A 115,343-nucleotide genomic window follows, 5' to 3' on the forward strand; every position below is an offset into this window, starting at 1 on the left:
TTTTTAGTATGGAAATTTATTTAGTACGCCATACCGAAACCCTCTGTGAAAAAGGAATTTGCTACGGACAAACTGATGTTGCGTTAGCAGAACCTTTTGAACTCATTTTTGAAAATATCATCGCTCAGCTGCCCAACGAAGCCGCCATTTTTACAAGTCCGTTACAACGGTGCGCTATTTTAGCGAAACACATTCAAAGCAAAATAAAAACTATTTCTTATCAGGAAGATCCGAGGTTAATGGAAATGAACTTTGGCGACTGGGAAATGAAAAACTGGAACGACATTCCGCCAGACCAACTTAATCCCTGGATGGAGGATTTTGTAAATGTGCAGGTTTCAAACGGAGAATCTTTTACAGAACTTCATCAAAGAACCAACGCTTTCTTATCAGAACAAATTGCAAAAAAAACAGATCAGCCCATTATTATTGTTGCTCATGCCGGTATTCTAAGAAGTTTTCTTTGTCATCAATCTTCATTGCCGTTAAAAGATGCCTTTCAGAATAAAATTGACTTTGGTCAGGTAATCAAAATCTTACTTTAACCATTATTTTGTTTAGAATTCTACATAAAAAGTAAAACAAATTTGAAAATTCAGTATTTTAAATTCTATATTTGCCAAAATTTTAAGGTTGTGTTATAATTTTTATAACACATTAAAAGGGAATCAAGTCAAATCTTGAGCTGTACCCGCAACTGTAAGCTTAGTTCTAAAGAATGCTTGTTGTTAACTACAAAACCACTGCTCGCCAAGGCGGGTGGGAAGGTAAACAACAAGACGCAAGCCAGGAGACCTGCCTTTGTAACTAATATCGAGCTCTCGGGAAAAAGAGTGAAGAATTATGACTTTAAAAAAACGTTTTGCTTTTTGCCTGCTTTTGTTGTGCCAGATTACTTTGGCGCAGAACGATTCTATTACAAAACTTAAAGAGGTTGTAGTTTCTGACAGCAATCTTGAAAAGTATTCTAATACGCAATCTGTCCTAAGACTTAATGATTCGATTATCAATAAAAATGAAGCTTTACTAACTGATTTATTGAATTATAATTCTACTATTTATTTTAAAGAATATGGCCGTGGGATGCTATCCTCTGTTTCATTTAGAGGAACAACCGCTTCACAGACGGCAGTAATATGGAATGGGATAAATATCAATTCTCAAATGAACGGAAGTACTGATTTTAATACAATTTCGGCTTCTGACTATAATTCTGTTAGTGTCAAAGCGGGCGGTGGAAGTGTAATTTACGGAAGCGGTGCTATTGGAGGAACTGTGCATTTAAATAATGATTTAGGGTTTTATAAGCGATTTGAAAACATTCTGAAATTAGATTACGGAAGTTTTAATACAACTGGAATCAACTATAAAACAAATATTTCGAACGAAAAATGGAGTGCTCAAATTGGATTTTCCAGAAATAGTTCTACGAATGATTATAAATATCTAAACCGATATACATGGAGAGGCGAACAGCGCTGGAACCAAAATGGTGAATATGATGTTATAACAATGAGCAGTAGTCTGGCTTATAAATTAGATTCAAAAAACAGCATAAAACTTTACAGCCAAACCTCAAATACAGATCGTAATACGTCATTAATTACAGAATCTGAAACCAAAAGTAAATATATAAATGGTTTCAACAGGAATTTGCTGGAATATGATGGAGATTTCGGAAAGTTAAAAACCAATCTTAAAACGGCTTATATCTTTGAAAATTACCAATATTTTGCCGATAATTCAAAAGAAGATTACAGTTATGGAAAAACCGAAAGCCTGATTACAAAGCTAGATTTGAGCTATACACTTTTCAAATCTACACAAGTTAATGGTATTATAGATTATAACAGAACTAAAGGCTACGGAACAAGCTTTGGAGATCACGTTCGTGAAATTAGCTCTGCTTCTTTACTGGTAAAGCAAGATATAGCAACCGATTGGAAAAATGAATTCGGCATAAGAAAGGAGTTTACGGATAATTACGAATCGCCTGTTTTATTTTCTTTGGGATCTTCTTATCAGTTTAGTAAATTGTATAATTTGAAATTGAATTTTTCAAGAAATTTCAGAATTCCAACTTATAACGATTTGTATTGGGATCAGGGTGGCAATCCAGATTTAAAACCTGAAAGTTCTTATCAGGCTGAAATTGGAAACGTTTTTACTTTTAAAAACATTTCGCTTACGCAGACCTTCTATTATATCAAAATAAAAGATTTATTACAATGGGTTCCTGGTCAAAATGGTATTTGGACTCCGAAAAACACCAGTAAGGTAAACAGTTATGGAGCTGAAACTTTACTAAGCTGGAAAAAACATTTTGGCAAAAACTATTTCAGTGCAAATGCCACTTATGCCTACACGGCATCCAAAGATGAAGAAACCAAAAATCAGCTTTTCTTTGTCCCTTATAACAAAGTAACAGGTTCAGTTTCTTATTCCAGAAGTAAAATATCAGCATATTATCAATTTCTGTATAATGGTTTTGTCTATACAAGAGCAGACAATAATCCTGATGAGATCATAGAAGCTTATACAGTTTCTAATGTGGGAATCGATTATGATTTCAAATTTTTGGACTCCTTTAAACTTGGCTTTCAGGTCTTAAATATTTTTAATAAAGATTATGAAAGTTACGAAGACAGACCTATGCCGGGTCGCAATTTTAATATGTATTTAACCTTAAAATTTTAATATTATGAAATTTAGCAAACTGCTTTTAGCAGCATTTAGCCTTTCTTTATTTGTTTCTTGTTCGAGTGATGATGACAATACAACTAAAGGAGCATATGAAAATGGTTTTTTTATTTTGAATGAAGGAAGTGCCGGACAAGGTACTGTTTCTTTTTCAACTAATGATTTTACTTCTTTTACCAAGGATGCTTACACAGCTGCAAATGGAGGCGACTTACTTGGAAAGTATGCTCAAAACATCTTTTTTGACAATGAGAAAGCTTACATTATTTCAGGTGGCTCAAACGTAATTAATGTGGTTGACAGATATACTTTTAAATTAATTGCAAAGGTTGATTCAGGATTGGCTAATCCAAGATATGGTGTAGTAAAAGATGGAAAAGCTTATGTTACAAATGCAAACACTTATTATTCAGACACAAATCCAAATGGGAACACAGATGATTATGTTGCTGTTATTAACCTGAATACTTATAAAGTGGAATCTAAAATAGAATTGAATGCTACAGGGAACAGAATTACTTTAAAAGATGAAAAACTTTACATTACTGAGCCTTACAATAGTGATAAATTATTAGTAGTAAACATCACTGCCAAAGCACTTGAAACTCCAGTAACTATTGGTTTTTCTTCTGATACTATGGAAGAGGAAAATGGCATTTTATACATTTTGAGAGCGCCTTATGGTGACAGAAGTGAAATTGTTAAAGTAAAATTATCAGATAAAACAACCTCTACAATAACATTTCCTGAAAGTCTGGATGGTGCAGGATTTTTAGACATTTATAATAGTAAAATTTACTATACTGCCGGAAATTCAGTTTATGCAATAAGTACAGCTGCTACGGCTGCATCAGAAACTGCAATCTTAACTTCAAACGTTGGTTATTTATATGGATTTGCAGTAAACAACAATCAAATATATATAGCTGATGGTGGTAATTTTAAAGCAGACAGTAAAGCTTATGTGTATAGCTTAACAGGAAGCCTGATAAAGGAATTAGCTGTTGGAGTTGGGCCAAACGGATTCTACTTTAACTAATAAATGCCTAAGAAAATAATTATTTAATTATTTTTTAGATTAATCAATTTACACTTTATTTTTTTATTTTTTTTGGAAAAAAAAGGCTTTCAGTGATGAAAGCCTTTTTGTTTATTCTTAATTTAATGCTTTTAAAAACCCTTCCGGTGCTTTGTCAACATACATTTGGTTTCGTATTCCGTTTATTGCTTTTGCATCTATGAAGGTTTTTAATGTTTTTCCTCTGTCCTGTTGTATTCTTTTAGCTGCAGCACCTGTAATTTTTGAAATAGCAGTATTCAACAACGGCTCTGAAGGATCTCCTAAAACTCCAAGATTTGTTATGTATTCCAATTGCTCATAAGTTGGCTTAAGGCCATCTGTATATTCGCCAAAACCGGCAGAATTAACAATCTTAAGAACCAGAGGCTGCATGGCATATTTATGATTTGGATTTACTTTGTTTTTTGTAAATGATTCAGAATCATATAAAGTTACTGAACCAACATTTTTCCCCACTGTATAATCACCAATCTGAACCACTGTAATATAAGGAGCCAGTCCGTTAATAATTAATTCACTTGCAGATGCAGTACCATCTGATGTAAGGATATAAACTTTACTAAGATTCAGGCTGTTTAATTTTGTCCCGTTAATATTATCTACAAACCTGTTATTTAAAGATTCCGGATCGTTAGTTTCGTAGGCTGCATTAATTTTAGCATTCCATTTTTCTTTAGCAAAAATCTGATCTTTAAACTGGCCTGTAATCATACTTGCCAAACGTGTTGCTGTCTTTACCGATCCGCCTCCATTGTATCTCAAATCCAAAACAAAATCGGTAATTCCCTGCGCTGCTAATTGTCCAAAAGCATCATTTAACTGCGTATCGTAATTGGCATAAAAACCATTATACATCATATACCCAATTTTGTGACTTCCGGAAACTATCACTTTGTTTATTAAGATAGGATTTTCATCCAAAGTTGTTTTTACCAACGAAAGTGATTTTCCATTAGATTCTACTGTAGACCCGTTGAATTGTGCCAGATTTAAAGTATAGCTTTCAGGTTCTAAAAGTAATTGTCTGTAATTTGATATCGTCAATTGTGTTCCGTTGACTCCTGTAAATAGATCTCCACGTTTTATATCTTTTGTAGAAGCATCAGAATTCGGAATAATATATCGAACATATCCAACCAGGTCTGTTGAACTTCCCGGCTTATAACTTAGTCTAAAATCAACTCCGTCATTTTTAGAAGTTCCCTGTAGTTCCTGTTCCAAAACTGTATAGTCATCAACAATCCAGCTAAAACGATCAATTGCTTCTCCTTTAGGAAATTTGCTTGCTGGTTTATTTAAAAGATTTTCAAATAAATTTTTCGGATCAGAATATCCTCTTAAAAAAGAATTTAGGGCATCCTGATTATTAAAACGGTCGTCTGCTAAATTAGGAACATCTTCCTGCCAAAGATAATACTGATTCAGCCCTTTCCAGATAAAATCATTTACCTGTAAGTCTGCCGGAGACTCAACATCATCCTGATCCTCACAAGATTGAAAGGAAAAAGCAAGTAGAATTAATAATAGTAAACTTCTTAATATTGTTTTCATAAAATAGATATTATAAAAGTATTAACGTAAAAATACTACCTTTAGTTTTAACAATTATAAGTTTATTAGAATTATTTTAAATAAATTTTACAACTTGCCTGTAACAAAAATAATTGTGTCTCGTCTTGCTTATATAAACTAATTTATAATGTTTGATTAACACGATAAAGTTTTTATAAAAAATACTAAATCGCCATACATTATAAATAGTTTATAAACCAACCAAAAACCAAAAAAACCACACATGAATCAAATTGTGTTTATAGAATTAATTAATCCTTTTAAAGACAAAGTTTTTCGTCTGGCAAAAAGATTGCTTACCAGTACAGAAGAGGCCGAGGATGCAACTCAGGAAGTGATGGTTAAATTATGGAATAAAAAAGAAAATTTAGAATCTTATACCAGCGTTGAGGCACTGGCGATGACAATGACCAAAAATTATTGCCTCGATCAGTTAAAATCTAAAAGAGCAGGAAATCTACAAATTGTACATAACAATTTTACAGACAGGCATCCACAATTGGATAAAAAACTGGAAGATGCAGATAGTCTGGAATGGGTAGAAAAAATAATTGGCGAGTTGCCAGAACAATTACAAATATTAATTCAGTTACGCGATGTTGAACAATATGAATTTGATGAGATTGCGAAAATTGTCAACATGAATGAAACCGCTATCCGGGTAGCGCTTTCGAGAGCGAGAAAAAAAATTAGAGAATCAATGCTTAATACACACCGTTATGGAATTAAATAGAATAGAAAATATAATAGAAAAATACTTTCAGGGAGAAACCACTATTGCAGAAGAAAAAGAATTAAAAGCATATTTTTCTTCGCCGGATGTTGCGCAGCATTTGGAGCAGTATAAACCAATGTTTGGTTATTTCTCTCAGGTAAAAGAACAAAAATCGACGCAGGAGATACCACTACAATCTAAGAAACGTAATGTGGCGTGGTTATCAATTGCAGCTTCTGTTGTTGTTTTACTGGGAATTGGAACCTTTATGTATGTGAGCGAAAAAAATGCACCTCCGGTTGTAGCGCAATCAGAATTAGGAACCTATGACAATCCTGAAGAAGCTCTCGCAGCAACGCAAAAAGCTTTGGCTATGTTGTCAAACAATGTGAATGTAGGTATAGAAAGTGTACAATACATTCAGGAATACGAACAATCAAAAAACAAAATCTTCAAACAATAATTAAAATTCAATACAATGAAAAATTTCATCATAACAATAGTTTTCGCATTTGTAAGTACTGCTTTTTATGCACAAGGTGCTTTTGACAAATATGACGGTCAAGACGATGTAACCTCAGTAATCGTAAACAAAAAAATGTTCGATTTAATGAGTAAGGTAAAAGTTGATGCTTCTGATAAGGAAATGCAGCAATATATTAACCTGATCAAAAAATTAGACTACCTAAAAGTCTTTACCACAAAAAACCCAAAGATTGAAGCTGATATGAAAGCTTCTGCTGACAAATATGTCAAATCTTCAGGATTAGAAGAATTAATGCGGGTAAGCGACAGTGGCAGAAACGTAAGAATCTCTGTAAAATCTGGTGCTACAGACTCTCAGGTAAAAGAATTACTGATGTTTATTGACGGAGCTAAAAACAACGAAAGTGTTTTATTGTCATTAACGGGGAATTTTGATATCAATGAAATCTCTGTCCTGACAGACAAAATGCAGCTTCCTGGCGGTTCTGACTTAAAAAAAGCTTCTAAAAGCAAAAAATAAGATGAAAATCAGCGTCTTTACCTCAGCCATATTAGCTTTATTAACTTTAATAAGTTGTGAATCTAAACCTTCTCTGCAAAAATATTTTGTAGAGAATACAGAGAACAAAAATTTTATAGCTCTTGATGTTTCGCCTTCGATCTTAAACTTAGAGAAAACAAAGTTATCTGCCGAGCAAACAAAAGCGGTTAACTCTTTTGACAAAATGAATATCCTTGCATTTAAAGCGAATGCAACAAATGAAAAGGAATTTGAAATTGAAAGAGCCAAAGTCAAAGCAATTTTGAAAGATCCCAAATATCAGGAATTAATGAAATTTGGCTCAGGAAAAGAAGGCGCATCGATAAGTTATGTTGGTACAGACGAAAACATCGAGGAGTTTGTAGTCTTTGCCAATAAAAAAGAAAATGGTTTTGCTGTTGTACGCGTTTTGGGAAAAGACATGAACCCAAATAACATTATGACTCTAATGAGTGTTTTAAAAGAATCTAAAATTGACATGGAACAGCTAAAACCTTTGCAGCAACTGATTCAAAAATAATCTTACTTTCAAAAAAAGTCTCATAACTGAGGCTTTTTTTTATTTTTAATCGTATCGAAATCACAACTAAAATAAAGTAAACCTCTTAGTCAGAACTCCTCATTTTACACTACTTTTCGTCTTGTTTTTTTCTAAATGCACATAATAAAAGCTAAACAACCTGAGAAATATTTTAAGCTTTTGGTTTACATTCAGCACAAAATTAAATCAAGTTTATTCCTACTTATTTTGATTTTGATGTTAAATGAATTTAATTACTTTTACATCATTCATTTATTGAATACCAAAAACCTAAATAATAAAACATGATACAAAAAACATCAAATGCCTTTATAGCGGCATCATGGGTAGCTCTTGGAGCAGGAACAGTAGGATTTATAATTGGACTTGCCAGAGCTGAAATGCTGTTAAACGAAAAAGGATATTATTTTACTGTTCTAATGTTCGGTCTTTTTGCTGTAGTTTCATTGCAAAAAAGCGTGAGAGACAGAATTGAAAAACTACCTGTTACCGATATTTACTACGGAATCTGCTGGTTTGGAACACTTTTATCTATAGTTCTTTTAGTTATAGGATTATGGAATGCAACGATCTTGCCAAGCGAAAAAGGTTTTTATGCATTTGCTTTTCTGTTAGCTTTGTTCGGCGCTATTTCAGTACAAAAGAATACCAGAGATAATATGTCATTTGGACAAAATGAATAATTTATAATATCCAAATTCTAGAAAAAGCTCCAAGTGATTGGAGCTTTTTTTATTTTAATGTGGATGAACTGCTACCAAAAACTAACATTATTTTGGAGTTTTTACTAAAGGAGATCGAAAGTCAATTAAGAAAAAACATAAAAATTTCAAAGCCTGAATGGACTTTAACAAAAATAATAACACTTTAATAGTTAAAAAAATAAATATTTACTTATTTATTTTTAAAGCCTCTAGATAAATGTATGAATTTATTTATTATTTTTAATGCGATTAAAAAAGAATAAATCATGTATTAACTTAACCATTTAAATTATGAAAAAAAAATTACTCTTATTCCTTCTTTTCAGTATCAATTCTTATGTTTACAGTCAGGAAGTCTGTGGAACTTCTACAATTGCTCCTGCCTCTGCTTCTAAAAAGACATTTACAGCTTCAGAACTTGCTGCTGCACAAGATGCTTCTTATTGCATCAATGTTTACTTTCATATTGTAAGGGACAATTATGGAAACGGCGGAATTCAGGTAAATCAGTTGCCAAGTATAATTAACAACCTGAATCAATTTTACAATTCACATAATATCTATTTTGTGAATGCTGGTTATGACTTTATTAATAACACAAATTATCAACAAATAGATAATAAAACAGAATCAGAAAACCTTGCCCAGACTAATAATCAATCAAATTCAATAAATTATTATATCGTTGATACATTATGGAACGTATCAAATGGATTTATAACAGGAACTGCAATCAATATTCCTTCGAACAGATTAGTAATCAGAAAAGATTATGCACTGTCACCAACTTCACCTCATGAGATTGGACATTGTTTAAATCTACATCATACTTTTTATGGAACAGTGGGAAATGATGATGGATGCGTTGAAGCAATTCCACGTACTAATTGTGATTATTGTGGTGATGAGGTTTGCGACACACCGGCAGATAATGGTAATTACAGTTACAATGGATACAGTCCTGATCTAACAAATATAATGTCATATTATTCTCCTAGAGATCATTTTACTCCAGGGCAGGGATTTAGAATGAGAACCGCAATCAACAGTTTTCAGCTCTTACGAAACACAATTAGCAATAGCTGTGCAGTGCCGACACTCACTGGCAGCGCACAATTTTGCAGTAATACACAAGGGAGCACTTACACATTACAAAACGGAGGAAGTTCTGTTGCCTGGCAAGTTTCACCTAATCTACAAATTGTATCCTCAAACAATAGTAGTATAACAGTAAAACCCTTAGATTCATGGGTTGTTAGTGAAGCTGGATATATTGATGCTATACTTCCCTATCAAACTATAAGAGATAGCGTTTGGATAGGCGTTCCATATATAAATTATGGTAATGAAGATTTAACGATGTGTCGGGATAGCAACACTACAGAAAACAATTTTTTTAGAGCTAGTATAAAAGGTCAGGATATGTATACAACCTGGCAGATAGAAAGTATTACAGATAATCATTATGCAACTATGCAAGGTGATGAAATTTTAATTTCCCTTAATTTTGCACCGCCATTCAATTATGTAGCTTTTAAGGTGAGAGCCAGCAATAGCTGTGGTTTTTCTGAATGGCTTCAATATTATATTGCCGTCATCAGTTCTTGCGAAAATGGAGGATCAAATAGTTTTGTAGTATCCCCCAACCCAGTCTCTACAGTTTTAAATATTCAGGAAAATCAAGAATCATCTTTACAAAAAAAATCTGGTAATGAAGTTTTAGAATTAAAATTATATGATGATACAGGGAGTTTAAAAACAGAACGAAAAACCAATAAAGTTTCCGGACTTGATATGTCCAATTTAAAAAATGGCCATTACTTTTTACAAATAAGGAAAAATGGAAAATTAGAAACACATAAAATTATTAAAAATTAATTATGCTTAAACAATACATTTAGAATTTAGAATTTAAAAAATTAACTAAGAAGCTCCAGTAATGGAGCTTTTTTAGCTAATTTCCAATTATTATTATCTTTATTTTAATCTCAAAACCTGTTATTATTTTTTACATTTGGCGCTTAATAAAAATCCAAAACAATGAAAACACCAAAAATCCTATTTCTTTTTTTACTTCTGGCTTTAAACAGCTGTTCAAGCGACAGTGGCTCCCCAAATGATGAGCCCGAAACATCAAAAGTTGCAATGACTGCAAAAGTTGACGGAACTTTGTGGCAAATGAATAATCCGTTTGGCTCAGATTATGCTACAAAAACATTATTTGAAATGTATCCGGCAGAAGAATATATTCTTTTACAAGGAAGAAACACTACTTTTATAGATGAAATTAGGCTTTACATTAAGAGAAGCGATCTAAAAGTTGGAACATATCCTATAACAAAAAATACATTTGATGCATCTAAAACACAAGTTGAAATCTCATTCAACAGTAAAGGAAAAAGTCAATATCCTGTTAATGGTTCATTATCAATTACAGCAATTGACTTAAATGCTAAAAAAGTAACCGGAACATTTTCGTTTAATTGTGTAGATGATGATGACGAACCAATTAGCGATACTAACCCTATCACAACAAAAGTAACCGAAGGCGCTTTTAGTTATAGATATGATACAGGACAGGAATAATCCTGAATATTTCCATATAAAAAAAGCTCCATAATCATATGGAGCTTTTTTGTTATCAGGGTTTGAGGTTCTTATTTACTCAAATACATTTTTCTTCTAGAGTATAATTCATAGAATTGATCGTCTTTTAAGTCATCAATAAACAAGATGCTTTCTCCTGTAGACTTCATTTCCGGTCCTAATGCTTTGTTTACATTCGGAAATTTACTGAAAGAGAAAACCGGCTGTTTGATTGCATATCCTTTTAATTGCGGATTAAAATCAAAGTCAGTTACTTTATTGTGACCCAACATTACTTTTGTTGCGTAGTTTACATAAGGTTCTCCGTAAGCTTTTGCGATGAACGGAACTGTTCTTGAAGCTCTAGGGTTTGCCTCAATTATGTAAACTGTATCATCTTTAATTGCAAACTGAATATTGATTAAACCTACCGTTTTTAAAGCTCTTGCAATTTTATGAGTATGATCTTTAATTTGCTGCATTACAAACTCTCCTAAGTTAAAAGGAGGCAATGTTGCGTTACTATCTCCAGAGTGAACTCCACAAGGCTCAATGTGCTCCATAATTCCGATAATGTATACATTTCCGTCAGCATCACAGATTGCATCAGCCTCAGCTTCGATTGCCCCGGCCAAATAGTGATCCAGAAGCAATTTGTTTCCAGGAATTGTTTTTAACAAATCGATTACATGCTCTTCAAGCTCTTTTTTGTTGATTACAATTTTCATTCCCTGACCACCTAATACATAAGAAGGACGAATCAAAAGCGGAAAATCTAAAGTATCTGCCAAAGTCGAAGCTTCGTCTGCCGTTTCAGCGATTCCGAATCTTGGGAAAGGAATATTTAATTCTGTCAATAAATCTGAGAAACGTCCTCTGTCTTCTGCTAAGTCAAGTGCATCAAAACTGGTTCCGATGATTTTTACACCGTATTTAGATAATTTATCTGCTAATTTAAGTGCCGTCTGACCACCAAGCTGAACGATTACACCTTCTGGTTTTTCGTGCTGAATAATGTCATAAATATGCTCCCAGAAAACCGGTTCGAAGTATAATTTATCAGCCGTATCAAAATCTGTCGAAACAGTTTCCGGATTACAGTTAATCATGATGGTTTCATAACCACATTCTTTTGCTGCTAGAACTCCGTGCACACAAGAATAATCAAACTCAATTCCCTGACCAATTCTGTTTGGTCCTGAACCCAGAACGATAACTTTCTTTTTGTCTGTCACGATACTTTCGTTATCCACATAACGCTCTCCATTTACTTTTTCGATTTCTGCCTCAAAAGTTGAGTAGTAATAAGGTGTTTTAGCTTTGAATTCTGCTGCACAAGTATCAACCAGTTTAAACACACGGTTGACGTTCATGTCCATACGCAAAGTGTGAACTTCACTTTCCAGACAATTCATCATGTGCGCCAATTGTCTGTCGGCAAAACCTTTTTGTTTTGCTTCCAGCAATAATTCTTTAGGAAGATTAGTAACTTTATAGTTTGAAATTTCTTTCTCCAAAACATACAGCTCTTCGTATTGTTTTAAGAACCACATATCGATTCTTGTAATTTCATGAATTCTGCTCAACGGAATTCCCATTGCAATGGCATCATAAATTACAAAAACTCTATCCCAGCTTGCGTAAGTAAGTTTCTCGATAATTTGTTCGTAATCTTTGTATCCTTTTCCGTCTGCCCCTAAACCATTTCTCTTAATTTCCAAAGATTGTGTGGCTTTGTGAAGTGCTTCCTGAAAAGAACGCCCGATTCCCATCACCTCACCTACAGATTTCATCTGAAGACCTAAAGTTCTGTCAGATCCTTCAAATTTATCGAAGTTCCAACGTGGTATTTTTACGATTACATAATCTAAAGTTGGTTCAAAAAGAGCCGAAGTAGATTTTGTAATTTGATTTTGCAATTCATCTAAGTTGTATCCTAAAGCGAGTTTAGAAGCAATTTTTGCAATTGGATAACCCGTTGCTTTTGATGCTAATGCAGAAGAACGAGATACACGAGGGTTAATCTCGATCGCTACGATATCTTCTTTATCGTCTGGAGAAACTGCAAATTGTACGTTACATCCTCCCGCAAAATTTCCGATACTTCTCATCATTAAGATGGCGTAGTCACGTAATTTCTGGAAAGTAGTATCAGACAAAGTCATTGCCGGTGCTACTGTAATCGAATCTCCTGTGTGGATCCCCATTGGGTCCATATTTTCAATCGAACAAATGATAACAACATTGTCGTTTTTATCTCTTAAAAGCTCTAATTCGTATTCTTTCCATCCCATCAAAGCTTTGTCGATCAAAACTTCGTGAATTGGAGAAGCTTCAAGACCTCTTGTTAAAAGCTCATCAAAATCTTCTTTTTTATAAACAACTGCTGCTCCGGTTCCTCCAAGTGTAAACGATGGACGAATTACTAATGGAAAACCAAATTCCTGAGCAATTTCTTTTCCTTCTAAGTAAGAAGTAGCTGTTTTTGCAGGTGCAGTTGGCACATTTATTCTCTCTAAAAGCTGTTTAAACTGTTCTCTGTCTTCTGTAATATTAATCGCGTTTACATCAACTCCAATTAATCTTACTCCGAAATCCTGCCAAATTCCTTTTTCTTCAGCTTCCAGACACAAATTCAAAGCCGTTTGTCCTCCCATTGTTGGCAACACCGCATCAATTTGTGGATGTTCCTTCAGAATTTCAATAATCGATTTTGTAGTTAATGGTTTCAAATAAACATGATCGGCCATAGTTGGGTCGGTCATAATCGTCGCTGGGTTTGAGTTTATCAAGATAACCTCAATTCCTTCTTCACGAATCGAGCGCGCAGACTGAGATCCCGCATAATCGAATTCGCAAGCTTGACCAATAACAATAGGTCCTGAACCTATAATTAAAACTGATTTTATTGATGTGTCTTTAGGCATTTTGTATGTATTGTGTAGTTACTTAAGATTTTAAAAAACGTTTCTAGTGGGCTATAAACTAGAATGTTGAGAAAATTTTTACCGACAAGGTATAAAAAAAGGCGATACTAAAAAAGTAATCGCCTTATGTATGTTTATACAAACATTATTTTTTGTGTCTAGGTTCGCTAGAAACAGTTAATTTATGTCTTCCTTTTGCTCTTCTACGCGCTAGAACTTTTCTTCCATTCGCAGAAGCCATTCTGTCCATAAATCCGTGCTTATTTCTTCTTTTTCTTTTCGATGGTTGAAATGTTCTTTTGCTCATTGCTTTGTATCTTTAAAATGGTGTCTAATATCTCTTTTCTGTTTTTGAATATCGTTATTCGAAAACCGAGTGCAAATATACAAAGACTTTTTTTTCTGGCAAGTAGTTTTATAAAAATATTTTTAATTCCTTTTACTATCTTTGCAATCACAAATTTACATTAATTATGTTTCACAAAAATATTAAACTTATTCTGGCCGCACTTCTAGTAGTTGCTGCTGTTTGGCAATTTACAGAGAGTAATATCGGAAATGGAATTTTCCTTATTTTGCTTACTGCTATTCCAATTTTTCTTTACTTTAAAAATGAATTTATCCTTTTGGCTTTCCTTAAATTAAGAAAACAAGACTTTGAAGGCGCTAAAAAATGGCTTGCATACATTAAAAATCCCGAAGCAGCATTGGTAAGAAAGCAACAAGGCTATTTTAATTACCTGCACGGAATTATGTTGTCTCAAACCAATATCAACCAGGCTGAGAAACATTTCAAAAAAGCAATTGAACTAGGATTATCTATGGATATGGATTTGGCTGTAGCCAAATTAAACCTTGCAGGAGTAGCTATGTCACGAAGAAGAAAACTGGAGGCAACCAATTTATTGAATGAAGCTAAGAAACTTGACAAACAAGGTATGCTGAAAGAGCAGATTACAATGATGAAAGAACAAATGAAGAAAATTTAAACTTCTTTTTTAAATTACAATATTTAAATCCCAAATTCCAATTACTGGCATTTGGGATTTTTTTTGTCTTTCCCGCAAAGTATGCCATCCTGAGGAACGAAAGCCACACAAGTGACTCAACAAAGATTAGCAAAATTACTTTAAGGAATTCCTGTGCGGAGTTTCTTGTATGGTCTTCGATTTCGCTCAGGATGACAAGATTGTGTGTATTGAAATTTAAAGATCTCTAATCCTCCAATATAATCGAAGGCAAATTCTCATTCAGCCATTTATATTTATTAAGGATCATAATATGAGTTCCTCCTTTTACTATAATACAGCTTTTAATATATTTTATAGGAAATACTTCGTCCTTGTCTCCATGAATATGAATTACCTTTTCATCAATTTGGTTTCTGTCCCAAAGGATTACAGATTCTACCGCCCATTGGAGATAGCGCAAATCCCGAACTGACAGGAATTTTTCATATAATTGAATTCGTTTATTAATTTTTTCGCCAAAAGAATATTTTGCAAGGCTTTCGATATTCAAAAGCACTTTCATCGGGATCAGTTTATAGGCTTTGGTTGTTTTTCCAATTTTCATTCTTCTCGGAAACTCAAGAGAACTTCTTACACTCGAAATGATAATTACTTTACGAACCTCTATATGTTTTGCTATTTCCTGAACCAGAATCCCTCCAAAAGAAACCCCTATTAAAACCGGATTTTGATGTTTAATGCTTTTAGAAATCCGAAGTGCATAATCTGACAAAGATTCTTTTGACATCGGAATCTCCCACTCTAAGAAACACATTTCAAAGACAGTTTCATCCAATTTGACTCTCTCAAAAATGGCCGGACTTGCCGCCAGACCAGGCATAAAATATACTGGAATTCTACTCATTTTACAGAAAACGTATTATTGTTATAATGTTCAATTTCAGCATAAAAATACTTTTTTTATTAAGATGCATTACAAATCTTACACCATTTATTTCTTCAAAAACCAAAAAGTAAGAAGTTACTTTAATTATGGTGCTTTAAAAAATAATTTCATATTGAGAATCAAATGATTACCTTTGTAATCAAATGTTCCACATCTAAAACCTTTTAGTAAGGTTTTGTACCATGTCATTTTACCGTTCTTTTTCTATCATTTTTAAATACAACCCCCAAAACTATTTACATATGGAGCCTATTGAAACTATGGAAATCAAAGACAATACTTTTGCCAGACAATTTGAAACCATGGTTAGGGAAGGATTACTTTCTGTTGAATATTCATTTCAGGAAAAAAAGATCTTCTTAACCAAAATCAACACGCCGGAAGGCTATGATAATCAAGCTGTAATTGATTCTTTGCTTAAAAACATCATGGAAATTGTCAGTGAAAAGAAATTCAGAATTATGCCTATTTCACCCAAAATCGCATTATTTATCAAAAAGAATCCCAAATACAAAGAATTACTTCCACCAGGAATAAGGATTTAAATACAATCAGTAACAAAACAAAAAAGCGCAAGATTAACTTGCGCTTTAGTTTTATAAATGTAGCCGAAAATTATTTTTCGATTTCTCTCATAGAATCCATTTTTTTATGTGCTAAGAAACCTGCAACATCTTCAAAATGCTCTTTTACTCTTTTGTTTCCGAACTCAAAAACTTTTGTTGCCAAACCATCAAGAAAATCACGATCGTGAGAAACTAAAATCAAGGTTCCGTCAAAATCACGTAAAGCATCTTTAATAATATCCTTAGTTTTCATATCCAGGTGATTGGAAGGCTCATCCAGAATCAATAAATTCACAGGTTCCAACAATAATTTAATCATTGCCAAACGTGTTTTTTCACCACCTGACAGCACTTTTACTTTTTTGGTAATATCATCACCCTGAAACATAAAAGCCCCTAAAATATTTTTGATCTGCGTTCTGATATCTCCTACAGCAATATTATCGATAGTTTCAAAAATCGTAGCATTTTCATCTAATAGAGAAGCCTGATTCTGAGCAAAATATCCAATTTGAGAATTATGCCCGATTTCAACACTTCCTTCATCAATACCGATTTCTTTCATTATTGCTTTGATCATGGTCGATTTTCCTTCTCCATTTTTACCAACAAAAGCTACTTTCTGGCCTCTTTCAATTACAATATTTGCATCTTTAAAAACAACATGGTCTCCGTATTTTTTAGATAGATCTTTTACAACCACAGGATATTGCCCTGAACGCGGTGCCGGAGGAAACTTCAGACGCAAAGCAGAAGTATCTACTTCATCAACCTGAACAATTTCTAGTTTTTCCAACATTTTTACACGAGACTGCACGGCATCTGTTTTAGAAAAAGTTCCTTTAAAACGATCAATAAATGCTCTGTTGTCAGCAATCATTTTTTGCTGCTCATCGTATGCTTTTTGCTGATGAATACGGCGGTCTTTTCTTAATTCTAAATAATGAGAGTATTTTGCTTTGTAATCATAAATTCTTCCCATTGTAACTTCGATAGTACGATTTGTAATATTATCTACAAACGCCCTGTCATGAGAAATAACCACAACAGCTTTTGCAGAAGTTACCAAAAACTCTTCTAACCACTGAATACTTTCGATATCCATGTGATTCGTCGGCTCATCAAGCAAAATTAAATCGGGCTTTTGCAAAAGGATTTTAGCAAGTTCTATACGCATTCTCCATCCTCCTGAAAACTCAGAAGTCTGACGTGTAAAATCTTCACGTTCAAAACCAAGACCAATTAAAATTTTCTCAACTTCAGCTTCATAATTTATTTCTTCTATAGCATAAAATTTCTCGCTTAGATCAGAGACCCTTTCGATCAATTTCATGTATTCATCACTTTCGTAATCAGTACGGACGGTCAATTGTTCGTTGATTTCATCAATTTCGGCTTTCATTTTAAAAATCTCACCAAAAGCTTTTGAAGCTTCTTCCATTACAGTCGAACCGTCCTTAGTAAGTAAATGCTGTGGCAAGTACGCTACAACTGCATCTTTTGGAGTAGAAATACTTCCTGTTGAAGGTTTGTTTTCTCCTGCAATAATTTTTAAAAGTGTCGATTTTCCCGCACCATTTTTACCCATAAGGGCAATTTTATCATTTTCGTTTATAGCAAAAGAAACATCGCTAAATAATGTAGTTCCACCAAACTGAACCGAAATATCGTTAACTGTAATCATTATATAAAGTTAGAAGTTAGAGGCTGAAAGTTAGAAGTTTCGCTCCCTAATAAATTAAAAGCTGCAAAGATAGATTTTAATTAGATAATGTGCCAATTCTTAATGTGGCAATTTGTCAATTAGATAATTAGATAGTTTCCATAACCAAACCTAAAGTCCAAACATAAAAAAACCGATATTGCAAATTGCAAATATCGGTTCTTAAAACATTGTCTAATTGTCATATTGACTAATTTTCTATTAAATCAGTCTTTTCTCCATTTTTTTGTTTCTTCAAAAATATGTTCAAGGATTGCAGCCTCAGTTTCATCAAACTCAATATTTCTGCGGCTCATTACCAGTTTTGCTGTTTCAAAAGCTTTTTTGGTCACATAAGTTGTAAAGCCTGCTGCGCCTCCCCATGAAAAACTAGGAACAAAATTGCGTGGAAAACCGCTTCCGAAAATATTGGCGCTTACTCCCACTACAGTTCCGGTATTAAACATGGTATTAATTCCACATTTGCTGTGATCTCCCATCATTAAACCACAAAACTGAAGTCCGGTTTTGGCAAATCCTTCTGTTTCGTAGCTCCACAATTTTACTTCTTCGTAATTATTTTTAAGGTTCGAATTGTTGCTGTCTGCTCCAATATTACACCATTCACCTAAAACAGAATCGCCTAAAAATCCGTCATGACCTTTATTTGAATTCGCAAAAAGAACAGAATTTTTCACTTCTCCTCCTATTCTGGATCCCGGGCCAACAGTTGTTGCACCATACACTTTGGCGTTTAACTTTACCTGGGCATTTTCACATAAGGCAAAAGGTCCACGAATAACCGTGCCTTCCATAATTTCAGAATTCTTACCTATATATATAGGCCCATTGGATGCATTTAAAGTTACGAACTCTAATTTTGCCCCTTCTTCAATAAATATATTTTCCGGCGCAATAACATTAACACTTTTTGGGATTGGCTGTGATTTTCTATCTTCTGTCAGGTATTTGAAATCCTCACGAATTGCAGCATCATTTTTTGAAAAAATATCCCAAGTATGTTCAACCGTCAGACAATCATCATTATATTGAATAATTTCATAAGAATCAAAATCAACTTCTTCCTGATTTTCAGATGCAAAAAAAGCAATTACATCTTCACCTTTAAAAATTGCCTGATTTACTTTCAAATCAGAAATCATCTCTGCAAGTTTATCATTTGGCAAATAAGCTGCATTGATCATTACGTTCTCTTCTAATTCTACCATCGGAAATTTATCTGACAAATAATCTTCTGTGATGGTCGTAATAGTAGATCCTAAACGCGTTTCCCATTTCTGACGAATCGTCATAATTCCGATTAAAATATCAGCTACAGGTCTGGTAAAAGTAAAAGGGAGTAAAGCATTCCGGACGGGACCGTCAAATAGAATGTAATTCATAAATTAATTAATATTTGTTAAAATTTTTGAGTTGGTTACCTGGCTCAAAGTTACAAATATTTTATTTGAATCATTAAAGATGTTTTTTTCTTACGAAAGAAAATACAGCATTTTCTGTTCTGTTTCAGTAAACAAAATTTATTTATTTTGTCTTCTAATTTAAAATTAGTGCATAAAAAAAGCCTCCCAAATTGGAAGGCTTTGATATTAAAGAAAAACAGCTATTATTTTTTAGCGTGTTTTGCGTATTTGTTTTTAAATTTATCAATACGTCCTGCAGTATCGATAAGTTTAGATTTACCAGTATAAAAAGGGTGAGATGTTCTGGAAATCTCCATTTTTACAACTGGATACTCAACTCCGTCAACTTCAATTGTTTCTTTTGTATCTGCAGTAGATTTAGTGATAAAAACATCGTCATTTGACATGTCTTTAAATGCAACTAGTCTGTAATTTTCTGGGTGAATTCCTTTTTTCATCTTTTCTTTTATTTATTGTTTGGAGCATTTTTATTTTGAAGCTTTTTCATGGTTAGAAAAAGGTGTAAACAAATAATACTCTTTTTGTTTAAAAATTTAATTATTTTTGAGTGTGCAAATTTACAATTCTTTTTTAATAAACAAATCTTTAGCTCACTTTTTTTTAGTTAAATTCAAAAAGCTTTTTTTACCGCTGTTTATATTCGGAATTGCTATATTTGTGGATTAAAAAATTGTAATCATATGGATAAAAATACTTCTCCTGCTAAATCGGGAATAATGTTTGGTGTTTTGTTTGGAACTATAATGGTTTTAGAATTTGTCATTATGTATGTAATTGGCATGAAATCATTGGTTAATACCAGTGCCGGAATAATTGTAAATCTGGCAAATTATCTGGTTTTACCTATCCTGTTTATATTTTTAGGCTGTACTAATTATAAGAAAAACGTTAATAATGGTTTTATATCTTTTTCTGAATGTTTAAAGATCGGAGTTTCTATTGCGGTCATTGCAGGTTTAGTATATGGTATCTTTAATGTCATCTTTAATTATATATTCCCTGAATTTATAAATGAAATGCTTGAAATTTCTAAGATCGGAATGCTTAAGCAAAATCCTAACGTGACTGAAAAAGAACTTGAAATGGGACTTAGCATGGTTAAAAAATTCATGAATCCACTAATTGTTTTCCCTGTAACACTTGTTATGTATGCATTCATTGGCTTAATATATTCATTAATTGTCGGCGCAATAGTGAAGAATGAAAAACCTTATAGTCTATAATAAAATATAAATGAACTTATCTATACTTATACCGCTTCTTAACGAGGAGGAATCACTGCAAGAACTCTATTCATGGATTATCAGAGTGATGCAATCTAACAATTATTCTTATGAAATCATTTTTGTGGATGATGGCAGTACAGATAATTCATGGAATATTATTGAAGGGTTTTCTAATGAAAATGCAAATGTAAAAGGGATTCGGTTCATGAAGAATTTCGGAAAATCCCAGGCTTTACATGCTGGTTTTGCAAAAGCCAAAGGTGATGTAATTATTACCATGGATGCTGATTTGCAGGACAGCCCTGATGAAATTCCGGGCTTATATGAAATGATCACGGCTCAGAAATATGATTTGGTTTCGGGTTGGAAAAAGAAACGTTACGATTCTGTTGTTGCAAAAAATCTTCCTTCAAAATTATTTAACTGGGCGGCAAGAAAAACTTCGGGAGTAGAATTGAATGATTTTAACTGCGGATTAAAAGCATACAAAAATACAGTTGTAAAAAACATCGAGGTTTCGGGCGAAATGCACCGTTATATACCGGTTTTGGCAAAAAATGCCGGTTTTAATAAAATTGGTGAAAAAGTAGTTATACATCAGGCACGTAAATACGGTGAAACCAAATTTGGCATGGAACGTTTTATAAACGGTTTCCTTGATTTGATTACGATTTGGTTTTTATCAAGATTTGGAAAAAGACCTATGCACTTATTTGGTGCAATGGGTTCTATTATGTTTATTATTGGTTTTTGCTCTGCAGCTTATATCGGAATTTCAAAATTGTACCATATGTATACAGGTTTGAAATATACTTTAGTTACCAATAATCCGTGGTTTTTTATTGCATTGACCACAATGATTTTAGGAACTCAATTATTCCTGGCCGGATTTCTGGGCGAAATTATTTTGAGAACCAAAAACAACGAGGAACGTTATAAAGTAGCCCGAGAGGTTAATTTTTAACAGGATTAGTTCCTGAAAAAAACTTATCTTTAGTTTAAACTTTAAAAAGACATTTACATGAATATAGCACCTAATATTTTAAATGCTGTAAACGAATGGCTCACGCCAACATTTGATAATGAAACACAAGCGGCCGTTAAGGAATTAATGACAACATCGCCGAAAGAACTTGAGGAAAGTTTTTATAAAAACCTGGAATTTGGAACTGGGGGAATGCGCGGTGTAATGGGAATTGGAAACAACAGAATTAATAAATATACGCTTGGAAAAAACACGCAGGGTCTTTCAGATTATTTGCATCAGGTTTTTCCAAACCAGCCATTAAAAGTGGTTATCGCGTATGATTGCCGTCATAACAGCAATACACTTGCTAAGGTTGTTGCAGATGTTTTTTCTGCAAATGGAATTCAGGTTTATTTGTTTTCTGATTTAAGACCAACTCCTGAATTATCTTTTGCCCTTAAATATTTGGGCTGTCAATGCGGAATTGTTCTTACAGCTTCTCATAATCCACCTGAATATAATGGTTACAAAGTATACTGGGAAGACGGAGGACAAATTGTTCCGCCTCAGGATGCAGAAATCATCAAAGTTATCGAAGACTTAAGTTATGATAAAATCAAGTTTCAGGCAAACGAGAAACTGATTCAGTATATTGATGTTGAAATTGACAAGGCTTTTATTAAGTCATCTATTGAAAACGCGAGTTTTAATACTCCTGCCGAGGCAAAGGAAAATTTACAGATAGTTTTTACTTCTTTGCACGGAACTTCAATAAAATCTATTCCTGATACCTTATCACAAGCGGGTTATACCAATGTGCACATTGTTCCTGAACAGGCAATTCCGGACGGAAATTTTCCTACTGTAAAATCTCCGAATCCTGAAGAACCGGAAGCGCTTACAATGGCTTTGGCCCTGGCAGACAAAACAAATTCTGATATTGTTGTCGGAACAGATCCTGACTGCGACCGTTTGGGTGTTGCCGTTAGAAACAACGATGGCAAAATGATTTTGCTTAACGGAAACCAGACTATGGTTTTAATGACATCATTTTTGTTAAAACAATGGAAAAAGGCCGGAAAAATAAACGGAAAACAATTCGTTGGTTCTACAATTGTATCAACACCAATGATTATGGAGCTGGCCACAAGTTATGGTGTAGAATGCAAGGTTGGTTTAACCGGTTTTAAATGGATTGCCAAAATGATCAAGGATTTTCCGGAACTTCAGTTTATTGGAGGCGGGGAAGAAAGCTTTGGATTTATGGTTGGCGATGCTGTTAGAGACAAAGATGCAGTTGCTGCTACTTTATTGATTTGCGAAGTTGCTGCTCAGGCAAAAGCAGCCGGAAGTACGGTTTATAAAGAACTTTTACAACTTTATGTTGAACATGGTTTTTATAAAGAACAATTGGTTTCGTTGACCAAAAAAGGAATGGAAGGCCTGGAAGAAATCAATCAGATGATGATTAATTTACGTCAGAATCCTTTGAAAGAAATCAATGGACAAAGAGTAATTATGGTGGAGGACTATCAATCATCTATTGCCTTGAATTTATTGACAGGTGAAGAATCTACGATGGATATGCCGAAATCAAATGTATTGATTTATTATACCGAAGACGGATCTAAAATTTGTGCAAGACCAAGCGGAACTGAACCAAAAATTAAGTTTTACATTAGTGTAAACGCAGAATTAGAATCAGTTTTAGACTTTGACGCAGCAGAAAGTTACTTAGACGAAAAAATACAAAACATCATTGCAGCAATGCAATTGAAATAACAGAATACAAATATATTTTTAAAAACCCGGCAGTTTTTTAACTGTCGGGTTTTAATGGTAAATAACAACCTCAATGAGTAATTTCAAAAAAATAGTTCCTTTTATATATCCGTATAAAAAATACGCGTTTTTAAATATTTTCTTTAATATTTTATACGCTCTTTTTAGTACACTTTCCTTTGTTGCATTAATACCAATGCTTCAGGTTTTATTTGATAAAAACAAGCAAATTACAGTAAAACCAGTATTTCAGGGAATTATAAAAATTAAAGAATATGGTGAAGATTATTTAAACTACTATATCACCACCACAAAAGGTACTCATGAATCGGGTTACGTTTTATCGATAATGGTTGCCATTATCATTTCAATCTTTTTATTAAAAAACCTTGCCGATTATTTTGCTATGTTTTTTATTACTTTCTTAAGAAATGGCGTATTAAGAGACATGCGAAATGCGATGTACAAAAAAACACTGGAACTGCCATTGGCTTTTTATTCTGAAAAAAGAAAAGGAGATGTAATTTCGAGAATTTCTGCTGATGTAAATGAAGTTCAAAACTCCTTTCTGGCCATACTGGAGCTTATTGTAAAAGAGCCTCTGACCATTATTTTTACTATAATTATGATGGTAATCATCAGTGCAAAACTAACTCTGTTTGTCTTTATTTTCATTCCTGTTTCCGGCTATATTATTTCATTAATCGGTAAACAGCTTAAAAAACAATCTTCTAAGGCACAACAGGAACAAGGTACTTTTTTATCAACTATAGAGGAAACAATCGGAGGACTAAAAGTGGTAAAAGGATATAATGCAGAAAACTATTTCAATACTGTTTTTAAGGGCTCAACAGAACGTTTCTTTGAATTATCAAACACTATAGGTAATCGTCAAAATCTGGCATCTCCTGCGAGTGAATTTATGGGAATTGCCGTAATTGCAATTTTGCTATGGTATGGTGGTCAAATGGTCTTGATTGATAAAACGCTTGATAGTGCAGCTTTTATCGCTTACATGGGTCTGGCCTATAACATCCTTACACCTGCAAAAGCAATTTCTAAGGCTTCTTATGGAGTAAAAAGAGGAAATGCCGCAGCAGAACGTGTATTGGAGATTTTAGATCAGGAGAACACTATAGATTCTAAACCTGATGCTATTCAAAAAACAAGTTTTGACAACACTATTGAGGTTAAAAACATCAACTTTAAATATCAGGAAGAAACGGTTTTAAAAGACTTTTCTCTTAACATTAAAAAAGGACAAACAGTAGCACTTGTTGGTCAATCTGGCAGCGGAAAAAGTACTATTGCCAATTTACTAACTCGTTTTTATGATGTGAATGACGGAACTATTTCTATTGATGGAATTAACATTAAGGATATGGATCTGCAATCACTTCGTAGTTTGATGGGATTGGTAACTCAGGACAGTATTTTATTTAATGATACTATAAAAGCAAATATTTCTTTAGGAAAATTAGATGCAACAGATGATGAAATTATCGAAGCGCTAAAAATCGCTAATGCTTACGAATTTGTAAAAGATCTGCCGTTAGGAATTTACACCAACATCGGGGACAGCGGAAACAAGCTTTCAGGAGGACAAAAACAACGTTTATCTATTGCACGTGCCGTATTAAAAAATCCTCCTATTATGATTCTGGACGAAGCAACTTCTGCATTGGATACCGAAAGCGAAAAATTTGTTCAGGTTGCCCTGGAAAACATGATGCAAAACAGAACATCGATTGTAATTGCACACCGTCTTTCGACAATTCAAAAAGCAGATATAATTGTAGTTATGCAAAAAGGAAGAATCGTAGAACAAGGAACCCATGACGAATTAATTGCTCATAATGGCACTTACAATAAACTGGTAACGATGCAGTCTTTTGAGTCATAAGATTCAAAAAAAAAAATATTATAAAACACAGATTAAAGAATTATTAAAACTCATCTTAATTTCTTTAATCTGTGTTATTTTTTTAACTTAGATACAACTAACACAAAAATCCTTTATTAGAATGTATCTCAACAATCCAAACATAAAATTACCTGAAGATCCGGATACAATTGTTTGGAAATACCTGGATTTATCTAAATTTTTAGATTTATTATTATCCAAAAAGTTATTTATGTCCCGTTCAGACAAATTCGAAGATCAGTACGAAGGCACTTTTAGTGAACCTACTTTTGAAGAGATTAGAAAACTGGCTGTCGATAATCCTGACTTTTTAAATTATTACAAAACACATCGCGAAAAAGTTGCTATAAGCAGCTGGCATATTAACGAATATGAATCGTATGCCATGTGGCAGATTTTTACTCAAAACAGTGAAGGATTAGCAATACAGTCGACCATTGGAAGATTACAGAAAGCAGTAAATCCGGAGAATAATTTTGATCAGTATATTGGTGAAGTAAATTATATCGACTACAAAAAAGAATACATTCCGTTTGATGATTTGTTTTTCCCGTTTTTGTTTAAACGAAAAAGTTTTCAATACGAGCGTGAAGTTCGTATTATCACTGATACTTCAAAAAGTAAGATCAAACTGAACGACGGATTGAAAATTAATGTTGACATTAATCAGCTAATTGAACGAATTTATATTCATCCAAAATCTGAAAACTGGTATAAAAAACTCGTGATTGAATTGGTGGAACGATTAGGATTTGGTTTTGAAATCGAAAAATCAGATCTCGAGAGTGATATTTTGATTTAGAGATTTTTTTTAAAAGTTGCTAAGGTTCTAAGACACTAAGATTCTGAGGTTTTTTAAGTTACATACAGATTAGATTATAAGACTTATTCTTCAATTTTACGATAAAAGAAAGACCGTTAAAAATTATAGATGTAATTTTTAACGGTCTTTCTTTTATAAGATTGAAACCTTAGAATCTTAGTATCTCAGCACCTTAGAACCTCAGATAGGTTTATAACTTTTAACTTCCCATTTTTTTGAAGCTAAGTCTATATAGTTATAATGCAAAACATCATTTTTGTCAAACTGTCCATTTTGGTTGGTATCTTCGATTGTTCTGAAATACAAACGATTTTTAGAATCAATTAAACTCCAGTCAACCAATTCCTGAAAATCTTCTGAAATCTTAGTAAAATTTTCTCCGCTAATATTACTCAAATACAAAGTTTTAATATCTCCTGCATCGATTTTACTGTCCTTATTGGTATCAGAATCTGCCAGCGTATAAACCATAATTTGATTTTGAGTTCTGTCGGCAACCGTTTTCAAATAAGTAGCAGTTAAGATCAGAAGCGGCTTATCTGTCAAAGGTCTAATGGAATCTGAATCTGTTTTTTGAAATTTCAGGTTTTGCAAATAGCCTGTAATTTCATATTCGCCTAAATTTGAAATAGTAAAACTCACATCGTTTACACTAGAAGATCCGTAACGTGCTTTTGTTCCTCTTTCAAATACTCTTAAATCTCCAACCGGATGTATCAAATAATTCGTTCCTTCCATCTGAATTGGCAAATCAGCAACTTCTATTTGCGTTGAATCTGTTTTATTTACTACACTTGCTTTATTTGAAGCATCATAAATTACTTTTGGCGTTGGAGCTTCGTCTTTGCAACTTACTAAAGACCCGATAATTACTAAGCTTATATATTTTAGATAATTTTTCATGTATACTTATTATATTGGAATATCAAATATAGTATTTTTGATTGTATTTATTTTTTATTGAGTTACCAAATATAAAATTGCATAAATTAAATTATATCATTCAAGCTTTGTTTTAATTATGGCTTTCTTTAAATCTTCTATTGTCAAATCTTTTTTATTTTTTTTATAAAATAAATTATAAAACCAAAGATATATTTTATCTGCTTCAGGATTAAAGTGTTCTCCAAAATTAAAAGAAGTTATATCAACTTTGAACTCATTTGAAAATTTCATTAAAAAATCTTCGGCTTCATCTCCATAGATATTCAAATCTTTTTCAATATAATAGTTGGGCGATTCATCATCAAAATTTTTTCCGGTTTCTTCTTTTAAAAACTTATAAAATTTAGAATTATCCATTTATTTGTTTGGATTTAATCTTACAAAAAAGTACAACTTATCACTTATAACCTCGCATTTAACTTAACGTTAAAAACCCTCGAAGTCATATAATTCGGAATCGCATATTGATTTTTAGAATATACATCGCGTACCCATGTATTGGTTATCGCATTCTGATTATTGAAGATATTAAAAATCTCAACTCCTACAGACAATTCCTTAAAATTCTTCAACCAGTTGGTTTTCGCAATTTTAGTACTGCTGTCCACAAAAACTTTAGCAAAACCAATATCTGCTCTTCGATAATCATTTAGTCTGTTTTGATACAAATAAGGATCAGAATAAGACGGGGCTCCGCCCGGCAAACCGGTATTGTAAACTAAATTCAGATATAATTTTACACTTGGAATATTAGGCATGTAATCCTGAAACAGCATCGCAAATTTCAAACGCTGGTCGGTTGGTCTGGCAATATATCCTTTACCTTCATAATTTTCTTCTGTTTTCAGATACCCAAAACTAATCCAGGATTCGGTTCCGGGAACAAATTCGCCATTCAGTCTAAAATCAAGTCCCTGCGCATATGCTTTTGCATTATTATTGGCAACATAACGAATACGAACATTATCTATTGAATATACATTAACATCCGAAAGCGACTTATAATAAATCTCTGTTACCCATTTAAAGGGACGATTCCATATTTTAAAACTATAATCATTACTCAAAACAATGTGTACAGATTCCTGAGCCTTTACATTTGGATCAACTACTCCGTTTAGGTCGCGAAGTTCCCGGTAAAAAGGCGGCTGATGATACAATCCTCCTGAAAGCCTGAAAACCATATCCGTATCCCAATCGGGTTTTAAGGCAAACTGCGCCCTCGGACTAAAAACAATCTGATTTTTTCCTTCTTCTAAAGCTCCGGTAACGTTCCAGCTCTGAAAACGGGCTCCGAAATTATACCAAATCTGTGTAGTACCAATTTCTGCCTTTTGATTCCACTGGGCATATCCCGAAAATCTGTTTATTGTATTAAAATTAATTGCACGAACATCCTGATAAGGCAATAATGGCCCGGTATAAGGCTCGTTTGGCTGATTGTTTTGGGGCAAAATTATAATGGGCGGATTTATAGAAAATCCTGCAGAATCAATTACTTCCCACTCCACTACTCTGTCGCGAATTGATTCTCTGGTATATTTAATTCCAAATTCTAACTGGCTGTTTCTCCATTCTTTAAAACCTTTGATTTCAGCATTTGCAATTAATGCATCGAGATCATTTCTGGCATGATTGAGTTGAGAACCAATTCCTCGTGAAAAATCAACATCATCAACATCAGTTGTCCCGTCAGAATTTACATTTCCTAAACGATATTGTGCCAAAATATCAAAATGTTCTTTTTCTTTTGTATGGAATAAAGACCCAATAACTTTTAAGGTAAAACTTGGGGAGACTTTATAAGTAGTTTTTAAAGCCCAAAAATAAGTATCATACTGATCTTTTTCCCTTCCCTCGTAATAAACTGCCAGCGCCATTGGCTGATCTATTGTTCCGAATTTGGTCTCACGGGTAAGAGGCTGGTATAAATATTTATTCTGCGAAATATTTCCTAAGAAACTCATCTGCCATTTCTCAGAAATATCATAATTCAAATTCGTCTGAACATCAACAAAAGTTGGCGTATAATTGGTTTGAGTATCCTGACTATTTACAAGAAGGCTGTTGTTTCGATAACGAACACCGGTAACAGCAGACCATTTCTTATTTTTAGAAACAGCATCAACAGAAACACTTCCGCCCAACAAACTTGCTTCGAGAGAAGCACCAAATTCAGTTGGTTTTCTATACGTAATATCTAAAACTGAAGATAATTTATCTCCAAATTTTGCCTGAAACCCTCCGGCAGAAAAATCAACATTCTGAACTAAACCTGTATTTGTAAAACTTAATCCTTCCTGCTGGCCCGAACGAATTAGAAAAGGACGATATACTTCAATTTCATTTACATAAACCAAATTCTCATCATAATTTCCACCGCGAACCGCATATTGGGTACTCAGTTCGTTGTTTGAGTTTACTCCTGGCAAAGTTTTCAGAATATTTTCGATTCCGGCATTTGCTCCGGGAATTTTCCTGATTGTTGCCGCGTCGATTGTGACAATTCCCTGAACGCGTTTTTTATTAGTAGAAGAAACAAAAACTTCTCCCATCTGTTCTGCAGTATTATTCATAACCGGATTAAAAACAAACGTTTCATTTGGTTTTAAATTCACAGTAAGACTAATCATTTTTAACGAAATATGAGTAAAGATCAAAGATACTTTTTTGTTGGACGGAACATCAATTTCAAAAAAACCATCTGAATTAGTCTGCGCAACTTTTCCTGACGAAGAAATATTCACGTCAGAAACAGGTCTGTTTTCACTATCTAAAATAATTCCTTTGACATGAGCATTTTGAGCAAACGAAATACAGCCTATGCAGAAAAAAAGGAAAACGAATATTAACTTGCTACAATTCAAACGTTTTGATTTTATTTTTGTTGACTTCTAAAAAAATGAGTTTCAAAGATAGCAGAATTACCCACATTATCAATTACTTCAATTTTTAAATCATTTGCACCTTCTGCAAGCCTTGCGTCTTCAAACTTGTGCGTAATTTTTCTTGTTTTATTATCGTACTCAAATAATACCCAGTCTCCGTTTATATATCCATTATACGATTTAATTCCGGACAAGCTGTCTCCTATTGTAAACTGAATTGCTTTTGTATCAGTAATCCATTTGTCCTGAATTGCTTTTGTGATTTTTATAACTGGTGCAATAGTATCCAACACCAACCCGAATTGTCCCAATGTCTTTGATTTTGCAGTAAAAACATCTCCGTTTCTTGTTGTTGCATTATAACTTTTACTGTTTCCGCTAATTCTTCCAATAAATAACTTATCCCTTAAATTCTCAGGATAAATACTGTCTTTTATTGTAATCGTAAAATTTGAGTGAACAGGAATGACATCATCATGAATATAAATCATATTATTTTTTACATCAAAATTTAAGTTGAAATCATCATAAAAAGTTCCCGCCGGAAAAAAAACCGACATATTATCTTTTTCGAAGTTCGAATCTTTATTTGCATGAATAAAATATTTTGAAGTTATCGGTTCTGCATTTACAATCGGAGTTTCTGAATCATACTCAATGGGAACAGTAACAGAATTAAGATTTCCAAAATAATCAGAAACTTCAATTCTGTAAGTCGATGCTAAATTGGGCTCGACAGGTATAACTCCGTGAAGCGAATCTGTTTTTATGATACTCAAAGCAAACGGAGTTTTCATAAACAGCTTCTGGACACGTTGTCCGGTTTTCTTATATCTCGGATAATCTATAAATGCATTTATATAACGCATTTCATCAAATGAATAGGTATTAAACTGATAATTATATTTTGGATCTCCGTTTAAAAAACCGGTAACATTAAAAACTCCATTTCGGTTATTTGAGACATCATCAAAATCTACAGCATTGATCCCAAAACCAATTTTACCATTTGCTTTAATTTTTTCCGCGAGATAAGTACCATCTTTTTGAAGTGAAAGATTTAATAATAAAGGCTGTTTTGATTGATTAACAACTGTATTTTCTCCCACAGGATAAACATACACACTTGAAATTGTTGGCTTTTTACTATCATTTATATTTTGATCATAACCAAAAAACATAGGGTTAATAACAAATTCTGTTTTTGAATCTCTAATTTCAAAATGCAAATGCGGACCCTCTGAAGACCCTGTATTTCCTGAAAGTGCAATTAATTGTCCTTTTGTGACCGGCAGCTCATCTGGTTTCAAAAATACTTCTATCTCAAAAGATTTTTCTGCATAATGTGTTTTCTCAACATATTCCTGAATGGGACCAATTGTAGTTTGTAAATGCCCATATACAGAAGTATAACCATTGGGATGTGTGATATATAAACACTTCCCGTTACCAAATGTGGAGATTTTTATTCTGGACACATATCCATCAGCGATAGCATAGACATTTAACCCTTCCCTTTGATTTGTTTTTAAATCAAAACCAGCATGAAAATGATTAGGACGCAACTCACCAAAATTTCCCGAAAGCTGCATCGGAATATCTAACGGAGGGCGGAAATAATCTTTGGGATACTGGGTCTGGGCAGAAATAAAATTACAAAAAAAAAGAGCTAGTAGTGAAATTCTCATAAACAACATTTTTGCTAAGATAAAGAAAAATAAGCTATTAAAAGCAAGAAAAAACATACAAAAATTCAATTAATTGAATTTCATTTATTTATCTATTTTTAATGCAAAAAAATCGAGAAAAAATTGCATTAATAAAAAGGAATACTAACTTTGTATGATTAAGTAATGAATAGGATTTATAATGAGTGTAATTGCCGAAATAATTGATACTCTTGAATATAAAGTCGAAAAGCTTTTTGAAAAATCAAAAGGGCTGGAGAAAAACAATCAGGAACTAAAACTACAATTAACCAAAGCTGCGCAAATCATCCAGAAACAATCTGAGGAAATTGAAGCTTTGAGAAAGCAATATGAAACACTTAAAATAGCCAATTCGTTGCTCGGCAGCGACAACAATAAGAGAGAGACAAAGCTTAAAATAAATTCATTAATTCGCGAAATTGATTACTGTATAGCACAATTATCAGACTAGAAAACATGGACGAAAAGCTTAGAATTAAAATATCAATTGCAGACAGGGTTTACCCGTTAACGGTAGAACCATCTCAGGAAGAAGGCCTTAGGAGTGCTTCTAAAAAAATTGATGCTATGATCAAGCAATTCGAAGAAAGTTACGCAGTTCGTGACAAACAGGATGTACTGGCCATGTGCGCCTTACAATTTGCTTCGCAAGCAGAACAAAAACAAATTGATTACAATGTTGATGGACACGAAACCATCGAAAGAATTAAAAGATTAAATTTGCTTTTAGATCAATATCTCGAAAATTAAACGTTCTTTACAGAAACTAAGATACTGCCTACATTAGTTCACAATTGGTAAACTCAACACTAACAAATTAGAATGAGCAAATCGTCGCTACTATAGTATGCCACGCTTTATTGCGAGGAAACTTGAACAGTGAGTTAGCTCAAAACTTGTCTTTACGAGTTTATTCAAGCAATTAATGTAGGCTTTTTTTATATATAAATTTTAACAAACATGGACATAATAACGATCATTATTTCAGGTATTATAGGTATTGCAGCAGGTTTTGGAATAGCTAAAATTATCGAAAAAAGCAATATTTCTAATTTAATCAAAAACGCAAAAAAAGAAGCAGCTTCTATTTTAAAAGATGCTAATCTGGAGGCAGAAAACATAAAAAAAGATAAAATCCTTCAGGCAAAAGAGCGTTTTATTGAATTGAAATCTGAGCACGAACAAGTTATTTTAGCCAGGGACAAAAAAGTAGCTGAAGTAGAAAAAAGAGTTAGAGACAAAGAATCACAAGTATCAAATGAGCTTTCAAAAGCTAAAAAAGTGAATGATGATTTTGAAGCTAAAACTCAGGAATATAATAGTAAAATTGAAATTCTGGATAAAAAACAGGCTGAAGTTGACAAATTACACAAAAGTCAATTACAACAACTTGAAGTAATCTCAGGGCTTTCTGCAGAAGAAGCAAAAGAACAATTAGTAGAAGGCTTAAAAGCTGAAGCAAAAACCAAAGCAATGTCCCATATTCAGGATACTATTGAAGAGGCAAAACTTACAGCTCAGCAAGAAGCTAAGAAAATTATCATCAATACAATTCAGAGAGTTGGAACAGAGGAAGCAGTTGAAAATTGCGTTTCTGTCTTTAACATTGAGTCTGATGACGTAAAAGGCAGAATTATTGGCCGTGAAGGTCGTAATATCAGGGCTTTAGAAGCAGCAACCGGAGTAGAAATTATTGTTGATGATACTCCCGAAGCAATTATCCTTTCTTGTTTTGATCCTGTTCGTAGAGAAGTTGCCCGTTTATCATTGCATAAATTAGTAACTGACGGACGTATTCACCCGGCAAGAATTGAAGAAGTTGTTGCAAAAACGGCTAAACAAATTGATGATGAAATTATCGAAGTTGGAAAACGTACCGTTATCGACTTAGGAATTCACGGATTACATCCGGAATTAATTAAAGTTGTGGGTAGAATGAAATACCGTTCTTCTTACGGACAAAACTTATTGCAGCACTCAAGAGAAGTTTCTAAACTTTGTGGTATCATGGCTGCCGAATTGGGCTTAAATGTAAAACTGGCAAAAAGAGCCGGATTACTGCACGATATTGGTAAAGTACCTGATACTGAAAGCGATTTACCTCACGCCTTGTTAGGTATGCAGTGGGCAGAGAAATATGGTGAAAAAGAAGAAGTGTGTAATGCTATTGGAGCCCACCACGATGAGATCGAGATGAAATCATTATTATCTCCAATCGTTCAGGTTTGTGATGCTATCTCAGGCGCAAGACCAGGTGCAAGACGCCAGGTTTTAGACTCTTATATCCAACGACTAAAAGATCTTGAAGAAGTTGCTTACGGATTTAGCGGTGTAAAAAATGCCTATGCTATTCAGGCTGGTAGAGAGCTTCGTGTTATTGTAGAGAGCGAAAAAGTTTCTGATGATAATGCAGCAACTCTATCTTTTGAAATTTCACAAAAAATCCAGACTGAAATGACTTATCCAGGTCAGGTTAAAGTAACAGTAATCAGAGAAACAAGAGCAGTAAATATTGCGAAGTAAATCTTCTAATTATAAAATAACAAAAGGCTATCATATGATAGCCTTTTGTTATTTTATATACTTAATTAACTCATTACATATCATTAAATACAATTTTAAAACTAGTTCCTGCTCCTACCTCACTTTCTACAGAAACACTTCCTTTCATAGCCTCAATCTGGTTTCTGGTAATATACAAACCGATTCCGCGGGCTTCTTCGTGTTTATGAAATGTTTTATACATTCCGAATAATAAATCACCATATACAGCCAGATCAATCCCAAGACCATTATCTGTAATTTTTAATGACTTATAACCTTCTGGCTCTATCCCAAAATCAAACACAATTACAGGATCTCTGTCCGGATGGGCATATTTTATGGCATTTGTTGTAAAATTCAACAAAACACTTTCAAGATATGCCGGATTAAAATTTATCTTTAAATATTTCGGAACATTATTAATTATAGAAACATTGGTCTGCTTATCATATCGCTTTATTGTTGAAATTGTTTTCTCAATATACTCATACAATTTTAGCGGAGCAACTGCAATATTTATATTACTTTGTGTCTTTACAATCTGTGTAAGATTAGAAATAGTCTCATTTAGATCATTTGACACTGTACGTAAATGCAGCAACATTTCGTTGATTGTCTGCTTATCAACATCGGCATCAATGAAGTCTAAAATAGATTTTATATTACCGGCCTGTGTATTTAGGTTATGCGAAACAATATGAGAAAAATTTAACAATCGGCTGTTCTGATCACTGTACAGCTTCATCGTTTTCAGGAGTTCTAATTCTTTTTCTTTTTGCAAAGAAACATCTGTATGAGTTCCTATAACACGAAGCGGTTTCCCATTTTCATCACGTTTTATCACCTTGCCCCTGTCTAAAATCCATTTGTAGTTACCAGTCGAAGTCATTACACGATGATAGTTTTCATAATACGGAATCTTATTGTCAAAGTGCTCCTGTATATCAGAATAATACTTTGGAAGATCGTCGGGATGCACAATTTTATCCCACCGTTCCGGATCATCAAAAATATCTGTAGAGTCTAATTCTAAAATCTTTAGTGATAATGAAGAGTAAAATACATTATTTGTAACCATGTCCCAATCCCAAATACCTGCTGTAGATGCATCAAGGGCAAACTGAAAACGTTCTTCAGAAATTCTCAATTTTTCTTCCTTATCCTTTAAATCTGTAATATCAGAAACATGTCCGCAAAAACTAACGCATCCATCAGGTATTGATTCTGTTTTGGCCGAAATTTTAAACCATCGCAATCCCTTTTTTGGCAAAACGGCCCTGAACTCCATTTCCCATGGCTTTATTTCTTTTCGGGCTTTTACTAAAGACTGAAAAAACATGTCGCGATCCTGAGGAAAGATTCTTTCGTAAATTATAAATATAATGTCGTTTGTAAATTCGCTTATTGTAAGCTCAAAAATATCATCTATTGATTTACTGATAAGAGGAAAAGAATATTTATTGTCTTTATCGATAATGAACTGAAAAAGTAAATCAGGCATTTCGGCAAATAATTTCCGGTAAAAATTATTTACTTCTAAGCAATCCTCATTTTCATATAAATCAAAAATCATATATTACTTATTTATTTAAATGAATTATTCTTTAAATATTCAAGTTAAAAAGGTAAAGTGTTTTTATTTCTTTGAAATAAAGACCAATAGCAAGGTATTAAAATCTAAACAAAAAAAACGGGCATTTGTTAAAATTATTGCACTTAACTATTTACGCGGATGAAAGGAATGCATGACTTCTTTTAAAAAACGTCTGTCCAAATGTACATATATCTCAGTAGTTGTTATCGATTCATGCCCCAGCATTAACTGTATTGACCTTAAATCTGCACCATTTTCAAGCAAATGTGTCGCAAAAGAATGCCGCAGCGTATGCGGGCTGATATTTTTATTCAAACCAATCTTTACAGCAAGATCTTTTATGATTGCAAAAATCATAGAACGCGTAAGCTGTCCGCCTCGTCTGTTTAAAAATAAAGTATCTTCAGAGCCTTTTTTTATATTTAATTTATTTCTAATTGCATCCTGGTAAATCCGAATATATTTTTCAGTCAGTTTGCCGATGGGTACAAAGCGCTCTTTGTTACCCTTTCCGGTAATTTTGACAAAACCTTCTTCAAAATATAAATCAGAAATCTTTAGCGAAACAAGTTCTGAAACACGAAGTCCGCAACCGTACAAGGTTTCCAGAATAGCGCGGTTTCTCTCTCCTTCGTTTGAGCTTAAATCTATTGCCGCAATTAATGCATCAATTTCTTCAACAGATAACGTATCGGGTAATTTACGGCCTGTTTTGGGAGATTCAATTAGCTCCAAAGGATTATCATTTCGGTAATCTTCAAAAACCAGATAATTAAAAAAGCTTTTGAGTCCAGAAATTATACGTGCCTGAGACCGCGGGTTTACTTCTTTTGAAACCGAATAAATAAATTGCTGAATCGTTTCGTCTGTAATTTTTAACGGAGAAACTTCTATTCGGTTGGTTTCTAAAAAAAGACATAACCGTTCAATATCAAAACCATAGTTCTCTATAGTATTTTTAGATAAGCCTCTTTCAATCCTTAAATACGATTGATAATCTTTTATGTATGTGGTCCAATTCATAATCACAAAGTAAATCATTTTTGAACATAAAAAAACCTTCCGGATTAGGGAAGGTTTTAGAATACTTAAAAAAGAATTAGAATCTATATCCAGCCGTTAAAGCGAAAATACTACTTCGGATTTTCGTATTATCACCAGATTCCGTTTTTGCAATATTTGATAAACCAATATTGTAACGAAGGTCTACTAATAAATTTGGAGTAATATTAAGACCTGCACCAACAACAAAACCAAAATCGATAGACTCAAATGCTTCCTTAACATCCCGTTCTACGGTTTGACTATATTGAGTTAATTTGGTTGATGCTTTTGCCGATGTTAAGAACCCAACCTGGGGTCCTGCTTCAATAAAAGATTTACCATCCCCAGAATATTTTAAGAGAACAGGTACATTTAGATAAGAAAGATTCCATTTGATATCTCCTGTATAATATGTATCAGATATAGAGGCTCCAACATTTTTCATTTTTGTACCCTGAGTAGAATATAAAAGCTCAGGCTGAATATCTAATTGTTCAGATAATTTGATTTGAACCAGAACTCCGGCATTCATTCCAACGATTGGTTTTAAATTCATACCCCTGGTATCTCCAGCCCAATTTGACAAGTTTAAACCACCTTTTATTCCGAATTTAACTTCCTGTGCATTTACAAATACAAATACGATAAATGCAATTGCTGATAAAATAACTTTTTTCATTTTTTTAACTCATTTATTTATTAAACAAATGTAGTATTTTTCTTTCACTTTAATAATTAAATAAAAAAAACCTCCCAATAAAGGAAGGTTTATATAAAATAAGTCAATTATTAGAATTTGTATCCAATTGATAATGAAAAAACACCATTATGAACTTTTGAATCATCTTCTTCTTCAGTTTTAGCAATATTTGCCAAACCTAAGTTGTATCTTAATCCTGCAGAGATGTGCTCTGTAAAATCATATTCAGCCCCAAAATTTAAACCAAAATCAATAGATTCAAACATATCCTTAACATCCATATCATGCTTCCCTGAATAACCATTTAATTTAGTAGTTGTTTTTGCAGAAGTTAAAAAACCTATTTGAGGTCCTGCTTCAATATTAAATTTTTCCGCAACATAATACTTAAACATAACTGGAATATTTATATAGTTAAGTTTAAAAGCAACGTCTCCAGTAATACCACTTTCAAGGTCTACAAAATCATCTGCAGTAGCACCTTGAGTAGCATATAAAACCTCAGGTTGTATAGCAAATTTATCTGATAATTTTATTTCTAAGAATGCCCCAACATTAAATCCTATTCTGGATTTAAAATCTATTCCCTCGGTATCACCTGAAAAATTTGAAATGTTTAACCCTCCTTTTAAACCAAACTTGGCTTCCTGAGCATTTGATAATCCAAACATCAAAACTGCAGCTATTATTAAAATATTTTTTTTCATTGTTTTTGATTTTTTTTATAATTTAATTTCAAAAAAAAACCTTCCCATTTAAGGAAGGTTTTAATATCCTGAAAGAATTAGAATTTATACGCCGCAGTTAATGCTAAAACATTATTTGAATATCTATTGTCATAATAATAACCATCATAATCATCATAATAATCGTTGTAATCGTAGATACTTGTCAAACCAATAGTATAACGAATACCAACAGAGAAATTATCTGTAAAATTATATCCCGCTCCTAGATTAAAGCCAACGTCAACTGACTTTTCATCTTCAATATTTTCACTAGAGACAAGTAATCCAAGTTGTGGTCCAGCTTCAACACTAAATTGCTTTGTGATATAATATTTAGCTAAAACAGGAACATTGATATAGTTCAAATTTACGGTATAGTCACGCTCACCATAGTAACCATCAAATTTAGCGCCCTGAGCAGAAAATAAAAGTTCTGGCTGAATGTACAGTTTTTTCCAAACATTGATTTCAGCAAAACCACCTAATTGAAAACCTATTAAGGAATTTGCATCGTTAGCACCGCCAATAGTAGCAATATTAAGACCTCCCTTTACTCCAAATCGAGCTTTTTGGGCATTTGTAAACCCGAATGCCATTATTGCAATAGCACATAAAATAATTTTCTTCATTTTATTTGTTATGGTTAAAATTAATGGGTCAAATATAAAGCTATACAAACTAAAAATGGATTTGTTTTTTAACAAATAATTTAATAATGAGAGATAATAATGTTAAAAAAAACACAAGGAAACAAGCGTAATAAAAAAAGCCTCCCATCACTGGAAGGCTTGCATTTTGTAAATTTGATATTTAAAATTTATACGCTAAAGACAATGCAAGGTTACTATTTTTAGCACTATCATAATACTCTTCTTCATTATCAATATCTGCATCATCAGCAATAGGTGACAAACCAATTGTGTAGCGAAGATTGATAGAAAGATCTTCAGTAAAATGGAAACCAGCTCCCAAATTAAATCCAAAATCGACAGACTTAAAGCCATCTTTAATATCTTCACCTTCAGATTTTGCAGATAATAAAACGCCAAGTTGTGGACCTGCTTCAACACTAAATTTTGGAACAATGTAATATTTAGCTAAAACAGGAATATTCAAATAATTTAATTTAACATCAAAATCTCCAAAAAATGGACCTGCTTCAAATGTACTTCCTTGGGCAGAATATAAAAGTTCTGGTTGAATTGCAAACTTTTCAGCAATTTTAATTTCGGCAAAACCTCCAACATGAAATCCAACTAGTGATTTAGTACCGTCAACATTTCCTCCTGTAATATTAGAAAGGTTTAATCCTCCTTTTACTCCAAATCTTGTTTCCTGAGCATTTGTAAATCCAAATGCCATTACTGCAATTGCAGATAAAATAATCTTTCTCATTTTATTTGTTTGGTTTAGAATTAATTAATCAAATATAAAACTTTACTTCATAAAAATTTATTTGTTTTTTAACGAATATTATTGCTTATTATAGATAGAATCATAATGATAAAAGAAAATAGCATAAAAAAAGCCTTCCAAATTGGAAGGCCTTTTAAATATCTTAAATAAAATATTAGAATTTATATCCTACAGATACAGAGAATACACTGTTGTTCATTTTAAAATCTTCTCCATCTTCTGTTTTAGCTATATTAGATAAACCTAAGTTATATCTAACACCAGCAGAAAGGTTTTCTGTAAAATCATATCCAGCTCCGAAGTTTACACCAAAGTCAATTGATTCGTAAGCATCTTTTACATCAACTTCATCTGAAAAATCTCCAGCTTCAACCTTTGACTTAGCACTTAGTAAGAATCCAATTTGTGGACCAGCTTCAAGACTAAATTTCTCTGCTACATAAAATTTTGCCATTACTGGAATATTAAGGTAGCTCAAATTTAATTTCTCTTCCACTCTAACACCTTCATCAGACCATTCTGTTTTAGCTCCTTGAGTTGAAAACAAAAGCTCTGGTTGAATAGCAAATTTGTCAGAAATTTTGAATTCTGCAAAACCACCTACGTGGAATCCAATTTTTGAAGATGTATCTTCAACATCTCCACCAAGGTTAGCAATGTTAAGACCACCCTTAACTCCAAACTTAGTTTCTTGTGCATTTGAGAATGCGAAAGCCATTACTGCAGCAGCAGTTAACATAATTTTTTTCATTCTGATTTGTTTTGGTTAAAATTTTTAATGAACAAATATACACTTATACTTACTAAAAAATTATTTGCATTTTAACTAAAAAAGTAGTAATTAGGCCAAAAAATTATGTTAAAATAAAAATGAATAGATTTTAAATATTTGCCAAAACAAAAAAACCTCCCTCGTAAGAGGAAGGTTTTTTTAAAAAGCAACTAATTTTTTAGAAGTGTAATGCAAATCCAACGTTAAATTGGAAAGCACTTTTATAATAATCATCATTTAATGAAATATTATATCTTACACCAGGCTCAACAGATACATTTTTCCCTAAGAACCAAGCATAACCACCTTGTAAACCTAAAAATGATGGATTTTCATCTGCTCCTTTATAACTTAGACCATTATAAGAAACCTCTAGAGGAAATTTGTTTGCAACATAATATTTCGCTCCAACTTTGTAAGCAAAAGTACTACTGTCTTCTCCATCATCTCCATAACCTAAACCTAATTTTACAGCTAAGTTATTAGCAACGAAATATCCGCCTTCTGCACCAATATTCCATTGTGTATTGCCATCAGATGATGCCAATCCAAAAGATGTTGAACCTACTCCGGCACCAAAACCAGTATTAGCTTCAATTAACCATTTTCCTTTTGCAGTTTGCTCTTGTGCATTTGCAAAACCAAACGACATTACTGCAATAGCAGCTAAAATAATTTTTTTCATGATCTGTTTTTTTAAATTACAAGACCAAAAGTAGAAACAGACTTGTAAATAAATAGCCACAAACAGTACGCAGACTATTAAAATAAGACAAATGTTTTTTTGCTTTTTACAAGGACTTCAAAAACAGGAAATTGAGGGAATGAACTCCCATGGAATAACAAATAATTTAGCTAACATGTGAATTCTAAAAATAATTTTATCTAAAACATAATACAATAAATACAGCTATTCTGTAGTTTTGAGTTAATAAAACAACTTTAATCTAAAAGAAATTATGAAAAAAATATTTTTAGCAGCTGTATTGTTCATTGCAACATCAGCATCAATTCAGGCTCAATTAGTGCAATTTGGAGTAAAAGCAGGGGTTAACTTTGCCAACCAGACAGGAGATGCATCTTTAGAAGGTGTTGAATTTGATAAAGAAGGAATCACAAGCTATCATGCGGGTTTAGTTGCAGAAATAAAATTACTAGACAGATTTGCAATCCAACCAGAGCTTTTATACTCTACTCAGGGAGCAAACTACAAAACTGCAGTTCAAGATTTTAAAAACGAATTGGGTTATATATCTATTCCTGTAATGGCTAAATTTTATTTAACAGATTCATTTAGTCTGGAAGTTGGTCCACAAGCATCTTTTTTAGTAAGCGAAAAAAATGATTTTGATGTAGAAAATGGAGAAACATTCGAATTTGGGCTTAATGCCGGATTAGGATTTAAAATTACCAAAAACTTTTTTGTACAGGGCCGTTATGGTTTAGGTCTAACAGAAGCATCTAAAGACGCTGACGTTAAAAATTCAACAGTGCAAATCTCTGCCGGATTCTTGTTCTAAAAAATAATATAACATACTTTTCTAAAAACCGCTCTCTTAATTGGAGCGGTTTTTTTATTTTTACTGTCAATGAATACTTAATGGTTCATTCATTTAATTAAAATTACACTTATGAAAATTTGTATTGTTAATGGCCCCAATTTGAATCTTTTAGGAAAAAGAGAACCTGAAGTTTACGGAAGTCAAACCTTTGAAGATTATTTTGAAACGTTACAAAAAAAATATCCAAACATTGAACTTTCTTATTATCAAAGTAATATTGAAGGTGAACTGATTGGAAAAATTCAGGAATGTGGTTTTTCATTTGACGGAATTATTTTAAATGCCGGTGCTTACACCCACACTTCAATTGGTTTAGGTGATGCTATAAAAGCTGTTACAACTCCGGTAATAGAAGTACATATTTCTAATACGTATGCACGCGAAAGCTTCAGGCATCAATCTTATTTATCAGGAAATGCCAAAGGTGTCATTTTAGGTTTTGGATTAAAAAGCTACGATTTGGCTATACAGTCATTTCTGTAAGTCTTTATTTAACAAATTTTTAATAGCTGCGATTTTAAGTTATTTTATTTTTGTTAGAGAAAGAACTTTCATGAAAAACTTTATTTTATTCGCCGTTTTATTTTTTCCCATTACCAGCTTTGCCCAAATCAAAGGAACCATAACCGATGAAAAGGGAAACCCTCTGCCGTATGTTTCCGTATTGGAAGAGAACACTTACACCGGAACAACTTCAAATGAGCAGGGAAAATATCAGCTTAACGTAAAAGAGGTTGGCAAAAACAAAATCACTTTTCAATATTTAGGTTTTAAAACTCAAAAGATAGCCGTAACAGCAAATTCAAAGACGGTTGTTCTGGATGTAAAAATGCAGGAAGAAAGTTTTACTTTGAATGAAGTTATAATTGACCCGAAAAATAATCCTGCAAATGCAATTATAAAAAGTGCGATAGCGAACAAAAAAGAAAATTCTGAAAAAACATCCCGATACAGAGCCGATTTTTATTCTAAAGGAATTTTTAAAGTCAAGGATTTACCCAAAAAAATATTAGGCCAAAAAATAGACCTTGGTGAAGATATGGCTTCTAATCTTGATTCTACCGGAACAGGAATTTTGTATCTTTCTGAAACCATTTCTAAGGTTACTTTCGAAAAACCCAATAAACTTAAAGAGAATATTATTGCTTCAAAAATTTCAGGCAATAATAGAGGATACAGTTATAATACGGCAGCTTTGTCAACTTATGATTTTTATGACAATACTTTGGATTTCGACATAAAATTGATTTCCCCAATTGCCAGCAATGCTTTCAGTTATTACAATTACAAACTCGAAGGCACATTTTTTGACGATAACAATAATGAAATACATAAAATTAAAGTAACACCAAAACGTGATAAAGAACCCGTTTTTGAAGGATATATTTATATAGTTGATGATAGTTTTGCCATTTATGCCTTAGATCTCGATATAAAAGGGTATCGGATGAAAAATGAGTTTACCGAAATCATGACTCTTAAACAAAGTTTTAGTTATAATGCTACCAACAAAATCTGGTCAAAAAATGCTCAGACATTATCTTTTAATGCGGGAATTTTTGGTGTAAAATTTTCAGGACAATTCAATTATATTTACTCAAATTATGAGTTTCCGGATTCGTTTGAAAAGAAAACTTTTGGGAATGAAATTGTTGCTTTTGATTTAAATGCCAATAAAAAAGATGATGAATTCTGGAACCAGATTCGCCCAATTCCTTTAACCCTGGAAGAAAATGCCGACTACACAAAAAAAGATAGTCTGCAAACTATTCGAAAATCTCAAAAATACACAGATTCAATTGATGCAAAAACCAACAAATTTAAAATTTGGGATATTTTAAAAGGTTATGAATACAAAAATACTTTTAAAAAATATTCTTTTGAATATGATGGCTTACTGAATATTACTTCCCTAAGCTTTAATACCGTTCAGGGATTTAATCTTGATTCCGGTTTTTCATTTAAAAAATGGAATGAGGAAAACGGAAAAAGTACTGCTGTAAAAACTACTTTTAATTATGGATTTTCTGACGAGCGTTTTCGTGCTACAGCAGAATTCAATCACAAATTCAACAATATCAATTATGCTTCAATAAATGTTTCCGGAGGAACAAAAGTAGCACAATTCAACAGTGCGGAACCAATTAGTAAATTTGTAAATTCAATAAGTTCTTTGTTTTTTAAGGATAATTATATAAAGCTCTATAATTTGGAATTCGCTCAGATTAACTATTCGCAAGATATTGCAAACGGAATTAATCTGAATGCAAAAGTAGGTTATGAACAACGAAAACCGCTTTTTAATACTACAGATTATTCATTTTTCAAAAAAGATGATTTTTATTCTTCTAACAATCCGCTGGCGCCAAATGATTTTGAAACTCCTGCTTTTGATCCTCACCATTTGTTTAAAGCCAATCTGACTGCAAGGATTAACTTTGGAAACAAATACATTTCAAGACCTGACGGAAGATATAATTTTAAAGATGACAAATATCCAACAGTATTTTTAGCATTTGAAAAGGCATTTGCTGCCAATGAAAAAAAGTATGAATTTGAACGTTTGGGCGCTGCTGTTCAATATGATCTATCTTTAGGAAACAAAGGCCTATTAGGAATGAATCTTAGAGCGGGAAAATTCTTTAACGCCGAAAATATTTCTTTTATTGATTACAGACATTTCAACGGAAATCAAACACACATTGGCACAAGTGATCGCTATTTGAATGTTTTTAATTTGATGCCGTATTATGCCAACAGCACAAACGACAGTTACTTTGAAATGCATTTAGAACACAATGATATGGGGTTTATAATGAATAAGATTCCGTTTCTGAATCTCTTAAAATCAACAATGAATCTAGGATTTCATTCTTTGTCAATTCCCAACAGAAAACCTTATTCTGAGTTTACGATTGGTTTGGATAATCTTGGTTTTGGCAAATTTAAATTATTTAGAATTGATTATGTGCATTCTTATCAAGGTGGAATTGAGCAAAATGGTATTGTGTTTGGACTGAAGATTTTGAATGTTTTGAATTAAAGGCTCTGAGGTTCTGAGCCGCTAAGGTTCTAAGTTGCGAGGCATTCCCTTGAAACACTTTGCGGGTTCTCGACTTCGCCCGAACTGACAATTGTATATAAAAAATCCGTTTAATCCTCCTATGAGAATAAACGGATTATAACTTTAACCTTTGTCAAAGTTTAAAACTTTGAAAAAAAATATAAGGTGCTTAACTCAGAACCTTAGAATCTTAGCAACTTAGAACCTTCCTCAGTGATAATCATCCGGTTCTATATGTATCAGAACATTTCCTAACTGCGGAATAAGTTCTTTTAAGGTGTCTTGTAGTTTATGCGATAAGTCGTGACCTTCTTTTACGGATATATTTGCTGAAACTATTGCATGAAGATCAACATGATATCTCATACCGGCTTTTCGGATGAAGCATTTTTCGGTTCCCAAAATTCCCGGAACTGTTAATGACTTCACACGGATTTCCTCTACCAGATCATCATTTAAGTTTTCATCCATGATTTCGCCAAGTGCCGGTCTGAAGATTTTGTAACTGTTGTACAAAATAAAAAAAGCTGCAAAAAGTGCCGCCCAGTCATCTGCAGACTCATAACCTTTACCCATAATCAACGCAACAGAAATTCCGATAAACGCCGCTACCGATGTTATTGCATCACTACGGTGGTGCCAGGCATCTGCTGCTAATGCTGAACTATTGGTTTGTCTGCTTCTGTTCATCACTACACGAAACGAATATTCTTTCCAGATTATAATGGCCCCCAAAATGTACAAAGTCCAGGATTTTGGCAAATTGTGTGATGTGTTAATATTCGAGATACTTTCGTATCCAATAATTGTTGCAGAAGTAATAAGAAATCCCACAACCAAAAACGTTATTAAAGGTTCTGCACGACCGTGACCATAAGGATGGTTTTCATCTGCAGGTTTATTAGAATATTTGATTCCGAATAAAACGAGGCAAGAAGAAAATATATCCGTAGTCGATTCGATGGCATCTGCAATCAAGGCGTATGAATTGCCAAAAAAACCTGCGAGACCTTTTACAAGGGCCAGGCAGGTATTTCCAGCTATACTAAAATAGGTAGCTTTTATAGCTTTTTGTTCATTCGTCATTTCCGCTTTTTTAGCTGAGCTATGTTTTTTTTGCCACGAATTACACTAATTATCACTAATTATTTAAGTTGAATTAGCATTTTTAATCTAAAAATCTAAATAAATCCGTGTGAATTCGTGTAATTCGAAGCTAACTTTTTATGTTTTATGCTCTCACGATTTTTGCTCCGATTGCTCTTAAACGCTCGTCAATGCGTTCGTATCCACGATCGATCTGCTCAATATTTTGAATCGTGCTTGTTCCTTTAGCTGATAAAGCTGCAATTAATAATGAAATCCCCGCACGAATATCCGGAGATGACATTGTTGTAGCTTTTAATTGAGATTCAAAATTATGTCCCATAACCACAGCTCTGTGTGGATCACATAACATGATTTTTGCTCCCATATCAATCAATTTATCTACGAAAAACAAACGGCTTTCGAACATTTTTTGGTGAATTAAAACATCGCCTTTTGCTTGTGTTGCCACAACCAAAACGATACTTAATAAGTCAGGAGTAAATCCTGGCCATGGCGCATCGGCAATAGTTAAGATCGACCCATCAATATCAGTTTTTACTTCATATCCGTCTGTGTGAGCCGGAATGTAAATATCATCACCACGTCTTTCAATCGTAATTCCAAGTTTTCTGAATGTATTCGGAATCAAACCTAAGTTTTCCCAGCTTACATTTTTTATTGTAATTTCGCTTTTTGTCATAGCGGCAAGACCAATCCACGAACCGATTTCTATCATATCCGGAAGGATTCTATGCTCGCATCCGCCAAGGCTTTCAACACCTTCAATAGTCAATAAGTTTGAGCCAACTCCGGTGATTTTTGCTCCCATAGAGTTTAGCATTTTACACAATTGCTGTAAATAAGGTTCGCATGCAGCGTTATAAACTGTAGTTTGTCCTTTTGCTAAAACAGCAGCCATTACAATGTTTGCGGTTCCGGTTACAGAAGCTTCGTCAAGAAGCATATCTGTTCCTTGTAATCCTTCTTCAGGAGATTCTACTCCATAAAAGTGATCTTCTCTGTTATATCTGAATTTTGCTCCAAGGTTAATAAAACCTTCAAAGTGCGTATCTAATCTACGGCGTCCAATTTTATCTCCTCCTGGTTTTGGAATATATCCTTTTCCAAAACGAGCCAAAAGCGGTCCAACAATCATAATAGAACCACGAAGTGCTCCTCCTTCTTTTTTGAAAGCTTCTGTTTCTAAATATCCAACATTTACCTCATCGGCCTGAAACGTAATAGAACCCGGTTCATTGCGTTGGATTTTTACACCTAAATTACCCAGCAATGTGATTAATTTATTGATGTCTATAATATCAGGAATATTATTAATTCTTACTTTTTCTCCTGTAAGAAGTACAGCACATAAAATTTGTAATGCCTCATTTTTTGCTCCTTGTGGAGTGATTTCTCCTTTTAAAGGTATTCCGCCTTCGATTTTAAATATTCCCATGTTCTTTTTTTAAGGTTCTGAGGTTCTGAGAATCTAAGGTTCTGCGCTAAATCTTAGCATCTAGTGCCTTAGTATCTTAGCAACTTTATTTTTGATTGTTATTTTTCTGAAAAGTTTTTTGTTTTCCGCCTTTATTATTATTGTTTTTGTTGCTTTGAATTTTTGGCTGTCCGACTGGTGAAATTTTATTTGACATACGCTTATTGGTACGCATTAAATCAGTTGTGTTCAAAAGCTCTTCTGTACTTTGCAGCAAGTTGATTTTTCCGTCGGACAATTCATATAAGTGCTCAAAGATCACATCGTCTTTTACAGTGTCTTTATTCCAGCTCAAAAAAGATTTTTTCATGTGATTGGCAATCACCAATACCAATGCATTTTTCATTTCGCCATCTTCCCATTTATTAGCAACATCTATCATGTATTTGATATTGTTACCATAAAATCTGTATTTAGGAAAGTTTTGAGGATATTGTAAAACATCTGGTTTTAATTGCAATACATCTCTTGAAGGAATTGGATATGGAGATTCTACATCTAATTTAAAATCAGACATAATAAACAACTGATCCCAAAGTTTATGCTGAAAATCGGGCACATCACGCAAATGCGGATTTAGGCTCCCCATAACCTGAATAATGTATTTCGCAGCTTTATTGCGTGTTTCAGCATCTTCAATACCAGTTGCCTGGTCAATCAGTTTTTGTAAATGACGACCATATTCGGGAATAAGTAAACGCTGTCTTTCAGAATTGTATTCTAAATTAAAAACAACGTCGTTTGCGACTTCTTTTTTATATTTTTCGACCATAAGTTATAATGAAACTATACCTTCTATTGTAGAAACTTCTTTGTATTTGCCAATCACTTCATCAGCACTATTCATCGTAACATCTACAGAAACGCTGGTAAATTTACCTGTTTTAGATTTTGTGGTTTTGATAACCGCTCCCATTCTGTCAAAAGCTTTTTCGACTCTCTCTACATTATCAGCTACAGAAGGCACAATAAATTTATATAAGTATTCTGCTGGCCAAGTATTTGAGTTATCCAATTCTACTTTTAATCGTTCGTAAAATTCGGCGGTGTTTTTTTCTTTATCGTTCTCCATTCGTAATTAAAAATAAACGCAAAGATACGTTTTTGATTTCAGATTTTTGATTTTAGATTTTAGATTTTTCAGGAAACGAAAACGACTGATTTTCTGCCACGAATTTCACAAATTTTCACTAATTAAGATAATCAAAAAAACTTGAAATTTAGCATTGTTTAGAACAAGTCGTAAATAAAATTAGTGGGAATTAGTGGAATTCGTGGCAAACTTTTATATTTGAAAAACTTCGCTGTAAAAACATCACGCAAAGTGGCAGGATTTTTAAATTCGAATCCTTAACTAACTTTCGTCTTTTCAGATTAAACTACAATACTATGAAAAAAAACATTTTTCTCCTTCTTATTGCGATCACGTTCAGCTCGATGAAAGCACAGGAAATCAAAACGATTACTTATTTCCAAAATGACACCATCAAACTGGATTTAGATTTATACCTGCCAAAGAAAAAAACCGGAGAAAAAATTCCGTTAATTATGTTTGCTTTCGGCGGAGGATTTTCTGGCGGGGAACGTACCAGCGAAAAAGAATTTGGGATGTTTATGGCGAAAAACGGTTATGCGGTTGCGAGTATTTCATACAGTTTATACATGAAAGGAAAAGATTTTGGCTGTAAAGGAACTTTAACCGAAAAAATAAAAGCGATTCAGATTGGTGTAAGCGATATGTGGCAGGCAACTTCATTTTTAATTGAAAACGCAGACAAATACAATCTTGATGCTTCAAAAATCTTTATTTCCGGAATTAGTGCGGGTGCAGAAATTGGTTTTCATGCCTCATTTTGGGATTATAAACTAATGAATTTATACAAAAACAATTTGCCCGAAAACTTTAAATATTCCGGTTTTGTTGGCGGTTCGGGTGCTATTCAGGATATTAATTTAATTACGAAAGAAAAAGCGATGCCCATGTTACTGGCGCATGGCAGTAATGACGACACGGTTCCTTACAGCGCGGGTTCGCATCGCTCCTGCCCAACCAATGCTTCTGGCTGGTTAATTTTATTTGGTTCTTATGCGGTTTACAATCATATGAAAGAACTACATAAGGACATTGAACTGATAACTTTTTGCGGTGGCGGACATGAATTCTCAGGTTATCTTTTTCATGATGGACAGCAATATGTTCTGGATTTTGTGAATGATGTCTTGAAAGGAAAGAAGTTTGAATCGCATTTGATTGTGCCTTCGAAGAAAGTCGCGGATTCTGGGAAGTATTTATTTTGTGAGTAAGAAAATGAAAAACATATATAAGAATTTTGAAATCGAAATATTTAACGATGCTAATTACTGTTTAAATTCAACTTCTAATTTCCGCCACTATCAAAATGTCTATTTTGAAGGTAAACATCAAGAAGATAAATTTCACTCGACAAGCAAACATGCTGTTATTGTTAAAGAAAATGGAATTGAAATTTCAAATGTAATACTATGTGAAGTTGGTGGTGCAACAGGAATAGACAAAAATTCATTTATAATTGATGATGATAAAATATGGATTTGTGTATGCAATAAAATTTATTGTTTAGAAATTCCCACATTAAAACTGGTTTGGCATAAAGAATTTGATTGGGCAACAAACTTTGCCATCTACAAACTTGAAAAGGATTTTATAATTCATGGAGAATCAGAAATCTTTAGAATCACATATGAAGGAGGAATTGTTTGGCGTTTTGGAGGAAGAGATATTTGGGTAAATAATGAAGATCAAAAAGAATTCAATATAGAAAACAATACAATACGTTTATTTGATTTCCAATCTAATGAATATGTTATTGATTTTGATGGAAATCAAATAATAGACAACACAAGAGTTATTATTATTGAAGAACCTAAAAGAAAATGGTGGGAAATATTTAAGAATTAATATTCCCTCAAAGTTTGAAAACCTCGCAGAAAACAACTTTAATATCTCCCAAAAAAACAAAACCATCTCTCCTATTAGCCCTGATGGCAGCGGAAATCCTTTTGCTTTTTTCTTTAAAAAGCAAAAGATTGCAGCGAACAGCAGGAACCCATGACGGCCAAAAATGCCAAATCTTTCGCTTCTGATAAATATTCTTTTTAATTATGAATAAGTTTAGGTAAATTTGCGCTTTATTTTTAGAATAGTGCAAAAAGAAATCATAGTTCTCCTTGGTGGTCCTGGTACAGGAAAATCTACGCTTATTAACGAATTGGTGGCTTGTGGCTACTGTTGTTATCCTGAAATTTCAAGACAAGTTACACTCGAAGCACAGCAGCGGGGTATTGACCAGTTGTTTCTGGAAGAACCTTTATTGTTTAGCGAAATGTTGCTGGAAGGACGCATTCAGCAATTTAAAAATGCCAAAGAAGAATCTCATAATGTGGTTTTTATTGACAGAGGAATTCCAGATGTTGTTGCTTATATGGATTATATTGGTGATGAATATCCGGAGCATTTTACAAAAGCCTGTGAGGATTTTAAATATTCTAAAACTTTTATTTTACCGCCTTGGGAAGAAATTTATCAGAGCGACACGGAACGTTATGAGAATTTTGAACAGGCATTGGAAATTCAAAAACATCTTATCGAAACCTATAAGAAGTACGGTTATGACTTAATAGAAGTGCCGAAAGATACGGTGGAGAACAGAATTCTTTATATCTTAGATAAAATTTAGTATTTGGTTTAAAGTTGTAAACTAGAAACTGATTTCTAAATTTTTAACTTTAAAACGAAAGCGATGCTTCAAGCGCAGGAAATTCTTTTAAAATACTGGAAACACGACAGCTTTAGACCGCTTCAAAAAGAAATTATTGATTCGGTTTTGGATGGTCAGGATACTTTTGCCTTATTACCTACCGGCGGCGGAAAATCGATTTGTTTTCAGGTTCCGGCAATGATGCAGGACGGAATCTGCCTTGTAATCTCTCCTTTGATTGCTCTAATGAAAGACCAGGTTGCTAATTTGCAAAAAAGGGATATTAAAGCTATTGCTCTTACAGGTGGTATTCATACAGAAGAAATCATTGATCTTCTGGACAATTGCCAATATGGAAATTACAAATTTTTATATCTTTCTCCAGAAAGACTTCAGTCGGATTGGATTTTGGAGCGCATCAAAAATTTACCCATAAATTTAATTGCTATTGATGAAGCGCATTGTGTTTCGCAGTGGGGACATGATTTTAGACCAGCGTATTTAAAGATTTCCGAACTCAAAAAATTCTTTCCTAAAATTCCTTTTTTAGCTCTTACTGCTACAGCAACTCCGAGAGTAATTGAAGATATTAAAACTGAATTGGAATTAAAAGATACCAAGTTTTTTCAGCAGTCTTTTGCGAGGGAAAATATAGCTTACATGGTTTTTGAAGTTGAAGACAAATTATATCGGGTTGAACAAATTCTGAAAAAAAATCCACAGCCTTCTATAATATATGTGCGAAACAGAAAATCTTGTTTAAACATCGCAACGCAATTACAATCTCTTGGTTTTAGGGCAACCTATTATCACGGCGGACTTTCTGCAAAAGAGAAAGATAAAAACATGCAGTTATGGATGTCTGAACAAGCTCAGGTTATTGTGGCTACGAATGCATTTGGAATGGGAATTGACAAAGACAATGTAAAAACGGTTATTCACACACAGCTTCCGGAAAATATTGAAAATTATTATCAGGAATCTGGAAGAGCCGGAAGAAACGGCGGTAAATCTTTTGCTGTTTTATTGACCAACGCCTCTGACAGAGGCCAGACAGAACAGCAGTTTTTAAGTGTTCTGCCAGATAAAAAATTCCTAAAATCGGTTTACAATAAACTCTGCAACTATTTTCAAATAGCCTATGGGGAAGGTTTAGACGATTCTTTTTCTTTTAAGATGAATCATTTCTGCCAGAAATATGACTTTTCTACACTGAAAACTTATAATGCTTTACAGTTTTTGAATCAGCAGGGAATAATTACGATGTCTCAGGAATTTTCTGAAAAGATAACTATTCAGTTTTTGATTGAATCTAAGGAAGTGATTCGATATATAAGCCTCAATCCAAATGATGAAGAAATTTTATTGGCTATTTTGAGAACATATCCCGGAATTTACGATATGAAAGTTCCGTTTAATTTACCTTTAATTGCAAAAAAATCAAATCATTCTGAAGCACAAGTTAGTGCTGTTCTGGAAAAACTGAGAGAAAAGGGAATTATTGAATATAAATCTAAAAACAACGACGCTACTATTTTATTTAATGAAGTTCGCGAAGACGATCTGACTATCAACAGAGTTGCGAAATATTTAGAGAAACAAAATCAGCTTAAAAAAGAACAGCTTATGTCTGTTCTTCATTATATAAAGGAAAACAGGACTTGCAAAAACCGTTTGATTCTGGATTATTTTGGAGAAGAAACAAATTCTAATTGTGGTGTCTGCTCCTACTGCATTACACAGAAAGGCAAAATTACAGAAGCAGATTCTATTGCAGATAAAATTTTGGCTTTGCTAAAAACCGCTGCACTAACCTCAAGAGAAATTCAGACTCAAATAAAAATGGATGCTTCAGATATTATTCTGGCGCTTCAGGAATTATTAGAAAACAACTATATTATTATACAACCGAACAATAAATACACTTTAAAATTATAATGGAAAAATTGAGAATCATATTTATGGGAACTCCGGAATTTGCTGTTGGCATTTTGGATACCATAATTAAAAACAATTATGATGTTGTGGGCGTGATCACGGCAGCGGACAAACCTGCAGGACGTGGACAAAAAATAAAATATTCGGCTGTAAAAGAATATGCTTTGGCAAACAACTTGCCTTTATTACAGCCAACAAACTTAAAAGATGAAAGTTTTTTGGAAGAACTAAAATCTTTAAATGCTAACCTGCAGATTGTTGTTGCCTTTAGAATGCTGCCAAAAGTAGTTTGGGAAATGCCAAATTTAGGAACTTTTAATCTTCATGCTTCTTTACTGCCAAATTATCGCGGTGCGGCTCCAATTAACTGGGCCATTATTAACGGAGAAACCAAAACAGGCGTTACTACTTTTTTTATAGACGATAAAATCGACACCGGAGCAATGATTCTGAACTCGGAGATTGCAATTGAACCAACAGAAAATGCGGGACAATTACATGACCGTTTAATGAATCTAGGAAGCACGACTGTAATTGATACTCTGAAGGTTATTGAAAAAGGAAACGTAATTACAACAATCCAGGAAGATAATGCTGAAATTAAAACTGCTTATAAACTTAATAAAGAAAATTGTAAGATCGACTGGACAAAATCTGGTGATGAAATCAATAATTTGATTCGTGGTTTGAGTCCATATCCGGCTGCATGGTGTTTTCTAAAAGATAAAAATGAAGAATTAAGCATTAAAATATACGATGCCAAACTGATAGAAGAATCTCATTCTGATGAAATTGGAAAGGTAATTAGCAGTAAAAAAGAAATCAAAATTGCTATTAAGAATGGTTATATTTTACTTTTGAGTTTGCAATTACCCGGGAAAAAGAGAATGCAGGTTGCAGAATTGCTAAATGGGTTTACTTTTTCTGAGGAAGCAAAAGTCTATTAAGGCCAATAAAACAGGGGTTTCTACCTGTTTTTGATCGATAAACAACATGCTTTATGAACAAAAAAAGTAAGTTATCAACAATTTTTGCTAAAATTAGGTAAAACGCTTGCACGCAACGGATTTCCTACTAAATTTGTGTATTAACAATTTTTTTTTTAACCAACAATTAATAACTAATTATTATGAACAAATCAGAATTAATCGATGCTATCGCTGCTGATGCAGGAATCACAAAAGCTGCGGCAAAATTAGCTTTAGAATCTTTTTTAGGTAATGTAGGAACTACTTTGAAAAAAGGAGGAAGAATTTCATTAGTAGGTTTCGGATCATGGTCAGTGTCTGCTAGAGCTGCAAGAGACGGTAGAAATCCACAAACTGGAAAAACTATTAAAATCGCTGCTAAAAATGTAGTGAAATTTAAAGCTGGTGCTGAATTAGAAGGTGCAGTGAACTAAGTAAGAAAAGTTCTCTAAACTTATATTATAATTAAAACCCTCCTTGTGGAGGGTTTTTTTATGCGGTTTAACGATTTTATTGGGTTTTTAAAAATTTTATGACTAAATTTAATAAAAATTGTAGCCGTATGATTTCAGAAAAATTAAAAAAAGGACACCTGCTTATTGCCGAGCCTTCAATAATTGGAGATTTATCATTCAACAGATCGGTAATTTTATTAGCAGACCATAACAAAGAAGGATCAATAGGTTTTATCATTAATAAACCATTAAAATATACTATTAATGATTTAATTCCGGAGATTGATGCTACTTTTAAGATATATAACGGGGGGCCTGTAGAACAGGACAATCTTTATTTCATTCACAATATTCCAGAGTTAATCCCGAATAGTGTCGAGATTTCTAATGGGATTTATTGGGGAGGGGATTTTGAATCAACCAAAGATTTAATAAACAACGGATCTATTAGTAAAAATAATATTCGCTTTTTCTTAGGTTATACCGGTTGGGACGAAAATCAGCTTGAGAATGAGATGCAGGGAAACTCCTGGATTATTGCCGATAATAATTATAAAAACAAAATTATCGGAAAATCTACCACTCATTTTTGGAAAGAACAAATAATTGAGCTGGGCGGGGATTATCTTATTTGGTCAAATGCACCTGAAAATCCATATCTGAATTAATTTTCAGATATAGATTCATTTAGCTTCTGCACTAATAAATGAGCCAGATTATTTGTAAACTCTTTTTTTCGATATTTACTTATCGACTGTATCCCTGTGATTACATTTGTAAGGAATAATTCGTCAGCTTTTTGAAGATCAAATGGCGAAATTATTTCTTCGGATACTTCTATGTCATTAATTTTCTTAGCCAAAGCTAAAATTTGCTTGCGCATTACTCCATTTAGACAACCTTCTGAAACTGGTGGAGTTATTAGCTTTTTGCCTGTCACCATGAATAGATTTCCTTGTAATGCCTCTACAACATTCTTTGTATCATTTAACAAAATGCAGTTGTCTAAGCCGTTTTCGTGTGCATAAATACTTCCGGTAACATTAATTAGTTTGTTGGTTGTTTTAATTGACGACAATAATTGTTTTGTCACATAAAAATCTTTATACAAATCAACTTCATAATGTGATGCTTTTAGAGTATATAAAGTATTTTCTAATGCTGTCGCATGAATTAAAAAAGAAACTTCGTTTGTTTTTGGCAAGTACAATCCGCCATCATTTCTAAAAACGGTAATTCTGACTCTTGCAGATGCCGAAAGATTATTTTCCTGAACCACTTTTAAAACCTGTTCTTCAAAATATTCCATTGTAAAGTTCATCGGAATTTCCATTCTGATAACACGCATCGATGCCATTAATCTAAAATAATGATCCTCCAGAAACAAGATTTTATTGTTGATTATTTTTAGCGTTTCAAAAACACCATCTCCATATAAAAAAGCCCGGTTTTGAGTTAATATATTTTCTTCGCGCTCTATTAAGTTTCCGTTAAAATTGATCATAAAAAAACCCTGAATTTTGTTCAGGGCAAATATAAGGGATAAAATAGACTTTTACTAAACAGAACCTATAAGATGTTTAAGGTCTGAGATTTGATTCTCCCACAATTGTTTAGCTTCGCCAACTTCTTCTTTTTCTGCAAAATCGACTACCATTAATGAAACATCTTTAGTCAGTTCATCGACTAAAATATGAAGTTCAAAAAAATATTCAGTATCCTTACTGCTTTCATCAACCCATTTAAACTTTACTTTTTCACCTGTTTTTTTAGACGCAAGACGTGCTTTTTCCTGTGAATCATTCCAGATGAAAGTAAAAAATTCCCCTCTTGAGTTAACATTGTCAGCAAACCATTCTGATAAACCTGACGGAGTTGATATATATTGATATAATAATTGCGGCGAAGAATTTATGGGAAACTCGATTTCGTAACGTATTTTTGGATCCATGTGCTACTTTTAATTTTTTCGAAATATAAGAATATATGTCCAAAAACAATGCGTTTTTAAAAATATTTTTTTTTCTTCATTTTATTCTTGTAAGCTTTAATATTATTTCTATCTTTGCACCCGCAATAAGGAACATTCCTAAATGCAGTCTTGGCGAGGTAGCTCAGTTGGTTAGAGCGCAGGATTCATAACCCTGAGGTCACGGGTTCAACTCCCGTCCTCGCTACAAAAGATAAACCCTTAAACAGTAAATGTTTAAGGGTTTTTTATTTGAAATAATTTCGATTCGGTTCGTAAATTGGAGTCCAAAACTTAAAAAAAATGCAAATACAATTTAAAAGTAAATATATTTATCATACCTGAACTTTTGTATTACACTGAGTTATTTTTTTATTTTTTTCTACTTTTGCAAACGAAGTAATTTACAACAAATGGATATAGTCAAATTTAAAATCACATCAAAAACAATAAAAGTAGAAGTACGCAATTCGAATAATTATGTTTTTAACTTTAATACAGCTTTAGATATTGCTAAAGAAGATAAAGATGTTTTATTAAAACTATACCATGCTCTTGACCTTCTTTTTAAAAAGGAAAACCCTGGTGAAGTAAAAAATTACATTTCGCCCAACCAAACCAATATACTGGACCAGATTTCGGCTGCTGATAATTTAGAAATATAAACAAAGTCACTTTAGGTAAAGGCATTACTCAATTTCTTGCAAACAGGTATACATGTGAATTAAATAAGAAAATCAACTTATCATGTAAGGATCTCATTTTCAGTGGGTGTAAATTTGAACATTATTAATCCAATACTACACCCCCATGAAAAATTCAACTATAAACTTCAGCTGTCCTATTTCTAATACCCGGCTTTTTACATCAGAAAAAAATAATGATTTAGTTTATGTAAAATCATATAAAGGAGACTGGGGAGACTGGGACGAACAGCCTCTTTGCGCAATTAACGACACAGAGGATTTAGATCTCGCAATCTCTTCTAAAGAAGACCTGACAATTAATGACAACTTCTGTTAAGAAATTTAGTCATTTTAATAAATAAAATTACTTCTTTGCCATTTAGCTAATCTATATAAGATTAGCTTTATTTTTTATATTAGTTTCTTCGGAGTATATATTGTTTGTGTGAGGAAAGCCTTTTAAGCTTTAGATTCTGCTTGCCAAATCACTTCCATTTGTAGGCCATGATTTTTTTATGAAACAAATTGCAAACAAATAAACCAAAACTTGTTTTCACAGTAAATCCTTAGGTATTTTTTCTTTAAAAATAATATTACAAAAATTCTTAATTTAGCTAAAAAGTAAAAATAGTTTCAAATTACTTTGCTTTAACTTAACGAAACAAACATGAAAAAAGTAACAGGCATAGGTGGCATTTTTTTTAAATGCAACGATCCAAATAAAATGAGAGAATGGTACAAAACACATCTCGGCTTTGATACGAACGATTATGGTGCAACTTTTGAATGGAAAGACAAATCTGATCCGTCAATTAATGGTTCTACTCAATGGAGCCCGTTTCCGGAGACAACAAAATATTTTGAGCCATCTACCAAAGATTTCATGATTAACTACAGGGTGGCAGATTTGGAGGCGTTGGTTGTTGAGCTAAAAAAAGAAGGTGTAATTATTGTTGACGAGATACAAACTTATGACTACGGAAAGTTTATTCATATTATTGATATTGAAGGAAACAAGATTGAATTGTGGGAACCTAAAGATTAAATCATACAGCTAAAAAGAGTTTAATTATGGAAAATCATAGAATTTTTACAACTTCATTTGCCAGTGTTTATCCCCATTATATTGCTAAAGCAGAAAAAAAAGGCCGCACAAAGGAAGAGGTGGATACTATAATTTTCTGGCTGACAGGATATAACGAACCACAGCTTCAGACGCTGATCGATAACAAAACTGATTTTGAAACTTTTTTTGCAAATGCACCACAAATGAATCAGAATGTATCCAAAATTACCGGTGTAATTTGTGGTTACCGGATTGAAGAAATTGAAAATAAACTCATGCAAAAAATTCGTTATTTAGACAAGCTAATTGATGAATTGGCTAAAGGAAAAGTGATGGAGAAAATTTTGAGGAATTAGATTTACATACCTTAATAAACGGACTAGTATACTAGTCCGTTTATTTTTTTATTGTTAACTAAAAAACACGTATTTATACGTGCTTTTTTATTAGCAATAAAAACGATTTTTGTAATCAAATACAAATAATCACAACTATTTTTTAATAAAACAAAAGATATACAGAGATAAAGAAAGCCAGAATCACAAAAAGACAAACTATTACAATTAAACAAATCAAACTATGGAACATCTTTGGTGTTGGCGATGTAAAATGGAAGTTCCGATGTTAAATGAGGATGAGCATAAAATGGCTTCTAAACTCTACCGACATGGTTTTGAAACCGGAAAATGTAATATGACAAGGCAGGAACGTTTTAAAGATCTTCTGGAATATTATAAGGAATTAACCGATTACGAAGAAACAGAACCCAATGCTATAATGCATCACAGAATTGAATTGTATGGCCCGCCCTGCGAAAGCTGTTCTAAACCTTATCGAACTCCGAAGGCGTCTTTTTGTGCTGCCTGCGGACATAAAAGACTTAACTTTCTTAACAACACTATTTTGCAGAATACAGAGCAAAAATGGTGGCATAAAATTTTGACTGCGAATTAGTTCCGGTCTCAGTTTGAAGTCTCAGTTCATAATTTGCAAATTCATTTGGGGATGAATATTGTACTGGAACTGAGACTAAAAAACTAAAAAATGAGTTAAAAATATATTCTTCTTACAAGTTTATACACAATAAAAAATACTTTTGCTAATTGAAAAATTTAGGGACCGTCAATCTCTAACAAAATCAGAAACAAAAGTAATGGATAGCGAAAAATTTATATTTTGCCTTGAAGGCGTCCCGGATATAGAAATTCAAATCACAACAAATGTCGTAAAATGCCTTGAGGAATTAGCCATTGATCAGGGAATTGCAAGTATCCATAAAACCTGCGATACGATAGAAGGACTAGAAGAAAGCCTGAATATCCTACTCTATGAAGATCATAATTTTAAAGATTATGAAATCATTTATCTGGCAATGCCTGGCCAGGAAAACAATATTTGCCTGCACGATTACTACTATAGTCTGGTAGAAATTGCCGAACTTTTTGAGGGTAAAATGAAAGGAAAGATTATTCATTTTGCCAATCTTAAAATCTTAGATTTAACCAACGACGAAGCACAATATTTTCTTGACATAACCGGCGCACGTGCTATTTCGGGTTATGGCTCTACATATAATAAAATTGCGAGCTGCAGCACAATTGACAAAGCCTTTTTTAGTTTATATCAGGACAATGATGATCTTACAGAAGTAGTAGAAGAATTGTATCAGAAACATTACAATCTTTGCAAACTGCTCGATTTTAGATTGTATTATTAAATAATATATCATTCAAAATTGGAATTCCTTAGCCGGAACAGCCGTTTTTAGTAACCAAAACTAAAACCAAAAAAAGAAGAGGAATACTCAAAAGCATCCCTCTTCTTAAACTAACTACATGAATTATTTTAATTTATCCAACGCGGATCACCAATATTATTATCTATCAAAGTTTGATTACCAACTTTAAAATTGCCTGTTGCAGCGTCCATAAATTGTGGATTTGCTACAGTTCCAGATGCATCAATTTTATTTCCTGAAATTGTTGCATCCATAAAGCTGGCTGCATTATAATAATAATTTTGAGAAAATGTCGGAGTAAATGTTGCTGACTGGTTTGAATAAAGTGCCGTTGTTTCTGTAATCAAAGTATTTTTTACTGTTGATGCATTTCCATTAAAACGAATATATAAAATTCTTCTTGGTGTTACATTGGTCGAAACTTTATATAAAGTACAGTGGTCAATTAGGACATTAGTTGTCAATCCCGTACCGCTGAAACCTGAAGCAGCGTCTACACGAACAAAATCCCTGAAAGCTGAGCACGTATCAAAGGTACTGTTCTTAACAACAATACTTGCTGCGTAGGTATTTCTGAAATCAATAAGATCTGCTTGTACAGTATTATTTACGTTCCTGACGATACTGTTATCGATTGTAAATGAAGATAACTTTGACCCACTAACAGATGCATACAGTAATGCACGATCATAATCATGAATTACGCAGCCACTAATTAACACATCATTATAAGTAGTATTTGCATCAGCCAGAGTAACAGCATGAGCATCTGTGATTCCTGTTCCGTCCAAATTCAGATCGATTAAGGATAGATTAACAGTTCCTGCTTTCACTGTAAATTTGGCATATATAACCGGTTTATTATAACTACGCAAACCTCTTATTGTGATTGATTTATTCAATATAATTTCACTGCTTGCAATTTTATAATCTCCAGCCTCAAGTACCAAAATTGCTCCTGCAGCTGCGTCATTAATTTTAGCAACCAGATCATCTGTTTCCTTAACCAAAATCCCTGTTCCGATGTCAATTGCTGTCGTAAAAGCTTTATTTCCCCTTTTCTTAGTACCGTTCATCAAATCTGCAGTATAATCGGTTTCGCCCGTTAAACCGCTAACAACAGCAATACCAACTGCCTTTTCTGCCGATGTAATGGTGTGTGTAATAGCTCCCGGATTTACTACTATTTGAGTAACATTTATATTTGGGATCCATCTTAATGTAACCTGCTTTGCTTCTATATCTCCATCTATAGAAAGAAGGAATGATTGTTCTGACAACGTTGTTGCTGAGACAACTGACCATTTAGAATCTGCTATACCAGTAGCACTCACTGCTTTTACTCTGATAGAATAAGCTGTTTCACTTTCTAACGGAACTTGTACCGGCAGCTGATCTGCAGTAACCTCAACCGTTTTATAAATTGTTTTAAATTGAGGATCTTCACTGACTTCGATAACATAATTTTCTGCATCTCCATCTTTAATAGTCCAGTTTAATTCAACAGAAGTCTGATTTCTAATCTTTGCTGTGAGTCCGATAGGAGAAAACTCTCTGCTAACAATCAGGCTATCTATAACTTCTTCATTATAATTTTCGCAACCCGAAAAGGCAATTGCCAGAAGCAATAAGGCTATAAAGCCTTTTGCCATATCTTTTATTTTTTCCATGATCATCATAACTTACAATTGATAATTAATTTGAGTAGCCATAATCATTGACTAATTTTCTGTTGCTTCCATCAATAAATACTTTCCAAATTGGCCAGAACTGCCTGTTATCAGGATCCACTCCCAATTTGTAAAGAGAGTTGATTTTAGTGTCTGCAAGCACATCCCATGCATTTGCTCCTTTGCTATCAACATATAAAGTATAATCTGAACCGGGATTTGTGGTTTCTCCTTTGTTTAAACCATAAATTATCAGTGTTTCGTTATCCGTTTTATATTTATAATACAAGTTTACAGGCACAGTTGCATAATCTCCTGTACGATCTTGTAAATCAAACATTTTTTGCTTTGCCTGATCCAATTTAACTTTTAGCAAGTTCCAGCGAATAAGTGCCTGTTTACGTTCCATTTCTCCTGTAAATTCAAATTTATTCTCCTCTACGATCGCGTTAAACATAGCTTGTTTACTTGTTAGCGCATTTACATAAGCTTCAACTTTTACTGCATGATCTTCTGCCTTAAATGCTCTTTTTCTTATTTCTTTTAAATACGGAGCTGCTGCACCCGGGCCTTCAATCTCATTTGCCGCTTCTGCCGCCATTAACAATACTTCTGCATAACGCATGTAAATTTTATTGACCCCGTCATCATTATCAGAAGTTACAAAACGCGTCATCCACTCGTAACGATATTTACCAAAATACCAGGTATTTATTGCGCCCAACTCTTGTTTGGCAACATTATTTACAGCTGTACCATATTTGTACGGCACGCAGGTAACATCTCTTCGGGTGTCTGCCTGATCATAATCGTAAAAAACAAAAGGCAGCGGACCAGCTGTTCCTCCTCTGTTTGCTCCATTACTATGATACTGGTCTTCTGTCGTATGCTTAACAGCAAAAGTGTATAGCATACGGCCACGGCCTTCTCCAAAAGGAATTTCCCAAAGGGATTCTCCTCCGGCTGTCAACACTTCCTGATTGTATTTTTTCCAAAAAGATTCAAAAGAAGATTCTAAATGTGCTTGTCCGCTTTCAATAACAGACCGGCACTCATCCAATGCTAATTTATACATAAGAGGAACTGATAATTGCGGATCATTACTTCTTCTGATTGCATCAGGATATTGCTGATAACCACTGGCAGCCAAAGCTAATCGGGCGCGTAATCCTTTAACAAAAGCTTTATTTACACGCTCTGTGCTTTTGGTAGATGCACTTTCATTAGGCCATGGTACCAGAGCAGAAGCTTCTTTCAAATCAGCAAGGATTTGTTTGTAAATCACATCACGGCTTGATTTTGGCAAATAAAGAGTTTCACTGTTAACTGGCTCAAAACGAGCCGGAACATCTCCCCAGGCCTTAACTAAATCAGCATAATAAACTGCTCTTAATGTTAATGCTTCTCCCAGCAAATATCCAATTTCATTTCCCGGTTTAGGATCGCCATATGTACGTAATCCGCGAATACAGATATTAGCACGTTCTATACCTAAATACATCATAGCCCAGGCATTATTGGTGGTATTCATTTGTGTGTTTTCAGGTTTTGCATCATACGTACATAAGTTAGATGCTTCACTTACCGTCTGTGAAGAATTGTACCATTCAACATCTGTATTAAGTCCATAAAAAGGAAGAAATCGGCCTCTGTAAGAGTTGGTTTCTGCAAATGCAACCTTAATTCCATCTACAGCGCCCTGCGCCAGTCCAACATTAGAAAAAAGTTCTTTTTCTTCGATTGTTGATTTTGCAGGCGCATCTAAATAATCATCTGAAAATTCCTGACAGGAAGTAAAAAGGCTTGCCATTACAATTCCTGCAATTACTATTTTATATTTCATCTTGTGAAAGTTTTATTGAATTAGAAATTAAGGTTTAAACCAAAAACCAATTGTCTGCTGCGTGGATACGCTGAATAATCAACACCCGGGGTAAGAGGCGTATTCCTTCTCGTGGAAACTTCCGGATCCGGTCCTGTGTATTTTGTGATTATAAAGACATTACTAGCTGTGAGATAAAATCTTAGTTTTGAAATACCTGTTGCAGAAATGAAGGAATTTGGTGCCGTGTAACCTAAAGTCAGCGTATTAAGTCTTAAGAAAGAACCATCTTCAACAGCCCAGTCACTAAAAACATAACGACTCATATACGGAGACCACATAGTTGTGTTTGCATTAAGCGCTGTCAGAGCATCAGGGTTTGTTACCAACTGCCCTGTTGAAGGATCAAGATTTGTCCATCTTTGTCCATCGGCCATTTCAGAACTTAAATTTCTATATTGTGTGTCTGGTGTAGAAGTAGTAAATTCTACTTTGTTTGCATTGTAAACATCATTCCCGATACTCCAGTTAAATGCCGCAGAAAGATCAAAGCCATAAGCATTTGCATTCAATATCATTCCACCGGTACTTTTAGGATTTGCATTACCAATTATTTTACGATCGTTGGCATTTACAACTCCATCTGCATTAATATCTTTTAATTTCATCATTCCCGGTGTAATAGTTCCTACAACTGTAGAGGCACTTACTACTCCATCTGGATTTCTGGTACCATCAGGCAAAAAATAGGGTTTTAACGTATATGTTGTTCCACTGTAGGTAAAGTCAGAAACTTCATATCGCCCGTCACTTACATATCCGTACATTAATCCTAAAGGCTGTCCGGCATTTACAAGAAAATCATTTCCGATTGCAGTAGAAGCCCAGTTGGTTGCCGCACCAAAATCGCTCATCACTCCCAGTGAGTTAATGCGGTTTTTGTTAAATCCTGCATTAAAAGATAAATTCAGACCATACTTCGGCGTTTCTAACAATACAAGGTTTAAGGTAGCTTCTACTCCGGTGTTCTGAGTTTCTCCCATATTTCTATATTGGTAATCATATCCTGACCCCGGAATAGGAAAGTTTATCAGTAAATCTTTAGTTAAATTTTTATAAACCTCAACAGATCCGCTTATTCTGCTTTTAAAAAAATCAAAATCTAAACCAGCATTCTGAGTAACCGTAGTTTCCCATTTAAGATCGGGATTGAATAGTGTTTTTTGTGCTGACCAGTAATTATTAACTCCGTTTATCCATGGAGTTGCCGTTGATGTAAAATTCTGAAAAGTCTGGCCTGTAGGAATATTGTTGTTCCCCGCCTCACCATAACTTAATCGCAGTTTAAGTGATTCAATCCAGGAAACATCTTTCAAAAAGCTTTCTTCAGATATTTTCCAGGCTGCTGCTGCTGCCGGAAAAAATCCCCATTTATTATCACCTGCAAATTTACTCGAACCATCGGCACGGTAGGTCGCTGTAAAAAGATAACGGTCTTTGAAATCGTAGTTTACACGTCCAAAAAAAGATAACAATTTATCATCAGGAAAATAGAAATTATCAACATACAATGGCGTTCCTTGTGTAGTAAGTTTTTGTGCCAAAGCAAAATCAAAAAACTTAGGAAATCCCTGAATTACGCTAGTCACATCATTTCTCTTAAAATTGATCATTTCCTCACCAACAAGAATTCTTAGATTATGATTATCACCCAATGATTTCTTGAAATCATAATTAAGCGTATTTGCATTTCTAAAACGCTTATCAGTTCTGTCGGCCATTGTCAGAGCTGGCATGCCTTGTCGTTCTGCTGCAGGGGCATTGTTTACATAATAGGTAGTACGCCCGTAAAAACGATAGTCTAAATAACTATAATTATCTAAACCTAAGTCGGTCTTAAAAACCAGTTTGTCTGTTAACTTCCATGAAAAACTTCCAAGCATATTAAAGTTTTTTCTAAACTGCTGACGGTTATTGTCTGCAATGGATACAAATGGATTAGTCAAATAATTAGAAAGCGCTTCATCTGTGTTGGTTGTTGTTAAACCCGGCATTGGAATTGGTGAGTAACCAACGCTGTGTTTTAAACGTGAATCTGCAGACGAAACCTCATTTTGTTCATTTAATCCGCCTCCATTTATCTCTGTATCAGAATAACGCATTGTAAAAGAAAGATCTACTTTATCTGAAGCTTTGCTGTTTAACGACAGCGAAAGGTTATTTCTATTAAAATTTGAGCCAACCATAATTGCTTTTTCATCATAGTGGGCATAATTAAAATTAAAATTTATTTTTTCTGCCCCACCACGTATCGACAAATCACGGCTTTGCACTTCTCCGGTTTTTCCATAAACCTGCTTTTGCCAATTATTGCCTTTCATTCCTTTATACAAATCATAATCCTGCCATGATCCAAAATACTTTTCGTATGTATTCACATCCTCTTCCAATAGCGAATATTCATATTGCCATTTAACAAAATCTTCCGGCGATAAAACATCAATTTCTTTTGCCATTTTTTTCATGCCGTAAAACATGTTAAAATTTACTGCAATCTTACCGTCTTTACCTTTTTTAGTAGTAACAATGATAACACCATTTGCTCCTCTTGATCCGTAAATCGCTGTAGAAGAAGCGTCTTTTAGTATCGTCATCGATTCGATATCAGAAGAAGAAATATCGTTAATACTATTTACAGGAAAACCATCAACAATATACAAGGGAGAACTATCCTGAGTCAACGATCCGCCTCCGCGAATTCTAATTTTAATTTCTGAATCGGGAGAACCTTCTGAAGAAGTAACCTGTACCCCAGCAACTCGCCCTGTAAGAGCTTCTGCTACGTTGGCAACCGGAATTTTTCTCATATCATTTCCTGACAATGTAGAAACAGCACCTGTTAAATCCGATTTTTTTGTTGTTCCGTATCCCACAACAATAACTTCGTTTAGGTTATTGGAGTCCTCAGAAAGTGTTATATCAATTTTAGATTTGCCTTCAACAGAAATATCTCTTGTTTTAAATCCTATAAATGAAAAACTTAAGATTGCCTTCGGGTTAGAAACTTTTATTTTGTAACGGCCATCAAAATCAGTAGAAGCAGTGTTCTTTGTTCCTTTCTCTACTATATTTACACCGGGCAAAGACAGTCCCGTAGCGTCCTTAACCGTTCCTTCAAGTGTTACAGACTGTGCTCTCATTTGCCCGCCCGCGAGCAGACACAATAAGAAAACTACCGTAAAATAACAATTTGCTCCTTTAACGGATAAATTTTTAAAATTCATAGTTAGTTAATGTTTTAAGTTAGTAATGGATTAGTATAAAGTGGTTTTATTTTAAAAATCTAATAAGTATTTACAATTATGGTTTCCGTTTTCTTGTAAGAAATACGAAAGTCAGCCAAATTTCTAAAGTAAAAATGTAATCGATTGCACAAACATAAAAATTTTTTTGATACAAAAAATTTAAAATCATAAAAAAATCTTAATTAAACTTAATTTTTATAATTATTTACTATTTAAAATAAGTTATGCATAATTTAATAGCTTTATAAATATTAAATATATTTTTATTAATTGTTTAAATATGTGCAATTAATAAAACATAATAATCGATTACATAAAGAAAATTAAAGATTTATCAGGCTTTGTTTATGTAAGTATTAGAACGCCTTCAGAAAAAATTAAGGGCATTATCGTATTGTTTAAAAAATTAAAAATGATATAAATTCTTTTATTTTTTTTAAACTCAATTAAGACATCTTATAATGGAATTTGAGGATTTAAAAAATTAGTACTTGATATTTGGGCTTTTACAACAGAAAAACCAACTATTAAATCAAATAATTAACATTCTATTAATGTTCTACTTCCCCTATAGATTTTATTATAAACTAAATATAACTTACATTTGCATCGAATTTGTGAGCGGATATTTGCTTCGCTTTTAATTTTCAATTGATTGCAAAAAATACAATATGATAGAATTAAAGAATATTACTAAAAAGTTTCATAAAACCGGGAGAGAAATCATTGCTTTGCAGGATGTTTCGGTTCATGTCCCTCCTGGAAAAATATTTGGTGTTATCGGAACTTCGGGTGCGGGCAAAAGCACTTTGATACGATGTATAAACCTGCTCGAAAAACCGACTTCTGGTGATGTGCTTGTAGACGGCAAATCACTATTACAATTGAGTAATTCACAATTAGCAAAAGAAAGAAGACAAATCGGAATGATTTTTCAGCATTTTAATCTTTTATCTTCAAGGACTGTTTTTGACAATGTTGCTTTTCCTTTAGAATTAGCAGGTGTTTCTAAACCTGATATAAAAAAGCGTGTTCTGGAATTATTAGATTTAGTTGGACTTTCTGAAAAAATAAATGATTATCCGGCTAGTCTTTCCGGCGGTCAGAAACAGCGTGTTGCCATTGCAAGAACTCTGGCAAACAACCCTAAAGTTCTTTTGTGTGATGAGGCTACGAGCGCACTTGATCCCGGAACTACCAGATCTATTCTGAATTTATTAAAAGATATTAATAAACGACTAAATATCACTATTCTTCTTATTACGCATCAAATGGAAGTGGTAAAAGCCATTTGTGATGAGGTTGCTGTAATCAGTAACGGAAAATTAATTGAACAGGGAACTGTGGGCGAGATATTTGCAAATCCAAAGAATGAACTTACCCGTGAGTTTATCTCTTCTTCTCTACATATAGAAATCCCGGACTTATATCAGGAACGATTAAAATCTGATTATAAAGATGGTTTACATCCTTTATTGCGACTGGAGCTAAACGGAAATTCGGTAAATGAGCCTATTTTAACTCAGGCAGCCATTCAGTTTGGTGTAAATGCCAACATTATTACCGCACAAACGGCTTATGCAGGCGATACCAATTTCGGAATTCTTATTGTTGAGTTATCCGGTAGTGAAACACAACATAAGGAAGCAATTCGATTTTTTAATGACAAACACGTAAAAACAGAAATATTAGGCTATGTCTGAATCTATTATAACACTCTTATTACAAGGAACTTTTGAAACTATTGTAATGACTTTTCTAGCCGGATTTTTCGGTTTTTTGCTGGGCCTCCCTTCCGGAATATTATTATTCCTTACCAGAAAAGGTCAGATTCTCGAACATCTATTGTTTAATCGTGTTCTGTCTGTAATTGTAAATATCTTCAGGTCGATACCGTTTATTATTTTAATTGTATGGATGATTCCTTTTACACGAACTCTGGTCGGAACTTCAATCGGAGTTAGTGCAGCGTTGGTGCCGCTGAGTATTGGAGCTGCTCCGTTTATTGCAAGATTAGTAGAAAACAGTTTGCTGGGTTTGCCTTCAGGATTAATTGAAGCCGCAAGGGCTTTGGGCGCAACACCGCTGCAAATTGTATATAAAGTATTATTGCCGGAAGCACTTCCATCCCTTATCAATGCCGCATCTATTACATTAATCACACTTGTGGGTTATTCTGCTATGGGCGGGGCCGTTGGTGCCGGCGGACTCGGGCAGATTGGTTATCAATATGGGTACATTGGTTATGATGCCGTAATCATGAATACGGTTTTAGCACTACTTGTTGCCCTTGTCTTTATCATACAATTCGTCGGAGACAGACTTTCTAAATATTTTGACCACAGATAAACTTAGTTATAATTTTAAAACATAAACATGAATACAAAAAATAAACTTTCTGTACTTGGAGGGATTTTAGCCCTGACGCTAACACTTGCTAACTGTGGAAAAGAAAAGAAAAACGACCCTAATCATATAAAAGTGGGAGTTGCGGCAGGACCTGAATTCATTGTTGCACAAGCTGCACAAAAAGTAGCAAAAGACAAATACGGACTAGAAGTTGAGCTGATTACTTTTAATGATTATGTTGTTCCAAACGAAGCTTTGAATCAGGGTGATATCGATGCTAATGCTTTTCAGCATAAACCTTATCTTGATGAGCAGGCTAAGCAAAGAGGCTATAAACTTGCCATTATCGGTAAAACTTTTATTTACCCGATTGCCGCATATTCAAGAAAAATAAAAACACTTGCCGAACTAAAACCGGGTAGTACAATTGTTATTCCAAATGACCCTACAAATGGCGGACGTTCGTTATTATTGCTTCAAAAAAACGGTCTTTTAAAACTTAAGGATAATGTTGGCCTTTTACCAAAAGTGATTGATATTACTGAAAATCCTAAGAACTTAAAAATATTAGAATTAGAAGCACCGCAAATTCCAAGAACGCTAGATGACGAAGATGTATCGTTAGCTATTATCAATAATACTTTTTCATCACAGGCAGGACTAGTTCCGTCACGAGATGCATTATTTGTAGAAGATAAAGATTCACCTTACGTCAATTTGGTTGTTTCGAGAGAAGACAACAAAAATGACGAGAAAGTTTTGAAATTCTTAAAAGCTTTTCAATCTGATGAGGTTGCAAAAGCAGCAGAAAAAGAATTTAAAGGCGGTGCTGTAAAAGGCTGGTAAAACCATTAAAATCCAAATAGAAAAAGGCTGGCAAATAGTATTTGTCAGCCTTTTTTATAAAAACTAAATTCTAAATTTTAGTATTTTAAATTGCCTCTGCTTCCTGCAATTCAATCTGAGAGCTTCTTCTTCTTTGAATCAAGACAGAAGTGATTATCATACCGACAATTGACATTCCGACACCAATAAGATTTGGAGAAGCATAACTGTAACCGGCAATTAAAGGCAGACCTCCAAGAAAAGCCCCTAATGCATTTCCGATATTAAAACTTCCCTGCAATGAAGCCGATGCAATCATTTCGGCACCTTTGGCAGTACGGATCATCAACATTTGAATTGGCGCAATAACCGAAAAAGAAATAGCACCGGTTAAGAAAGTAAAAATCAAAGAAGCATATTGATTAAAAGAGAAAAAATAAACCAAAATTAAATCCACCGACATTACCATCAGTAACGCCAATGTAGTCGGAGCCGGAGAAAACCGGTCTGCAAGCTTACCACCCAAAAAATTTCCGACCACCATTCCGAAACCTGCCAGAATAAGAATATAAGAAACGTCTTCGGGAGAAAATTTAGACACCTTAATCAACAAAGGTGCAATGTAACTTATCCAGGCAAAAAGCCCGCCAAATCCAATGGCCGTGATCCCGATAATAAGCCAGGCATCGGCTTTCTTAAAAAACTGCAGCTGCGTTTTCATGTTTACCGTTTGGTTTTTTTCCAGATTTGGCATCCATAAATAGATAAACAAAAAGGTAAGCGACCCTACAATTGCAATAAGAATAAATGTATAACGCCAGATAAAATGATGACCAATATAAGTCCCGATTGGAACTCCTATTAAATTAGCCAAAGTCAGGCCCGAAAACATAATAGCAATTGCTTGTGCTTCTTTGCCTTTGTCTGCCAAACGGCTTGCCACAACTGCTCCTACTCCAAAAAATGCTCCGTGTGGCAGTCCTGATAAAAATCGTGAGGCAAACAAAAAATTATAGTTGGGTGCAATGATAGACAGTGCATTAAAAAGTGTTAGCATTAAAGCTAAAATTAAAAGCATTTTTTTGGGCGCATAATTCCTGCCTAATATTACTAATAAAGGCGCACCAATAACAACTCCAAGTGCATACGCCGAAATTAAATAACCGGCAACCGGAATTGAAACTTTCATATCTGAAGCAATGTCAGGCAATAAACCCATCATTACAAATTCTGTAATTCCAATAGTTAGCCCTCCTAAAGAGAGAGCAATGAGACTTTTTTTCATCTGATTAATTAAGAAAGGAAAATGACTTTCTATGAGGCAAATTTAACTCAATTGCAGAAAAATTTAGTTGTATATTTGCGATATAAACTTGTATATTTAAGTTATGCCAAAATTAAATCAATTTGAAACTCTTGTTATAAATGAATTTGAAGATGAAAAATTTCATCTTCCGCCACATACGCATACGTATTATGAGATCATCTATATTAAAAAAGGAAGTGGCGTTCATCATTTAAACAATAATCTTCTCCCTTATAAAACGGGTGATTTATTTGTTATTTCTCCAGACGATGAGCATTATTTTGACATTAAAAAAAGTACGCGCTTTGTATATATCAAATTCACTGACAGTTATTTTAATTCAAAACAAAACCTTACCTGTGATGAATTTTTAATTCATACGCCCGAAAGTTTTATGCGTGACAAAACACTCAAAGAAACTGTTTTAAAGTTTGATGATCCCTGCCGTACAATTCTAAAAAATACGATCGACAACATTTCTGCTTATAATTGTAAAACCGATGTTTCGAATTCGCCAATTGTATTTTATCAGATCCTTTCTATTTTTGGATTAATAAAAGAAACCATGCGCAGCCTGAACCTTGTTGTAAAAGGAAATTCTATTGACAACGAGCAGATTACTTCTTACATTCATCAGAATATATATCAGCCAAAATTGGTTCAGATCAAGGTAATTGCAGATCATTTTAACATTGCGCAAACTTATTTTAGTGCTTACTTCAAAAGGACTTTTTCTATTAGTTATCGTGATTATATTCATAATTTGAGAACAACGCTAATCGAAAAACGTTTTCAGAATAACCAATTACCTGTCAAGCAAATTGCGTACGAATTTGGCTTTACCGATGAGAGCCATCTGTCTAATTATTTTAAAAAAAGAAAGAACATGAAACCTACAGATTTTAAAAGGTTATAGTTATGGAAATCTTAAAAATTATTTCTTCAATTGTTTTTTAGTTAAATTTGTATTTCAAAAACATTTCATTGTCAAAAAAGGTTCGCATAGTATTTATTCTTCTAACTCTTGGTTTCTTTTTGATTCCGGGTATCAATTATGCCTGTAATAATAGGCATTCTGAAGAAATGACCGTGAAAGAAACAAAAGAAAACAGCTGTGAAAAAGAATGCTGTAAAAAAAACAATTCAAAAGAAGAGAAACATAATTGTGATGAAAAATGTCATCACGCCAACTGTACAGTTTCTTTTCAGTTGAATGCGATACCTCCAAATGAATTTATTTTTGAACGAAATAATTTTAATTTCGCTACTAAAAAACAAAATTGCCATTATAATGAAACTGGCCTTTCTGCTGGTTTTACCTCGATTTGGCTACGTCCTAAAATAGGATAATTCTTTTTTTGACAGCCATAATTGGGTCAAAATCAATCTTAATCTTTCGAATAAATTAAAAAGGATTTTTTTCCTTTCAATCTAAAAATATATAACATGAAAAATTCAATCATAGCAATAGCAGCAATAATTACTTTATTATTTTCTGCAAATAACATTCAGGCAAATTCTATCAAAACAGAAAAAAATGAAGTAACAGATTCATCAAGTCAGCTTCAGCCTGTTTATGATGCTTATTTTACAGTAAAAGATGCACTTATAAAAAGTGACAGTAAATTGACTTCGGCAAAAGCCAAAGATTTACTTACCGCGATAACAGCTGTAAAAATGGATAAACTAAAGGATAGCGAACATACCGTTTGGATGAAGGTTGTAAAAAAACTAACCGCTGATGCCAAAAGTATTTCGGCAACAACAGATCTTAAAAAACAACGTGAGACTTTTAAATCGCTGTCTAAAAAGACATACGATTTAATAAAAGTTTCAAATCCCGACCAGCCAATTTACAAACAATATTGCCCAATGGCAGATGCTGACTGGCTGAGCAAAGAAAAAGCGGTTAAGAATCCTTATTATGGTTCTTCTATGCTGACTTGCGGAAATGTTATAGAAACTATTAAATAAACATGAAGCTTTACATCAAAAATATGGTGTGCAGCCGATGCAAAATGGTGGTGAAGTCTGAGTTCGAAAAACTCGGGCTTCAGACCATTGCTGTCGAATTGGGCGAAGTTGAACTGGAAAATGAAATGAGCGATAAGCAGAAACATGCTTTATTAGAAAATCTTCAGGCTTTGGGTTTTGATTTGATCGATGACAAAAAAAGCAAAACTGTCGAAAGAATAAAAACACTGATTATAGATTTAGTCCATCATAAAAACAATGATCTCAAAATCAATTTATCAGATTATTTAGCAGAAGATCTTAGTCAGGATTACAATTCGCTGAGCAATTTATTTTCTGAAATTGAAAATACCACTATAGAAAAATATTTCATTAGCCAGAAAATTGAAAAAGTAAAAGAATTATTGGTTTATAATGAGCTTTCATTAAGCGAAATTGCCGATATTTTAAACTACAGTAATGTGGCTCACCTGAGCAACCAGTTCAAAAAGATTACTGGCTTTACTCCTACCTCTTTCAAAAAATCGAAAGATAAAAAGCGCATTCAGATCGAGAATTTGTAATTTTTTTAATATTGCAAGATTGCAACATAGTCCAGGGCTTTAACCTTGGGCTATGTTTTTTATCAATGAATTGCGGTTTAAAAATAACATTAGTAAATCTTACAAATCATTCTCAAAATTATACAAACGTGAACAATTTATAGTTCGGAAATTTGCATTGTAATACTTAAAAAAGAATACAATGACTCATCAATATATAATTTCGGGTATGTCGTGCAACGGCTGCAGAACCAAAGTAGAAAAGGTTTTAAATGAAATTGAAGGCATTCATGCTGAAGTAAATCTAAATCCCGGGATTGCTACTATTACCATGGACAAACATGTGGCTACTGAAAAACTTCAGGAAGTTTTATCGGCCGCAGGAAATTATACTATCGAGATGGATTCTCCTAAAAACCATGGAGATGTTCCTGTTTCATCTTGCTGTTCAGGTCACAAAAAAGAGAATCACGATCATCATAAAAAAGAAAATAAAGTTCCTCAGCACAGCGCAAATGGAGTCTATTACTGTCCCATGCATTGCGAAGGTGACAAAACCTATAACAAGCCAGGAGACTGCCCGGTCTGCGGAATGGATTTGGTACCTCAAATTGCTATAAATGCAACACAATTTACTTGTCCGATGCATCCTGAGATTGTTTCAAACGAACCTGGCGATTGTCCCATTTGTGGAATGGACTTGGTTCCGGTTCAGGTTTCTGAAAATGAAGAAAACAAAACTTATTCTGATTTATGGAAAAAAATGAGGATTGCAATACTCTTTACGATTCCTATTTTCCTTATTTCAATGTCAGAAATGATTCCGGATAATCCGCTTTATCGTATCATGTCTGTAGAAAAATGGAATTGGGTCCAGTTTATATTTTCGCTTCCGGTTTTATTTTATGCAGGCTGGATGTTTTTCGTTCGTGCCTGGAAATCAATCCTAACATGGAATCTTAACATGTTTACTTTAATCGGAATTGGTACAAGCGTCGCTTTTTTATTTAGTATTGTCGGCATGTTTTTCCCTGATGTTTTTCCAGACGAATTCAAATCCCATCACGGAACAATTCATCTGTATTTTGAAGCAGCTACTGTAATTATTACTTTAGTTTTATTAGGACAATTACTGGAAGCCAAAGCACACGGACAAACCAACGGCGCTATAAAAGAATTATTAAAATTAGCTCCGACCGAAGCGACATTGGTTGAAAACGGAAGTGACAAAGTAATTTCGATTCACAATATAAAAAAGGGAGATTTGTTGCGTGTAAAACCCGGAGAAAAAATCCCTGTCGATGGTAAAATAACTTCCGGAGAGAGCAGCATTAATGAATCTATGATTACCGGAGAACCAATTCCTGCAGACAAAAAAACAGGAGACGCAGTGATTGCAGGAACCATAAACGGTACAAAATCGTTTGTAATGACTGCAGAAAAGGTAGGATCAGAAACCCTGCTTTCACAAATCATACAAATGGTAAATGATGCCAGCAGGTCTCGCGCACCAATTCAGAAACTGGCCGATCGTGTTTCTAAATATTTTGTACCAACGGTTGTTATTATTTCGCTTTTAACTTTTTTTATCTGGGCAAAATTTGGTCCGGAGCCTTCTTATGTTTATGGACTAATCAATGCAATTGCTGTTTTAATTATTGCCTGCCCTTGTGCACTCGGTCTGGCAACGCCAATGTCTGTAATGGTCGGAGTTGGAAAAGGGGCTCAACACGGAATCCTGATTAAAAATGCAGAAGCGCTGGAAAACATGAATAAAATTGATGTTTTGATCACCGATAAAACGGGAACAATTACCGAAGGAAAGCCTTCTGTAGAAAAAATATATGCCATTAATAACAACGAAGATTTCCTTCTTGAAAACATTGCCTCCTTAAATCAGCATAGTGAACATCCTCTAGCGCAGGCTGTTGTTGATTTCGCGAAAGCTAAAAATAGTTCATTCAAAGAAGTTCAGGATTTTGAAACCATCACCGGAAAAGGTGTTTTGGGTACTATAGAAAACAAAAATGTCGCTTTAGGAAACAAAAAATTAATGACTGAAACAGGAGCTTCTGTTTCTCAGGATTTGGAAAAACAAGTTACTGCCGAACAGAATTTAGGCAAAACTATTTCGTATATCGCAATTGACAAAACAGTTTTAGGTTTTGTTGCTATTACCGACGCTATCAAAGAAAACAGTGCCAACGCCATCAAAGAATTAGTTGCTCAGGGCGTTGAGGTTATTATGCTGACAGGCGATAACCATAATACAGCAAAAGCTGTTGCCGATTATTTGAATCTGAGTTCTTTTAAAGCCGATTGTCTTCCTGAAGATAAACTGAAGGAAATTCAACGTCTTCAGTCTGAAGGAAAAATTGTGGCAATGGCGGGTGACGGGATCAACGATGCGCCTGCTTTGGCTCAGTCAAATATCGGAATCGCAATGGGAACCGGAACTGATGTTGCAATAGAAAGTGCCAAAATTACGTTAGTAAAAGGAGATTTAAACGGGATTGTAAAGGCCAAAAATCTAAGCCATGCAGTAATGTCAAACATTAAACAGAACTTATTTTTTGCTTTTATCTACAATACTCTGGGCGTGCCAGTCGCGGCAGGAATTTTATTCCCGTTTTTGGGAATTTTGCTTTCTCCCATGTTAGCCGCTGTAGCAATGAGTTTAAGTTCCGTTTCTGTAATAGTTAATGCGCTGCGACTGAGAAATCTAAAATTGTAATCGTCATGAAAATCAAATATATTATCCTTCTGTTTTTAATTGCTTTTCAGCTAAATGCACAAAAAATAGTGCGTTATGATTTGTATGTTCGCGATACGATTGTCAGTTTTTCGGGTAAAGAAAAACGCGCGATTGCCGTAAATGGTCAAATTCCGATGCCGACTCTGACTTTTACCGAAGGAGATATTGCAGAAATCTATGTCCATAACGAATTGAAAAAAGAAACAACCTCGATGCACTGGCACGGATTGTTTTTACCTAATAAGGAAGACGGCGTTCCGTACCTGACGCAAATGCCAATTGAACCCGGAACTACACATAAATATTCATTCCCGATTATTCAAAACGGAACGTATTGGTACCACAGCCATTCCGGACTTCAGGAGCAAATTGGTTTGTACGGCCTTTTTATAATCAATAAGAAAAAAGACGATGGTACTATTAGAAAAGGTATTGATGATCTGCCAACGATTCCGGTTATTTTAAGCGAATGGTCTGATCTGAAACCAGAGAATATTCAGCGAATGCTGCATAATGCAAATGACTGGTTTGCTATAAAAAAAGGAACAACACAAAGTTATGCCGAAGCGGTAAAGCAAGGACATTTTTCGACCAAAATTACCAACGAATGGAAACGAATGAACGCTATGGATGTTAGTGATGTCTATTATGAGAAGTTTTTGATCAATGGTAAAAATGAACAACAGCTTTCCGATTTTAAACCCGGCTCGAAAGTTCGTTTGCGAATTGCCAACGGAGATGCTTCGAGTTATTTCTGGCTGACTTACGGCGGTGGAAAAATAACTGTCGTAGCGAGTGACGGAAATGATGTTGAGCCCGTAGAAGTGGATCGTTTGATTATTGCGGTTTCTGAAACTTATGATGTTGTGGTCACCATTCCTGAAGACAACAAATCTTTTGCTTTTTTGGCTACAGCCGAAGACAGGACTGGATCTGCTTCTTTGTTTTTAGGAAATGGCGAAAAACAGCCCGTTAATCATCTTTCAAAATTAAAATATTTTGAAGGAATGAAAATGATGAACGATATGATGAAAATGAATGGGGAAATGAATGATATGGGCATGAACATGTCTTTGAACAAAATGGATATGAATGCTGTGATGTATCCTGAAATTTCCGGCGAAGATGAAAATGCTAAACCAATGGATCATTCTAATCATAATATGGAAGAGATGAAAATGGAGAATGACAGTACAGAAACGCCAGAAATTGTCACTTTGAATTATGGAATGCTGAAATCTCCGTTTAAAACAAATCTTCCGAAAGATGCGCCGGTTAAAGAATTACGCTTCACCCTTTCAGGAAATATGAACCGATATGTGTGGAGTTTAGACAATAAAGTGGTTTCTGAAACGGATAAGATTTTAATCAAAAAAGGAGAAAATGTTCGTATTATTATGTACAACGGCTCGATGATGCGCCATCCGATGCATTTACATGGACATGATTTTAGAGTTCTAAACGAACATGGTGATTATGCTCCGCTAAAAAATGTCATTGACATTATGCCGATGGAAACAGATACAATAGAATTTCAGGCCAATGCAGATGGCGACTGGTTTTTTCACTGTCATATTTTATATCACATGATGGCAGGAATGGGACGAATATTTAGTTACGAAAATTCAGCTCCCAATCCGTTGATTCATCATCCGGAAATGGCTTTTAAAATGTTAAAAATGGACGATCGAATGTTTCATTTTATGGCCGAAAATGATTTTGCAAGCAATGGAAATGATGGTGAAGCGATGTATAGTAATACGCGCTGGAGCATTGCAACCGAATGGAGATTGGGTTATAATGACAAACACGGTTATGAAACAGAAACGCATATTGGCCGTTATATCGGAAAAAATCAATGGCTGATGCCTTTTATAGGTTTTGACTGGCGATACAGAAAAATGGGAATGGACGAACAGGAACAAAATATTTTTGGACAGAGTAATACAAAAGACAATCGTTCGGTTTTTAGTGCCGGTCTTGAATATACTTTACCAATGCTGGTAAAAGCACAACTGGAAGTTTATACTGATGGAAATGTGAGGGTACAATTTGAGCGAAAAGACATTCCGCTTTCACAGCGGCTCCGAATGAACCTTATGTGGAATACAGATAAGGAATATATGGCTGGTTTAAAATATATTATAGCGCGTAATTTCGGAATCACAACGCATTATGACAGCGATATGGGAATTGGATTTGGAGTTAATCTGAATTATTAGTTTGCCTTGTATAATACGAGGCTTTAGAAAAATCAGTTCAAATTTTATCTGAACTGATTTTTTTATTTTAAAATGAAGGCGTTTATACTGTAATTACAATTTTACCAACCGTTCTGCCGGTTTCCAATTGTAAATGCGCTTTTTCCATTTCATCAAATGCAAATGTTTGCGAAACGTGTGATTTGATAATTCCTTTCTGCATCAAATCTGCAACAGTTTTCATATCTGCTCCGGAAGATTCAACCAGAATGGCAAACAAATCCACATTTTTATCTTTGGCTTTTTGAGCAAATTCAGGAGCAATTGCACCCAGAATATAAACAATCTTCCCTCCTGGTTTTACAACATCAATTGAACGATTGTTAATTGCATCAGAAATAGAATTCAAAACCAAATCAACATCCGCAACTTCATTTTCAAAATCAGTTTTGTTATAATCTATATGCTGGTCAGCCCCATTTTGCAAAACAAATGCCGCATTTTTTTCTGATGAAGTTCCGATAACATAGGCTTTAAAATGTTTGGCTATTTGTGTTGCATAATGCCCAACTCCACCAGATGCTCCGTGAATTAAAACCTTATCTCCTTCTTTTATTTTTCCGTTTGTAACCAAAGCCTGCCAGGCTGTAAGCAAAGCTAGCGTTCCAGCTGCAGCTTCTTCATGAGAAATATTCTCTGGTTTTAATGTTAAATGTGATGCCGGAACTGCAACATATTCTGCGTAAGCCTTTCCTTTTCCAGGAAAATTCACCATTCCGAATACCTCATCATTCAGTTTAAAATCTTTTACATTTTTTCCTGTTTCAACCACTTTTCCTGATAAATCCCAACCTAAAATAACAGGGCGTTCTTCATCAAAAAAACGTTTAATTACGCCTTCAGAAGATCTGGTTTTGTAATCAACCGGATTGATGCTCAGGGCATTTACTTTTACCAAAATCTCATCATCATTAATTTCGGGCTTTGGCAAGTCTACGTATTTTAAATTTGATGCACTACCTGCTTCATTCAATATAATTGCTTTCATAATAATTGTTTTAAATTTACAGTACAAAAGTAGAATATCAGTATCTTTGCCACAAGTATGCACTTTTTTGTAATCTACATACCAAAAACATACTAATATTGATTATCAACAATTTAAAAATTAAAAAAATGCCAAAAAAAAATTATGCAGATGGCTGTACAGACGTAGTTTGCTCTGTAGATTATGCTTTTAAGAGAATTGGAGGTAAATATAAAGGTCGGATTTTATGGAACTTAAGCGACAAAACAGTTCTTCGTTATGGTGAATTGCGAAAAACACTTATGGATGTAACTCCAAAAATGCTTACACAGACTTTGAGAGAACTGGAAGATGATGAACTGGTTTCCCGAAAAGTATATCATGAAGTTCCGCCAAAAGTAGAATATTCATTAACCGATATAGGCATGGAACTTATTCCGTTTATCAATCACCTTAAAGAATGGGGGGATAAACAACGTGCAAAAGAAAAATTAGTAAATACTATAAAATAACAAATAAGCAGCAGTAAAAAAAACATTAAAATGGTTAGTAAATCAACTTTACAAAAACATTAACAATACTCCTATTCTTACAAAGTATAAATCCTATTATATTTGATTCATCAAAAAAGAATCTAATACCTTCAAAAAACAAAAAATGACAAAAGTAATTACCATTTTATCCATTGCGCTATTCTCGTTGGGGATCCAGGCTCAGGAAACAAAACCAGTCCAGAAAGAGACTGCTAAAAAAGAATCATGCTGTTCAAAAAAATCAGATTCATCTAAAAAAATGACTGATGCTGAAATCCAAAAATGTAAAGCAAAATGCAAAGCAGAGGGAAAAACTTGTGATGCAGGAAAAACTAAAAAAGACAAAAAATCTTGTTGCGCTAAAGCTTAATAAGACTTAAAAAATAAAAGGACCCCAGATTGAGGTCCTTTTTTTATATTCCTGATTAAAATCATTTAACGGTTCCGACATTTCCTGTTCTTGTAAGCACTCCCCAACTTTGGCTTTCGCCTTTTATGGCCCTTCTTAACGCCCTGAATAAAATGACATACATCAACTGTCTGTATACAAATCGCTGCGGGATCAGCCATATTAATTTGGTCAGTTTTTCCTTTTCAAAAATAAAAGCAATTACGCTAACCAGCATATCAACGAGCATAAAAGCAATATAATAAATCAATATTTTATGAAGACTATCTGGATCGTTATGATTCCAGATTAAACTCAAAATAAGAACTAAATCGGCTAAAGGTGCAAAAATTGGCAATACAATTTGAAAAAGAAGAATGTTTGGCAACGCCACCATTCCCAAGCCTTTGTATCGCGGGTTAAAGCACGCATCTCTGTTTTTCCAAAAAGCCTGCATAATACCGTAACTCCAGCGAAAACGCTGTTTCATAAATTCTTTTAAACTCTCAGGAGCTTCTGTTACAGCCACAGCCTCGATGCAGTTTATAATATGATAGTCGTTTCTTAAAATACGAATTGTCAAATCACAATCTTCTGCGAGAGTATCAGTTGTAAAACCTCCTGCTTTTTCGATAGCCGTTTTCTTAAATGCACCAATTGCACCCGGCACCACTGTTATCCCATTAATTAAATCAAAAGCTCTTCTGTCAAAATTTTGAGCTGTTGTATATTCGATGCTTTGCCATTTGGTAAGCATTGTATTTTCGTTTCCTACTTTTACATTTCCGGCAACGGCACCTATTTCTTCATTCTTTTTTAACTGGATTCTAAATCCTTTCATTAATTGCGAAACGGCATCGGTTTTTAACTGTGTATCAGCATCAATACAAATTACATACTCGCTTTCTGTTAATGCAATTCCGTAATTTAATGCCGAAGCTTTTCCCCCATTTGGTTTGGTATGCACTTTTACTTTTAGATTATTCTCAAAAGCGTTTCTGATCATTTCAAACGTTTTGTCTTTAGATCCGTCATCTACAAAGACAATATCAAAATCGGGATAATCCTGACCCAGTAAATTTTCGATAGTTTTTACGGCATTTATTTCTTCATTGTAGGCAGGAACAATAATGCTCACTTTTGGGGCATCAACCAAAGATTTATATACCGGCGGATATTTATAATCTTTCCATCTTTTTATAAATGCCATTATTGCCATCAATGCAATACGAAGAAAGCCCAGCAGAATAGCCACCCAAAATGTGGCAGTAATAAAATGACCAAACCAATATCCGAAATCAAAAATAAAATTGTCCAGTGTAATAAATGGCCCTTCTGCTTTGGGCATAATTTCATCTTTCGTTTTTCCAAGCAAATGAGCAACGGTTGTAAACTGAACATTTCTGTCTTTGAAGTATTTAATTATTCTGGGTAAAGCTTCAACTGTTGCTTGTCTGTTACCTCCGGCATCGTGAAGCAAAATAATCCCTTTATCAGGATTTGCCTCGTATTGTTTTATTGTTCTGATATAAACAGAATCTGCACTTACACCTTTTTCCCAATCATTTGGATCGATACTTTCCCCGACAGTATAATAATTTTGAGCCTTACTCATGGCAATTGGTTTTAACTCGGCTTCGGTAGTTGGCTCAGCATCTGCATTATAGGGCGCTCTAAAAAGTACTGTACTTTTTCCGGTAACGGCTTCGATTAATAATCTTGTCGTTTCCATTTCTTTTGCAGCCCTTTCAGGACTTACTAAAGCAATATTAGGATGCGTAAAAGTATGATTTCCTATTTCGTGTCCTTCTTTATAAATTCTTTGTAACAAAGGAATATTGCTTTCCCCCTGAATACCAATAACAAAAAAAACAGCCGGTACCTTTTCTCTTTTCAAAATATCTAAAATCTGAGGCGTGTAAACAGGGTCTGGCCCGTCATCAAAAGTTAAAATAACCTGATTGTGTACATTTCCAAATTTGCTAATGACATATTTGGTTGGCAATTCTATATATCTCTGTTCGGTAATAATAGTTTCATCATTATTGATTTCCAGTTCTATCTTTCCCGCAGCGGGGTCGGCAATAACATTTAATATTTCACCATCACCAATATAAGCAGGGCTTTCGATTCGTGTATCTACACGTCTCATTATATTAAAATCAAAAGGCTTTTTACTGAGACTTTCGTTTGTCAGGCTTCGCTGGTAATAATTCCACAGACGCTGATCTTCGCTTCCCAAACGCCATAAAGCTGTTCCTGCCAAACCATATTCATCACTAAATCTAATGGTATTAAAATTAGTGGCTGCATCTTCAAAATTGACCATATGCTTTTTACCATTACTGTCTGTGTAACTAAAAGAATTACTATAACTGTTATTGTCAAATTTAATCGAAGCATTATGTTGTTTTGCAATTGCAATGGCGTGATCATATGTTATAGTTTCGCCTTCTTGTTTTTCCTGCCAATCATAACCATAACCTGCAAAACAGAGAATAATTTTATCCGAAGGAATTTCCTGAGCTGTTTTATCAACTATTCTTTCTATCCACTTCTGGCTGCTCACATCTCCTGGAATGCTTCCGGCATAATGCTCATCATATGCCATTAAAAACATATAATCATTGTATTTTGACAATTCTTTTATATTAAAATCGTCATCACTTGCCATGATATCCTGAGTAACCAAATAACCCTGCGGATGAAGTTTTTCATATAATTCTTTTTGAAAAGCAATTATAGGTTCATCGCTGTTTTCTTTAAATTCTTCAAAATCAATATTGATTCCCTGCAAATCATATTGCTTTAACGTTTTTGCAATATCATTAATAAGTCTTTGTCTTTTATTTTTGTCGTGAAGAATACGATGAATAAGGTCACCGTCAAATTCACCTTCTCCAAGTGATTCATTTATATTATTGATTAAGGGAAGTATTTTTACTTTTCCTTTTTTCATCACTTTTAATGCTGCAGTATCTATTTCTGTTCGCAGTAAATCGGTTTTAGGATCAATAAAAAACCATTCGGGAACAGCCATATTGATTTTATCAATATTCTTTTGAAGAGAAAATAAACTTTGCGGATCCCAGTTCACATAAAAAGCAGCCCGTACCTCTGAAGTTGTTTTAGGAGAAACCGAATGATTTGCAAGTTTTTGAATTTTAGCTTTTTCCCTTAAATAATAGTCAAATCCCTGAAACTTTTTGAGTTCTTTGGCACTTAAATCTTTAGGAATAACTGGATTTTCTAAAGTATGTCCAGCCTTAGTACTGTTTGCCAAAAGCGGCAATGGCGGTTTTAATCCTCTTTTAAGAGTTATAAAAAAAATTGGCACCATTAAAATAAGAGTAAACAAGATTAGCCGGCTTGACCACTGAAAAGTTTTCCAGCGTTTTTGGGTCACTGTCTGAAATATTTGTCTTTTATCATCCATAATTCTAATATTGTGTGTGACGAACCTTATCGTCGAAATCAATAAAATTGTAATCTTTAATTTTTTTGGATCTGTAACTTTCAATAAAGTTTTAGTCCTTTTTTGCTGGCAAATATATATATTATTATTCCTACAAATACAAATTAAATCTGGATGTAAAATTATAATCTCTTAATGAAGATTATATGAATATTTTCAAATTTTTAGTGTGGATAATTCTTCAATAAAATTACAAAAGAAAAATAAAAAAATCCGAAAATCCTATAAAAAATATTGATTTACAACTAATTACAAATAAAAATAAAACTATAAGCCAAAAAAAAAGACCTGTTTAAACAGGTCTTTTTTTCATTTATTTATAATTGAATTTATTTCAAACGTACGCTCCATTCAAAATCCATTTCCGAAACCTGAACACCTTCTTCATTTGTTCCAATAGATTTCATCCAGAAAGTTTGCCCTTCGCCAGTTTCAATTGTTTTTTTAATAGCTTCTGCAATCAAATGTCCGTCATTGCATACAAATGTAATTCTGCCGGTAGCTTTTTTGGTAAAGTTGCCTTTGTTGTTGGCTACCAGCATAGAGATTTTTCTGCCGCTTTCCTGAATTTGCGAAATCACCAATGCTCCTGTTGTTAATTCGGCAGCCATTGCCTGAACAGCAAAATACATCGAATTAAAAGGATTCTGATTGATCCAGCGGTGTTTTACACTTACGATACAACTGTCCTCGTCAATCGCTTTTACCCGAACGCCACAAATATAGGCTGATGGTAATTTGAATAATACAAATTTGTTGAGTTTGGAAACTGAAACTGCCATAAGATTTATTTTTAGGCAAAAATACAAAAAAACTATGCACGCACAATAAATTACTAATACTTTCATAAAACTGCTGTAAACACTGTGTCTTTTGCTCATTTTCAATCTGTTTTACCTACATATAAAAATCTAATTTTGTTAAAATTATGTTAATATTTGGTACTATGCAAAACAAGATACTGTCTTTTAGATATATATTTGCATAAGAAATTACTATATACTTTTAATCATGGAAACATCAACACCACTCATCATGGAAACATCATCAGAAAAGAACACTGCAACGTTCACGCATTTAAGCACATTAACACAATATTTTATTCCTTTCGGAAATTATATTTTTCCGATATTAATCTGGTCAAGTTACAAAGACAAGTCAGAATTTGCGAACCATCATGGAAAACAGGCATTAAATTTTCAATTGAGTTTATTGCTTTACACTTTGATTTTAGTATTGATTGCCATTCCGATCTTTGTAATTGTATTTCTTCAAAACATTCCGATGGAAGCCGTTTTTAACGACGAAGACTTCGTAATCAGAAATTTTAATTTTGATGGAAATATCGGGCTATTAAGCATTGGCGCAACAGCTGTTTTACTTTTTGGATTATTAAAAATTGTTGAATTCTTTTTAGTGATTTACGCTTCTATAAAAGCATCTAATGGAGAATATTACAAATATCCTATGACGATTTCTTTTATAAAGTAACACTTCGACTTCGCTCAGTGTGACACAAAAGATTAAAAGTTATACGAAATACGAACAAGTTCTAACAGAATAAAGTCGAAATCAATCATCAATCAATCATCATCAATCAAAAAACGAATTGTTCAATCTAAAAAAAACAAAATGAAATTATGAACATTGAAAACACGAAAGCACAGATGCGCAAAGGTGTTCTTGAGTTTTGCATCTTATCAGTATTAAAAGAGAAAGATGCCTATACATCAGAAATATTAGACACTTTAAAAAACGCCAAATTACTAGTTGTTGAAGGTACAGTTTATCCATTACTAACTAGATTAAAAAACGATGGCTTACTTAATTATCGCTGGGAAGAATCGACCTCAGGGCCACCACGAAAATATTATGGATTAACCGAAATAGGACAAACATTTTTAAACGAACTAAGCGGCACCTGGACAGAATTGTCTGACGCCGTAAAACTAATCACCAATCAAAATCAATAAGTCATGAACAAAACAGTAAATATTAACTTAGGAGGTATGTTTTTTCACATAGATGAAGATGCATATTTAAAACTAACCCGTTATTTTGACGCCATAAAACGATCCCTTAACAATTCATCAGGACAAGATGAAATCATTAAAGATATCGAAATGCGTGTTTCTGAATTATTAACAGAAAAACAAAAAAGCGAGAAACATGTTGTAGGACTGAAGGATGTTGATGAAGTGATTGCCGTTATGGGACAACCTGAAGACTACATTATTGAGGATGAAGAAAAATCTAATCAGTCTTTTAACCAATACGCCAGAAAAAACAAAAAATTATACCGTGATAAAGAAAAAGGCATGATTGGGGGTGTTGCAACGGGACTTGGACATTATTTTGGAATTGACTCTGTTTGGATAAAAATCGTTTTCTTAATATTTGTTTTTGCAGGTTTTGGAACAGGAATTCTTGCTTATTTCGTTCTTTGGGTGATAACTCCTGAAGCTGTTACAACATCTGAAAAATTAGAAATGACGGGTGAGCCGGTTACGATTTCAAATATCGAAAAAAAGGTTCGTGAAGAAATTGATTCATTATCTGAGAAATTTAAAAATGCAGATTATGACAAAATGGGAAACCAGGTAAAGTCGGGAGCTGAGAGAATAAGTAGTTCATTTGGAGACTTTATCATGACGGTTTTTAAAATCTTCGCTAAAGTATTAGGTGTGTTTTTAATCATGTCGGGACTTGCAGTTTTGATTTTATTATTAATCGGGGTTTTTACTTTGGGTACAAACATCTTTATTGAATTTCCATGGCAAAATTTTGTAGACGCAGGAAACTTTACTGATTATCCGATTTGGGCATTTGGCTTACTGATGTTCTTTGCTGTTGGAATTCCATTCTTCTTTTTGACTCTTTTGGGTTTCAAATTATTGTCTCCGGAGTTAAAACCGATAGGAAATATCACAAAATACACGTTACTGGCCGTTTGGATTATAGCTGTTGCAATTGCAATTAGTATTGGAATAAAACAAGCAACAGAATTGTCTTATGATGGAAAAACAGTTGAGAAAAAAGCAATCAATGTTAACCCAACTGATACACTTTTTGTGAAATTCAGATACAATGATTATTATGCTAAAGATCTTAATCACCACAGGGATTTTGAATTTGTGCAGGATTCTGCAAACCACCAATTAATCTATTCTACAGATGTTCGTTTGCATGTATTACACACAGACCAGGCAACGGCTTATTTACAAATAGAAAAGAGTGCGAGAGGAAATTCTTTTACAACCGCAAAGCAAAGGGCTGAAAAAATTGATTATAAAATTGAGCTTAACGGAAATCATTTAGTACTGGATAATTATTTTTTAACAGATGTAAAAAATAAGTTCAGAGGACAGGAAGTTGATGTATATTTGTACTTACCAGAAGGTCAATTGTTTAAACCAGACACTTCTGTACAAGACTATGACGATTCTGAAGATGATTTTTTTAACTTACACTTTAGTGGAAACTATAACTACAAAGTACAAGGTTCTAAAATCAAATGTCTGGATTGTCCTGCAGATGAAAATGATTATGACGATGTAGAAGACGAAGAAAATACTATTGTAAATGATACTGTAAAAGAAGTATCAATTAAAATAAACGGTAAAGAAGTTTTAAACGGAAAAAAAACCAACGGAAAATTAACTACTGATAAAAACGGAGTAATAATCAAAATTAACTAAAACCATGATAAAGATAATCATTCATATTACGAAATTCATTATTGCCACTATCACCGCACTATTGTTTACCTCATGCAATTTTGTAGACAAAATGAATTCTATTGAAGGTAGTGGAAATGTCACTACTGAAAAAAGAATTGTTCAGGGAGATTTCAAAAATGTATCTGTCAGCAATGCGATAGACCTTGTTATTGAACAATCAGATTCTACTGAAATTACTGTTGAAGCTGATGATAATCTACAAAAAGAAATCATCACAACGGTTGAAAACGGAACATTGGTAATTAAATGCAAGTTTAATTCTTTTAATAATGTTACAATGAAAAAGGTAACTGTAAAGATGCCTTTCATTAATAAATTAGAAGCTTCAAGCGCTTCATCTGTACAAACTAAAAATGTTATTCAGTCACAAAACATAAGCCTGGAAACATCAAGTGCTGCGACAATGGATGTTAATGTTGAATCTGACAATATCACTTGTGATTCAGGAAGTGGAAGTACAATCAATATTGAAGGAAAAGCATTAAAATTTAAAACTTCGGCTGCCAGTGGCGCAAGTATAGACGCCCAAAAATTATTAGCAAATGAAGTTGAGGCTGATGCATCTAGCGGAGGCAGTGTAAGTGTACACCCGATTCTGAGCCTTAAAGCAGACGCAAGCAGCGGCGGAAGTGTTAATTATGACACTAGTCCTAAAAAAATCGAAAGAACTTCCAGTTCAGGCGGAAGCGTAAGCCAGGGATAAACCTTATTTCTGTGTTAATATAAAAAAATCATTCATCGAAAGTGGATGATTTTTTTATATTTGCTAAAATCAAAACATAGAATTAATGAAAAAAAATACAGCCTTACTCCTATTATTGTTAGTCACAACATTAAGTTTTGCACAAAAGAGAGAAAAAATTAAGGGGTCTAAAGTCGTAACAACTTCTATTAAGGAAGTAGGAGAGTTTGACGGTATTGAAGCCGATGACAACCTGGAAGTTTATCTTGAAAGAGGCGAGAAAAACGAAATCAAAATTGAAGCCGACGATAACTTACATGATATTATCGGAATGGATTTGAGAGAAAGAACATTACGTTTATATACATCAAAAGAAAGTACAATTTTTAAAAAACTAATTGTACGGGTTACCTATACTAAATCGCTTAAAAATGTAATTGCTAAAAATGAGGCTGCTATCTATGCTATTCAGGAATTACAGTTAGATGACATAACCTTTAACAGTATGGATTATTCAAAATTATTTTTGAATGTAAATTCGAAAAAATTTAATCTTATTGCTAATGACAAATCAAAAACAGAATTAAATTTAAAATCAGAAGATGCAAGTTTGCAGTTGAGCAAAAATGCTTCGATTAAAACATTGGTATCTGCTATAAAATTTAAATGTGATTTATATCAAAAAGCAAATGCGGCTATCGAAGGTATTGCAGAGAAAGCAACTATACGCTTAGATAACAATTCAGTTTTTAACGGAACAAAATTTACCCTAAAAGAATCTAATATTACTGCCGAAAGTTATTCAACCGGAAGTATTCTGGCTGAAATCGCTGTCTCAATAGCAATTGGAGATAAAGCAGAACTTTCTCTTCTGGGAAATCCAAAAATAGAATTGACCCGTTTTTCTGAAGAAGCAAAACTGATTAAGAAAATTAAATAGTTTTTTTGTTTCAGGTTGCAAGTTTCAGATTTGACATTCGGGTCATTAATTATTAAAAACAGAAAAGTCCCTTTATAAGAAGGGACTTTTCTGTTTTATATTGGTATCTCATTACTTGAAATAAAAAACCTGAAACCTAAAACCAAAAATTACTCTTTAGAAGCCAAATATCTTTCAGCATCTAGTGCTGCCATACAACCTGTACCTGCAGCAGTAATAGCCTGACGATAAACATGGTCTGCAGCATCACCGGCAACAAAAACACCAGGAACATTTGTATTTGATGTACCAGGAGTATTTATAATATAACCAGTTTCGTCTAATGTGATATAATCTTTAAAGATATCTGTATTTGGTTTGTGGCCAATTGCTACGAAAAATCCGGTTGCCGGAATTTCTATAACTTCTCCAGTAGTTTTATTTAATGCTTTAATAGCATGAACTACCTGATTGTCTCCAACTACTTCAAGAGTATCGTGATTCATCAAAATTTCTATGTTCTCTGTTTTGCGAACTCGCTCTTCCATAATTTTCGAAGCTCTGAATTTTTCGCTTCTTACCAACATAGTTACTTTTTTGCAAAGTTTAGATAAGTAATGTGCTTCTTCGCACGCAGAATCTCCTGCTCCAACAATTACAACTTCCTGATTACGGTAGAAAAATCCGTCACAAACGGCACAGGCAGAAACTCCACCTCCCATATTTAAATAATGTTGTTCGGATGGCAGCCCTAAATATTTAGCCGAAGCACCTGTAGAAATAATAACAGTTTCACAGTGTAATTCGATAGAATCATTAATCCAAACTTTGTGAATATCTCCTGAAAAATCAACTTTAGTAGCCCATCCATCACGAATATCTGCTCCAAAACGTTTTGCTTGTTCTTGTAACTGAACCATCATTTCTGGTCCGGTTACCCCATCTACATAACCCGGAAAATTCTCTACTTCATTTGTTGTAGTCAATTGACCACCCGGCTGCATTCCCTGATATAGAACCGGATTCATGTTAGCTCTGGCAGCATAAATTGCAGCAGTATAACCTGCAGGACCAGAACCTATAATTAGGCATTTAATTTTTTCGATTGTATCTGACATAATATGATTGTGTTAATAATGAGCACAAAAGTAAGTTTTTATTATCGGATTTAAGAACCCAAATAATCAGTTTTTGCTATTCTGAAATAGAGATTTCAAACAATTATGTAAATGAAAAATACTTTGTGTGTTTACAAAAGGGGCCCAATTGGACGTTTAATTTGTTTTCATTTAAAAGCAAAAAAAAAAGTCTCTTCAAAATAAATGAAAAGACTTTTTGTCGGGGTGGCAGGATTCGAACCTGCGGCCTCCTGCTCCCAAAGCAGGCGCGATAACCGGGCTACGCTACACCCCGAAAGCGGGTGCAAATATATAACTATTTTTTGCTTATCCAAAACAATTTTAAAAATAAGAATATTTCTTTTCAAAAAGTGTGCAGCATAAAATATCAAACAATGAAGAACAAATTTTAATTGCAACAGATTTCAGCGCCAAATTACACTTTAATATATTCAACTTTTATAGTTGTTTTCTTTTAAAATTAAAAAAAAAATCTTTGAAACACGCACCAAACAACGATTATCCAAGGTTTATCAAATGTTAACAAAATAGATTTTCAAAAACCATAAATAATTGTATTTTTACGGTTCAAAATTCAGAAAATAAATGGGCAAAATCATTGCGATTGCTAATCAAAAAGGAGGCGTTGGAAAGACTACTACATCTGTAAATCTTGCTGCCTCATTAGGTGTTTTAGAAAAAAAAGTATTACTGATCGACGCTGATCCTCAGGCAAATGCTACATCTGGTCTTGGAATCGACGTAGAGTCCGTAGAAATTGGTACCTATCAGATACTTGAACATAGCCACACGCCAAAAGAAACGGTTGTTAAATGTTCAGCTCCAAATGTTGATGTGATACCAGCTCACATTGACCTTGTTGCCATCGAAATCGAATTGGTTGATAAGGAAAACAGAGAATACATGCTAAAAAAAGCATTAGAAAGTGTTAAAGACGAGTATGATTATATTATTATCGACTGCGCACCTTCTTTGGGATTATTAACATTAAATGCTTTGACAGCCGCTGATTCTGTAGTTATTCCTATTCAGTGCGAATATTTTGCACTTGAAGGACTTGGAAAATTATTGAACACGATAAAAAGTATTCAGAAAATACACAACCCTGATCTTGATATCGAAGGATTACTACTTACAATGTATGATTCAAGATTACGTTTATCAAATCAGGTTGTAGAAGAAGTTCAAAAACACTTTAATGATATGGTTTTTGATACCGTAATTCAGCGAAATGTAAAATTGAGTGAAGCACCCAGTTTTGGCGAAAGCATCATTAACTATGACGCAACCAGCAAAGGAGCAGTTAATTACATTAATTTAGCTCAGGAAATTATAAAGAAAAACAGCAAATAGTTTTTATGACAAAAGCAATTAAAAAACAAGCCTTAGGAAGAGGATTATCAGCATTATTAAAAGATCCGGAAAACGACATTACATCAGTAGAAGACAAAAATGCTGATAAGGTTGTTGGAAATATCATAGAGCTTGAAATAAGTGCTATCGAAATAAATCCATTTCAGCCAAGAAGCAATTTTAATGAAGAATCATTAAGAGAATTAGCTACTTCTATTAAAGAACTTGGTGTTATTCAACCTATTACTGTTCGTAAATTAGAGTTTAACAAATACCAGTTAATTTCAGGAGAACGCCGTCTTCGTGCCTCAACTTTAGTTGGGTTAACGCATGTTCCGGCCTATATACGTATTGCTAATGACAATGAATCATTAGTAATGGCGTTAGTTGAAAACATTCAGCGTCACGATTTAGATCCGATAGAAATTGCACTTTCGTACCAACGCTTAATTGACGAAATTCAGTTAACACAGGAACAAATGAGCGAAAGAGTTGGAAAAAAACGTTCTACAATTGCCAATTATTTACGCCTTTTAAAATTAGACCCGATTATCCAAACTGGGATTCGTGATGGTTTTATAAGCATGGGACATGGTAGAGCAATTATCAATATTGAGGATTTAGATATTCAGACAGATATATATCAAAAAATTGTAAGTCAGAACTTATCTGTTCGTGAAACCGAAACATTAGTAAAAAATTATCACGAAAGCTTACAGCCAAAAGCAGAAGGAAAACCTAAAACAGAATCTTCTTTTGTAGTAGAAGAAATCAAAAAAAGTGCTTTCAATGAGTATTTTGGTGCGAAAGTTGATATAAAAGTGGCTGGCAATGGTAAAGGAAAAATCACAATTCCTTTTAATTCAGAAGCCGACTTTAATAGAATTATAAAATTAATAAACGGGTAGTGAATAAAATTGTCCCCATAAGTTTGTTGTTCTTTCTTACAGGAACCGTTTCTCTTTTTGCCCAGGCAAAAGAAGACACGGTTTTGGTCGTTAAAGACACTACTAAATTGCAGGAAATAGATCCGCTAACGCCGGCAAAAGCCGCTTTTTATTCGGCAATTTTACCCGGTTTAGGTCAGGCATACAATAAAAAATACTGGAAAATTCCTTTGGTTTACGGAGCAATTGGTACCAGCTTATATTTTTATATTGATAATAACAAAAAATACCACGATTACCGTGACGCCTACAAACGAAGATTAGAAGGGTATAACAATGATGAATACCAGTTTTTGGACGATAGCAGACTTATTGCCGGACAGAAATTCTATCAACGAAACAGAGATTTATCTGCCTTATTTGTCGTTGGCTTTTATGTTTTAAACATTATTGACGCCAACGTTGACGCTGCATTGATTCAATTCAATGTGAATGAAAGATTATCGTTACGTCCGGAAATCTATCCAGATGATGTAACTTTCAGGCCAAATGTTGGACTAACTTTTAATTACCACTTTTAATAGATACAATTTCTATTTAAAAATCAAAAAATAACATATAATGAAAATTGCGCTTTTAGGATACGGGAAAATGGGCAAAGTAATTGAACGAATTGCTTTGGAAAGAGGTCATGAAATTGTTTTAAAGAAAGACGAACACAATACATACGATGGTCTTTCAGATGCAGACGTTTCTATCGATTTCAGCGTACCAACAGCTGCTGTAGCTAATATTTCTGCAAGTTTTAATGCTGGCGTACCTGTTGTTTCCGGTACCACTGGCTGGCTGGAACATTATGACGAAATGATTGCGCTTTGCAACGACAAAAAAGGAGGTTTTATCTCTAGCTCAAACTTTAGCTTAGGAGTAAATATTTTCTTTGGACTTAATGAATATTTAGCTAAAATAATGGCTCCGTTTAACTCTTACAAAGTTACAATGGAAGAAATTCATCATACCCAAAAATTAGATGCTCCAAGCGGCACTGCAATCTCTTTGGCAAAAGGAGTAATTGAAAACAGCAAATATTCAAACTGGACAATGGAGCAGCCAAATGAAAATGAAATTCATATTGAAGCCAAAAGAATTGGTGATGTTCCCGGAACACATACTGTAACTTATGATTCTATTGTTGACAATATAGAAATCAAACATACTGCTCACAATCGCGAAGGTTTTGCTTTGGGAGCTGTTATTGCTGCAGAATGGCTGGCTGGAAAACAAGGTGTTTTCAGCATGAAGGATGTACTAAACTTACAATAACTGATAAAATCACAAGCTATATTACTAAGCTGAGGTTTTAAACTTAAATAAAATACTATGACATTATATCTTTGGTTTGTTTTTTTCTTAGGTGTACAAATTGTTCATTTTTTAGGAACATGGAAATTGTATCAGGCAGCCGGACGAAAAAGCTGGGAAGCTGCAATTCCTGTTTATAATTCAATTGTTTTAATGAAAATTATTAACCGCCCTACCTGGTGGACTATATTACTTTTCATTCCGATCATTAACCTGATTATGTTTCCGGTTGTTTGGGTAGAGACTTTAAGAACTTTTGGCAAAAATTCTACTTTAGATACGCTTTTGGGAATTTTTACTTTAGGCTTTTATATCTATTATATAAACTACACTCAGAAATTAGAATATCACACAAACAGAAAATTACTTTCAGAAAATAAAGCTGCAGACACAATAAGCTCATTACTTTTTGCCATTATAGTAGCAACATTGGTGCATACTTATGTAGTACAGCCATATACAATTCCGACTTCTTCATTAGAAAAATCATTATTAATTGGCGATTTCCTTTTTGTAAGCAAAGTTAACTACGGCCCCCGAGTTCCTATGACAACTGTAGCGTTACCAATGGTTCATGATTCGATTCCATTTGTAAAACAAAGATCATATCTTAAATGGCCACAACTACCATATTTTAGATTACCGGCATTCGAAAAAATAAAGAGAACTGATATTGTTGTCTTCAACTGGCCTGTAGATACGGTACACTATTTTTACGAACCAAAAGGAAGACCTGGTGTTATAAAACCTATAGACAAGAAATCAAATTATGTAAAAAGATGTGTTGGTATTCCCGGGGATAGTTTATCTGTTAGAGATGGCTATGTTTTCATTAACGGAAAAAAATTAGTTTTACCTGAAAGAGCAAAACCTCAATATTCGTATTCTGTTGCTTTGGACGGAAAAACACCTATTGATTTTGAATCTCTGATAAAAGAGTTAGACATTACTGACGGAGCCGGATTTAAAAGCGAAAAAAGAGATACACTTTACTTTAGAGCTCTAACAGAAGCCAGCGCAGAACGTTTAAAAAACACACCTGGTATTACTGCTGTAAAAAGAGAGATTGACAGAAGAGATGACAATGCCATATTCCCTCACATAAACAAATGGAGCCAGGATAATATGGGGCCTATTTATATTCCGGAGGCAGGAAAAACTGTTGCCCTAAACAATGTATCGCTACCTTTCTATAAAGAAATTATAACGAATTACGAAGGCAACACTTTGCAAATTGATGGTTCTCACTATTTAATAAACGGAAAACCGGCTACAACTTACACCTTCAAGCAAAACTATTACTGGATGATGGGAGATAACCGTCATAACTCTGAGGATAGTCGTTATTGGGGTTATGTTCCTGAAAACCATATTGTAGGAAAACCAGTTTTTATTTGGCTTAGTTGGGACACAAACGGAAAAGGCATCAACAAAATTCGTTGGAGCAGAGTTTTTACTACTGTTGACGGCGAAGGCCAACCTCAATCGTATTTTAAATATTTCTTAATTGTATTGGCACTTTATTTTGTTGGAGAATACTTTTGGAGAAAAAGAAAAGAAAATAAAGCATAATAAAATAATGTTATTTTTGTTTCAGGTTTCAAGTTTCAAGTTTATAAGACCTGAAACTTGAAACCTGAAACTTTTAAACAAAAAACAGATCATGAATTCCTTGTTACTTCCTACCTATTTTCCGTCAATAAGCCACTTTGCAGTAATGGCACAATCTGAAAATATTATTTTTGAAATGGAAGATAATTTTCAGAAACAGACGAACAGAAACCGCACATACATTTATAGTCCAAACGGAATTCAGTTATTAAATATTCCGGTTAAACACTCAAAATCAGCACATCAAAAAACCAAAGATGTTTTGATAGAAAATGAATTTGACTGGCAAAAGCAACACTTTAAATCATTAGAAGCAGCGTACAGAAGCTCTCCTTTTTTTGAATTTTTTGAAGATGATATTTTACCTGTTTTCGAAAAAAAACATACTTTTTTAATGGATTTAAATTTTGAAGTTTTAGACATTGTTACAAAATGCCTTAGAATGAAATTTGAATTTGGAAAAACTACTGAATATTTTCACGAAGTGGAAAATATTAAAGATTTCAGATATTTGGCAAACGGAAAAAAAGACTCCAATTCATTCGGGAAATATCCTCAGGTTTTTGATGACAAACATGGTTTTATAAATAATCTGAGTGTATTAGATTTACTTTTTAATGAAGGTAAATTTGCTATGGAATATTTAAAAACACAGAAAGTGTTATAATTTTTTTGGAATTTGGGGAATTTTAAAAATTGAATTTTCTAATATTTATTCCATTGAAAGTCTTGCCATAATTGGATAATGATCTGAATTCTCAAAATCAGGGAAACTTTCAAAGTTTTTGACTTTCATTTTACTGTCTGAAAATATATAATCAATCCTTGCAGGGTAATAACGAAACTTATAAGTAGCACCAAAGCCTTCTCCGGCTTCTTCAAAAGCATCTTTTAATTTTCCTTTAATATTTCTGTAAACATATGAAAACGGGCTGTTATTCATATCCCCACAAATAATTATAGGATTTTTGCATTGCTTAATATTTTCTTTGAATTTTTCGGCCTGTTCCTGCTGTTGTCGGAACGCTTTACTGATTCTTTTGTAAATAGCCTGAGATTTCTGCTGATTTACATTATCAATATCATGCGAGATTTCGTCTACATCCGGAGAAATTTTAATAGACTGCAAGTGCATATTATAAACTCGTATAACATCTTTACCACGCTTTATATCTGCATAAATCACATTATTACTTGAGTTGGGAAATACAATATTACCTTCATACAGTATCGGGAATTTTGAGAAAATAGCCTGCCCTGTTTTTATCTGATTTCCGTCAATGAATATATAGCGGTGCGGATATACTTTTAAATCAATATGAGCAGAATTTGAATATTCCTGAATACATAAAATATCAGGGTCTTTTTCATCTATAAAAGCTTTTATATTAGATGGGATATCATCACGATCCAGCCATTTAAAAACATTAAAAAGGCGAACATTATAACTCATTACCGAGAAATCTTTTTCGTCCTCTACATATTCTTTTGCAGAAAATTTGTAAAACTTACTTATGAAAGTAATTCCGGTCAACAGTACCAAACCAGACAATATAAGACGTTTTTTAAACTGAATTGCCCAATAAATAAAGAACAATCCATTCATCACAAAAAATGCCGGCATAAAAAGCGTTAGCACCGACAAAAGTGGAAAACTTTTGGGTGCCAGAAAGGGTAAAATATAAATACTAAAAGTTACTACAGTCAGTACTATATTCAAAAAGAACATAATTTTATTAAACCAAGACAGGTTTTGCATGTTTTTTCTTTATTACAAGGATTATTTTCCTGCTTTAAATAAAAATTCTTTTTCTTCTTTGGTCAAACAATCATAGCCGGACTGGCTGATTTTATCCAAAATTTCATCAATCTGTTGTTGCGTTTTATCTTTTGTAACAATTCTTGATGTTGGTTTTTCTGTAGGTCTATAATTCTTGTGAACTGTTTTGAAGGGGGTTGTAGGCGATTTCCTGAACAAATTGGCAAAAAAATCAATTGTTTTGGAAACCACGATACTCAAATCAGTCCCATTTTGAAGCAATTTAATAAAAATAAATCCAAATACAGCACCCGCAAGATGCGAAATGTGTCCGCCCATATTACCAAGACGAAACTGCATTAAATCTAAAACTAAAATTACTGCTGTAATATGCCATAATTTGACGTTTCCGACAAGTAACAAACGAACATTCATCAGTGGCTGATAAGTTGTCGTGGCCACCAAAATCGCCATAATTGCAGCTGATGCACCAACTATTGATGCACTGTAATTTAAAAAATAATAACTCAGGACAAAAATTATACCTGAAAAAATAGCACTCAGAATATACAATCCTAAGTATTGCTTTTGAGTAAAAAAAGTTAGAAACAATGAGCTCGCAAAATTTAAAACCAGCATATTAAACAACAGATGCAAAAATCCGTCGTGAAAAAATGCGTAGGTCAAAAAAGTCCATGGCTTAAATAAAAAAACTTCAGGATCTGATGATAAAGCCAGCCAGTTCGGAAAAATAAATTGTCCTATTGAAAATTCGTAAAATACGAACGAAATCAGAAAACACGCAATGTTCCAGTAAATAACACGCATTGCGACACCGCCTAATTTATATTGTAGTTTTAAATCATCAAGAATATTCATAAAAGCTTCTTTAGGTTTATTTTTCAATAATAAAGTTAAAAATTAATTCCAACGATTTTTATTAAACTGATTTTTTTTCCAATATAACATCATTAAAAAACCTGTAAGCGCTCCTCCGATGTGGGCAAAATGTGCAATTCCGGTTCCGCTGCTTCCAAATATTGAGCCTCCTTTAAACCCAAGAAATAAATCAACTGCTAAAATTCCCGGAACAAAATATTTGGCTTTAATTGGCACTGGAATAAACATTAAGGCTAACTCTGCATTTGGAAACATAAAAGCAAAAGCTGTCAACAAACCATAAATAGCGCCCGAAGCACCAACTACGGTTCCTATATAAGCACTAGTAAAACCATTAAATTGTGAAACTGTGACCAAATCCTGCCATCTTGTATCAATTTTACCTTCACTTAAAAGCTTTATAATATCAGCTTTTTGATATCCGTTTGCAATTAAAACGTTCATTGTATCCTGAAAAGAGTAATAATTTACAGCCGTATGCAATAATGCAGATCCCAATCCGCAGGAAATATAAAAAAATAAAAATTTCTTACCTCCCCAAAAATGCTCCAGAGCTGAACCAAAAGAAACCATTGCAATCATATTAAAAGCTATGTGCATAATTCCTCCATGCATAAACATGTGAGTTATTGGCTGCCAAACTCTAAAATTTGGGCTTTCTGGAAAAAACATAGCCAGGTAATCATAAGAAACTGGAACCAACTGAGAGCCAATAAAAAATATAATATTGATTATTAATAATTGTTTTACTACGGGAGTCATATTCATCATAAGGCAAACTTTTTATCTATATCTTCAACACGCATCGTGATAAAGGTAGGTTTTTGAAAAGGTGAAATATTAGGATCTTTACAGGCAAACAATCCGTTTACGAGATTGTCCTGTTCTTTTTCGTTTAAATAAGATCCGGTCTTAACCGCTAAACTTTTGGCCATCGATTTGGCAATAGTATCATTCTGACTGTAACTGCTGGCAGGGATTCCGTCCTGCAGGTCACTTAGTAATTGTTCAATAACAAGAGAAACTTCACTTTCTGTAATATTTACGGGAATTCCTGAAATTACTACATGATCGGTTTGTGCTTCTTCAAAAACAAAACCTGTTGTTTCAAGAGAAGGTTTTAATTCTTCTATTAATTCCATTTCAGCTGTCGAATAAAACAAGTTCAACGGAAACAACAATTGTTGGCTTGAGGCCTGATTTACTGTCATATTCAGTAAAAATTGCTCATACAAAATGCGCTGGTGAGCACGTTGCTGATCTACAATTACCATTCCTGATTTAATTGGAGAAACAATATATTTTTTATGAATCTGATACGTTTTATGTATTGCCTGTTCTACTTCTTCATCATTAAATAAAGAGGAAGTCACTTCTTCGTTTTCGAATGTAAAAGGGGAACTTTCTATGCTCTCCGGATTATCCAGATCCAACCCAACGTACAAACTTTCCCAGCTTGCTGTTGGCTCAACTCTTTTAGAATAACCTCCGGAATATGAACCAGATCCTGAACCACCAGAGCTTACTGCAGAACCTGAACTGGCTTTAGAATAATGCTGATTTGTTTTATCATCTGTAAACGGGTTAAATGTTCCATCAACCTGAATTGTTGGGGTTTCAGCTTCTATATCTTTATAGTGATATGGAGTGTCTAAATTGGCATCACGGTCAAAATCTAAAACGGGTGCAACATTAAACTGTCCTAAGCTATGTTTTATAGAAGCACGTAAAATAGCATACAGGGCTTGTTCATCATCAAACTTAATTTCTGTTTTGGTGGGATGAATATTAATATCAATCGTATTTGGTGGTACTTGCAAATAAAGAAAATAACTGGGCTGACAGCCATCTTTCAGAAGTCCGTCATATGCCGCCATTACAGCATGATGCAAATAACCGCTTTTTATAAAACGATCATTAACAAAAAAGAATTGCTCTCCTCTGTTTTTCTTTGCAAATTCTGGCTTTGAGACAAATCCCTGAACATTTACAATCTCGGTATCTTCATTTACAGGAACTAATTTTTCGTTGGTTTTACCAGATATAATACCCACAATTCTCTGACGGTATCCTGCAATAGGCAAATTATACAATTCACTTCCGTTATGATAAAAAGTAAAATGAATATTTGGATGTGCTAATGCTACACGCTGAAACTCATCCATTACGTGACGAAATTCGACTGTATCGGATTTTAAAAAGTTGCGACGGGCCGGAATATTAAAAAATAAGTTTTTGACCGCAAATGAGGTTCCTTTTGGCAAAACGGCTACTTCCTGAGATATAAACTTACTCCCTTCAATTACTATATGTGTTCCCAACTCTTCCTGATCCTGTTTGGTTTTCATTTCCATATGGGCGATTGCCGCAATAGAGGCCAAAGCTTCTCCGCGAAAACCTTTTGTATGGAGCGAAAACAAATCCTCTGCCTGACGGATTTTTGATGTTGCATGACGTTCAAAACATAAACGTGCATCTGTAACACTCATACCCATTCCATTATCGATTACCTGAACCAATGATTTTCCGGCATCTTTGATGATTAGTTTAATATCGGTTGCTTTGGCATCAACAGCGTTTTCTAATAATTCTTTCACAACTGAGGCTGGTCTTTGAACCACTTCTCCAGCGGCAATTTGATTAGCAACGTGATCCGGAAGTAACTGAATAATACTCGACATTAAAAAATTTGGGTTTAAGGTTGTTTCTTCGATTTCAGATTATTATAAAATCTCAGATTGTTATTGTTAATTTTATACTGGTTTTAAAAACCAAGGTGTACAAATTTAATGAATTTTGATCTTGAATCAGAATATATACAATCATAAAAAAAACAAAAAACCTATACTATTTTTACACAGCATAGGTTTTAATATCTTTAAAACAATTGTGTTTTATTCATTTTCTATTTTTCTTGGTGTGTCTTCAATTTGAATTGCACCAGAAGATAGCAAAGGCTGGTTAAAAGGATGTGCAATTGAAGCTTGTTGACGAATATATGCCATTTTTATAGCAGCAATTGCAGCTTCTGTACCTTTGTTTCCGTGAATTCCTCCACTTCTGTCAATAGATTGTTGCATGTTGTTATCTGTAAGAACACAAAAAATAACCGGAATATCAGTCTGAACATTAAGGTCTTTAATTCCTTGTGTAACACCTTCACAAACAAAATCAAAATGTTTTGTTTCTCCCTGAATCACGCATCCAATCACAATAACTGCATCTACATTTTGTGTCTGCAGCATTTTTTTTGCGCCATAAATCAGCTCAAAACTTCCCGGAACATTCCAACGGATAATTTGCTGTGCAGGAACATCACAATCAATTAAGGCTTCAAAAGCCCCATCATAAAGCCCTTCGGTTATAGTGTCATTCCATTCAGAAACAACAATCCCAAATCGAAAGTCTTTCGCATTTGGGATTGTGTTTTTATCGTATTCTGATAAATTTTTATTTTCAGTAGCCATCTGTATAATTTTTGATTTTTGATTTTCGTCCCGAAGCCTCGGGATAAATTCTTAAATACAAATCTACAATCTTAAATCTAAAGTCTAAAATTTTTATTGCGCTAATCCTATCAATGCATCAACAGAAGCAGCTTCCGGAGTTGCATCAAAATTTTCTTTAATGTCTGTAAAATACTTTAAAGCATCTTCTTTTTGACCTAATGCCAAGGCAGTTTTACCAGCTTTTAATAAGAAACGAGGTGTTGTAAAATCATTTTTGTTAGATTCAGCAGCTTTTACATAATACTCTAAAGCTTCTTTTTGCTGATTTTTTTGAGAGTAAGCATCTCCAATTGCACCTTTTGCCAATGCACTTAAAATCAAATCTTCAGATTTAAATTCACCTAAATATTTAATTGCATCGTCAAATTTTCCTGTATTCAAATAAGCCATACCAGCATAGTAGTTAGCTAAGTTCCCAGCGTCAGTTCCTGAATACTGATCAGCAATTTGCACAAATCCGAATTTACCTTCAGAACCATTCAAAGCCAATTTGTATAATGAATCGCTTGCCACACCATCAGTTGCTTTTTGAAAATTTTGTTGTGCAACAAACATTTCATTTGCAGCTTCATCCTGCTTAGGATTTTCAATAAATTTTTGGTAAGCCAAATATCCGATAGTCGCAACAGCAATACCAGCAACTAAACCAATAATGATTTTTTGATTTTTAGCAACCCAATCCTCAGTTTTTGAAGCAGTTTCATCTAATTTAGAAAAAACACCAGCTGTTGTACTGTCTTTTTCGTCAATAATTACCTGTTGTTCTTCATTTACTTCTTTAACTTCCTTTTCTTTTGGTGCTTTATATCCTCTTTTATTGTAAGTAGCCATTTAAAATTAATTTAGTGAACGGCAAAAATAAAATTTTTATTGAAATTGACGTTAAAAAAATCAATTTTATCACTATTTAAAAAAAAATAATTTCAAGAAAGCTAACTGCTTTCGCATCAGTAATAAAATAATTCATCCATAAACAGCCGAAAAGCCTCTTATATCAATAATTTTCGATAATTTGCACCTTCAAATTTTTGCTGTTAAAAAACGCAGATTGTCTTGGCTGACGCTGAAATTTTAGCCACAGATTTACAGATCTCACAGATTAAAAAAAGGTTTTTAGCCAAATTGAATAAAAAAATCCTTTAAAATCTTTTAATCTGTAGCAAAAAATAAAAATCTCGTTTATAAAACCACCGAATTTACCCTTAGAGTTTCTTAAAAAATGCATTTAAACAAAATTTCTTTATTCAATTATAAAAATTTCTCCGAAGCCAGCTTTGATTTCGACAGCAAGATTAATTGTTTTGTTGGAAAAAACGGAATTGGGAAAACAAATGTCCTTGATGCGATTTATCATTTGGCTTACGGGAAAAGTTATTTTAACCCTCTTGCAGTACAAAATATCAAACATGGAGAAGAGTTTTTTGTGATTGATGCCGAACTTGAAAAGAATGACAGAACGGAGCAAATTGTTTGTAGCCTGAAAAAAGGACAGAAAAAAATATTAAAGCGAAACGGAAAAGCTTATGATAAATTTTCTGATCACATTGGATTTATTCCGCTTGTGATTATTTCTCCGGCTGACCGGGATTTAATTGTTGAAGGAAGCGAAACACGACGTAAATTTATGGACAGTGTTATTTCGCAATTAGACAGTACGTATCTGCATCAGCTTATTCAGTATCAAAAAATAATTATGCAGCGAAATGCCCTGCTAAAGTATTTTGCCCTAAATCATGTTTTTGATAATGGTACCTTATCTATATATAATGAGCAACTGGATGGTTTTGGAAAATCTATTTTTGAGAAACGAAAAGATTTCCTGGAACAATTTATACCTATATTTAATAAACATCATCAGGCAATAACGGGTTCTGAAGAATCTGTGCAATTGGTCTACGAAAGCCATTTGTTCGAAAAAGATTTACTGACTCTGCTGCAGGAAAATATTAATAAGGATCGTGCCCTGCATTATACGAGTTCGGGCATTCATAAAGATGATTTGTCTTTTGAAATTGATTTGCATCCGATAAAAAAATTCGGGTCACAGGGGCAGCAAAAGTCCTTTTTAATTGCTTTGAAACTGGCTCAATTTGAATTTCTTAAGAAGCAAAGCGGTGTAAAACCCATTTTGCTGTTTGATGATATTTTTGACAAGCTGGACGAAAGCCGTGTGGCAAAAATTATTGAGATGGTCAATAGCGAAACATTTGGACAGCTTTTTATTTCTGACACGCATCCGGAACGCACCGAAGCGATTGTAAAATCGACACATCAGAGTTATAAAATATTTAATTTGTGAAAAGCTTTTTGCCACAAATTTCACGAATTTACACTAATTCACATTTATCATTCAGCTTTCAATTTTGTACTAATTTGTGAAATTAGTGGCAAAAAAAATCATTAATTTAGCTCATAATAAAACTTAAAAGCAACTGCAATAAACACCAAATATGCTAACGAAAGAATCATTGCAATTTTTAGACGATTTAAAAGCCAATAACAACAGAGATTGGTTTCAGGATAATAAAAAACGATACGAAGTCTTCAAAAAAGATTACCATCAATTGGTAAGTGATTTTCTGGATGCCATGAAGCCTATTGATCCTTCTCTGGAATTATTACAAGTTAAAGACTGCACCTTCAGAATCAATCGTGATATTCGTTTTTCTAAAGATAAATCTCCTTACAAGGCACATTTAGGTGTTTGGCTTTCGTCTGGTGCAAAAGGTGCTAATCGTTCGGGTTATTATGTACATATAGAAAAAGGCGCCAGTTTTATTGCCGGAGGATTTTATTCGCCTGATTCTGAAGAATTAAAAAAAGTGAGAAAAGAAATTGCTTTTTTCTATGATGATTTACAAGAAATCCTGAAAGAGAAAAACTTCAAAAAAGAGTTTGGAAGTCTGGATATAAACGAAAACAATTCGCTTAAAAGTATGCCGAGAGGTTATGAAAAAGATCATCCTGCAATTGAATTTTTAAAATTGAAAAGTTTCACCACAACTCAAAAATATGACATCAGCGAAGTGACAAAAAAAGACTTTGTTGCCAAAATGAGTCAAAAACTGATTGCTTTAAAACCTTTGAACGAATTCATAAACCGTGCTTTAGAAACTGAAGAATAAAAAGATAAATCGTCACAAATTCAATTTTAACCAATAGAAACTTTGATAAAGTTTTGAACTTTGTCAAAGTTGAAACATAAATTCGTGACGGCAAAACTCATTTACTGAATGAAAAGAAAAATACTTTTTCTGGGAGAATCCTATCGTGCTGACGCTATAACCTGGATGAAAGGTTTAAAAGAATTTGGCGATTTTGAAATTATAACCTGGGAACTTCAAACACCAAACAATTCAAAACTTAACCGATTTAAACGTATAGCAGAATACTTCTTCTCTCATATTTCGATTCGGAAAATTGTTCGACAGGAAAAACCGGATATGATTATTGCCGAGCGAACCACAAGTTATGGCTTTCTTGCCGCATTATCAGGATCTAAAACTATTGCAGTTGCACAACAAGGAAGAACCGATTTATGGCCGGAAGGTTCTGTCTTATTGCCTTTTAAAAAATTCATTCAGAAATATGCTTTCAAAAAAGCGCATTTAATTCATGCGTGGGGCCCTGTGATGACCATTTCGATGAAAGCAATTGGTGTCGATATGAGTAAGGTTTTGGTTTTACCAAAAGGAATTGATTTATCGCTTTTTACGCCTTCTACAAATAATTCAAACAAAATTGAGGCAATTGTAACACGTTCTTTACAGCCAGAATACCGTCATGACTCAATTTTGAAAGCTTTTTCGGTTTTGAATCAAAAAGGGATAGATTTTTCATTGACGATTGTTGGAGACGGAACGAGATTGCAATTTCTAAAAGATTTAGCCAGAGAATTACAAATCGAAAATAAAGTATTTTTTACAGGAAGGATCCCCAATACGGATCTTCCTAAATTATTACAGCAATCCAACATTTATATTAGCATGCCAATTACCGAAGGCGTTTCTGCTTCTTTATTTGAAGCAATGGCTTGTAATTGTTATCCGGTAGTTTCTGATATTCCGGGAAATCAAAGCTGGATAAAACATCGCGAAAACGGACAGTTGATCGAAATTGACAATATTGAAATGCTGGCTGAAGAGTTAATTTGGTCTTTTGAGAATGCTGAATCTCGAAATAATGCTATTTTTCGGAATAGAAAATTTGTGGAAGAGAATGCGAATTATGATATTAACATGAAGGTTATTGCAGATAAATATCATGAGTTGCTAAACTTACGAGCAACTGTGTAAGTTTAATCGTAAAGTTAGCGAGATTAAAGCAAAACTACTAGACAATATTGCAATAAGCAGTTTTTAGTTGTTAAAAATCGATTCAAATCTTAATTGTGATATTTTTTTAAAAGGGATCGCAGGTAAATTATAATCCTTATTTTTGAACACAGAATTATCCCGAAACTTCGGGAACAAAAAAGCCTTTTATTTATGGAAATCCAATCCAATTTTTCTTTAAAAAAATACAACACTTTTGGTATTGAAGCCTTCGCCAGACAATATGTAGCCGTTCATTCTGTAGCAGAACTGAAAACGGTTTTGGAAGAAAACAAAGACGAGAAAAAATTTATTTTAGGAGGCGGAAGCAACATGCTTTTAACAAAAGATATTGATGCGCTTGTTATTCATATTGATTTAAAAGGAAAAAAAATCATTAAGGAAGACGAAGATTATGTTTGGGTCGAAAGTCAGGCTGGCGAAACATGGCATGACTTTGTTCTTTACACAATTGACAATAATTTTGGAGGTTTAGAAAACATGTCCCTGATTCCCGGAAATGTTGGTACAACTCCGGTACAGAATATTGGAGCTTACGGAACTGAAATTAAAGATACTTTTGTTTCCTGCGATGCTATAAATATTAAGTCTCAGGAAATGAGAACTTTTACAAATGCCGAATGTAATTTTGGCTATCGCGAAAGCATTTTTAAACATGAGGCTAAAGACCAATATATTATTACTTCGGTAGTGTTTAAACTAACGAAACGCAATCACAAAATAAATACCTCATATGGGGATATTTTGGCTGAACTGGCAAAAAACAATATTTCTGAACCCACTCTAAAAGATGTTAGTAATGCTGTTATTGCCATTAGGCAAAGCAAATTACCGGATCCTAAAGAACTTGGAAACAGCGGCAGCTTCTTTAAAAATCCTATAATATTGAAATCTGATTTTGAGAAAATCCATCAAAAGTTTCCTGAAATGAAATATTATGAAGTTTCAGAAACCGAAGTAAAAGTTCCGGCTGGATGGCTGATTGAGCAAGCAGGTTTTAAAGGAAAACGTTTTGGGGATGCAGGAGTTCATAAAAATCAGGCTTTGGTTTTGGTAAATTATGGAAATGCTACCGGACAGGAAATCCTGGCCGTTTCAAGAGATGTTCAAAAAACAGTTTTTGAAACTTTCGGAATACATATTGAAGCCGAAGTCAATGTGATTTAATGGCTTTCAATATCTCAACTAATTAAGACTTTAATGAAAAAACTAAATATCAAGGTTGTATTTATTCAAGTACTCGGAATGATTTTCCTGATTAATGGTATTCTGCAACTGAGATTTTTTTCTGTAGCCGAAAAAGTTATGTGTGCCAGAAAACATTTTCAAGGTCAAAAATCAGAGGACTGGAATCGATTATTCCCTACAAAAGATGCTGTTTTTAATTTTTGGCCCAATGTATATATCTGGATATTCTTTGGACTAATAATTGGAATTGTTTTGGTTTCTTTTCTAAATTGGAAAAGGAAACTTTCGTCTTTAAACAGCCTTTTGGTTGCAATGATTTTATACATTCTTTTGAGATTTAAATTCTTTAGAAAAGAAACAGTGTCAGAATTGTTTCGCTCTGTACGGGTAGCAATTTCTGATGATTTTGCTACACAATGCTTAATCGAAGGGATTATTTTTACTTTAGCCGGATTGACTATTTTATACTTAAGTGTCCATCCCAGATTTCTCAAATCTCAAAATACAGCCGAAATTTAATTGGATATACATCTTTAATAAACTCATAAAATGTACACACCTGATTTATACAAAAACGAAGATCCGGAATCAATCAGAGCTTTCTTAAAAGAAAATAGTTTTGGAATTTTAATTAATCAGACCAACGGAAAATTATGTGCAACCCATATTCCGATTGAACTTGAAATCAATGCTGAGGGAAAGGAAATTTTGCAGGGTCATATTTCAAAGTTAAATCCACAAGCAGATGGGTTCAGAGAAAACGATCAGGTTTTGGCTGTTTTTTCAGGACCCCACAGTTACATCTCTTCTTCGTGGTACGATCACGAAAACGTGCCAACATGGAATTATATAGCCGTACATGTTTACGGAAAAATTAAGATTGTAGACGAAGCAACTTCTATAGAACAACTAAAGAAATTAGTGGATAAATACGAAGCCAATTCAGAGAATCCTGTTCGAGTTGAGGATTTATCATCAAAAACAATGCGCGAAGCCAGAGGGATTTTTGGTTTTGAGATTGAAATAAATGAGATTCAGGCTACAAAAAAATTATCTCAGAACCGTGACGATCATAATTATAAGAATATAATTTCGCAGTTAGAAAAGACTGAAAACCCTCAATCTATTGCTGTTGCAAAAGAAATGTTAAGATGCCGAAAGTAAATTTGATTTCAGACATTGAAAATTAGGAATTCATAATTACATTTGCACTCGCAAGATTCAGAAATTAAAAGACATTAAAATCAGATGCTTACATTCATTTTTTACTTTTTTATTGCCATTGTTGTTATACAACTTTCTTATTATCTGGGTGTTTTCGGTAAATTTGCTTTTAGCAAACCTCAAGAGATCACTCCAAATAACATTCCGGTTTCTGTAATTGTTTGTGCAAAAAACGAAGAAGAAAATGTCAAAAAATACATTCCGCTATTAGCAGAACAAAATTACCCTGATTTTGAAATTGTTTTAATTGATGATGCATCAAGTGATGAAACTCTTGAAGTTTTTGAAGAGTTTGAAAAACAATATTCAAATATTCGCTTAGTAAAAGTAGAGAATAATGAAGCCTTTTGGGGCAATAAAAAATATGCTTTAACATTAGGAATTAAAGCTGCAAAAAAAGATTATCTTTTATTTACCGACGCAGATTGCTATCCGATATCAAAAGACTGGATTACAGCAATGACATCTCAGTTTACTCAGGAGAAAACTATTGTTTTGGGCTATGGAGGTTATGAAAAAACCGAGCGTTCTTTATTAAATAAAGTGATACGATTTGAAACGCTTTTAACAGCTGTACAATATTTTTCATGGGCAAAAGCAGGGCTTCCATATATGGGTGTAGGGAGAAACTTAGCTTATAAAAAGGAGGAATTTTTTAATGTAAATGGTTTTATTGAGCATATTCAGGTTCGCTCCGGTGATGACGATTTGTTTGTAAATCAGGCGGCAAATAAAATCAATACTACTATTGCCTTTAATCCGGAAAGTTTCACGTATTCAAAACCTAAGAAGACATACAGAGAATGGTTTTCTCAAAAAAGAAGGCATGTTGCTACAGCAAATTATTATAAAGTTTTTGATAAAATTCAGTTAGGTTTATTTTATACCTCACAATTATTTTTCTTTTTATTAGTTATTCTTTTACTGGCATTACAGTTTCAATGGATCGCTGTATTGGCTTTAGTGGCGACACGCTACACAATTGCATGGATAGTTGTGGGCTTCTCGGCAGGAAAACTAAAAGAAAAAGACCTTAAAATATGGTTTCCTGTTGTAGAAATCATGCTTATATTCACACAAATTAATATCTTTATAACTAATATCTTTTCAAAACCTGTACATTGGAAATAAATTCTAAAATAGAAAAAGCAAAAAAAGGCGATCAGATCGCCTTTACTTTTTTGCTTGATTTTTATTGGAATGAAGTGTACAGTTTTATGCTTAAACGGACAGAAAACGAAACTACTGCCGAAGATATTACCATTGAAACCTTCTCAAAAGCTTTTGACAAAATCGCTTCTTATAATGCTGAATTTCAATTTAACACGTGGCTTATTGCAATTGCAAAAAACGTTTATATTGATTTATTACGTAAAAAGAAAACCAGTCTTTTTATAGAAATTACCGATGCCGAAGATCAGCAGGCATACAATATTGCTGACACAACCCCTTCTGCAGAAGATGCTCTTATTAAAGAGCAAAACCTTTCGCGTTTACTGCAATGCATCAAAGAATTAAAACCACATTATCAGGAAGTAATTCAGCTGCGATACTTCCAGGAAATGAGTTATCAGGAAATCGCAATTAAGATTGATGAGCCCCTGAGCAACGTAAAAGTAAAACTACTACGCGCTAAAAAATTATTAGCAGAAATCATCGAACGTAACAGATAATTTATTATCTTTAACTAAAGAATAAAATATCCATGTGTTTTTTCTTAAAAAACTAATTATTCCCTAACCCTTAAAATGTTCTTTTGTTTTTATTGTCTATCAAAATTAAAATTTTGTTGCTTATGATTTAATGTTTACTTAACCTTAAAATCCAATTAACTATGTCTAAACTAAGCATCTATGAAACCAAGTGGACCGATCTTGTTTTCGAAAACAAAAACAAAGAATATGGAGCGTATCAATTGCGCCAGGAAAATTCTAAAAATTCAATAACAGCATTATTTATGGGACTGTTATTATTAACAGCCATAGGTACAATATCGGTGCTGATTAGCAAATTTAAAGTGGCTCCTCCAACTGCAGTTGTCGATCCTTTTGATCCGACTATTACAATTGTAGACATGGATCCTATTGTTAGACCTCCTGACGAACCTATTGCACCTCCTACTCAACAGCCAAGTGCAGCAACTCCTGTTACACAAGCAAAGCAATTAGTAGATCCGATAGTTTCGAGACCTGAAGACGCAGTAGAAAACATTGCATCCAACACAGACAATCATCCTGTAGTGGACAATGTAACTCCGGGGACAGGCACGGTCATAAACGCTTTGCCAACAACTGGCGGCGGTGGCGGGGACGGAGCTGCAGTTGCACCAAAAACGAATGAGCCAGCACTGATTTCTGAATTAGATAAAATGCCCGAATTTCCAGGAGGAATGAGTAAATTTTATACTTACGTAGGAAACAACTTTACAAGACCTGACTTGGATGCTGAAAGAACTTTAAGAGTTTATGTGTCTTTTGTTATTGAAAAAGATGGATCTATAACTGATATCATTGTAAAAAATGATCCTGGTTTCGGAATGGGTAAAGAAGCTGTTAGAGTTTTAAAATCACTAAAAACAAAATGGTCTCCGGGAATTATTGACGGAAAACCAGTTAGAACCGCATATAATCTTCCGATTACAATAAAAACGGAAGCAGAATAAAAAACAAAAAGCAGAATTTAGGTTCTGCTTTTTTTATGAAATTAACATTAATTAAACTTTTGCTTACATCTGGAACTGTAAAATATTTTTACTTTTACAATAAACAGTTTAATTAAAATCAGAAACAAATGGGAATATTTTCAGCAATGCTTGGTAACGCGGGATCCGTTAGTCAGGAAGATTTACTTAAAAAATACGGACAGCTTTTAATCGATAATGAAGAAATCGAAATGGGTTTTAAACTAATTCGGGATACATTTATCTTCACAAACAAAAGATTAATTTTAGTTGATGTACAAGGTCTTACAGGAAGTAAAACCGAATACAAATCTATTGCCTACAAAAGCATCACAAGATTCAGTATTGAAACTGCCGGAACTTTTGACCTTGATGCCGAATTAAAAATCTGGGTCTCGAGCGAATTACAGCCTAGTATTGTGAAACAATTTAACAAATCGGTAAACGTATACGATGTGCAAAAGGTACTGGCACATCACGTTTTAGGATAATAAAAAACAAACCCGGCAAATATTAAACTTGCCGGGTTTGTTTTGTAAAAAGTCAGAAATTCTTATTTCTTTTTTGTTGTCTTTTTAGCTGTAGTTTTCTTCGCTTTAGTTTTAGCAGGTACTGTATTTACAATTTTTTGCTGCACATAAGCTTTGTATAAACCATCTGTTTCTGCTCTCTTCTTAGCATCATCAGCTCTTTTCTTTGAATCCGGGTGAGAACTCATCATTTGCTCTATAAAGGAAGCTTCAGCACCTTCACTCATTTTTGCCAAAATCCTAAATGCCGATTCTTCAGCATTAACATTGTATCCATTTTTTTTTAGAAAATCGTATGAAAATAAATCCGCTTCCGTTTCCTGTTTACGGCTATGTTTGCTATCAATCAAAGCGCTTCCGATTTTACCTAACTGACTATCTGTTACAGCACTAACTTTTACAGACTGTGAAGATACTCCATCTATCAACGCTTCTTTTTGATATGCCGCACGCATAGCATCTCTTGAATCGTTATTGGCAACGTGGCCAATTTCATGCCCTATAACTGCAAGCAATTCATTATCGTCCATGATATCCATTAATCCAGAATATACGCGCACGCTTCCGTCTGCGGTTGCAAACGCATTTACTTCTTTCACTTTATAAACTTTATAATTTAAAGTATATCCTTCGCCAGCAGTATGCTTTCCAAAAACCCTGTTTAATCTTAATGTATAGCCATCATTTGGTCCAGCCACCTGATTGGTTGAATCTAATTTTCGTACTGCTTCTTTTGATAATGCAGCAGCGTCAGCGTTACTCAAGGTAAAACTTGCAACACCTTTCTGTACAGCTCCCAAAGCTTTTTCTCCAAAGTTTATTTGCGCATTCATTTTAGTAAAACCAAAAGCGGCAAACAAAACTCCCAATACAATAAATTTCTTTTTCATATTTTTATTTATTACAATTTGACAACAAATGTAGCATAACAAAGTGCTATTTCATTTCACACAAAGCTTGTTTTTTCAACAAATAAAGATATAAATTTAAGCGGGTTAAATTACAGCCATAGTTATTTATTCTGACAGCAATCAACAAAAAACCCGATAAACTCTGCGAAGTTTTTCGGGCTCTTATTATAAAAAGATTACTTCTTTTTTGTTGTTTTCTTTTTGGCTGTTGTTTTAGCTTTTGCTTTTACAGGTGCGGTATTAACAATTTTCCCCTGTACATAAGCCTTATACAAACCATCTTTTTCTGCTCTTTTTTTAGCATCATCAGCTCTTTTGCCAGAATCAGGGTGCGAACTTGCCATCTTAGTAAGAAAAGAAGCTTCTGCTCCTTCGCTTAAATTTTGCAGGATTCTAAATGCAGATTCTACCGCATTAACATCATAACCATTTTTTTTCATAAAATCATATGAGAATGAATCTGCCTGAGATTCCTGTTTTCGACTGTGCTTGCTATCAATCATTGCACTTCCGATTACTCCTAATTGAGATTTTGTAAGAGTCTCAATTTTCCCCGATTGAGATGATACCGCATCTAGCAAAGCTTCTTTTTTATAAGCAGCCTTAATCGCATCTCTTGTATCATGATTAACAACATGGCCTATTTCATGCCCGATAACAGCAAGTAATTCATTATCATCCATAATATCCATTAAACCTGCAAATACACGCACACTACCATCTGCACAAGCAAAAGCATTTATATCTTTTACTAAGTAAACTTTATAATTTAAAGTAACTCCCTCACTAGAAATGTGTTTCCCAAATAAGCGATTTAATCGGATTGAATAACCATCTGCCGGCCCGGCAACAGGATTATTAGCATCCATTTCAGCAATTGATTCTTTAGCTAAGGCTGCTGCATCTACATCACTAAAAGTAAATCCTGCAATGCCTTTGCCCAAAGCTCCCATTGTTTTGTCTGAAAGTATTTGCGCATTCATTTTAGTTACACCAAAAGCGGCTAATAAAATCCCTAATACAATAAATCTCTTTTTCATTTTTCTCAAATTAAATTAACAGCAAAATTACTACGGCATGAGTTTCATGTTGTCTTAATGAGTCAAATTTGTAATAGATTAGGGCAGAGTTCAAAATTTAAAAAAAGCAGGTTAAGTATCAAATTTTAAACAAAGAATGAAAAAGATCAGCTCAAAATATATTTAAAAATAAACTATTAACATTTGGAGTTAATAATCTTAAATAAGGCAAGACACTTAAAAATAAACGAAAAGGAAATTAACGTCTTCAAATAAACTACATTCCGTATCTTTGTGCTTTGAATTCTGATATATGGAAACAGTCATTGAAAATATACCAACCGGAAAACCTAAATGGTTAAAAGTAAAACTTCCGATTGGACAAAAATATACTGAACTTCGTGGTTTAGTAGATAAATATAGTTTAAATACCATTTGTACTTCTGGAAGCTGCCCAAATATGGGAGAATGCTGGGGAGAAGGAACAGCAACTTTTATGATTCTTGGAAATGTTTGTACCCGTTCTTGTGGATTTTGCGGTGTAAAAACCGGAAGACCGGAAACCGTTGACTGGGATGAACCTGAAAAAGTAGCCCGCTCTATAAAAATCATGAACATCAAACATGCTGTTATTACAAGTGTTGACAGAGATGATTTAAAAGACGGTGGTTCTATTATCTGGATTGAAACGGTAAAGGCCATCCGAAGAATGAATCCAAATACAACTCTTGAAACATTAATTCCGGATTTTCAGGGAATTGAAAGAAATCTGGACAGAATTGTTGAGGCAAACCCGGAAGTAGTTTCTCATAACATGGAAACAGTTCGCCGCTTAACACGTGAAGTACGTATTCAGGCAAAATATGACCGCAGTCTTGAGGTTTTGCGTTATTTAAAAGAAAAAGGAATCAACAGAACCAAATCGGGAATCATGTTAGGCCTGGGAGAAACAGAAGAAGAAGTTTTTCAGACAATGACAGATTTGCGCAATGCAAATGTTGATGTGGTAACAATTGGTCAATACTTACAGCCAAGTAAAAAGCATTTACCGGTAAAAGAATTTATAACTCCCGAACAATTTGCCAGATACGAGAAATTTGGTCTTGATCTTG

At 33.7% G+C, this 115,343-nt stretch carries 111 protein-coding genes, 2 tRNA genes and 1 riboswitch (2 of these 114 only partly in view); of the genes, 71 read left to right on the plus strand and 42 right to left on the minus strand.

Features of this window, described 5'->3' with window-relative positions; all coding sequences use genetic code 11:
• From JOD96_RS16110 to JOD96_RS16125, 4 genes are all read left to right on the plus strand, one after another.
• Positions 1-24 carry the end of an adenosylcobinamide-GDP ribazoletransferase gene (locus JOD96_RS16110; RefSeq protein ID WP_209565255.1) on the plus strand. Its footprint begins 774 nt before the window's first position, so 24 of the gene's 798 nt are visible here — the last part of the coding sequence; its start codon lies off the left edge, out of view; its stop codon occupies positions 22-24.
• Positions 9-545: an alpha-ribazole phosphatase gene (gene cobC / locus JOD96_RS16115; RefSeq protein WP_209565256.1), complete on the plus strand. Its 537-nt coding sequence runs from the start codon at positions 9-11 to the stop codon at positions 543-545. The genes JOD96_RS16110 and cobC overlap by 16 nt, the downstream gene beginning before the upstream one ends.
• 68 nt (positions 546-613) lie before the next feature.
• Positions 614-818, plus strand: a riboswitch (cobalamin riboswitch).
• Between the two features lie 25 nt (positions 819-843).
• On the plus strand, positions 844-2,697 hold the full coding sequence (locus JOD96_RS16120; RefSeq protein ID WP_209565257.1) for a TonB-dependent receptor plug domain-containing protein: 1,854 nt from the start codon (positions 844-846) through the stop codon (positions 2,695-2,697).
• A gap of 4 nt (positions 2,698-2,701) precedes the next feature.
• A complete protein-coding gene (locus tag JOD96_RS16125; RefSeq protein WP_209565258.1) occupies positions 2,702-3,739 on the plus strand; it encodes a YncE family protein in 1,038 nt (345 codons plus the stop codon).
• Between the two features lie 117 nt (positions 3,740-3,856).
• On the opposite strand, the gene JOD96_RS16130 is transcribed toward JOD96_RS16125, so the two are convergent.
• Positions 3,857-5,332: a S41 family peptidase gene (locus JOD96_RS16130; RefSeq protein ID WP_209565259.1), complete on the minus strand. Its 1,476-nt coding sequence runs from the start codon at positions 5,330-5,332 to the stop codon at positions 3,857-3,859.
• 244 nt (positions 5,333-5,576) lie between these two features.
• Here JOD96_RS16130 and JOD96_RS16135 point away from each other — a divergent pair, with 244 nt between their 5' ends.
• From JOD96_RS16135 to JOD96_RS16165, 7 genes are all read left to right on the plus strand, one after another.
• The gene (locus JOD96_RS16135) at positions 5,577-6,086 is read left to right on the plus strand and encodes an RNA polymerase sigma factor (protein ID WP_209565260.1); all 510 of its coding nucleotides are present in this window, start codon (positions 5,577-5,579) and stop codon (positions 6,084-6,086) included.
• On the plus strand, positions 6,073-6,531 hold the full coding sequence (locus JOD96_RS16140) for a hypothetical protein (RefSeq protein WP_209565261.1): 459 nt from the start codon (positions 6,073-6,075) through the stop codon (positions 6,529-6,531). The genes JOD96_RS16135 and JOD96_RS16140 overlap by 14 nt, the downstream gene beginning before the upstream one ends.
• Positions 6,532-6,546: 15 nt before the next feature.
• Positions 6,547-7,074: a DUF4252 domain-containing protein gene (locus JOD96_RS16145; protein WP_209565262.1), complete on the plus strand. Its 528-nt coding sequence runs from the start codon at positions 6,547-6,549 to the stop codon at positions 7,072-7,074.
• 1 nt (position 7,075) lies between these two features.
• On the plus strand, positions 7,076-7,615 hold the full coding sequence (locus JOD96_RS16150; RefSeq protein ID WP_209565263.1) for a DUF4252 domain-containing protein: 540 nt from the start codon (positions 7,076-7,078) through the stop codon (positions 7,613-7,615).
• A 305-nt stretch (positions 7,616-7,920) separates the two neighbouring features.
• Positions 7,921-8,319, plus strand: a complete 399-nt coding sequence (gene yiaA, locus JOD96_RS16155) for an inner membrane protein YiaA (protein WP_209565264.1) — start codon at positions 7,921-7,923, stop codon at positions 8,317-8,319.
• Positions 8,320-8,631: 312 nt separating this feature from the next.
• Complete coding sequence (locus tag JOD96_RS16160) at positions 8,632-10,218, plus strand: zinc-dependent metalloprotease (RefSeq protein WP_209565265.1); 1,587 nt, start codon at positions 8,632-8,634, stop codon at positions 10,216-10,218.
• 162 nt (positions 10,219-10,380) lie between these two features.
• Positions 10,381-10,926: a DUF6252 family protein gene (locus JOD96_RS16165; protein ID WP_209565266.1), complete on the plus strand. Its 546-nt coding sequence runs from the start codon at positions 10,381-10,383 to the stop codon at positions 10,924-10,926.
• 71 nt (positions 10,927-10,997) lie between these two features.
• On the opposite strand, the gene carB is transcribed toward JOD96_RS16165, so the two are convergent.
• Positions 10,998-13,853: a carbamoyl-phosphate synthase large subunit gene (gene carB / locus JOD96_RS16170; protein ID WP_209565267.1), complete on the minus strand. Its 2,856-nt coding sequence runs from the start codon at positions 13,851-13,853 to the stop codon at positions 10,998-11,000.
• 145 nt (positions 13,854-13,998) lie between these two features.
• Positions 13,999-14,160: a 50S ribosomal protein L34 gene (rpmH, locus tag JOD96_RS16175; protein ID WP_008464848.1), complete on the minus strand. Its 162-nt coding sequence runs from the start codon at positions 14,158-14,160 to the stop codon at positions 13,999-14,001.
• A 166-nt stretch (positions 14,161-14,326) separates the two neighbouring features.
• Here rpmH and JOD96_RS16180 point away from each other — a divergent pair, with 166 nt between their 5' ends.
• Positions 14,327-14,842: a DUF2892 domain-containing protein gene (locus JOD96_RS16180; protein WP_209565268.1), complete on the plus strand. Its 516-nt coding sequence runs from the start codon at positions 14,327-14,329 to the stop codon at positions 14,840-14,842.
• A 226-nt stretch (positions 14,843-15,068) separates the two neighbouring features.
• On the opposite strand, the gene JOD96_RS16185 is transcribed toward JOD96_RS16180, so the two are convergent.
• The gene (locus tag JOD96_RS16185) at positions 15,069-15,728 is read right to left on the minus strand and encodes an alpha/beta hydrolase (protein ID WP_209565269.1); all 660 of its coding nucleotides are present in this window, start codon (positions 15,726-15,728) and stop codon (positions 15,069-15,071) included.
• 284 nt (positions 15,729-16,012) lie between these two features.
• Between JOD96_RS16185 and JOD96_RS16190 the strand changes: the two genes are divergently transcribed.
• A complete protein-coding gene (locus tag JOD96_RS16190; protein WP_245188430.1) occupies positions 16,013-16,315 on the plus strand; it encodes a GNAT family N-acetyltransferase in 303 nt (100 codons plus the stop codon).
• 70 nt (positions 16,316-16,385) lie between these two features.
• On the opposite strand, the gene JOD96_RS16195 is transcribed toward JOD96_RS16190, so the two are convergent.
• From JOD96_RS16195 to JOD96_RS16205, 3 genes are all read right to left on the minus strand, one after another.
• Positions 16,386-18,020: an ABC-F family ATP-binding cassette domain-containing protein gene (locus JOD96_RS16195; RefSeq protein WP_209565270.1), complete on the minus strand. Its 1,635-nt coding sequence runs from the start codon at positions 18,018-18,020 to the stop codon at positions 16,386-16,388.
• A 245-nt stretch (positions 18,021-18,265) separates the two neighbouring features.
• On the minus strand, positions 18,266-19,441 hold the full coding sequence (locus JOD96_RS16200) for a GlmU family protein (protein WP_209565271.1): 1,176 nt from the start codon (positions 19,439-19,441) through the stop codon (positions 18,266-18,268).
• Positions 19,442-19,665: 224 nt separating this feature from the next.
• Positions 19,666-19,920 (minus strand): type B 50S ribosomal protein L31, encoded by a 255-nt coding sequence (locus JOD96_RS16205; RefSeq protein WP_209565272.1) that lies wholly within the window; start codon positions 19,918-19,920, stop codon positions 19,666-19,668.
• A 243-nt stretch (positions 19,921-20,163) separates the two neighbouring features.
• Between JOD96_RS16205 and JOD96_RS16210 the strand changes: the two genes are divergently transcribed.
• The 5 genes from JOD96_RS16210 (at position 20,164) to JOD96_RS16230 (ending at position 26,184) form a co-directional block, all read left to right on the plus strand.
• Positions 20,164-20,706 (plus strand): DUF4199 domain-containing protein, encoded by a 543-nt coding sequence (locus JOD96_RS16210; protein WP_209565273.1) that lies wholly within the window; start codon positions 20,164-20,166, stop codon positions 20,704-20,706.
• Between the two features lie 10 nt (positions 20,707-20,716).
• Positions 20,717-21,673 (plus strand): glycosyltransferase family 2 protein, encoded by a 957-nt coding sequence (locus JOD96_RS16215; protein ID WP_209565274.1) that lies wholly within the window; start codon positions 20,717-20,719, stop codon positions 21,671-21,673.
• Between the two features lie 57 nt (positions 21,674-21,730).
• On the plus strand, positions 21,731-23,458 hold the full coding sequence (locus JOD96_RS16220; RefSeq protein WP_209565275.1) for a phospho-sugar mutase: 1,728 nt from the start codon (positions 21,731-21,733) through the stop codon (positions 23,456-23,458).
• 73 nt (positions 23,459-23,531) lie between these two features.
• Complete coding sequence (locus tag JOD96_RS16225; protein WP_209565276.1) at positions 23,532-25,361, plus strand: ABC transporter ATP-binding protein; 1,830 nt, start codon at positions 23,532-23,534, stop codon at positions 25,359-25,361.
• Between the two features lie 121 nt (positions 25,362-25,482).
• A complete protein-coding gene (locus JOD96_RS16230) occupies positions 25,483-26,184 on the plus strand; it encodes a DUF2971 domain-containing protein (protein WP_209565277.1) in 702 nt (233 codons plus the stop codon).
• Between the two features lie 201 nt (positions 26,185-26,385).
• Here JOD96_RS16230 and JOD96_RS16235 read toward each other — a convergent pair whose 3' ends face one another.
• The 4 genes from JOD96_RS16235 to JOD96_RS16250 all read right to left on the minus strand — a co-directional run bounded on the left by JOD96_RS16235 (position 26,386) and on the right by JOD96_RS16250 (position 31,726).
• The gene (locus JOD96_RS16235; protein WP_209565278.1) at positions 26,386-27,108 is read right to left on the minus strand and encodes a hypothetical protein; all 723 of its coding nucleotides are present in this window, start codon (positions 27,106-27,108) and stop codon (positions 26,386-26,388) included.
• Between the two features lie 96 nt (positions 27,109-27,204).
• Positions 27,205-27,507 (minus strand): DUF1493 family protein, encoded by a 303-nt coding sequence (locus JOD96_RS16240; protein WP_209565279.1) that lies wholly within the window; start codon positions 27,505-27,507, stop codon positions 27,205-27,207.
• A 44-nt stretch (positions 27,508-27,551) separates the two neighbouring features.
• Positions 27,552-30,017, minus strand: a complete 2,466-nt coding sequence (locus JOD96_RS16245) for a carboxypeptidase-like regulatory domain-containing protein (protein ID WP_209565280.1) — start codon at positions 30,015-30,017, stop codon at positions 27,552-27,554.
• A gap of 11 nt (positions 30,018-30,028) precedes the next feature.
• Positions 30,029-31,726 (minus strand): M23 family metallopeptidase, encoded by a 1,698-nt coding sequence (locus tag JOD96_RS16250; RefSeq protein WP_209565281.1) that lies wholly within the window; start codon positions 31,724-31,726, stop codon positions 30,029-30,031.
• Positions 31,727-31,907: 181 nt separating this feature from the next.
• Between JOD96_RS16250 and JOD96_RS16255 the strand changes: the two genes are divergently transcribed.
• The 3 genes from JOD96_RS16255 (at position 31,908) to rny (ending at position 34,270) form a co-directional block, all read left to right on the plus strand.
• Positions 31,908-32,198, plus strand: coding sequence for a hypothetical protein (locus JOD96_RS16255; protein ID WP_209565282.1), 291 nt, complete (start codon positions 31,908-31,910; stop codon positions 32,196-32,198).
• A gap of 5 nt (positions 32,199-32,203) precedes the next feature.
• Entirely contained in the window at positions 32,204-32,497 is a 294-nt protein-coding gene (locus tag JOD96_RS16260) for a cell division protein ZapA (protein WP_209565283.1), read from the plus strand.
• Positions 32,498-32,707: 210 nt separating this feature from the next.
• Positions 32,708-34,270 carry a ribonuclease Y gene (gene rny / locus JOD96_RS16265; protein WP_209565284.1) on the plus strand — a complete coding sequence of 521 codons (1,563 nt, stop codon included), beginning with the start codon at positions 32,708-32,710 and terminating at the stop codon, positions 34,268-34,270.
• Between the two features lie 73 nt (positions 34,271-34,343).
• Here rny and JOD96_RS16270 read toward each other — a convergent pair whose 3' ends face one another.
• The 8 genes from JOD96_RS16270 to JOD96_RS16305 form a co-directional block, all read right to left on the minus strand.
• Positions 34,344-35,864, minus strand: coding sequence for a sensor histidine kinase (locus JOD96_RS16270; protein WP_209565285.1), 1,521 nt, complete (start codon positions 35,862-35,864; stop codon positions 34,344-34,346).
• Positions 35,865-36,011: 147 nt separating this feature from the next.
• A complete protein-coding gene (gene xerD / locus JOD96_RS16275) occupies positions 36,012-36,908 on the minus strand; it encodes a site-specific tyrosine recombinase XerD (protein ID WP_209565286.1) in 897 nt (298 codons plus the stop codon).
• 76 nt (positions 36,909-36,984) lie between these two features.
• Positions 36,985-37,608, minus strand: a complete 624-nt coding sequence (locus tag JOD96_RS16280; RefSeq protein ID WP_209565287.1) for a porin family protein — start codon at positions 37,606-37,608, stop codon at positions 36,985-36,987.
• A 110-nt stretch (positions 37,609-37,718) separates the two neighbouring features.
• A complete protein-coding gene (locus tag JOD96_RS16285) occupies positions 37,719-38,336 on the minus strand; it encodes a porin family protein (RefSeq protein WP_209565288.1) in 618 nt (205 codons plus the stop codon).
• 77 nt (positions 38,337-38,413) lie between these two features.
• Positions 38,414-38,953, minus strand: a complete 540-nt coding sequence (locus JOD96_RS16290; protein WP_245188431.1) for a porin family protein — start codon at positions 38,951-38,953, stop codon at positions 38,414-38,416.
• Between the two features lie 214 nt (positions 38,954-39,167).
• Entirely contained in the window at positions 39,168-39,752 is a 585-nt protein-coding gene (locus JOD96_RS16295) for a porin family protein (protein WP_209565289.1), read from the minus strand.
• Between the two features lie 175 nt (positions 39,753-39,927).
• Complete coding sequence (locus tag JOD96_RS16300) at positions 39,928-40,524, minus strand: porin family protein (protein ID WP_209565290.1); 597 nt, start codon at positions 40,522-40,524, stop codon at positions 39,928-39,930.
• A gap of 199 nt (positions 40,525-40,723) precedes the next feature.
• The gene (locus JOD96_RS16305; protein WP_209565291.1) at positions 40,724-41,230 is read right to left on the minus strand and encodes a hypothetical protein; all 507 of its coding nucleotides are present in this window, start codon (positions 41,228-41,230) and stop codon (positions 40,724-40,726) included.
• Positions 41,231-41,504: 274 nt separating this feature from the next.
• Here JOD96_RS16305 and JOD96_RS16310 point away from each other — a divergent pair, with 274 nt between their 5' ends.
• The 3 genes from JOD96_RS16310 to JOD96_RS16320 all read left to right on the plus strand — a co-directional run bounded on the left by JOD96_RS16310 (position 41,505) and on the right by JOD96_RS16320 (position 45,150).
• Entirely contained in the window at positions 41,505-42,065 is a 561-nt protein-coding gene (locus tag JOD96_RS16310; RefSeq protein ID WP_209565292.1) for a porin family protein, read from the plus strand.
• 111 nt (positions 42,066-42,176) lie between these two features.
• The gene (aroQ, locus tag JOD96_RS16315; RefSeq protein ID WP_209565293.1) at positions 42,177-42,590 is read left to right on the plus strand and encodes a type II 3-dehydroquinate dehydratase; all 414 of its coding nucleotides are present in this window, start codon (positions 42,177-42,179) and stop codon (positions 42,588-42,590) included.
• 70 nt (positions 42,591-42,660) lie between these two features.
• Entirely contained in the window at positions 42,661-45,150 is a 2,490-nt protein-coding gene (locus JOD96_RS16320; RefSeq protein WP_209565294.1) for a DUF5686 and carboxypeptidase regulatory-like domain-containing protein, read from the plus strand.
• A gap of 231 nt (positions 45,151-45,381) precedes the next feature.
• Here the strand turns inward: JOD96_RS16320 and JOD96_RS16325 are convergent, their stop codons facing one another.
• From JOD96_RS16325 to JOD96_RS16340, 4 genes are all read right to left on the minus strand, one after another.
• The gene (locus tag JOD96_RS16325) at positions 45,382-46,257 is read right to left on the minus strand and encodes a cation diffusion facilitator family transporter (protein WP_209565295.1); all 876 of its coding nucleotides are present in this window, start codon (positions 46,255-46,257) and stop codon (positions 45,382-45,384) included.
• A gap of 145 nt (positions 46,258-46,402) precedes the next feature.
• Positions 46,403-47,716, minus strand: a complete 1,314-nt coding sequence (murA, locus tag JOD96_RS16330; protein ID WP_209565296.1) for a UDP-N-acetylglucosamine 1-carboxyvinyltransferase — start codon at positions 47,714-47,716, stop codon at positions 46,403-46,405.
• Between the two features lie 85 nt (positions 47,717-47,801).
• Positions 47,802-48,527 carry a DUF4290 domain-containing protein gene (locus JOD96_RS16335; protein WP_209565297.1) on the minus strand — a complete coding sequence of 242 codons (726 nt, stop codon included), beginning with the start codon at positions 48,525-48,527 and terminating at the stop codon, positions 47,802-47,804.
• A gap of 3 nt (positions 48,528-48,530) precedes the next feature.
• On the minus strand, positions 48,531-48,827 hold the full coding sequence (locus JOD96_RS16340; RefSeq protein ID WP_209565298.1) for a DUF493 family protein: 297 nt from the start codon (positions 48,825-48,827) through the stop codon (positions 48,531-48,533).
• A 317-nt stretch (positions 48,828-49,144) separates the two neighbouring features.
• Between JOD96_RS16340 and JOD96_RS16345 the strand changes: the two genes are divergently transcribed.
• The 7 genes from JOD96_RS16345 to JOD96_RS16375 all read left to right on the plus strand — a co-directional run bounded on the left by JOD96_RS16345 (position 49,145) and on the right by JOD96_RS16375 (position 55,521).
• Entirely contained in the window at positions 49,145-50,059 is a 915-nt protein-coding gene (locus JOD96_RS16345) for an alpha/beta hydrolase family protein (protein WP_209565299.1), read from the plus strand.
• Between the two features lie 4 nt (positions 50,060-50,063).
• Positions 50,064-50,693, plus strand: coding sequence for a hypothetical protein (locus JOD96_RS16350; protein ID WP_209565300.1), 630 nt, complete (start codon positions 50,064-50,066; stop codon positions 50,691-50,693).
• Positions 50,694-50,937: 244 nt separating this feature from the next.
• The gene (locus tag JOD96_RS16355) at positions 50,938-51,471 is read left to right on the plus strand and encodes an AAA family ATPase (protein WP_209565301.1); all 534 of its coding nucleotides are present in this window, start codon (positions 50,938-50,940) and stop codon (positions 51,469-51,471) included.
• Between the two features lie 63 nt (positions 51,472-51,534).
• Entirely contained in the window at positions 51,535-53,430 is a 1,896-nt protein-coding gene (locus JOD96_RS16360; RefSeq protein WP_209565302.1) for an ATP-dependent DNA helicase RecQ, read from the plus strand.
• Complete coding sequence (gene fmt, locus JOD96_RS16365; protein WP_209565303.1) at positions 53,430-54,377, plus strand: methionyl-tRNA formyltransferase; 948 nt, start codon at positions 53,430-53,432, stop codon at positions 54,375-54,377. Before JOD96_RS16360 ends, fmt begins: the two co-directional genes overlap by 1 nt.
• 182 nt (positions 54,378-54,559) lie before the next feature.
• Positions 54,560-54,832, plus strand: a complete 273-nt coding sequence (locus JOD96_RS16370) for an HU family DNA-binding protein (protein WP_012022249.1) — start codon at positions 54,560-54,562, stop codon at positions 54,830-54,832.
• A gap of 128 nt (positions 54,833-54,960) precedes the next feature.
• Positions 54,961-55,521, plus strand: a complete 561-nt coding sequence (locus JOD96_RS16375; protein ID WP_089054126.1) for a YqgE/AlgH family protein — start codon at positions 54,961-54,963, stop codon at positions 55,519-55,521.
• Here the strand turns inward: JOD96_RS16375 and JOD96_RS16380 are convergent.
• Together JOD96_RS16380 and JOD96_RS16385 are read right to left on the minus strand one after the other, a co-directional pair.
• On the minus strand, positions 55,518-56,357 hold the full coding sequence (locus JOD96_RS16380; RefSeq protein WP_209565304.1) for an aminotransferase class IV: 840 nt from the start codon (positions 56,355-56,357) through the stop codon (positions 55,518-55,520). The genes JOD96_RS16375 and JOD96_RS16380 overlap by 4 nt on opposite strands.
• 54 nt (positions 56,358-56,411) lie before the next feature.
• Complete coding sequence (locus JOD96_RS16385; RefSeq protein ID WP_026984135.1) at positions 56,412-56,804, minus strand: START-like domain-containing protein; 393 nt, start codon at positions 56,802-56,804, stop codon at positions 56,412-56,414.
• A 152-nt stretch (positions 56,805-56,956) separates the two neighbouring features.
• Between JOD96_RS16385 and JOD96_RS16390 the strand changes: the two genes are divergently transcribed.
• The 7 genes from JOD96_RS16390 to JOD96_RS16420 all read left to right on the plus strand — a co-directional run bounded on the left by JOD96_RS16390 (position 56,957) and on the right by JOD96_RS16420 (position 60,291).
• Positions 56,957-57,030: transfer RNA gene (locus JOD96_RS16390), tRNA-Met, on the plus strand.
• Between the two features lie 205 nt (positions 57,031-57,235).
• Entirely contained in the window at positions 57,236-57,487 is a 252-nt protein-coding gene (locus JOD96_RS16395; protein WP_209565305.1) for a hypothetical protein, read from the plus strand.
• Positions 57,488-57,632: 145 nt separating this feature from the next.
• A complete protein-coding gene (locus JOD96_RS16400; RefSeq protein WP_209565306.1) occupies positions 57,633-57,845 on the plus strand; it encodes a hypothetical protein in 213 nt (70 codons plus the stop codon).
• A gap of 330 nt (positions 57,846-58,175) precedes the next feature.
• Positions 58,176-58,553 carry a VOC family protein gene (locus JOD96_RS16405; protein ID WP_209565307.1) on the plus strand — a complete coding sequence of 126 codons (378 nt, stop codon included), beginning with the start codon at positions 58,176-58,178 and terminating at the stop codon, positions 58,551-58,553.
• Positions 58,554-58,579: 26 nt separating this feature from the next.
• Positions 58,580-58,930, plus strand: a complete 351-nt coding sequence (locus JOD96_RS16410; RefSeq protein WP_209565308.1) for a DUF2200 domain-containing protein — start codon at positions 58,580-58,582, stop codon at positions 58,928-58,930.
• Positions 58,931-59,153: 223 nt separating this feature from the next.
• Positions 59,154-59,528: a hypothetical protein gene (locus tag JOD96_RS16415; protein ID WP_209565309.1), complete on the plus strand. Its 375-nt coding sequence runs from the start codon at positions 59,154-59,156 to the stop codon at positions 59,526-59,528.
• Positions 59,529-59,727: 199 nt separating this feature from the next.
• Entirely contained in the window at positions 59,728-60,291 is a 564-nt protein-coding gene (locus JOD96_RS16420; RefSeq protein WP_209565310.1) for a DUF6642 family protein, read from the plus strand.
• Positions 60,292-60,419: 128 nt separating this feature from the next.
• Here the strand turns inward: JOD96_RS16420 and JOD96_RS16425 are convergent, their stop codons facing one another.
• The 3 genes from JOD96_RS16425 to JOD96_RS16435 are packed head-to-tail and all read right to left on the minus strand — an operon-like array spanning position 60,420 to position 67,088.
• Positions 60,420-61,982, minus strand: coding sequence for a DUF5123 domain-containing protein (locus JOD96_RS16425; protein WP_209565311.1), 1,563 nt, complete (start codon positions 61,980-61,982; stop codon positions 60,420-60,422).
• Positions 61,983-62,007: 25 nt separating this feature from the next.
• Entirely contained in the window at positions 62,008-63,825 is a 1,818-nt protein-coding gene (locus JOD96_RS16430; protein ID WP_209565312.1) for a RagB/SusD family nutrient uptake outer membrane protein, read from the minus strand.
• A gap of 20 nt (positions 63,826-63,845) precedes the next feature.
• Positions 63,846-67,088: a SusC/RagA family TonB-linked outer membrane protein gene (locus JOD96_RS16435; RefSeq protein WP_209565313.1), complete on the minus strand. Its 3,243-nt coding sequence runs from the start codon at positions 67,086-67,088 to the stop codon at positions 63,846-63,848.
• Between the two features lie 692 nt (positions 67,089-67,780).
• On the opposite strand from JOD96_RS16435, the gene metN reads away from it, so the two are divergent.
• Genes metN through metQ form a run of 3 tightly spaced genes read left to right on the plus strand, consistent with a single transcriptional unit; the run spans position 67,781 to position 70,304 of the window.
• Complete coding sequence (gene metN / locus JOD96_RS16440; RefSeq protein ID WP_209565314.1) at positions 67,781-68,812, plus strand: methionine ABC transporter ATP-binding protein MetN; 1,032 nt, start codon at positions 67,781-67,783, stop codon at positions 68,810-68,812.
• The gene (gene metI / locus JOD96_RS16445; protein ID WP_209565315.1) at positions 68,805-69,458 is read left to right on the plus strand and encodes a methionine ABC transporter permease MetI; all 654 of its coding nucleotides are present in this window, start codon (positions 68,805-68,807) and stop codon (positions 69,456-69,458) included. The genes metN and metI overlap by 8 nt, the downstream gene beginning before the upstream one ends.
• A 27-nt stretch (positions 69,459-69,485) precedes the next feature.
• Positions 69,486-70,304 carry a methionine ABC transporter substrate-binding lipoprotein MetQ gene (gene metQ, locus JOD96_RS16450; protein WP_209565316.1) on the plus strand — a complete coding sequence of 273 codons (819 nt, stop codon included), beginning with the start codon at positions 69,486-69,488 and terminating at the stop codon, positions 70,302-70,304.
• 85 nt (positions 70,305-70,389) lie between these two features.
• On the opposite strand, the gene JOD96_RS16455 is transcribed toward metQ, so the two are convergent.
• Positions 70,390-71,568 (minus strand): MFS transporter, encoded by a 1,179-nt coding sequence (locus JOD96_RS16455; RefSeq protein WP_209565317.1) that lies wholly within the window; start codon positions 71,566-71,568, stop codon positions 70,390-70,392.
• A 103-nt stretch (positions 71,569-71,671) separates the two neighbouring features.
• On the opposite strand from JOD96_RS16455, the gene JOD96_RS16460 reads away from it, so the two are divergent.
• The 6 genes from JOD96_RS16460 to JOD96_RS16485 all read left to right on the plus strand — a co-directional run bounded on the left by JOD96_RS16460 (position 71,672) and on the right by JOD96_RS16485 (position 79,082).
• Entirely contained in the window at positions 71,672-72,505 is an 834-nt protein-coding gene (locus JOD96_RS16460) for an AraC family transcriptional regulator (RefSeq protein WP_209565318.1), read from the plus strand.
• 68 nt (positions 72,506-72,573) lie between these two features.
• A complete protein-coding gene (locus JOD96_RS16465; protein ID WP_209565319.1) occupies positions 72,574-72,939 on the plus strand; it encodes a hypothetical protein in 366 nt (121 codons plus the stop codon).
• A 96-nt stretch (positions 72,940-73,035) separates the two neighbouring features.
• Positions 73,036-73,563, plus strand: coding sequence for a DUF3347 domain-containing protein (locus JOD96_RS16470; RefSeq protein ID WP_209565320.1), 528 nt, complete (start codon positions 73,036-73,038; stop codon positions 73,561-73,563).
• 2 nt (positions 73,564-73,565) lie between these two features.
• Positions 73,566-74,126, plus strand: coding sequence for an AraC family transcriptional regulator (locus tag JOD96_RS16475; protein WP_209565321.1), 561 nt, complete (start codon positions 73,566-73,568; stop codon positions 74,124-74,126).
• 181 nt (positions 74,127-74,307) lie between these two features.
• Positions 74,308-76,839, plus strand: coding sequence for a heavy metal translocating P-type ATPase (locus tag JOD96_RS16480; protein ID WP_209565322.1), 2,532 nt, complete (start codon positions 74,308-74,310; stop codon positions 76,837-76,839).
• Positions 76,840-76,844: 5 nt separating this feature from the next.
• A complete protein-coding gene (locus JOD96_RS16485) occupies positions 76,845-79,082 on the plus strand; it encodes a multicopper oxidase family protein (protein WP_209565323.1) in 2,238 nt (745 codons plus the stop codon).
• Positions 79,083-79,164: 82 nt separating this feature from the next.
• Here JOD96_RS16485 and JOD96_RS16490 read toward each other — a convergent pair whose 3' ends face one another.
• A complete protein-coding gene (locus JOD96_RS16490; protein ID WP_209565324.1) occupies positions 79,165-80,109 on the minus strand; it encodes an NADP-dependent oxidoreductase in 945 nt (314 codons plus the stop codon).
• Between the two features lie 128 nt (positions 80,110-80,237).
• Here JOD96_RS16490 and JOD96_RS16495 point away from each other — a divergent pair, with 128 nt between their 5' ends.
• Both JOD96_RS16495 and JOD96_RS16500 read left to right on the plus strand, forming a co-directional pair.
• Entirely contained in the window at positions 80,238-80,600 is a 363-nt protein-coding gene (locus JOD96_RS16495) for a winged helix-turn-helix transcriptional regulator (RefSeq protein WP_209565325.1), read from the plus strand.
• 145 nt (positions 80,601-80,745) lie between these two features.
• Positions 80,746-80,991, plus strand: coding sequence for a hypothetical protein (locus JOD96_RS16500; RefSeq protein ID WP_209565326.1), 246 nt, complete (start codon positions 80,746-80,748; stop codon positions 80,989-80,991).
• A 61-nt stretch (positions 80,992-81,052) separates the two neighbouring features.
• Here the strand turns inward: JOD96_RS16500 and JOD96_RS16505 are convergent, their stop codons facing one another.
• Positions 81,053-84,445 carry a polysaccharide deacetylase family protein gene (locus tag JOD96_RS16505; protein WP_209565327.1) on the minus strand — a complete coding sequence of 1,131 codons (3,393 nt, stop codon included), beginning with the start codon at positions 84,443-84,445 and terminating at the stop codon, positions 81,053-81,055.
• 368 nt (positions 84,446-84,813) lie between these two features.
• Positions 84,814-85,266 (minus strand): DUF4442 domain-containing protein, encoded by a 453-nt coding sequence (locus JOD96_RS16510; RefSeq protein ID WP_209565328.1) that lies wholly within the window; start codon positions 85,264-85,266, stop codon positions 84,814-84,816.
• Positions 85,267-85,519: 253 nt separating this feature from the next.
• Between JOD96_RS16510 and JOD96_RS16515 the strand changes: the two genes are divergently transcribed.
• The 5 genes from JOD96_RS16515 (at position 85,520) to JOD96_RS16535 (ending at position 89,846) form a co-directional block, all read left to right on the plus strand.
• Entirely contained in the window at positions 85,520-85,975 is a 456-nt protein-coding gene (locus tag JOD96_RS16515; protein ID WP_209565329.1) for a DUF4870 domain-containing protein, read from the plus strand.
• 149 nt (positions 85,976-86,124) lie between these two features.
• Positions 86,125-86,457 carry a PadR family transcriptional regulator gene (locus tag JOD96_RS16520; RefSeq protein ID WP_017498072.1) on the plus strand — a complete coding sequence of 111 codons (333 nt, stop codon included), beginning with the start codon at positions 86,125-86,127 and terminating at the stop codon, positions 86,455-86,457.
• Between the two features lie 3 nt (positions 86,458-86,460).
• The gene (locus tag JOD96_RS16525; protein WP_209565330.1) at positions 86,461-88,182 is read left to right on the plus strand and encodes a PspC domain-containing protein; all 1,722 of its coding nucleotides are present in this window, start codon (positions 86,461-86,463) and stop codon (positions 88,180-88,182) included.
• Between the two features lie 4 nt (positions 88,183-88,186).
• Positions 88,187-88,927 carry a head GIN domain-containing protein gene (locus tag JOD96_RS16530; protein ID WP_209565331.1) on the plus strand — a complete coding sequence of 247 codons (741 nt, stop codon included), beginning with the start codon at positions 88,187-88,189 and terminating at the stop codon, positions 88,925-88,927.
• An 85-nt stretch (positions 88,928-89,012) separates the two neighbouring features.
• Positions 89,013-89,846, plus strand: a complete 834-nt coding sequence (locus JOD96_RS16535) for a GIN domain-containing protein (RefSeq protein ID WP_209565332.1) — start codon at positions 89,013-89,015, stop codon at positions 89,844-89,846.
• A gap of 149 nt (positions 89,847-89,995) precedes the next feature.
• On the opposite strand, the gene trxB is transcribed toward JOD96_RS16535, so the two are convergent.
• The gene (trxB, locus tag JOD96_RS16540; RefSeq protein ID WP_209565333.1) at positions 89,996-90,943 is read right to left on the minus strand and encodes a thioredoxin-disulfide reductase; all 948 of its coding nucleotides are present in this window, start codon (positions 90,941-90,943) and stop codon (positions 89,996-89,998) included.
• A gap of 220 nt (positions 90,944-91,163) precedes the next feature.
• Positions 91,164-91,238: transfer RNA gene (locus tag JOD96_RS16545), tRNA-Pro, on the minus strand.
• Positions 91,239-91,549: 311 nt separating this feature from the next.
• Between JOD96_RS16545 and JOD96_RS16550 the strand changes: the two genes are divergently transcribed.
• The 6 genes from JOD96_RS16550 (at position 91,550) to JOD96_RS16575 (ending at position 96,844) form a co-directional block, all read left to right on the plus strand.
• Entirely contained in the window at positions 91,550-92,317 is a 768-nt protein-coding gene (locus tag JOD96_RS16550; protein WP_042566029.1) for a ParA family protein, read from the plus strand.
• A gap of 5 nt (positions 92,318-92,322) precedes the next feature.
• A complete protein-coding gene (locus JOD96_RS16555) occupies positions 92,323-93,225 on the plus strand; it encodes a ParB/RepB/Spo0J family partition protein (RefSeq protein ID WP_209565334.1) in 903 nt (300 codons plus the stop codon).
• Positions 93,225-93,785, plus strand: a complete 561-nt coding sequence (locus JOD96_RS16560; protein WP_209565335.1) for a DUF5683 domain-containing protein — start codon at positions 93,225-93,227, stop codon at positions 93,783-93,785. Before JOD96_RS16555 ends, JOD96_RS16560 begins: the two co-directional genes overlap by 1 nt.
• Positions 93,786-93,825: 40 nt before the next feature.
• Positions 93,826-94,527, plus strand: coding sequence for a 4-hydroxy-tetrahydrodipicolinate reductase (gene dapB, locus JOD96_RS16565; RefSeq protein ID WP_209565336.1), 702 nt, complete (start codon positions 93,826-93,828; stop codon positions 94,525-94,527).
• 57 nt (positions 94,528-94,584) lie between these two features.
• Positions 94,585-96,138: a signal peptidase I gene (lepB, locus tag JOD96_RS16570; protein WP_209565337.1), complete on the plus strand. Its 1,554-nt coding sequence runs from the start codon at positions 94,585-94,587 to the stop codon at positions 96,136-96,138.
• A gap of 91 nt (positions 96,139-96,229) precedes the next feature.
• Positions 96,230-96,844: a WbqC family protein gene (locus JOD96_RS16575; RefSeq protein ID WP_209565338.1), complete on the plus strand. Its 615-nt coding sequence runs from the start codon at positions 96,230-96,232 to the stop codon at positions 96,842-96,844.
• Between the two features lie 45 nt (positions 96,845-96,889).
• Here JOD96_RS16575 and JOD96_RS16580 read toward each other — a convergent pair whose 3' ends face one another.
• The 6 genes from JOD96_RS16580 to JOD96_RS16605 all read right to left on the minus strand — a co-directional run bounded on the left by JOD96_RS16580 (position 96,890) and on the right by JOD96_RS16605 (position 103,176).
• A complete protein-coding gene (locus JOD96_RS16580) occupies positions 96,890-97,906 on the minus strand; it encodes an endonuclease/exonuclease/phosphatase family protein (protein ID WP_245188434.1) in 1,017 nt (338 codons plus the stop codon).
• 51 nt (positions 97,907-97,957) lie between these two features.
• Positions 97,958-98,815: a rhomboid family protein gene (locus JOD96_RS16585; protein ID WP_209565404.1), complete on the minus strand. Its 858-nt coding sequence runs from the start codon at positions 98,813-98,815 to the stop codon at positions 97,958-97,960.
• Between the two features lie 42 nt (positions 98,816-98,857).
• The gene (locus tag JOD96_RS16590; RefSeq protein ID WP_209565340.1) at positions 98,858-99,607 is read right to left on the minus strand and encodes a rhomboid family intramembrane serine protease; all 750 of its coding nucleotides are present in this window, start codon (positions 99,605-99,607) and stop codon (positions 98,858-98,860) included.
• Positions 99,604-101,517 carry a DNA mismatch repair endonuclease MutL gene (mutL, locus tag JOD96_RS16595; RefSeq protein ID WP_209565341.1) on the minus strand — a complete coding sequence of 638 codons (1,914 nt, stop codon included), beginning with the start codon at positions 101,515-101,517 and terminating at the stop codon, positions 99,604-99,606. The genes JOD96_RS16590 and mutL overlap by 4 nt, the downstream gene beginning before the upstream one ends.
• Before the next feature lie 213 nt (positions 101,518-101,730).
• A complete protein-coding gene (ribH, locus tag JOD96_RS16600; protein ID WP_209565342.1) occupies positions 101,731-102,303 on the minus strand; it encodes a 6,7-dimethyl-8-ribityllumazine synthase in 573 nt (190 codons plus the stop codon).
• Between the two features lie 93 nt (positions 102,304-102,396).
• The gene (locus tag JOD96_RS16605; RefSeq protein ID WP_209565343.1) at positions 102,397-103,176 is read right to left on the minus strand and encodes a tetratricopeptide repeat protein; all 780 of its coding nucleotides are present in this window, start codon (positions 103,174-103,176) and stop codon (positions 102,397-102,399) included.
• A 388-nt stretch (positions 103,177-103,564) separates the two neighbouring features.
• On the opposite strand from JOD96_RS16605, the gene recF reads away from it, so the two are divergent.
• The 10 genes from recF (at position 103,565) to JOD96_RS16655 (ending at position 112,262) form a co-directional block, all read left to right on the plus strand.
• A complete protein-coding gene (recF, locus tag JOD96_RS16610; protein ID WP_209565344.1) occupies positions 103,565-104,644 on the plus strand; it encodes a DNA replication/repair protein RecF in 1,080 nt (359 codons plus the stop codon).
• A gap of 151 nt (positions 104,645-104,795) precedes the next feature.
• On the plus strand, positions 104,796-105,470 hold the full coding sequence (locus JOD96_RS16615) for a DUF2461 domain-containing protein (protein ID WP_209565345.1): 675 nt from the start codon (positions 104,796-104,798) through the stop codon (positions 105,468-105,470).
• A 108-nt stretch (positions 105,471-105,578) separates the two neighbouring features.
• Positions 105,579-106,640 (plus strand): glycosyltransferase, encoded by a 1,062-nt coding sequence (locus JOD96_RS16620; protein WP_209565346.1) that lies wholly within the window; start codon positions 105,579-105,581, stop codon positions 106,638-106,640.
• A gap of 192 nt (positions 106,641-106,832) precedes the next feature.
• Entirely contained in the window at positions 106,833-107,846 is a 1,014-nt protein-coding gene (murB, locus tag JOD96_RS16625; RefSeq protein WP_209565347.1) for a UDP-N-acetylmuramate dehydrogenase, read from the plus strand.
• A 33-nt stretch (positions 107,847-107,879) separates the two neighbouring features.
• Positions 107,880-108,386 carry a hypothetical protein gene (locus tag JOD96_RS16630; protein ID WP_209565348.1) on the plus strand — a complete coding sequence of 169 codons (507 nt, stop codon included), beginning with the start codon at positions 107,880-107,882 and terminating at the stop codon, positions 108,384-108,386.
• Positions 108,387-108,416: 30 nt separating this feature from the next.
• The gene (locus JOD96_RS16635; RefSeq protein ID WP_209565349.1) at positions 108,417-109,031 is read left to right on the plus strand and encodes an FMN-binding negative transcriptional regulator; all 615 of its coding nucleotides are present in this window, start codon (positions 108,417-108,419) and stop codon (positions 109,029-109,031) included.
• Between the two features lie 84 nt (positions 109,032-109,115).
• Positions 109,116-110,222, plus strand: a complete 1,107-nt coding sequence (locus tag JOD96_RS16640) for a glycosyltransferase (RefSeq protein ID WP_209565350.1) — start codon at positions 109,116-109,118, stop codon at positions 110,220-110,222.
• Positions 110,213-110,764 (plus strand): RNA polymerase sigma factor, encoded by a 552-nt coding sequence (locus JOD96_RS16645; protein ID WP_209565351.1) that lies wholly within the window; start codon positions 110,213-110,215, stop codon positions 110,762-110,764. Before JOD96_RS16640 ends, JOD96_RS16645 begins: the two co-directional genes overlap by 10 nt.
• Positions 110,765-110,925: 161 nt before the next feature.
• The gene (locus JOD96_RS16650; protein ID WP_209565352.1) at positions 110,926-111,753 is read left to right on the plus strand and encodes an energy transducer TonB; all 828 of its coding nucleotides are present in this window, start codon (positions 110,926-110,928) and stop codon (positions 111,751-111,753) included.
• Positions 111,754-111,881: 128 nt separating this feature from the next.
• Complete coding sequence (locus JOD96_RS16655) at positions 111,882-112,262, plus strand: PH domain-containing protein (protein ID WP_209565353.1); 381 nt, start codon at positions 111,882-111,884, stop codon at positions 112,260-112,262.
• Positions 112,263-112,324: 62 nt separating this feature from the next.
• Here the strand turns inward: JOD96_RS16655 and JOD96_RS16660 are convergent, their stop codons facing one another.
• A complete protein-coding gene (locus JOD96_RS16660) occupies positions 112,325-113,191 on the minus strand; it encodes a M48 family metalloprotease (RefSeq protein WP_209565354.1) in 867 nt (288 codons plus the stop codon).
• 197 nt (positions 113,192-113,388) lie between these two features.
• Positions 113,389-114,252 carry a M48 family metalloprotease gene (locus JOD96_RS16665; RefSeq protein ID WP_209565355.1) on the minus strand — a complete coding sequence of 288 codons (864 nt, stop codon included), beginning with the start codon at positions 114,250-114,252 and terminating at the stop codon, positions 113,389-113,391.
• Between the two features lie 292 nt (positions 114,253-114,544).
• On the opposite strand from JOD96_RS16665, the gene lipA reads away from it, so the two are divergent.
• On the plus strand, positions 114,545-115,343 hold the 5' portion of the coding sequence (gene lipA / locus JOD96_RS16670) for a lipoyl synthase (protein WP_209565356.1). 68 nt of this gene lie beyond the right edge of the window; 799 of the gene's 867 nt are visible here — the first part of the coding sequence; it begins with the start codon at positions 114,545-114,547; its stop codon lies beyond the right edge, outside the window.

The sequence above is a fragment of the Flavobacterium sp. 1355 genome, from assembly GCF_017833415.1.
GTDB lineage: Bacteria > Bacteroidota > Bacteroidia > Flavobacteriales > Flavobacteriaceae > Flavobacterium.

Coding starts and splice junctions, on each gene's coding strand:
- cobC (WP_209565256.1), top strand. CDS start 9: ATGGAAATTTATTTAGTACGCCATACCGAAACCCTCTGTGAAAAAGGA.
- JOD96_RS16120 (WP_209565257.1), top strand. CDS start 844: ATGACTTTAAAAAAACGTTTTGCTTTTTGCCTGCTTTTGTTGTGCCAG.
- JOD96_RS16125 (WP_209565258.1), top strand. CDS start 2,702: ATGAAATTTAGCAAACTGCTTTTAGCAGCATTTAGCCTTTCTTTATTT.
- JOD96_RS16130 (WP_209565259.1), bottom strand. CDS start 5,332: ATGAAAACAATATTAAGAAGTTTACTATTATTAATTCTACTTGCTTTT.
- JOD96_RS16135 (WP_209565260.1), top strand. CDS start 5,577: ATGAATCAAATTGTGTTTATAGAATTAATTAATCCTTTTAAAGACAAA.
- JOD96_RS16140 (WP_209565261.1), top strand. CDS start 6,073: ATGGAATTAAATAGAATAGAAAATATAATAGAAAAATACTTTCAGGGA.
- JOD96_RS16145 (WP_209565262.1), top strand. CDS start 6,547: ATGAAAAATTTCATCATAACAATAGTTTTCGCATTTGTAAGTACTGCT.
- JOD96_RS16150 (WP_209565263.1), top strand. CDS start 7,076: ATGAAAATCAGCGTCTTTACCTCAGCCATATTAGCTTTATTAACTTTA.
- yiaA (WP_209565264.1), top strand. CDS start 7,921: ATGATACAAAAAACATCAAATGCCTTTATAGCGGCATCATGGGTAGCT.
- JOD96_RS16160 (WP_209565265.1), top strand. CDS start 8,632: ATGAAAAAAAAATTACTCTTATTCCTTCTTTTCAGTATCAATTCTTAT.
- JOD96_RS16165 (WP_209565266.1), top strand. CDS start 10,381: ATGAAAACACCAAAAATCCTATTTCTTTTTTTACTTCTGGCTTTAAAC.
- carB (WP_209565267.1), bottom strand. CDS start 13,853: ATGCCTAAAGACACATCAATAAAATCAGTTTTAATTATAGGTTCAGGA.
- rpmH (WP_008464848.1), bottom strand. CDS start 14,160: ATGAGCAAAAGAACATTTCAACCATCGAAAAGAAAAAGAAGAAATAAG.
- JOD96_RS16180 (WP_209565268.1), top strand. CDS start 14,327: ATGTTTCACAAAAATATTAAACTTATTCTGGCCGCACTTCTAGTAGTT.
- JOD96_RS16185 (WP_209565269.1), bottom strand. CDS start 15,728: ATGAGTAGAATTCCAGTATATTTTATGCCTGGTCTGGCGGCAAGTCCG.
- JOD96_RS16190 (WP_245188430.1), top strand. CDS start 16,013: ATGGAGCCTATTGAAACTATGGAAATCAAAGACAATACTTTTGCCAGA.
- JOD96_RS16195 (WP_209565270.1), bottom strand. CDS start 18,020: ATGATTACAGTTAACGATATTTCGGTTCAGTTTGGTGGAACTACATTA.
- JOD96_RS16200 (WP_209565271.1), bottom strand. CDS start 19,441: ATGAATTACATTCTATTTGACGGTCCCGTCCGGAATGCTTTACTCCCT.
- JOD96_RS16205 (WP_209565272.1), bottom strand. CDS start 19,920: ATGAAAAAAGGAATTCACCCAGAAAATTACAGACTAGTTGCATTTAAA.
- JOD96_RS16210 (WP_209565273.1), top strand. CDS start 20,164: ATGGATAAAAATACTTCTCCTGCTAAATCGGGAATAATGTTTGGTGTT.
- JOD96_RS16215 (WP_209565274.1), top strand. CDS start 20,717: ATGAACTTATCTATACTTATACCGCTTCTTAACGAGGAGGAATCACTG.
- JOD96_RS16220 (WP_209565275.1), top strand. CDS start 21,731: ATGAATATAGCACCTAATATTTTAAATGCTGTAAACGAATGGCTCACG.
- JOD96_RS16225 (WP_209565276.1), top strand. CDS start 23,532: ATGAGTAATTTCAAAAAAATAGTTCCTTTTATATATCCGTATAAAAAA.
- JOD96_RS16230 (WP_209565277.1), top strand. CDS start 25,483: ATGTATCTCAACAATCCAAACATAAAATTACCTGAAGATCCGGATACA.
- JOD96_RS16235 (WP_209565278.1), bottom strand. CDS start 27,108: ATGAAAAATTATCTAAAATATATAAGCTTAGTAATTATCGGGTCTTTA.
- JOD96_RS16240 (WP_209565279.1), bottom strand. CDS start 27,507: ATGGATAATTCTAAATTTTATAAGTTTTTAAAAGAAGAAACCGGAAAA.
- JOD96_RS16250 (WP_209565281.1), bottom strand. CDS start 31,726: ATGAGAATTTCACTACTAGCTCTTTTTTTTTGTAATTTTATTTCTGCC.
- JOD96_RS16255 (WP_209565282.1), top strand. CDS start 31,908: ATGAGTGTAATTGCCGAAATAATTGATACTCTTGAATATAAAGTCGAA.
- JOD96_RS16260 (WP_209565283.1), top strand. CDS start 32,204: ATGGACGAAAAGCTTAGAATTAAAATATCAATTGCAGACAGGGTTTAC.
- rny (WP_209565284.1), top strand. CDS start 32,708: ATGGACATAATAACGATCATTATTTCAGGTATTATAGGTATTGCAGCA.
- JOD96_RS16270 (WP_209565285.1), bottom strand. CDS start 35,864: ATGATTTTTGATTTATATGAAAATGAGGATTGCTTAGAAGTAAATAAT.
- xerD (WP_209565286.1), bottom strand. CDS start 36,908: ATGAATTGGACCACATACATAAAAGATTATCAATCGTATTTAAGGATT.
- JOD96_RS16280 (WP_209565287.1), bottom strand. CDS start 37,608: ATGAAAAAAGTTATTTTATCAGCAATTGCATTTATCGTATTTGTATTT.
- JOD96_RS16285 (WP_209565288.1), bottom strand. CDS start 38,336: ATGAAAAAAAATATTTTAATAATAGCTGCAGTTTTGATGTTTGGATTA.
- JOD96_RS16290 (WP_245188431.1), bottom strand. CDS start 38,953: ATGGCATTCGGGTTTACAAATGCCCAAAAAGCTCGATTTGGAGTAAAG.
- JOD96_RS16295 (WP_209565289.1), bottom strand. CDS start 39,752: ATGAGAAAGATTATTTTATCTGCAATTGCAGTAATGGCATTTGGATTT.
- JOD96_RS16300 (WP_209565290.1), bottom strand. CDS start 40,524: ATGAAAAAAATTATGTTAACTGCTGCTGCAGTAATGGCTTTCGCATTC.
- JOD96_RS16305 (WP_209565291.1), bottom strand. CDS start 41,230: ATGAAAAAAATTATTTTAGCTGCTATTGCAGTAATGTCGTTTGGTTTT.
- JOD96_RS16310 (WP_209565292.1), top strand. CDS start 41,505: ATGAAAAAAATATTTTTAGCAGCTGTATTGTTCATTGCAACATCAGCA.
- aroQ (WP_209565293.1), top strand. CDS start 42,177: ATGAAAATTTGTATTGTTAATGGCCCCAATTTGAATCTTTTAGGAAAA.
- JOD96_RS16320 (WP_209565294.1), top strand. CDS start 42,661: ATGAAAAACTTTATTTTATTCGCCGTTTTATTTTTTCCCATTACCAGC.
- JOD96_RS16325 (WP_209565295.1), bottom strand. CDS start 46,257: ATGACGAATGAACAAAAAGCTATAAAAGCTACCTATTTTAGTATAGCT.
- murA (WP_209565296.1), bottom strand. CDS start 47,716: ATGGGAATATTTAAAATCGAAGGCGGAATACCTTTAAAAGGAGAAATC.
- JOD96_RS16335 (WP_209565297.1), bottom strand. CDS start 48,527: ATGGTCGAAAAATATAAAAAAGAAGTCGCAAACGACGTTGTTTTTAAT.
- JOD96_RS16340 (WP_209565298.1), bottom strand. CDS start 48,827: ATGGAGAACGATAAAGAAAAAAACACCGCCGAATTTTACGAACGATTA.
- JOD96_RS16345 (WP_209565299.1), top strand. CDS start 49,145: ATGAAAAAAAACATTTTTCTCCTTCTTATTGCGATCACGTTCAGCTCG.
- JOD96_RS16350 (WP_209565300.1), top strand. CDS start 50,064: ATGAAAAACATATATAAGAATTTTGAAATCGAAATATTTAACGATGCT.
- JOD96_RS16360 (WP_209565302.1), top strand. CDS start 51,535: ATGCTTCAAGCGCAGGAAATTCTTTTAAAATACTGGAAACACGACAGC.
- fmt (WP_209565303.1), top strand. CDS start 53,430: ATGGAAAAATTGAGAATCATATTTATGGGAACTCCGGAATTTGCTGTT.
- JOD96_RS16370 (WP_012022249.1), top strand. CDS start 54,560: ATGAACAAATCAGAATTAATCGATGCTATCGCTGCTGATGCAGGAATC.
- JOD96_RS16375 (WP_089054126.1), top strand. CDS start 54,961: ATGATTTCAGAAAAATTAAAAAAAGGACACCTGCTTATTGCCGAGCCT.
- JOD96_RS16380 (WP_209565304.1), bottom strand. CDS start 56,357: ATGATCAATTTTAACGGAAACTTAATAGAGCGCGAAGAAAATATATTA.
- JOD96_RS16385 (WP_026984135.1), bottom strand. CDS start 56,804: ATGGATCCAAAAATACGTTACGAAATCGAGTTTCCCATAAATTCTTCG.
- JOD96_RS16395 (WP_209565305.1), top strand. CDS start 57,236: ATGGATATAGTCAAATTTAAAATCACATCAAAAACAATAAAAGTAGAA.
- JOD96_RS16400 (WP_209565306.1), top strand. CDS start 57,633: ATGAAAAATTCAACTATAAACTTCAGCTGTCCTATTTCTAATACCCGG.
- JOD96_RS16405 (WP_209565307.1), top strand. CDS start 58,176: ATGAAAAAAGTAACAGGCATAGGTGGCATTTTTTTTAAATGCAACGAT.
- JOD96_RS16410 (WP_209565308.1), top strand. CDS start 58,580: ATGGAAAATCATAGAATTTTTACAACTTCATTTGCCAGTGTTTATCCC.
- JOD96_RS16415 (WP_209565309.1), top strand. CDS start 59,154: ATGGAACATCTTTGGTGTTGGCGATGTAAAATGGAAGTTCCGATGTTA.
- JOD96_RS16420 (WP_209565310.1), top strand. CDS start 59,728: ATGGATAGCGAAAAATTTATATTTTGCCTTGAAGGCGTCCCGGATATA.
- JOD96_RS16425 (WP_209565311.1), bottom strand. CDS start 61,982: ATGGAAAAAATAAAAGATATGGCAAAAGGCTTTATAGCCTTATTGCTT.
- JOD96_RS16430 (WP_209565312.1), bottom strand. CDS start 63,825: ATGAAATATAAAATAGTAATTGCAGGAATTGTAATGGCAAGCCTTTTT.
- JOD96_RS16435 (WP_209565313.1), bottom strand. CDS start 67,088: ATGAATTTTAAAAATTTATCCGTTAAAGGAGCAAATTGTTATTTTACG.
- metN (WP_209565314.1), top strand. CDS start 67,781: ATGATAGAATTAAAGAATATTACTAAAAAGTTTCATAAAACCGGGAGA.
- metI (WP_209565315.1), top strand. CDS start 68,805: ATGTCTGAATCTATTATAACACTCTTATTACAAGGAACTTTTGAAACT.
- metQ (WP_209565316.1), top strand. CDS start 69,486: ATGAATACAAAAAATAAACTTTCTGTACTTGGAGGGATTTTAGCCCTG.
- JOD96_RS16455 (WP_209565317.1), bottom strand. CDS start 71,568: ATGAAAAAAAGTCTCATTGCTCTCTCTTTAGGAGGGCTAACTATTGGA.
- JOD96_RS16460 (WP_209565318.1), top strand. CDS start 71,672: ATGCCAAAATTAAATCAATTTGAAACTCTTGTTATAAATGAATTTGAA.
- JOD96_RS16470 (WP_209565320.1), top strand. CDS start 73,036: ATGAAAAATTCAATCATAGCAATAGCAGCAATAATTACTTTATTATTT.
- JOD96_RS16475 (WP_209565321.1), top strand. CDS start 73,566: ATGAAGCTTTACATCAAAAATATGGTGTGCAGCCGATGCAAAATGGTG.
- JOD96_RS16480 (WP_209565322.1), top strand. CDS start 74,308: ATGACTCATCAATATATAATTTCGGGTATGTCGTGCAACGGCTGCAGA.
- JOD96_RS16485 (WP_209565323.1), top strand. CDS start 76,845: ATGAAAATCAAATATATTATCCTTCTGTTTTTAATTGCTTTTCAGCTA.
- JOD96_RS16490 (WP_209565324.1), bottom strand. CDS start 80,109: ATGAAAGCAATTATATTGAATGAAGCAGGTAGTGCATCAAATTTAAAA.
- JOD96_RS16495 (WP_209565325.1), top strand. CDS start 80,238: ATGCCAAAAAAAAATTATGCAGATGGCTGTACAGACGTAGTTTGCTCT.
- JOD96_RS16500 (WP_209565326.1), top strand. CDS start 80,746: ATGACAAAAGTAATTACCATTTTATCCATTGCGCTATTCTCGTTGGGG.
- JOD96_RS16505 (WP_209565327.1), bottom strand. CDS start 84,445: ATGGATGATAAAAGACAAATATTTCAGACAGTGACCCAAAAACGCTGG.
- JOD96_RS16510 (WP_209565328.1), bottom strand. CDS start 85,266: ATGGCAGTTTCAGTTTCCAAACTCAACAAATTTGTATTATTCAAATTA.
- JOD96_RS16515 (WP_209565329.1), top strand. CDS start 85,520: ATGGAAACATCATCAGAAAAGAACACTGCAACGTTCACGCATTTAAGC.
- JOD96_RS16520 (WP_017498072.1), top strand. CDS start 86,125: ATGAACATTGAAAACACGAAAGCACAGATGCGCAAAGGTGTTCTTGAG.
- JOD96_RS16525 (WP_209565330.1), top strand. CDS start 86,461: ATGAACAAAACAGTAAATATTAACTTAGGAGGTATGTTTTTTCACATA.
- JOD96_RS16530 (WP_209565331.1), top strand. CDS start 88,187: ATGATAAAGATAATCATTCATATTACGAAATTCATTATTGCCACTATC.
- JOD96_RS16535 (WP_209565332.1), top strand. CDS start 89,013: ATGAAAAAAAATACAGCCTTACTCCTATTATTGTTAGTCACAACATTA.
- trxB (WP_209565333.1), bottom strand. CDS start 90,943: ATGTCAGATACAATCGAAAAAATTAAATGCCTAATTATAGGTTCTGGT.
- JOD96_RS16550 (WP_042566029.1), top strand. CDS start 91,550: ATGGGCAAAATCATTGCGATTGCTAATCAAAAAGGAGGCGTTGGAAAG.
- JOD96_RS16555 (WP_209565334.1), top strand. CDS start 92,323: ATGACAAAAGCAATTAAAAAACAAGCCTTAGGAAGAGGATTATCAGCA.
- dapB (WP_209565336.1), top strand. CDS start 93,826: ATGAAAATTGCGCTTTTAGGATACGGGAAAATGGGCAAAGTAATTGAA.
- lepB (WP_209565337.1), top strand. CDS start 94,585: ATGACATTATATCTTTGGTTTGTTTTTTTCTTAGGTGTACAAATTGTT.
- JOD96_RS16575 (WP_209565338.1), top strand. CDS start 96,230: ATGAATTCCTTGTTACTTCCTACCTATTTTCCGTCAATAAGCCACTTT.
- JOD96_RS16580 (WP_245188434.1), bottom strand. CDS start 97,906: ATGTTCTTTTTGAATATAGTACTGACTGTAGTAACTTTTAGTATTTAT.
- JOD96_RS16585 (WP_209565404.1), bottom strand. CDS start 98,815: ATGAATATTCTTGATGATTTAAAACTACAATATAAATTAGGCGGTGTC.
- JOD96_RS16590 (WP_209565340.1), bottom strand. CDS start 99,607: ATGATGAATATGACTCCCGTAGTAAAACAATTATTAATAATCAATATT.
- mutL (WP_209565341.1), bottom strand. CDS start 101,517: ATGTCGAGTATTATTCAGTTACTTCCGGATCACGTTGCTAATCAAATT.
- ribH (WP_209565342.1), bottom strand. CDS start 102,303: ATGGCTACTGAAAATAAAAATTTATCAGAATACGATAAAAACACAATC.
- JOD96_RS16605 (WP_209565343.1), bottom strand. CDS start 103,176: ATGGCTACTTACAATAAAAGAGGATATAAAGCACCAAAAGAAAAGGAA.
- recF (WP_209565344.1), top strand. CDS start 103,565: ATGCATTTAAACAAAATTTCTTTATTCAATTATAAAAATTTCTCCGAA.
- JOD96_RS16615 (WP_209565345.1), top strand. CDS start 104,796: ATGCTAACGAAAGAATCATTGCAATTTTTAGACGATTTAAAAGCCAAT.
- JOD96_RS16620 (WP_209565346.1), top strand. CDS start 105,579: ATGAAAAGAAAAATACTTTTTCTGGGAGAATCCTATCGTGCTGACGCT.
- murB (WP_209565347.1), top strand. CDS start 106,833: ATGGAAATCCAATCCAATTTTTCTTTAAAAAAATACAACACTTTTGGT.
- JOD96_RS16630 (WP_209565348.1), top strand. CDS start 107,880: ATGAAAAAACTAAATATCAAGGTTGTATTTATTCAAGTACTCGGAATG.
- JOD96_RS16635 (WP_209565349.1), top strand. CDS start 108,417: ATGTACACACCTGATTTATACAAAAACGAAGATCCGGAATCAATCAGA.
- JOD96_RS16640 (WP_209565350.1), top strand. CDS start 109,116: ATGCTTACATTCATTTTTTACTTTTTTATTGCCATTGTTGTTATACAA.
- JOD96_RS16650 (WP_209565352.1), top strand. CDS start 110,926: ATGTCTAAACTAAGCATCTATGAAACCAAGTGGACCGATCTTGTTTTC.
- JOD96_RS16655 (WP_209565353.1), top strand. CDS start 111,882: ATGGGAATATTTTCAGCAATGCTTGGTAACGCGGGATCCGTTAGTCAG.
- JOD96_RS16660 (WP_209565354.1), bottom strand. CDS start 113,191: ATGAAAAAGAAATTTATTGTATTGGGAGTTTTGTTTGCCGCTTTTGGT.
- JOD96_RS16665 (WP_209565355.1), bottom strand. CDS start 114,252: ATGAAAAAGAGATTTATTGTATTAGGGATTTTATTAGCCGCTTTTGGT.